This is a genomic window from Paenibacillus sp. fava2, from assembly GCF_058313675.1.
This window is the reverse complement of record NZ_CM177755.1, coordinates 4,261,398-4,376,740: the sequence shown is the minus strand read 5'-3', so window position 1 is coordinate 4,376,740 and position 115,343 is coordinate 4,261,398. Positions and strand designations below refer to the sequence as shown.

General features: G+C 51.3%; 104 protein-coding genes and 3 pseudogenes (2 of these 107 cut by a window edge). 75 read left to right on the top strand and 32 right to left on the bottom strand.

Translation table 11 applies throughout. The annotated features are described in order from the left end of the window. Positions 1 to 482: the end of a polysaccharide pyruvyl transferase family protein gene (locus AC4G46_RS18995; protein WP_491124098.1), read on the top strand. The gene continues 544 nt to the left of window position 1, outside the view; only the last 482 of its 1,026 coding nucleotides appear in the window; its start codon lies off the left edge, out of view; the stop codon is at positions 480 to 482. 113 nt (positions 483 to 595) lie between these two features. Here the strand turns inward: AC4G46_RS18995 and AC4G46_RS18990 are convergent, their stop codons facing one another. Continuing rightward, entirely contained in the window at positions 596 to 2,296 is a 1,701-nt protein-coding gene (locus tag AC4G46_RS18990) for an ABC1 kinase family protein (protein WP_491124097.1), read from the bottom strand. Between the two features lie 217 nt (positions 2,297 to 2,513). Here AC4G46_RS18990 and AC4G46_RS18985 point away from each other — a divergent pair, with 217 nt between their 5' ends. From AC4G46_RS18985 to AC4G46_RS18970, 4 genes are all read left to right on the top strand, one after another. Further along, on the top strand, positions 2,514 to 3,080 hold the full coding sequence (locus AC4G46_RS18985) for a TetR/AcrR family transcriptional regulator (protein WP_491124096.1): 567 nt from the start codon (positions 2,514 to 2,516) through the stop codon (positions 3,078 to 3,080). A gap of 125 nt (positions 3,081 to 3,205) precedes the next feature. Beyond that, on the top strand, positions 3,206 to 4,327 hold the full coding sequence (locus AC4G46_RS18980; protein ID WP_491124095.1) for an ABC transporter permease: 1,122 nt from the start codon (positions 3,206 to 3,208) through the stop codon (positions 4,325 to 4,327). Next, a complete protein-coding gene (locus tag AC4G46_RS18975; RefSeq protein WP_491124094.1) occupies positions 4,327 to 5,049 on the top strand; it encodes an ABC transporter ATP-binding protein in 723 nt (240 codons plus the stop codon). The genes AC4G46_RS18980 and AC4G46_RS18975 overlap by 1 nt, the downstream gene beginning before the upstream one ends. Before the next feature lie 205 nt (positions 5,050 to 5,254). Beyond that, positions 5,255 to 6,811, top strand: a complete 1,557-nt coding sequence (locus AC4G46_RS18970; RefSeq protein ID WP_491124093.1) for a class I adenylate-forming enzyme family protein — start codon at positions 5,255 to 5,257, stop codon at positions 6,809 to 6,811. Between the two features lie 12 nt (positions 6,812 to 6,823). On the opposite strand, the gene AC4G46_RS18965 is transcribed toward AC4G46_RS18970, so the two are convergent. Continuing rightward, positions 6,824 to 7,309: a pyridoxamine 5'-phosphate oxidase family protein gene (locus AC4G46_RS18965; RefSeq protein WP_491124092.1), complete on the bottom strand. Its 486-nt coding sequence runs from the start codon at positions 7,307 to 7,309 to the stop codon at positions 6,824 to 6,826. A gap of 209 nt (positions 7,310 to 7,518) precedes the next feature. On the opposite strand from AC4G46_RS18965, the gene AC4G46_RS18960 reads away from it, so the two are divergent. Together AC4G46_RS18960 and AC4G46_RS18955 are read left to right on the top strand one after the other, a co-directional pair. Then, positions 7,519 to 7,740 carry an HTH domain-containing protein gene (locus AC4G46_RS18960; protein ID WP_491124091.1) on the top strand — a complete coding sequence of 74 codons (222 nt, stop codon included), beginning with the start codon at positions 7,519 to 7,521 and terminating at the stop codon, positions 7,738 to 7,740. Between the two features lie 293 nt (positions 7,741 to 8,033). Further along, complete coding sequence (locus AC4G46_RS18955) at positions 8,034 to 8,384, top strand: NUDIX hydrolase (RefSeq protein ID WP_491124090.1); 351 nt, start codon at positions 8,034 to 8,036, stop codon at positions 8,382 to 8,384. Positions 8,385 to 8,548: 164 nt separating this feature from the next. Here the strand turns inward: AC4G46_RS18955 and AC4G46_RS18950 are convergent, their stop codons facing one another. The 4 genes from AC4G46_RS18950 to AC4G46_RS18935 all read right to left on the bottom strand — a co-directional run bounded on the left by AC4G46_RS18950 (position 8,549) and on the right by AC4G46_RS18935 (position 13,445). After that, on the bottom strand, positions 8,549 to 8,737 hold the full coding sequence (locus tag AC4G46_RS18950; protein WP_491124089.1) for an alpha/beta fold hydrolase: 189 nt from the start codon (positions 8,735 to 8,737) through the stop codon (positions 8,549 to 8,551). A gap of 166 nt (positions 8,738 to 8,903) precedes the next feature. After that, positions 8,904 to 9,386 carry a peptidoglycan recognition protein family protein gene (locus tag AC4G46_RS18945; RefSeq protein ID WP_491124088.1) on the bottom strand — a complete coding sequence of 161 codons (483 nt, stop codon included), beginning with the start codon at positions 9,384 to 9,386 and terminating at the stop codon, positions 8,904 to 8,906. A gap of 10 nt (positions 9,387 to 9,396) precedes the next feature. Next, positions 9,397 to 11,805 (bottom strand): tetratricopeptide repeat protein, encoded by a 2,409-nt coding sequence (locus AC4G46_RS18940; RefSeq protein WP_491124087.1) that lies wholly within the window; start codon positions 11,803 to 11,805, stop codon positions 9,397 to 9,399. A gap of 770 nt (positions 11,806 to 12,575) precedes the next feature. Then, positions 12,576 to 13,445, bottom strand: a complete 870-nt coding sequence (locus tag AC4G46_RS18935) for an AraC family transcriptional regulator (protein ID WP_491124086.1) — start codon at positions 13,443 to 13,445, stop codon at positions 12,576 to 12,578. Positions 13,446 to 13,634: 189 nt separating this feature from the next. On the opposite strand from AC4G46_RS18935, the gene AC4G46_RS18930 reads away from it, so the two are divergent. Then, positions 13,635 to 15,707: a beta-galactosidase gene (locus AC4G46_RS18930; RefSeq protein WP_491124085.1), complete on the top strand. Its 2,073-nt coding sequence runs from the start codon at positions 13,635 to 13,637 to the stop codon at positions 15,705 to 15,707. A gap of 125 nt (positions 15,708 to 15,832) precedes the next feature. On the opposite strand, the gene AC4G46_RS18925 is transcribed toward AC4G46_RS18930, so the two are convergent. After that, positions 15,833 to 16,453, bottom strand: a complete 621-nt coding sequence (locus AC4G46_RS18925; protein WP_491124084.1) for a flavin reductase family protein — start codon at positions 16,451 to 16,453, stop codon at positions 15,833 to 15,835. A 95-nt stretch (positions 16,454 to 16,548) separates the two neighbouring features. Here AC4G46_RS18925 and AC4G46_RS18920 point away from each other — a divergent pair, with 95 nt between their 5' ends. Beyond that, positions 16,549 to 17,244, top strand: coding sequence for an ArsR/SmtB family transcription factor (locus AC4G46_RS18920; RefSeq protein ID WP_491124083.1), 696 nt, complete (start codon positions 16,549 to 16,551; stop codon positions 17,242 to 17,244). Between the two features lie 115 nt (positions 17,245 to 17,359). Here AC4G46_RS18920 and AC4G46_RS18915 read toward each other — a convergent pair. Then, positions 17,360 to 18,070 (bottom strand): annotated as a pseudogene (locus AC4G46_RS18915) (AAC(3) family N-acetyltransferase). 288 nt (positions 18,071 to 18,358) lie between these two features. Here AC4G46_RS18915 and AC4G46_RS18910 point away from each other — a divergent pair. The 5 genes from AC4G46_RS18910 to AC4G46_RS18890 all read left to right on the top strand — a co-directional run bounded on the left by AC4G46_RS18910 (position 18,359) and on the right by AC4G46_RS18890 (position 21,671). After that, positions 18,359 to 19,156: a hypothetical protein gene (locus tag AC4G46_RS18910; protein WP_491124082.1), complete on the top strand. Its 798-nt coding sequence runs from the start codon at positions 18,359 to 18,361 to the stop codon at positions 19,154 to 19,156. Positions 19,157 to 19,250: 94 nt separating this feature from the next. Beyond that, complete coding sequence (locus tag AC4G46_RS18905; RefSeq protein WP_491124081.1) at positions 19,251 to 19,520, top strand: hypothetical protein; 270 nt, start codon at positions 19,251 to 19,253, stop codon at positions 19,518 to 19,520. Between the two features lie 245 nt (positions 19,521 to 19,765). Beyond that, positions 19,766 to 20,248 carry an NUDIX hydrolase gene (locus AC4G46_RS18900; protein ID WP_491124080.1) on the top strand — a complete coding sequence of 161 codons (483 nt, stop codon included), beginning with the start codon at positions 19,766 to 19,768 and terminating at the stop codon, positions 20,246 to 20,248. A 22-nt stretch (positions 20,249 to 20,270) separates the two neighbouring features. Beyond that, entirely contained in the window at positions 20,271 to 21,152 is an 882-nt protein-coding gene (locus AC4G46_RS18895) for an alpha/beta fold hydrolase (protein WP_491124079.1), read from the top strand. Between the two features lie 141 nt (positions 21,153 to 21,293). Beyond that, positions 21,294 to 21,671, top strand: coding sequence for a hypothetical protein (locus tag AC4G46_RS18890; RefSeq protein WP_491124078.1), 378 nt, complete (start codon positions 21,294 to 21,296; stop codon positions 21,669 to 21,671). A 65-nt stretch (positions 21,672 to 21,736) separates the two neighbouring features. Here the strand turns inward: AC4G46_RS18890 and AC4G46_RS18885 are convergent, their stop codons facing one another. Both AC4G46_RS18885 and AC4G46_RS18880 read right to left on the bottom strand, forming a co-directional pair. Next, positions 21,737 to 23,011: an MFS transporter gene (locus AC4G46_RS18885; protein ID WP_491124077.1), complete on the bottom strand. Its 1,275-nt coding sequence runs from the start codon at positions 23,009 to 23,011 to the stop codon at positions 21,737 to 21,739. A gap of 36 nt (positions 23,012 to 23,047) precedes the next feature. Then, positions 23,048 to 23,671 (bottom strand): NUDIX hydrolase, encoded by a 624-nt coding sequence (locus tag AC4G46_RS18880; RefSeq protein ID WP_491124076.1) that lies wholly within the window; start codon positions 23,669 to 23,671, stop codon positions 23,048 to 23,050. A 156-nt stretch (positions 23,672 to 23,827) separates the two neighbouring features. Between AC4G46_RS18880 and AC4G46_RS18875 the strand changes: the two genes are divergently transcribed. Together AC4G46_RS18875 and AC4G46_RS18870 are read left to right on the top strand one after the other, a co-directional pair. After that, positions 23,828 to 24,910 carry a stalk domain-containing protein gene (locus tag AC4G46_RS18875; protein ID WP_491124075.1) on the top strand — a complete coding sequence of 361 codons (1,083 nt, stop codon included), beginning with the start codon at positions 23,828 to 23,830 and terminating at the stop codon, positions 24,908 to 24,910. A 26-nt stretch (positions 24,911 to 24,936) separates the two neighbouring features. Next, positions 24,937 to 25,458: a hypothetical protein gene (locus AC4G46_RS18870; RefSeq protein WP_491124074.1), complete on the top strand. Its 522-nt coding sequence runs from the start codon at positions 24,937 to 24,939 to the stop codon at positions 25,456 to 25,458. A 91-nt stretch (positions 25,459 to 25,549) separates the two neighbouring features. Here AC4G46_RS18870 and kduD read toward each other — a convergent pair whose 3' ends face one another. Genes kduD through kduI form a run of 3 tightly spaced genes read right to left on the bottom strand, consistent with a single transcriptional unit; the run spans position 25,550 to position 27,981 of the window. After that, positions 25,550 to 26,305, bottom strand: a complete 756-nt coding sequence (kduD, locus tag AC4G46_RS18865) for a 2-dehydro-3-deoxy-D-gluconate 5-dehydrogenase KduD (protein WP_491124073.1) — start codon at positions 26,303 to 26,305, stop codon at positions 25,550 to 25,552. Positions 26,306 to 26,357: 52 nt separating this feature from the next. After that, the gene (locus AC4G46_RS18860; RefSeq protein WP_491124072.1) at positions 26,358 to 27,113 is read right to left on the bottom strand and encodes a DeoR/GlpR family DNA-binding transcription regulator; all 756 of its coding nucleotides are present in this window, start codon (positions 27,111 to 27,113) and stop codon (positions 26,358 to 26,360) included. A 34-nt stretch (positions 27,114 to 27,147) separates the two neighbouring features. After that, on the bottom strand, positions 27,148 to 27,981 hold the full coding sequence (gene kduI / locus AC4G46_RS18855; RefSeq protein WP_221797614.1) for a 5-dehydro-4-deoxy-D-glucuronate isomerase: 834 nt from the start codon (positions 27,979 to 27,981) through the stop codon (positions 27,148 to 27,150). 190 nt (positions 27,982 to 28,171) lie between these two features. Here kduI and AC4G46_RS18850 point away from each other — a divergent pair, with 190 nt between their 5' ends. The 4 genes and pseudogenes from AC4G46_RS18850 to AC4G46_RS18835 all read left to right on the top strand — a co-directional run bounded on the left by AC4G46_RS18850 (position 28,172) and on the right by AC4G46_RS18835 (position 32,827). After that, on the top strand, positions 28,172 to 29,845 hold the full coding sequence (locus AC4G46_RS18850; protein ID WP_491124071.1) for a hypothetical protein: 1,674 nt from the start codon (positions 28,172 to 28,174) through the stop codon (positions 29,843 to 29,845). 1 nt (position 29,846) lies between these two features. After that, a complete protein-coding gene (locus tag AC4G46_RS18845; protein WP_491124070.1) occupies positions 29,847 to 30,131 on the top strand; it encodes an SRPBCC family protein in 285 nt (94 codons plus the stop codon). A gap of 1,105 nt (positions 30,132 to 31,236) precedes the next feature. After that, a pseudogene (locus AC4G46_RS18840) lies at positions 31,237 to 32,406 on the top strand (right-handed parallel beta-helix repeat-containing protein); the annotation flags it as partial. A 169-nt stretch (positions 32,407 to 32,575) separates the two neighbouring features. After that, complete coding sequence (locus tag AC4G46_RS18835; RefSeq protein ID WP_491124069.1) at positions 32,576 to 32,827, top strand: YolD-like family protein; 252 nt, start codon at positions 32,576 to 32,578, stop codon at positions 32,825 to 32,827. An 85-nt stretch (positions 32,828 to 32,912) separates the two neighbouring features. Here the strand turns inward: AC4G46_RS18835 and AC4G46_RS18830 are convergent, their stop codons facing one another. Next, positions 32,913 to 33,662 carry an amidohydrolase family protein gene (locus AC4G46_RS18830; RefSeq protein WP_491124068.1) on the bottom strand — a complete coding sequence of 250 codons (750 nt, stop codon included), beginning with the start codon at positions 33,660 to 33,662 and terminating at the stop codon, positions 32,913 to 32,915. 141 nt (positions 33,663 to 33,803) lie between these two features. On the opposite strand from AC4G46_RS18830, the gene ybaK reads away from it, so the two are divergent. Then, on the top strand, positions 33,804 to 34,277 hold the full coding sequence (ybaK, locus tag AC4G46_RS18825) for a Cys-tRNA(Pro) deacylase (protein WP_090713599.1): 474 nt from the start codon (positions 33,804 to 33,806) through the stop codon (positions 34,275 to 34,277). A gap of 108 nt (positions 34,278 to 34,385) precedes the next feature. On the opposite strand, the gene AC4G46_RS18820 is transcribed toward ybaK, so the two are convergent. Beyond that, positions 34,386 to 35,132 carry a YdcF family protein gene (locus tag AC4G46_RS18820; RefSeq protein WP_491128928.1) on the bottom strand — a complete coding sequence of 249 codons (747 nt, stop codon included), beginning with the start codon at positions 35,130 to 35,132 and terminating at the stop codon, positions 34,386 to 34,388. 222 nt (positions 35,133 to 35,354) lie between these two features. Here AC4G46_RS18820 and AC4G46_RS18815 point away from each other — a divergent pair, with 222 nt between their 5' ends. From AC4G46_RS18815 to AC4G46_RS18765, 11 genes are all read left to right on the top strand, one after another. After that, complete coding sequence (locus AC4G46_RS18815; RefSeq protein ID WP_491124067.1) at positions 35,355 to 36,959, top strand: response regulator; 1,605 nt, start codon at positions 35,355 to 35,357, stop codon at positions 36,957 to 36,959. A gap of 33 nt (positions 36,960 to 36,992) precedes the next feature. After that, positions 36,993 to 38,747, top strand: a complete 1,755-nt coding sequence (locus tag AC4G46_RS18810; protein WP_491124066.1) for a cache domain-containing sensor histidine kinase — start codon at positions 36,993 to 36,995, stop codon at positions 38,745 to 38,747. Between the two features lie 27 nt (positions 38,748 to 38,774). Then, on the top strand, positions 38,775 to 40,091 hold the full coding sequence (locus tag AC4G46_RS18805) for an ABC transporter substrate-binding protein (protein ID WP_491124065.1): 1,317 nt from the start codon (positions 38,775 to 38,777) through the stop codon (positions 40,089 to 40,091). 231 nt (positions 40,092 to 40,322) lie between these two features. After that, the gene (locus AC4G46_RS18800; protein WP_491124064.1) at positions 40,323 to 41,675 is read left to right on the top strand and encodes an ABC transporter substrate-binding protein; all 1,353 of its coding nucleotides are present in this window, start codon (positions 40,323 to 40,325) and stop codon (positions 41,673 to 41,675) included. A 105-nt stretch (positions 41,676 to 41,780) separates the two neighbouring features. After that, the gene (locus AC4G46_RS18795; RefSeq protein WP_491124063.1) at positions 41,781 to 42,713 is read left to right on the top strand and encodes a carbohydrate ABC transporter permease; all 933 of its coding nucleotides are present in this window, start codon (positions 41,781 to 41,783) and stop codon (positions 42,711 to 42,713) included. Position 42,714: 1 nt separating this feature from the next. Then, positions 42,715 to 43,551 (top strand): carbohydrate ABC transporter permease, encoded by an 837-nt coding sequence (locus tag AC4G46_RS18790; protein ID WP_491124062.1) that lies wholly within the window; start codon positions 42,715 to 42,717, stop codon positions 43,549 to 43,551. 117 nt (positions 43,552 to 43,668) lie between these two features. After that, positions 43,669 to 44,523: an RCC1 domain-containing protein gene (locus AC4G46_RS18785; RefSeq protein WP_491124061.1), complete on the top strand. Its 855-nt coding sequence runs from the start codon at positions 43,669 to 43,671 to the stop codon at positions 44,521 to 44,523. Between the two features lie 107 nt (positions 44,524 to 44,630). Next, positions 44,631 to 45,551, top strand: coding sequence for a PadR family transcriptional regulator (locus AC4G46_RS18780; protein WP_491124060.1), 921 nt, complete (start codon positions 44,631 to 44,633; stop codon positions 45,549 to 45,551). A 223-nt stretch (positions 45,552 to 45,774) separates the two neighbouring features. Beyond that, on the top strand, positions 45,775 to 46,917 hold the full coding sequence (chrA, locus tag AC4G46_RS18775) for a chromate efflux transporter (RefSeq protein WP_491128927.1): 1,143 nt from the start codon (positions 45,775 to 45,777) through the stop codon (positions 46,915 to 46,917). Between the two features lie 188 nt (positions 46,918 to 47,105). After that, positions 47,106 to 47,525, top strand: a complete 420-nt coding sequence (locus tag AC4G46_RS18770) for a GNAT family N-acetyltransferase (protein ID WP_491124059.1) — start codon at positions 47,106 to 47,108, stop codon at positions 47,523 to 47,525. Between the two features lie 90 nt (positions 47,526 to 47,615). Beyond that, a complete protein-coding gene (locus AC4G46_RS18765) occupies positions 47,616 to 48,218 on the top strand; it encodes a ribonuclease FAU-1 family protein (protein ID WP_491124058.1) in 603 nt (200 codons plus the stop codon). Between the two features lie 141 nt (positions 48,219 to 48,359). Here the strand turns inward: AC4G46_RS18765 and AC4G46_RS18760 are convergent, their stop codons facing one another. Continuing rightward, positions 48,360 to 49,712, bottom strand: coding sequence for an MATE family efflux transporter (locus tag AC4G46_RS18760; protein ID WP_491124057.1), 1,353 nt, complete (start codon positions 49,710 to 49,712; stop codon positions 48,360 to 48,362). 135 nt (positions 49,713 to 49,847) lie between these two features. Here AC4G46_RS18760 and AC4G46_RS18755 point away from each other — a divergent pair, with 135 nt between their 5' ends. Both AC4G46_RS18755 and AC4G46_RS18750 read left to right on the top strand, forming a co-directional pair. Beyond that, positions 49,848 to 50,531 (top strand): TetR/AcrR family transcriptional regulator, encoded by a 684-nt coding sequence (locus AC4G46_RS18755; protein ID WP_491128926.1) that lies wholly within the window; start codon positions 49,848 to 49,850, stop codon positions 50,529 to 50,531. 399 nt (positions 50,532 to 50,930) lie between these two features. Then, complete coding sequence (locus AC4G46_RS18750) at positions 50,931 to 55,688, top strand: LamG-like jellyroll fold domain-containing protein (protein ID WP_491124056.1); 4,758 nt, start codon at positions 50,931 to 50,933, stop codon at positions 55,686 to 55,688. Between the two features lie 97 nt (positions 55,689 to 55,785). On the opposite strand, the gene AC4G46_RS18745 is transcribed toward AC4G46_RS18750, so the two are convergent. Next, positions 55,786 to 56,100 (bottom strand): winged helix-turn-helix transcriptional regulator, encoded by a 315-nt coding sequence (locus AC4G46_RS18745; RefSeq protein WP_491124055.1) that lies wholly within the window; start codon positions 56,098 to 56,100, stop codon positions 55,786 to 55,788. Positions 56,101 to 56,298: 198 nt separating this feature from the next. Between AC4G46_RS18745 and zwf the strand changes: the two genes are divergently transcribed. From zwf to AC4G46_RS18730, 3 genes are all read left to right on the top strand, one after another. After that, positions 56,299 to 57,825 carry a glucose-6-phosphate dehydrogenase gene (zwf, locus tag AC4G46_RS18740; protein ID WP_491124054.1) on the top strand — a complete coding sequence of 509 codons (1,527 nt, stop codon included), beginning with the start codon at positions 56,299 to 56,301 and terminating at the stop codon, positions 57,823 to 57,825. A gap of 53 nt (positions 57,826 to 57,878) precedes the next feature. After that, positions 57,879 to 58,772 (top strand): phosphogluconate dehydrogenase (NAD(+)-dependent, decarboxylating), encoded by an 894-nt coding sequence (gene gnd, locus AC4G46_RS18735; protein ID WP_491124053.1) that lies wholly within the window; start codon positions 57,879 to 57,881, stop codon positions 58,770 to 58,772. Between the two features lie 187 nt (positions 58,773 to 58,959). Next, positions 58,960 to 60,240 carry an L-cysteine desulfidase family protein gene (locus tag AC4G46_RS18730; RefSeq protein ID WP_491124052.1) on the top strand — a complete coding sequence of 427 codons (1,281 nt, stop codon included), beginning with the start codon at positions 58,960 to 58,962 and terminating at the stop codon, positions 60,238 to 60,240. Positions 60,241 to 60,343: 103 nt separating this feature from the next. Here the strand turns inward: AC4G46_RS18730 and AC4G46_RS18725 are convergent, their stop codons facing one another. Beyond that, the gene (locus AC4G46_RS18725; protein ID WP_068720942.1) at positions 60,344 to 61,099 is read right to left on the bottom strand and encodes a DeoR/GlpR family DNA-binding transcription regulator; all 756 of its coding nucleotides are present in this window, start codon (positions 61,097 to 61,099) and stop codon (positions 60,344 to 60,346) included. A gap of 384 nt (positions 61,100 to 61,483) precedes the next feature. Between AC4G46_RS18725 and AC4G46_RS18720 the strand changes: the two genes are divergently transcribed. The 4 genes from AC4G46_RS18720 (at position 61,484) to rhaD (ending at position 66,573) form a co-directional block, all read left to right on the top strand. Beyond that, positions 61,484 to 62,635 (top strand): iron-containing alcohol dehydrogenase, encoded by a 1,152-nt coding sequence (locus AC4G46_RS18720; RefSeq protein ID WP_491124051.1) that lies wholly within the window; start codon positions 61,484 to 61,486, stop codon positions 62,633 to 62,635. A gap of 27 nt (positions 62,636 to 62,662) precedes the next feature. Continuing rightward, entirely contained in the window at positions 62,663 to 64,135 is a 1,473-nt protein-coding gene (rhaB, locus tag AC4G46_RS18715) for a rhamnulokinase (RefSeq protein ID WP_491124050.1), read from the top strand. 247 nt (positions 64,136 to 64,382) lie between these two features. Then, positions 64,383 to 65,639, top strand: a complete 1,257-nt coding sequence (gene rhaA, locus AC4G46_RS18710) for an L-rhamnose isomerase (RefSeq protein ID WP_491124049.1) — start codon at positions 64,383 to 64,385, stop codon at positions 65,637 to 65,639. Between the two features lie 88 nt (positions 65,640 to 65,727). Beyond that, positions 65,728 to 66,573, top strand: a complete 846-nt coding sequence (gene rhaD / locus AC4G46_RS18705; RefSeq protein WP_491124048.1) for a rhamnulose-1-phosphate aldolase — start codon at positions 65,728 to 65,730, stop codon at positions 66,571 to 66,573. A 3-nt stretch (positions 66,574 to 66,576) separates the two neighbouring features. Here rhaD and AC4G46_RS18700 read toward each other — a convergent pair whose 3' ends face one another. Then, positions 66,577 to 67,227: a hypothetical protein gene (locus tag AC4G46_RS18700; RefSeq protein ID WP_491124047.1), complete on the bottom strand. Its 651-nt coding sequence runs from the start codon at positions 67,225 to 67,227 to the stop codon at positions 66,577 to 66,579. A gap of 192 nt (positions 67,228 to 67,419) precedes the next feature. Between AC4G46_RS18700 and AC4G46_RS18695 the strand changes: the two genes are divergently transcribed. The 3 genes from AC4G46_RS18695 to AC4G46_RS18685 are packed head-to-tail and all read left to right on the top strand — an operon-like array spanning position 67,420 to position 69,875. Beyond that, the gene (locus tag AC4G46_RS18695; RefSeq protein WP_491124046.1) at positions 67,420 to 68,514 is read left to right on the top strand and encodes an NADH:flavin oxidoreductase; all 1,095 of its coding nucleotides are present in this window, start codon (positions 67,420 to 67,422) and stop codon (positions 68,512 to 68,514) included. A gap of 26 nt (positions 68,515 to 68,540) precedes the next feature. After that, on the top strand, positions 68,541 to 68,678 hold the full coding sequence (locus tag AC4G46_RS18690) for a hypothetical protein (RefSeq protein ID WP_491124045.1): 138 nt from the start codon (positions 68,541 to 68,543) through the stop codon (positions 68,676 to 68,678). Positions 68,679 to 68,684: 6 nt separating this feature from the next. Continuing rightward, a complete protein-coding gene (locus AC4G46_RS18685) occupies positions 68,685 to 69,875 on the top strand; it encodes a beta-ketoacyl synthase N-terminal-like domain-containing protein (RefSeq protein WP_491124044.1) in 1,191 nt (396 codons plus the stop codon). A gap of 16 nt (positions 69,876 to 69,891) precedes the next feature. Here AC4G46_RS18685 and AC4G46_RS18680 read toward each other — a convergent pair whose 3' ends face one another. After that, positions 69,892 to 71,499: an alpha/beta fold hydrolase gene (locus tag AC4G46_RS18680; RefSeq protein WP_491124043.1), complete on the bottom strand. Its 1,608-nt coding sequence runs from the start codon at positions 71,497 to 71,499 to the stop codon at positions 69,892 to 69,894. 431 nt (positions 71,500 to 71,930) lie between these two features. Here AC4G46_RS18680 and miaB point away from each other — a divergent pair, with 431 nt between their 5' ends. The 9 genes from miaB to AC4G46_RS18635 all read left to right on the top strand — a co-directional run bounded on the left by miaB (position 71,931) and on the right by AC4G46_RS18635 (position 81,913). Beyond that, on the top strand, positions 71,931 to 73,538 hold the full coding sequence (gene miaB / locus AC4G46_RS18675; RefSeq protein ID WP_491124042.1) for a tRNA (N6-isopentenyl adenosine(37)-C2)-methylthiotransferase MiaB: 1,608 nt from the start codon (positions 71,931 to 71,933) through the stop codon (positions 73,536 to 73,538). A gap of 24 nt (positions 73,539 to 73,562) precedes the next feature. Further along, positions 73,563 to 74,015: a YlbF/YmcA family competence regulator gene (locus AC4G46_RS18670; RefSeq protein ID WP_491124041.1), complete on the top strand. Its 453-nt coding sequence runs from the start codon at positions 73,563 to 73,565 to the stop codon at positions 74,013 to 74,015. Between the two features lie 143 nt (positions 74,016 to 74,158). Beyond that, positions 74,159 to 74,929, top strand: a complete 771-nt coding sequence (locus AC4G46_RS18665) for an NUDIX domain-containing protein (RefSeq protein ID WP_068720927.1) — start codon at positions 74,159 to 74,161, stop codon at positions 74,927 to 74,929. Positions 74,930 to 74,976: 47 nt separating this feature from the next. Next, on the top strand, positions 74,977 to 75,525 hold the full coding sequence (locus AC4G46_RS18660) for a cysteine hydrolase family protein (protein ID WP_491124040.1): 549 nt from the start codon (positions 74,977 to 74,979) through the stop codon (positions 75,523 to 75,525). Positions 75,526 to 75,547: 22 nt separating this feature from the next. Further along, the gene (locus AC4G46_RS18655) at positions 75,548 to 76,999 is read left to right on the top strand and encodes a nicotinate phosphoribosyltransferase (protein ID WP_491124039.1); all 1,452 of its coding nucleotides are present in this window, start codon (positions 75,548 to 75,550) and stop codon (positions 76,997 to 76,999) included. A 410-nt stretch (positions 77,000 to 77,409) separates the two neighbouring features. Beyond that, the gene (locus AC4G46_RS18650; RefSeq protein ID WP_491124038.1) at positions 77,410 to 78,420 is read left to right on the top strand and encodes a 2-oxoacid:acceptor oxidoreductase family protein; all 1,011 of its coding nucleotides are present in this window, start codon (positions 77,410 to 77,412) and stop codon (positions 78,418 to 78,420) included. 26 nt (positions 78,421 to 78,446) lie between these two features. Next, positions 78,447 to 80,753 (top strand): thiamine pyrophosphate-dependent enzyme, encoded by a 2,307-nt coding sequence (locus AC4G46_RS18645; RefSeq protein WP_491124037.1) that lies wholly within the window; start codon positions 78,447 to 78,449, stop codon positions 80,751 to 80,753. Positions 80,754 to 80,949: 196 nt separating this feature from the next. Then, on the top strand, positions 80,950 to 81,555 hold the full coding sequence (locus tag AC4G46_RS18640; protein ID WP_491124036.1) for a DUF1349 domain-containing protein: 606 nt from the start codon (positions 80,950 to 80,952) through the stop codon (positions 81,553 to 81,555). Positions 81,556 to 81,673: 118 nt separating this feature from the next. Continuing rightward, complete coding sequence (locus AC4G46_RS18635; protein WP_491124035.1) at positions 81,674 to 81,913, top strand: hypothetical protein; 240 nt, start codon at positions 81,674 to 81,676, stop codon at positions 81,911 to 81,913. Positions 81,914 to 81,994: 81 nt separating this feature from the next. Here AC4G46_RS18635 and AC4G46_RS18630 read toward each other — a convergent pair whose 3' ends face one another. The 3 genes from AC4G46_RS18630 to AC4G46_RS18620 form a co-directional block, all read right to left on the bottom strand. Beyond that, complete coding sequence (locus tag AC4G46_RS18630) at positions 81,995 to 82,510, bottom strand: MogA/MoaB family molybdenum cofactor biosynthesis protein (protein WP_491124034.1); 516 nt, start codon at positions 82,508 to 82,510, stop codon at positions 81,995 to 81,997. 62 nt (positions 82,511 to 82,572) lie between these two features. Beyond that, a complete protein-coding gene (locus AC4G46_RS18625; RefSeq protein WP_491124033.1) occupies positions 82,573 to 83,199 on the bottom strand; it encodes a YczE/YyaS/YitT family protein in 627 nt (208 codons plus the stop codon). Next, positions 83,196 to 83,642 carry a GNAT family N-acetyltransferase gene (locus AC4G46_RS18620; RefSeq protein ID WP_491124032.1) on the bottom strand — a complete coding sequence of 149 codons (447 nt, stop codon included), beginning with the start codon at positions 83,640 to 83,642 and terminating at the stop codon, positions 83,196 to 83,198. Before AC4G46_RS18620 ends, AC4G46_RS18625 begins: the two co-directional genes overlap by 4 nt. Before the next feature lie 184 nt (positions 83,643 to 83,826). Between AC4G46_RS18620 and AC4G46_RS18615 the strand changes: the two genes are divergently transcribed. From AC4G46_RS18615 to AC4G46_RS18595, 5 genes are all read left to right on the top strand, one after another. Further along, entirely contained in the window at positions 83,827 to 84,858 is a 1,032-nt protein-coding gene (locus AC4G46_RS18615; RefSeq protein WP_491124031.1) for a CobW family GTP-binding protein, read from the top strand. A 147-nt stretch (positions 84,859 to 85,005) separates the two neighbouring features. Next, a complete protein-coding gene (locus AC4G46_RS18610) occupies positions 85,006 to 85,353 on the top strand; it encodes a four-helix bundle copper-binding protein (protein WP_491124030.1) in 348 nt (115 codons plus the stop codon). Between the two features lie 201 nt (positions 85,354 to 85,554). Beyond that, complete coding sequence (locus AC4G46_RS18605; protein WP_491124029.1) at positions 85,555 to 86,478, top strand: ATP-binding cassette domain-containing protein; 924 nt, start codon at positions 85,555 to 85,557, stop codon at positions 86,476 to 86,478. Further along, positions 86,475 to 87,185, top strand: a complete 711-nt coding sequence (locus AC4G46_RS18600; protein WP_491124028.1) for a hypothetical protein — start codon at positions 86,475 to 86,477, stop codon at positions 87,183 to 87,185. Before AC4G46_RS18605 ends, AC4G46_RS18600 begins: the two co-directional genes overlap by 4 nt. Before the next feature lie 38 nt (positions 87,186 to 87,223). Further along, positions 87,224 to 87,691 (top strand): hypothetical protein, encoded by a 468-nt coding sequence (locus tag AC4G46_RS18595; protein WP_491124027.1) that lies wholly within the window; start codon positions 87,224 to 87,226, stop codon positions 87,689 to 87,691. Between the two features lie 91 nt (positions 87,692 to 87,782). On the opposite strand, the gene AC4G46_RS18590 is transcribed toward AC4G46_RS18595, so the two are convergent. The 3 genes from AC4G46_RS18590 to AC4G46_RS18580 form a co-directional block, all read right to left on the bottom strand. Continuing rightward, positions 87,783 to 89,066 carry a winged helix-turn-helix domain-containing protein gene (locus tag AC4G46_RS18590; RefSeq protein WP_491124026.1) on the bottom strand — a complete coding sequence of 428 codons (1,284 nt, stop codon included), beginning with the start codon at positions 89,064 to 89,066 and terminating at the stop codon, positions 87,783 to 87,785. Between the two features lie 113 nt (positions 89,067 to 89,179). Then, on the bottom strand, positions 89,180 to 91,261 hold the full coding sequence (locus tag AC4G46_RS18585) for an ABC transporter ATP-binding protein (RefSeq protein WP_491124025.1): 2,082 nt from the start codon (positions 91,259 to 91,261) through the stop codon (positions 89,180 to 89,182). Positions 91,262 to 91,343: 82 nt separating this feature from the next. After that, the gene (locus AC4G46_RS18580; RefSeq protein ID WP_491124024.1) at positions 91,344 to 93,092 is read right to left on the bottom strand and encodes an ABC transporter ATP-binding protein; all 1,749 of its coding nucleotides are present in this window, start codon (positions 93,090 to 93,092) and stop codon (positions 91,344 to 91,346) included. A 526-nt stretch (positions 93,093 to 93,618) separates the two neighbouring features. On the opposite strand from AC4G46_RS18580, the gene AC4G46_RS18575 reads away from it, so the two are divergent. Beyond that, positions 93,619 to 93,936 carry a HesB/YadR/YfhF family protein gene (locus AC4G46_RS18575; RefSeq protein WP_491124023.1) on the top strand — a complete coding sequence of 106 codons (318 nt, stop codon included), beginning with the start codon at positions 93,619 to 93,621 and terminating at the stop codon, positions 93,934 to 93,936. A 123-nt stretch (positions 93,937 to 94,059) separates the two neighbouring features. On the opposite strand, the gene AC4G46_RS18570 is transcribed toward AC4G46_RS18575, so the two are convergent. After that, entirely contained in the window at positions 94,060 to 94,575 is a 516-nt protein-coding gene (locus tag AC4G46_RS18570; protein WP_491124022.1) for an ADP-heptose synthase, read from the bottom strand. A 125-nt stretch (positions 94,576 to 94,700) separates the two neighbouring features. Between AC4G46_RS18570 and AC4G46_RS18565 the strand changes: the two are divergent. From AC4G46_RS18565 to AC4G46_RS18555, 3 genes and pseudogenes are all read left to right on the top strand, one after another. Beyond that, positions 94,701 to 96,449: pseudogene (locus AC4G46_RS18565) on the top strand (ABC transporter ATP-binding protein). A gap of 119 nt (positions 96,450 to 96,568) precedes the next feature. Next, entirely contained in the window at positions 96,569 to 96,991 is a 423-nt protein-coding gene (locus tag AC4G46_RS18560; RefSeq protein WP_491124021.1) for a MerR family transcriptional regulator, read from the top strand. Continuing rightward, positions 96,988 to 97,542: a hypothetical protein gene (locus AC4G46_RS18555; protein ID WP_491124020.1), complete on the top strand. Its 555-nt coding sequence runs from the start codon at positions 96,988 to 96,990 to the stop codon at positions 97,540 to 97,542. Before AC4G46_RS18560 ends, AC4G46_RS18555 begins: the two co-directional genes overlap by 4 nt. A 123-nt stretch (positions 97,543 to 97,665) precedes the next feature. Here the strand turns inward: AC4G46_RS18555 and AC4G46_RS18550 are convergent, their stop codons facing one another. Next, a complete protein-coding gene (locus tag AC4G46_RS18550) occupies positions 97,666 to 98,109 on the bottom strand; it encodes a DUF441 domain-containing protein (protein WP_491124019.1) in 444 nt (147 codons plus the stop codon). Positions 98,110 to 98,128: 19 nt separating this feature from the next. Next, positions 98,129 to 99,112, bottom strand: coding sequence for a YpdA family putative bacillithiol disulfide reductase (locus tag AC4G46_RS18545; RefSeq protein WP_491124018.1), 984 nt, complete (start codon positions 99,110 to 99,112; stop codon positions 98,129 to 98,131). 192 nt (positions 99,113 to 99,304) lie between these two features. On the opposite strand from AC4G46_RS18545, the gene AC4G46_RS18540 reads away from it, so the two are divergent. The 4 genes from AC4G46_RS18540 (at position 99,305) to rsgA (ending at position 102,944) form a co-directional block, all read left to right on the top strand. Next, entirely contained in the window at positions 99,305 to 99,904 is a 600-nt protein-coding gene (locus AC4G46_RS18540) for a DUF2087 domain-containing protein (protein ID WP_068720883.1), read from the top strand. A gap of 138 nt (positions 99,905 to 100,042) precedes the next feature. Continuing rightward, entirely contained in the window at positions 100,043 to 100,498 is a 456-nt protein-coding gene (locus AC4G46_RS18535) for a DUF3939 domain-containing protein (protein WP_491124017.1), read from the top strand. A 148-nt stretch (positions 100,499 to 100,646) separates the two neighbouring features. After that, positions 100,647 to 101,318, top strand: a complete 672-nt coding sequence (locus tag AC4G46_RS18530; protein ID WP_491124016.1) for an HAD family hydrolase — start codon at positions 100,647 to 100,649, stop codon at positions 101,316 to 101,318. A 528-nt stretch (positions 101,319 to 101,846) separates the two neighbouring features. Then, positions 101,847 to 102,944, top strand: coding sequence for a ribosome small subunit-dependent GTPase A (rsgA, locus tag AC4G46_RS18525; RefSeq protein ID WP_491124015.1), 1,098 nt, complete (start codon positions 101,847 to 101,849; stop codon positions 102,942 to 102,944). A gap of 366 nt (positions 102,945 to 103,310) precedes the next feature. Here the strand turns inward: rsgA and AC4G46_RS18520 are convergent, their stop codons facing one another. Next, the gene (locus AC4G46_RS18520) at positions 103,311 to 103,937 is read right to left on the bottom strand and encodes an FMN-dependent NADH-azoreductase (protein ID WP_039873862.1); all 627 of its coding nucleotides are present in this window, start codon (positions 103,935 to 103,937) and stop codon (positions 103,311 to 103,313) included. Between the two features lie 329 nt (positions 103,938 to 104,266). On the opposite strand from AC4G46_RS18520, the gene AC4G46_RS18515 reads away from it, so the two are divergent. Next, positions 104,267 to 104,404 carry a hypothetical protein gene (locus AC4G46_RS18515; protein WP_167360624.1) on the top strand — a complete coding sequence of 46 codons (138 nt, stop codon included), beginning with the start codon at positions 104,267 to 104,269 and terminating at the stop codon, positions 104,402 to 104,404. A 134-nt stretch (positions 104,405 to 104,538) separates the two neighbouring features. Here the strand turns inward: AC4G46_RS18515 and AC4G46_RS18510 are convergent, their stop codons facing one another. Next, positions 104,539 to 104,778, bottom strand: a complete 240-nt coding sequence (locus AC4G46_RS18510) for a hypothetical protein (protein WP_039873859.1) — start codon at positions 104,776 to 104,778, stop codon at positions 104,539 to 104,541. 171 nt (positions 104,779 to 104,949) lie between these two features. Here AC4G46_RS18510 and AC4G46_RS18505 point away from each other — a divergent pair, with 171 nt between their 5' ends. Next, entirely contained in the window at positions 104,950 to 105,624 is a 675-nt protein-coding gene (locus AC4G46_RS18505) for a hypothetical protein (protein ID WP_491124014.1), read from the top strand. On the opposite strand, the gene AC4G46_RS18500 is transcribed toward AC4G46_RS18505, so the two are convergent. Further along, entirely contained in the window at positions 105,611 to 107,368 is a 1,758-nt protein-coding gene (locus AC4G46_RS18500) for an alpha-amylase family glycosyl hydrolase (RefSeq protein ID WP_491124013.1), read from the bottom strand. The genes AC4G46_RS18505 and AC4G46_RS18500 overlap by 14 nt on opposite strands. Before the next feature lie 336 nt (positions 107,369 to 107,704). On the opposite strand from AC4G46_RS18500, the gene AC4G46_RS18495 reads away from it, so the two are divergent. The 7 genes from AC4G46_RS18495 to AC4G46_RS18465 form a co-directional block, all read left to right on the top strand. After that, positions 107,705 to 108,727: an ABC transporter substrate-binding protein gene (locus tag AC4G46_RS18495; RefSeq protein ID WP_491124012.1), complete on the top strand. Its 1,023-nt coding sequence runs from the start codon at positions 107,705 to 107,707 to the stop codon at positions 108,725 to 108,727. Between the two features lie 9 nt (positions 108,728 to 108,736). Next, a complete protein-coding gene (locus AC4G46_RS18490; RefSeq protein ID WP_491124011.1) occupies positions 108,737 to 109,516 on the top strand; it encodes an ABC transporter ATP-binding protein in 780 nt (259 codons plus the stop codon). Positions 109,517 to 109,536: 20 nt separating this feature from the next. Beyond that, a complete protein-coding gene (locus AC4G46_RS18485) occupies positions 109,537 to 110,349 on the top strand; it encodes an ABC transporter permease (RefSeq protein WP_491128925.1) in 813 nt (270 codons plus the stop codon). Between the two features lie 94 nt (positions 110,350 to 110,443). Continuing rightward, entirely contained in the window at positions 110,444 to 111,430 is a 987-nt protein-coding gene (locus tag AC4G46_RS18480; RefSeq protein WP_068720869.1) for an aromatic acid exporter family protein, read from the top strand. A 177-nt stretch (positions 111,431 to 111,607) separates the two neighbouring features. Next, complete coding sequence (locus AC4G46_RS18475; RefSeq protein ID WP_491124010.1) at positions 111,608 to 112,630, top strand: HD-GYP domain-containing protein; 1,023 nt, start codon at positions 111,608 to 111,610, stop codon at positions 112,628 to 112,630. Between the two features lie 291 nt (positions 112,631 to 112,921). Then, positions 112,922 to 113,479 (top strand): outer spore coat protein CotE, encoded by a 558-nt coding sequence (locus tag AC4G46_RS18470; protein WP_039873832.1) that lies wholly within the window; start codon positions 112,922 to 112,924, stop codon positions 113,477 to 113,479. Between the two features lie 559 nt (positions 113,480 to 114,038). Further along, positions 114,039 to 115,343, top strand: partial view of a putative amidoligase domain-containing protein gene (locus AC4G46_RS18465; protein WP_491124009.1) — the 5' portion only. 273 nt of this gene lie beyond the right edge of the window; the window shows 1,305 of its 1,578 coding nt (coding positions 1-1,305); it begins with the start codon at positions 114,039 to 114,041; its stop codon lies beyond the right edge, outside the window.

The following is a 115,343-nucleotide window of genomic DNA, read 5'->3' as shown; positions in this document are numbered from 1 at the left end:
TCGATAGATCCGAATGGGATGAAATATCTGCAGCTCCTGTAGAAAAAGACTATATACTGACCTATGATTTACGAGCTACAGGGGTTCAGGAATATGCCGAAGCACTTTCACGAAAGTACGGCTACGAGATTATAACTCTTGCAGCTGCTGGAGCAGCTACGGTTGGTCCGAAGGAATTTGTAGGATACATAAAACATGCTAAGTATTTTGTTACCAGTGCTTTTCATGGGGCTGTTTTTGCCATTTTGTATAAGATTCCATTTCTGGTTTTCCCGGTATCGGATAATCCGCAGGATCCCAAATCAATGGATTCAAGACTGATAGCTCTACTGGATACGTTTAGACTATCTTCTTGTTATGTTTATGATACATCAAGCATTCCAAATATCGATGAGGTTACTTTTCATCATATTGACGAATCAAAAACAAGTGCATTTCGCCATAGCTCACTTCAATTTCTTAAAGCTGCTTTGGAATCTTAAAATAAGCGTAAACATGTGTCTGGCGCGAACCGTCGTTAATCGTTACCCTGGCAATAGAAGAAAAGGGACCGATAAGACCGGTCCCTTATTTTCTGGCTATAGTTCATCCTATTTCACTTCGGCCGTTCCAATCTGCTGCGTTCACGCATGGCGTTCATCTGCTTGACATGTCTTGCTTCACGGCGGTTGCCTCCCGTTATCAGCTGGCTCAGCATAATGAGCAGCCCCAGGATGCCAAGCACATAAGAAAGGATAGGATTCACTTCATTCCACATGTTGGAAGCAGTCAGAAGAAATACCGCTCCAATAATAGTTGCAATAATCCGCCTTGTATTTTTATTTTGTGTATCTATCAATTTTTTCTCAAAAGAACTCGATAGCTTTACCCGTAAATTTCCGCTTTCCAGCTTATCTACTGTAGAAATCAACTTCTTGGTCGTAGGGAGGATTCCTTTGAGCAGACCCGTGCCTTCATCCAGAACGGTGGAAAAGACACTTCCTTTTAGATCTTTAAGCACAACCTTTTGGATGTAAGGCCTAGCGGTCCCGATCAAATCAAGCTCAGGGTCCAGTCCAAGGCAGAGTCCGTACACCGTAATCATTGCTTTGCCCAGAAAGGTTGTATTTGCCGGTAACTGAAAGGGCTGGGAATAGAGAAAATCACGTAAATCTTCAGCATTGTCACCTGATGTCACGAAGCTCAAGTCAAACGTATCCCCATTGATTTGATCAAATAATAACGTAAGATTCCTGGAAAACACCTCTAAATCTACATTCCGTCTCAAAAATCTCAAACGGTTAAGGGCATTAATTGCGCCGGGGGCATCCTTAAAATACACAGCCATTAAAAGGGCTACCATTTGCGTCTTCATATCCGCAGGAATTCGTCCGACCATTCCAAAATCGATTAATGCTATAGTGCCGTCAGGCTGCACGAGAACATTGCCCGGGTGCGGGTCCGCGTGAAAGAATCCGTTTACGAGAATCTGTTCTACGAAAATCTCCAGCAAAGCCTTCGCTAATTTCGTCCGATCCACACCCCAGGCGCCAAGCTGGGCAAAATTGTTGATTTTTACACCTTCCATAAACGCCATGGTCAGCACCTTTGAGGTTGTATAGGACCAGTGAATGCCCGGAACAACGATATCCTTCCGATGGGTGAACTGCTGACGGAATTCTTCGGCATTTCGCCCCTCTTTTTGATAATCGAGCTCGTCCATAACGGTATCGTAAAACTCATCATACACCGCATCAAGATCCATAAAGGCTGCAATCTGGGGCTGGCGTTTTAATAAGCGGACAGCAATTTGTATAGATTTCGAATCGATTTCAATAATATGCTCGATCCCGGGACGCATAACCTTCACTGCGACTTGTTCACCTGTTTGCAATGTTGCCCGATGTACCTGGCCTAAGGAAGCCGCTGCGATAGGAGTAGTGCTAAACTCGGCAAAAATCCCGTTGATGGACGCGCTGAGTTCACTCTCTACCTTATGTTTGATCTCAGAAAAATCCACCGGATCTACGGAGTCCTGCAGCTTGGACAATTCATCAAGAACTTCCTTCGGCAAAATATCCACTTGCGCACTGACATGCTGTCCGAGCTTGATGATTAATCCGCCCATGTCCATTGCCGTCTTCGTAAAATAGGATGCGTGCTTTCGGTATACGGCTTTTGTTTTGGCTTCCAAGCGCCGTCTCGGTATAAAATATTTTTGTTTGCTAAGCCACCAGAAAGCCCAAACGAATTTGAAAAGCATTCGCATGGTTCTTCTGAACCGGATATCCTTCATCAATCCCAAAAATTCGCTCATTCTTTTTTATCTGCCTCTCATTTGTGATAGACAATCTGCACATAAGTATGATATTTCATACCGTTATTATTTTCAATGACTCTAATGTTCAAATCCGGCAATCCGTTATTTGGCGTCTTGGTATTGGGCAATGCTTATAAATAATGCTAAACTGATAATAAATGAAAACAGTGATAGAACCTGTAGTCCATTAACAAGATACAAAGGAAGAGATTCGATGGGAAGAAAACAGTCTTTTACGGAGACAGAACTGCTCGATATGACCAAGAAACTAGTGCTTGAGCATGGATATGACGGGTTCCATCTCAAATTGCTGTCAGAGCATCTGTCAGGCGCCCGAAGCACTATTTATCAATATTTCTCTAACAAGGAAGAAATTGTGGCTGCTTGTATGAAGCGTGTAATGGTAAAGGTATTAGAACAAGCATTAGCCATTGATGAAACAGATCCTATGGATGCCCTGGAGCAGCTGCTTCTTGTTTATGTGGAGGAGTCTGCACTGCATCAGCTTTTGGGCAATGCCGGTAAAATAAATGTGGCTAACTCTTCTGCAGCAGCGAAGGATCTTGAATTTATTGACGAAGCACATATGACGCTCAAGGTTCAATTATCACGTTTATTTGAACGTGCACAACAGAATAAAGGGCTGCGGCAGGATATTCCACTTCCTGTACTTATTGGTGTGTTTTTTAACTTGATTGATACTCCTAATATGATGAATATCCCTACTCCTGACTGGGGAAAGCTGTTGTTTCAAATGTGGATCGGAGGAGCCAAGAGCTGACCCCGGTTCGGGATTAAATTTGACACATGTGTCATCTATGTTGTTTAATAGATGTGGCGAGCCTGATAGTAGAACCAAAATGACACATGTGTCAAAAAAAGAGATTGAAGGAGCTGGTAGAGCGGATGTTTTTAGCTGTGAAAGAATTGATGCATAGTAAAATGAGATTTTTGATGATTGTCATTATTTTTGTACTGCTGGCCTGGCTGGTATTTATCTTATCCGGTTTGGGGAACGGGTTATCTACGTTAGCTGCTTCGACATTCAAAACCATGAAGGCGGATTATGTCATATTTGAAGAAGGGTCGCAGTCTTCGATGAGCAAGTCGCTGCTGACTGATCAATTAATACCGGAAGTGCAGCTGCTGCCAAATGTTATTGCTGCCGCACCTATGGGAAGTACGATGGCGACGGCGTTAAAGGAACAAAGCGCCAAAAACGAAGATAAGCTGGATATCGCGATCATTGGAATTAACCCGGGAAGCTTCCTGGAGCCTGCTGTTGTGGAAGGGAAAGGCTTGTCCGCTGAGAACCCTACTGGTGTCATAGTGAATTCCACCATGAAGGAAGAGGGGTATGCCATCGGTGATACTTTTCAGTTAGACGGCACGACGCAAGCATTAACCATCATAGGATTTGTCGAGAATCAGACGTATAACCATGTGGCGTCCGTATTCACCCCGATGGCAGAATGGCGGAAGATTGCCTTCGCGGCTCCGGGTTCAGATAAAGGGGTTACAGGGCCCGTTAATGCCATTATGCTGCAAGGCAAGGACATTGATCCAAGTGTAATCGACAGCAAGCTAACAGGTACGGACACGGTTACCCGGTCGGGAGCTGTTCAGGGAATGCCGGGGTACAAAGAAGAGAACGGCACTATTTTCATGATGCTGGCCTTTCTGCTTGCCATCGCCGCCTTTGTGCTCGGTGTGTTCTTTTATGTCATAACGATGCAGAAGACGAACCAGTTTGGCATTATGAAAGCTATTGGTGCCAGCAACAAATTCTTGAGCAAAGCCATTGTATCGCAAGTATTTGTGCTTTCGCTGATTAGTATTGTCGTTGGAATCCTACTTACTTATGGAACGGCAGCCATCATGCCGAAGGGAATGCCATTTAAGCTTGAAACGAATCTGGTTGTGACTTATTCCATCATTTTGCTGGTTATCTCCATTTTAAGTTCTATGGTGTCGGTCCGGAAGATCACAAAGATTGATCCGCTCAAGGCACTCGGGAGGGTTGAATAATGACTAAGGGATTACAAATGAAGGAGCTCACAAAGTTCTATAACGAAGGAAGTAATCGGATTGCCGCACTGGATCATGTGTCCATATCAGTGGAGCCGGGTGAGTTTGTTGCTGTAGTTGGACCGTCCGGTTCCGGAAAAAGTACATTTTTATCCATTGCCGGAGCGCTGCTCAAAGCTTCAGAGGGCGAAGTTAAGCTGAACGGTAATAACATTTCTGCGCTTACTGCCCAAGAGCTGGCGGATACAAGACTAAAAGAAATCGGATTTATTATGCAATCCTCGAATTTGGTTCCCTATTTGAATGTGCTTGATCAGCTGCTCATTATAAAAAGGATGTCGGGAAAGGTTAAAAGAGAGGATAAAGAATTTGCCGTTAAGCTGCTGGAAAAGCTGGGGCTGGGCTCGAAGCTAAAGAGCTTCCCGGAAGAGCTGTCCGGCGGTGAGAAACAGCGGACAGCGATTGCCCGTGCCCTGATTAATGATCCCAATATCATCCTGGCTGATGAGCCGACAGCAAGCCTGGATACCAAACGTGCACATGAAGTAGTCAGTCTGATCGCACAAGAGGTGAATTCAGGCCGGAAAGCGGCGATTATGGTTACTCACGATGAGCGTATGCTTGAATACTGCGATAAGGTATACCGGATGGAAGACGGGAAATTGTCGTTGCAGCAGGCTGTTAAGAAGTCCAATCTGAAAGAGCCCGCCGGGACGAGGTGAAGTCTGTGGCAGTAATGGGTACGCAATAATAACACTTATAAGAGTCAAAGAAAGGCATCCGTTAGCGGGTGCCTTTTTGATCATAATAAAATTTGAAAACAGATATAAGCAAAGCTAATTGGAATACTATACCATTCCGATGTTATGATATTAATCTAAGTTAATCTATGCAAATAATATGATAATTCTTGGTGGAGGGTATAGAATGCTTCTTTCAGAAATATTGCCCCGCGTTGCTCAGATGCAGCCGGACCATTATGCTATGAAACACAGAAACGAATACTTAACCTATAAGCAATTACTGCACCAGGTGAGCTGTATTGCGAATGGTCTGCACAACTTAGGTGTAAAGCCTGGTGACCGGATTGCACTGTTAAGCGATCCTTGCCCATACCTTGCCCTTGCAGAATGTGCGGTAATTGCTGTAGGTGCAATCCCCATTACAGTATTCCCGGGTTTAGCACCTGGTGAGATTTATCAAATCCTTGATGATGCCAATCCTATCGCAATCGTATTTGACTCCGGCAATCCCAAAATAGCCGATTGCATTTCATCTATAAATATTGCTCTCCCGATCTCCTGCAAGAAGTCCAGGGGATTTCTCTCGTTAGAAGACCTAATTGCAGCATCCCCCCCTCTAACCAAATGGCACACAGCAGAGCCAGATGATGTAGCTCTTATTATCTACACGGGGGGTACAACAGGACGCGCCAAGGGAGTTATGCACTCCCATCGGGCTATCAGCTGCTGGGCTTTCATGAGCCCTGCAAAAGGCGGAGGTCATAACCCAGCCAAAAAATCACTTGTCCCCAATCAAGCGCACCTGACAGGGCAATTTATACTTTGGACAACGCTGTTTGAAGGAGGCTGTCTCCTGTATCCGGATTCCTATCCGTTACAGGCTAAAGAGGTCGTAGAAATCATTGAACGTGAACAATTAATGTTTTTAGGTACGGTCGGACTCCTTTTAAAAGATATCGTCGGCTTGGAAGATATCCATTCCAGACAAACTCAATCAATAGCAGGCATATCGTGCGGAGGTGCTCCCATCAGTGAGAGCACCTTATACAAAGCTCTTGAAGTTTTTCCGGATGTTCAATTATCGGAGGTGTATTCACAAACGGAAAGCGGTCAATTTATCAGCTTCTTATCTGTCAATCAGTGCCTTAGAGAGGGAAAGCTGGATCGGCTTTTATCTGTCGGGAATCCGTCACACATGATACATTGGGGGCAGAAGCCGTTTGAAGTGCGAATCGTCGATGACTCAGGTATAGATGTAGAGCAAGGACAAATCGGCGAAATTATTTGCAAAAGCGAACAAATCATGCTCGGTTACTGGAATAATTCAGAAGAGACAAACAAAGCCATAAGAAATGGATGGCTCTATACTGGCGATCTGGGCTGCTTTGACGAAGACGGTTATTTGTATCTTATGGACAGAAAGAAAGATATGATCATAGTGGGAGCTTCCAATGTCTACTGCTCAGAGGTTGAGGAAGCAATAAGTGCGCACCCCTCCATCCTTGAGTCTGCTGTGGTAGGAGCTCCCTTGTCAGAGGAAGGAGAAGAAGTTACTGCGGTGGTCGTCCTTAAGCATCAAACGCTGCTCACGCTTGAAGATTTACAGCAATTCTGCAGTCAGTATATTGCTGAATTTAAGATACCCACCCGTTTAGAAATCGTTGACTCACTTGCAAGAACAGCAGTTGGAAAAATTAATAAGCAGTCTATTAAGAAACAATTCGGGACCGGAGGGCACTAATTCATGGCGTAATCATGATCCAATTCGTTCATACGCAGTCTTATTAACAAAATCAATCTCATTCCGGATCCCTTTATGGGCGTCATTCCACAGGCCCTTCGTCAGGCGAATGCGCAGCAGGCATGTGTTAGGGTCTTCGTCGTTATTGGCTTCGTTATACCATTCTGCGAACACTGTGCGCAGCTTGGTCATCATCTCCGTGTTTTTCTCGTCACATACCCAGCCCAGGTTTTCACCGATCCCATCGGCCGTAAAATTTTCGACGATAATGCAAACGGCGACTTCGGGGTTTTGGGCGATCTGCAGCATTTTGTTTGAGGTTGCGTAAGTGACGGTGTAGAACGCGCCGTCCTCATAATAAGCGTCTACAATGCGGGAGGCGGGACGGCTGTGGCCGTTCAGCCCCGGTTCCACTGCGATTGTTGACAGAGTGATAAGGCCGTCCTTGTTCCCCGCTTGTGTATCCAGCAGCTTCATGGCTTCGTCATACTTGATCATTATATTACCTCCTGGAATGTTGTTAGGCATCTATCGATAGCTTATCATTGTAAAATCCTGGTGCATGTGAAAAATAATACGATAGAATGAATAATGCTAAGATAGATACTCCTGTGCCCTGTTTAGGTATAGTTCAACTGGTGCACATCCTAACTTGACATAATCCTGTCAAGTTTTTTTATTTATACTAAAAACCAAGAGGTGAACGTATGCAGATTAGCAGACTGCATCAAATGACATATATTTTACTGGAAAAGGGGACTGTTACGGCACCGGAGCTGGCTGAGCGGTTCGAGGTGTCGGTCAGAACGGTCTATCGAGATGTTGAAGTTAAGCCAGGCGGGAATTCCGGTTTATACGAGCTAAGGAAAGGGCGGCGGCATTTCCCTTCCCGACAGGTTTGCCCTGAACAAATCTTTGCTTACGGATAAAGAGCAGGATGAGATTCTATTTGCCCTGCAGAGCTTGTCCGCAGCCCGGCTGCCCGATTTGGGTGAGGCTTGTTCAAAATTGAGCAGCCTGTTCAGGAAAAATAGCACAAGTTGGTTTCAAATACGTAAGCATAAGATTAAGCAGCTCGCGATACGGCTGTCTAAAGGCTTGAAAGGAGGGATTACTGCTTATGACGGAATACGTCAAGACCATGAGAAAATTAATCGGCCAAAAACCATTACTGCTATGCGGCGCCAGCATTATTGTATTTAATGAGTAGGATCAGGTTCTAATGCTTAGAAGAAACGATAACGGATGCTGGTGTTTTCCCGGTGGAGCCGTTGATCTCGGTGAGGACACTGAAGAAGCAGCGCGCAGAGAACTGCTAGAGGAGACCGGTTTAAGTATTGGTGAGATTAGTCTTTTTGGTGTGTTCTCAGGAAAAGAGCTGCACTATGTCTATCCGAACGGAGATGAGGTATACATCGTTGATGTAGTCTACTCAAGCAACAATGTATACGGAGAGATCTCTATAGATAATGAAAGCAGAGAATACCGTTATTTTGATATTGACGATATCCCTGCTGAGATCAGCCCTCCCGTAATGCCCGTTGTAAATGAGCTGAAGAGGAGGACCAGTTAAATCCCCTCTCTCATCTGACATGAATACAGTCCCGAATCGCCTGGATAACGAGATCCGGCTCTGTCAATTGCGGGAAGTGTCCGCTGGAAGCAGCCCGGATGTGCTTTCCATGTTTGCTTAGCTGAACAAGGTCCAGCTGATTATTCATTCGAATTTCATAAGCTTTAGCGGACATGAACCGATACCTGATCGGGGAACATGCGGGTAAACAAGTTGGCATACAATCCGCCCAGAGAATGCCCGACCAGAAGATAGGGGGACAGCCCGATATCATCAGGCAGCTGTCTTAATGAATTGACGATAGCTATCCCATGCTGGGGGCTTACCGGTTTGCTGCTGCCCCCGATCTCCAAACGGTTGGCCAGGACGACGCAAAATAGCGGACGAGAGGGGCATATCCCCTTGGAATGAGGTAACCCTTTTTTAAACTGAAATAGCCAGTCGCCTGAAAACTTCAGGCAACTGGCTATTATTTTTTATTTTTTCTTGATATGCCTTTCATTCTATTGGAGGGTACAGTTATATTCCGGACAACTGCATACGGATCCGGCTCATATCTACATGAGACCCCGGGCAGCTTTTTGTAACGCCAGTTACTTCCCGGTGTCCGAATACGTCTCTTGGAGACAGCTTGTATTGTTCCATTAAATACCGGCATAGCTTCAACAATGAATCCATCTGGCATTTGGAGGGCTCATGCAAATCCATATTACCGGACATGCAAATACCGATGGAGGTCTCATTGTGTCCGAGGGTATGAGCGCCTGCATGATAGCCGCGTCCCATTACAATCTGTCCGTCTGCTATGCCCGGTGCCTCTATGAAAAAGTTATATCCGATTCCGCTCCAGTTCATCGTGTCCCTGTGATAGGCATGGGTACGATAAATGTCCCAGCCTTCCTCCTCCGTGTGATGGATAATGATGCTGTCCACATCCAGCAGGGGCTGAAGCGGCTCGCTAAAGTGGAGATTCACTTCCGTAATCCAATCTTCTGTGCTCATTCGATCACTCCTAGAAATCCAGATGTAAGCGTGTGGGCATGGGATCCAGACCTATGATCTGATTCTTCGTCTGGATCGAATAACGGCTTCTATAGTGATCTTCACCATATATAGCCCGTTTGATTTCGATCGCCAGGTCCATTTCTCTTGTTGAATCGTCTGTCCGTCCGGCTAAATAGCAATAGACTCCAAGGTTATGGTGCAGTTTTGCCATTTCATCCGAAAATTCATGGTTCAGTTCTTCTAAAATATGTACTGCTTTATTGTAGTATTCTTCTGCCAAACGGAGTTCGCTGCGTCTCAATAAGATATTGCCATAGTAGAGAAAGACCTGGGCCATATCCCGGTGCAGCGGTGAAAGACTGTTCTCCCTAAGCGAGAGTGCCTCATTACAGATCGTAAGCGCCGTCTCGTATTGTTCCACGTCATGATAAAAATAGACCAGGTTGATTTTGTAATCAGCCAGTTTGCGCGGGTTATAATTTTCAGGAAGCAGGGAAATCCGGATCGCTCTCTCGTAGAGCGGGAGCGCCAAGTGGTGAAGCTTCATGTCCTGATACAGGGTGGCCAGATTATTCGCAGACATAGCGACACCGATATGATCCCCGCCAAGTACCTGTTCTCTGAGCGCAAGAGCTTTATGGTAGAGCGGCTCTGCCTCTGTCATCCGCCCCATATTATGATAGAGTGTGCCTAAGCCATAATAAGATTTGGCCGTGAACCGGTTTTCTTCACCATAAAGGGTAAGATGTATGTCTAAAGAGGTGTCGAACATGATTTCCGCATCCGTATAGTTGCCTTCTTTAAAATAAATATAGGCCAAATCGTAGACGAGGATTCCTCTCAGGGACTGTGCTTCCGTGGTTTCCAAGGATTCCAGGTAGCTGATAAACTGCTTGAACAGTGGGATCGTTAACTCCCATTTTCCTGAGTTGAAGAACTTGGCATCCTCATCGCGGAACCATTCCGATAAAGAGTCAGGCGTAAGCCATCCATGCTCAACCTGTTGAAGTCCGTGGAAAAAAGCTTCGTCCAACCAGTTGTAGGCATCCCGCAACGTTCCGGTGAAGGTGTGCCGGCTTAGTTGATTTGCATAATACCCGAACAAAAACCGGTGCCCTTCCCGGATCGTATGGACACTTTGATGGTGACGCAGACTCTCCCGCATCAGGGCATGCATTTCCCACCGGTTCGTCAGCTCATTATGATAGATAAAGGAGAAGCGCAGCAGCTCGTCTCTTTGGTAAAGGGGATAACCGGTTTGAAAGGCCTGCACGATCGCTTCAAACAAGGCTTCGTCCCATGAACGGGCTATGGCGAGCAGCTCCAGCGTCTGTATCTCATAAGGCGTCAAATATTTAAGCAGACGCTCAATGAGGCTCTCCGGCGTTCTCCAGTCTACAAAATCCTGGACATTCGGTATCCGGGTACGAATGATTTCCTGGTGCAGATTCACAGCCAAACGGAGGGTATACGCGTGCCCGTAGGATTGCTTAATAATCGCATTCTGGATTCCTTCATTCGTTACCCCCGAACGGACCAGTATGGTTTTGCTGTCTTCTTCGGTTAAGGAATCCAGCGGGCGCTGAGAGCAGACGAACTCCCAATTGGGATCGGTCTCTGCCCATCGCAGCCGTTCTCTTCCGGTAATGACCCACAGCAGGCCGGGGTGGCCTTGGATCATTCCGCGGATCCAGCTGTCTACAACAGACTGATATCCCTTCATCCGCTTATCTTCCCATAAGGCCTCATAAGTATCCAGGAATATAACCAGCCGGCAGCTGTTCTTGGTCTGATGGGCTACCAGATCTTCCAGCAATACATCAGGTAAATAAGTTAACAATTCTGAAGCATCCAACGCCGATAACTGGGATAAATAATCCATTTTGGTTTTGGTCAAATATTTATGTATAAAGCTCGAAGACTTACGGAACAGGTTATACACTTTAGGAACCAGTCCGAGTCCAGGCACATCTTCGATTGTATTGATGAGTTCGACTAGCAGGTCCCCTTCATCAAGCAGCGGGGTAATCGACTCCTTGAGCGGTAAATGGGCATAGGCCTTGCTCATATATAAGGCGTATACAATATCGAAAAAGGAAAAGTTGATTTTTTTGCTGGAGATGATCGATTTCCTGAGATGGATTAGTGCATTTTCCGGCTGTTGATGAGCCTTTGTCTCGAAATCCAGGATACCCAACGCTATATCCTCCCGCCGGGTAAGGCGATGAACCATTTCTCTCCGCAAGGAGGACTTGCCCACACCTCCCACCCCGTAGAAGCACAGCACCTTGTAATCCTCCTCCTGTTGTACCTCAAGAGCATGATACAGTTCATCGAAATAGGACTCGCGGCCTGTGAAGGAATCCTCCTGCTTTCTCTTTAGCTTGTCCATCAAAGTCATGCGCTGAAACATCATATGAAGACCTCTCTTCCTGCCATTAAGACTAAGAACATCATTCTTGTCCTTTCTGTATCTACATTACTTTATTTCTAAATATAGCGGCAATACGGTCCTCTGAGCCATTGTTGTTAAGTTAATGTTTCCCGATAGCGTCGAATGGCTGGAAGCGTGAATATGGTGTTATATTGAGTCCCCGACTACTTAAGCTGCTCTTAAAGTTGATTCTAATTCTTAGTAATTTTATTAAATAAAGTCTTAGAGAGTTTCAATTGTTCCTCCAAGATAAATAAATCTCCCCCGACTTCTTCACGATCCTTCAAATCCAAAACAAGTGTTTCGGATAACTTATATATACTTGTAAATACTTCATTGAACCTGCAGTAAATATTCTCAGATATTATTTGTCCTTCCTTCGAAAATATTGAATGAATTATGTTCTTGTAACTCTTAAGTTTCCTTTGCACTAATTTTATTATTAAAACTTCATTGTCAACTAAATGAAATGTTATGAAGTTATTTGTATCAGGATAAAAATATACATGACGTTCCGATATTGTATTACCTTTAGAAATTAGTAACCTCAATTCTTTCAACATAAATCTCAAAGTTGTAATTGGAAGACCATTGTAATTTCTATTTGGAAAAGTGAGGTCTGCAGTTTCAATGAAAAATTCAGTCATAAAAGTACTGTGTTCATGAGACAAAAATATGTGACTCTGATCAATCTTGAATTCAATTTCAGTTAGTTTCACTGAATCACTACTTTCAAATCGGTTTTTTTTTGCTTAAATATCCCGATCACCCGCAAGACGGCTGCGCATGACACCCGGCGTACACCCGTAAGTCTTGCGGAATACCCGGATAAAATAATTGGTCTCCATCCCGACATTCAGCGCCAGATCCTGCACCGGCCGTTCGGGGCTTTCGGTAATCATCTGCAGCGCGCGCTGCAGCCGCAGGTTCTGCAGGTATTTATGCGGCGTGACACCATACTCCTGCAGGAACAGGCGCTGGAAATGCTGCACCGAATAGCCGACTGCAGAAGCCAGGTTGGCAATCAGCAGCGGTTCGGTAAAGTGCTCATTGATCAGACGGACTGCTTTTTGCAGCGCCTCGTTGCGGACGGTTTCGGTCTCCAGGCGTTCAGCCGGACTCAGGGTGGAATCCCCCCTGCGCAGCATCAGCAGCAGCCGGTACAGGGTAACGGACAGCTCCTGCATCGTCTGTTCATCCAACCGTGCTGCATTATGCCGGTCCACGGTATGCCAGATTCCGGCGATGGCATCCCAGCACTCCTCAAACCGCTCGGCCATTACAGGGACAGAAGGAAGCAGGCGCAGACCTTCCAGTACCGGAGCAGACTGGCTGCCGTCAAAGCCGATAAAAGCCAGATGCCAAGGCTCGTGGGATAGCGGATAATATTCATGCCCCCGGTCAGGCGGAAAAGCAAACACCATTCCCGGAGTCAGCACCGTTTCCGTGCCGTCCGTAAGATCGCGGAACAGCCCGCTGCCGCTGCGGATCAGGAACACCTGATGCACAGGGAAGCCCGAGGGGCGGACATGATGGTACTGGATATGATGGCCTACAGAATAGGGGTAGAGCGGAAATTCATCAGGCTGGCGGGGCAGCTCGACCAAAGAAAATGGAAGCAAAGTGTACACCTCATATTCATTTTGTACTATGCAGTCGCGAGTTTATTCCTACTGTCTGATAGCGTTTATCCTATATTATAAACAGTATAAATGATTATCCGTGATTTGGACAAGGATACTGAGTGAATGTAATCAGAGAAAAGTCCCATCCTGACACGGGAAAGATGATGAGAGGATGAATCTACTGCTATGAGTCTAAAATCCCCTGCAATCAGCAGCAAGGCCCCGGTTATGCTGCATGGAGCCGATTATAATCCCGAGCAATGGCTGAAATACCCTGAAGTGTTTAAAGAGGATATCCGCCTGATGAAGCTGGCAGGCTGCAACGTGATGTCTGTCGGCATTTTTTCCTGGGTGTCCCTGGAGCCGGAAGAAGGCGTCTTTACGTTTGAATGGCTTGACCATGTACTGAATACCTTTGCCGAGAACGGAATTTACGCTTTTCTGGCGACTCCGAGCGGCGCCCGTCCGGCTTGGATGTCTGCTAAATATCCGGAAGTTCTGCGTATAGAACGCAACCGTGTACGTAATCTGCACGGCGTCCGCCACAATCACTGCTTCACTTCTCCGGTCTACCGGGAAAAAACAGCGCTGATCAACTCCAAGCTGGCCGAGCGTTACGCTCACCATCCGGCAGTCATCGGCTGGCACATCTCCAATGAGTTCGGCGGCGAATGCCACTGTGATCTCTGTCAGAATGCATTCAGAGACTGGCTCAAAGTGAAATACAACAACAGTCTTGAAGAGGTTAACCATGCCTGGTGGGCAACCTTCTGGAGTCATACGTATACGGCATGGGAGCAGATCGAATCCCCGGCTCCGCACGGTGAGACGCAGGTTCACGGCCTGAATCTGGACTGGCGCCGGTTTGTCAGCGAGCAGACCATTAATTTCTGCAGCCATGAAATGTCTGCAGTGCGTGACTACAATCCTGAATTGCCGATTACGACCAATATGCATAACATCGACGGTATTGACTACCGCGAAATGGCCAAGATTCTTGATGTCGTATCCTGGGATGCTTACCCGGACTGGGGTTACACGGAAGATAACGATGATGCCCGCCTGGCCGCCTGGACTGCGATGCACCATGACATGTTCCGCACCTTCAAACACAAGCCGTTCCTGCTGATGGAGAGCACGCCTTCCCTGACCAACTGGCAGTCGGTAAGCAAGCTGAAGCGTCCGGGCATGCACAAGCTGTCTTCCTTGCAGGCTGTAGCGCACGGTTCGGATTCCGTGCAATACTTCCAGTGGCGCAAGAGCCGCGGCTCCAGTGAGAAATTCCACGGTGCCGTACTGGATCACAGCGGACATGGCGAGACCCGTGTATTCAAGGATGTAGCCGAAGTTGGCCAGATTCTGGCTGGTCTGACGGATGTGGTTGGCACTTCGACTCCTGTACAGACAGCGATTCTGTACGACTGGGACAACCGTTGGGCGATAAAAGATGCTCAAGGTATCCGCAATTCCGGCCTGAAGTTCGAAGAAACTGTACTGCAGCACTACCGTGCACTGTGGGAGCAGGGCATTCCGGTTGATATTGTCGGTTCCGGTGACGACCTGTCCCGCTATAAGCTGGTTATCGCACCGATGCTGTACCTGATCAGTGAAGAGAATGGAAAAAACATTGAGCAGTATGTTGAGCAGGGCGGTACTTTCCTGGCGACTTACTGGTCAGGAGTTGTAGGCGAGACAGATCTGTGCCATCTGGGAGGCTTCCCAGGTCCACTGCGCAAGACGCTGGGTATCTGGGCAGAAGAGACAGAGGGACTGCACAGCCGTGATCTGAACGGCCTGGTAATGGAAAAGGGCAACGCCCTGGGCTTGTCCGGCGACTATGACGCGCATGAAATCGCCGAGCTGATTCACCTGGAAGGTGCTGAAGCGCTCGGCCACTACCGCACCGACTTCTATGCCGGACGCCCGGCACTGACTGTCAACAAGCTTGGTGCAGGTGAAGCCTACCATCTGGCAACCCGGGTTAAAGACCTGGCGTTCTACGTGGAGCTGTATGCTGCTATTACTGCCAAGGCAGGGATTGCCCGCACACTGGAGTCCGAGCTGCCTGTAGGTGTAACTGCACAGCTGCGTACAGACGGCGAAAACGAATTTGTGTTCGTACAGAACTTTACCGGCGAAGCACAGACTGTGAAGCTGGACGGCCGCGGTTATACCGATCTGGAAACAGGTGCTGCAGCTCCTGCAGAGCTTGAGCTGCCGGTGAACGGATTGGCAATGCTGAAGCGTAAAGCGAAGTAATATAGAAGGGACCCGCACAGCCGGTGGATGGCTGTGCGGGTCTTTTTATTTTGTTGAGCAATTTAAGATTATAATTCACAACAGAAGCTTCCAGCCAAGCAGAAGTTTATGACTCTGACAGATCGTCAGTTTTCAGACCTGAAGGTTTTCCCGAGTTCCTTACCCAGACCAAAATAATGACGAAAATTATAGATTAGCGGACTCCATTTTAGGGGATCGATATAATTTTCATTAATAATAATTTCTTTGTGGGCATGTACATGAACAGCTTGGGTCTCGATAATGGCAAATGTAGGCGAGTAATCGGGTATCCGGATGCTTTTAACCCTTGCTTCGATTTGTAAGGGGCATTCCATTATTCGTGTGGGTTTAACCATCACAGATGCTATGGGCGTTAATCCGCTGGCAGCATATTTGTCTTTTTGATAGGAGCACCCATACGCCTTTTTATATTCAGGGACTGGATTTTTCCCCGTGTAGGGGGCCAGCTGTTCAACGTTCTTCCAGAGCGAAGGCCCGGGAATATTAATTACGCACTCGGGGAGCCGTTCTACATTTTCAATTGCTTTTCCCCCAAGACCAACCCCTAGTACAATACAGTCTCCTAATGCCCAAGATGATGAAATCGGACTAATATTTACTGTTTCATCTTCATTAGATGTATTCAGCAAGATTACAGGAGTTCCATAATATAAAATCTTAGGCTGTATCGTTTCTGCGGTTGAGATCTGTTTTGTGTTATCCATTCTGTTTGTCCTCCAATTCTATACATCCTGTCTAAATTGTATAATATAAATAGTTCCACGATCATCGAAGTATGGATTGCACAATGGAGGCCAAAATGAAAGCACAATCGAACACAGCTATGATCGCTTCTCTGGTGAGTGAAGCTTCACGCGCGGCAATATTAACTGTCTTACTGGACGGGAGGTTTCATGCAGCAGGCGAGCTGGCATATATGGCGGGAATTACGCCTCAGACAGCAAGTTTTCATTTGGCGAAATTGGTCAATGCTGACGTAGTTGCTGTTGAGAAGCAAGGGAGACACCGGTACTATGGAATCCGCGATCCGGAGGTTGCCCGGGTCATGGAAACTTTATTATCCATCTCGCCACCGATTGAGATAAGGTCTTTAAAGCAGTCTTCAGAAGACAAGGCGCTGCGTTACGCAAGAACCTGTTATGATCATCTCGCCGGGAGTTTAGGGGTGCGACTAACCGATGCACTGCTTAGAACGGATCTTTTGTGTGAGGAAAAAGAAGGGTTTGCTATTACTGGGAATGGGGAGAAATTTTTTGCAGACCTTCAAATTGACTTAAATATGGTTAAGAAGAAACGTCGCTCTTTTACCCATAAATGTCTGGATTGGAGTGAAAGACGACATCACCTTGCCGGAGCATTAGGAAATGCCTTGCTGGAGCGGTTTTTAGAGCTGAAATGGGTCCGGCGTCTACCTGAAACACGGGCAATACAAATCACTGCTGAGGGTGAAAAGGGCTTCAAAGAAGTATTTTTGCTGGATATAAAGTCACTGTGATAAAAAGGTAAGGAGCGAGGACACCGATATTGGTGCCCTCTTTTCGTCATTAGAGCTTTACGGTGAAACGTACCATAGGTCATACCGCTAATAGATAGAGTCTAATCTTTTAATACTAGACCCTGTTGCGCTCCATCCAGGCTGTTGCCCAGTCGACCAAGGGACGCTGTTCCAGGAACCGGACGTCGGCATTTCCGACTTTATGAAGCTTCACCTTTTTTTCGTTATCATAAATCTGCCCCAGCCGCACAAAATCCTCATCGTCCACGGCCTGAGTCCTGTAAGTAACCCATTCGCGCTTGCCGTTAATCATCATGGCGCTGCTCTCCTCCGAAAACTTCTTGCCGGGGAAATCCGCCCGTGTTTCTGCCAGGTGCAGTGAAGTGTTTTTGTCGTAGCCGACGCCAACCAAAAGCACGTGACCCTGCAGCTTATACAGCTTATCCAACGGGGAGCCCGCTCCGAAAATATTGCTTAAATCATGATCTTCCGTTAAAAACGACGCATTTTTACCCACTGCCGCTACAGAACGTGCCGGGTGATCAGACCTTTTGGCTCCAGGCCATTTACGGAACATTTCGGCTACGACACCCATGCCAATAGCCGGGGTTACCTCTTTATCATAGGCAGGCCAGTGTTCTCTGATGGCAGGTCACCACTCTGCGGGCTCCTCCCAGTGTACGCCGGTGGAAGGGTCGAGATTTTTCCACGTTTGGGACGGCATCATCAGGGTTCCTTCTGCTCCGACGATTTCAAGAAGGGATCGGATGAACGTTTCGGCTCCGCCAATAACAAAACCCAGCTTGCTTAATGAAGTATGAACCATAACGGTATGACCTTCCATGAGTCCGCAGTCTTTGAACTGTTTGGTGAGGTCATCTTTGGTGAGGAGTGCTCTTGTTTCCTTTGTAGTCATAAACGGATTCGCCACCTTTTCAGTGTACTATAAACAAAAAAATAACCCGGCTACAAGTAGCGGGGTTGTCTCTAGCAATGCTAGCGAAGCAGTGCCCTTAAATTCAATTACTTTCATCATTATACACATTTCCAATATGTGGTACAATTGCTGGCGGATAAAATTGAATTTATTAACATGAAAGGTTGAATCCTGCCAATGAATAAGGAAAAATCTGTCTGCTTAGCAAAAGTAAAAACGATCTTTCTTCATCCTTTGCTGTATCTCCTTATCATCGCGCTTGCGGCCTGCAGCAATTCCGCCGAAGGTAAGAAATCAAACAAGCCGCTGCAGCCGGCTAGAGCAACAATTGTTGCAGCCCAGGCCTCCGGCACCATTTATCTGTACGGTGAAGCGCATGGCGTAGCCGAGATTTTGGACAAGGAATTTGAACTTTGGTCTCAGTACTATCATAACGAGGGCATGAGGCACTTGTTCGTCGAGCTGTCCTATTTTACCGCCGAATATTTAAACGTTTGGATGCAGTCGGACAATGACGATATTCTGGATGAGATCTATGAGGATTGGAAGGGAACACGTATTTATAATCCGGATACCAAGAATTTCTACAAGCAAATAAAAAGCGAGTGTCCGGAGACGATTTTTCACGGTACAGACGTTGGACATCAGTATGATTCTACCGGCAGCCGTTTCTTGGCTTATCTTGAGACAAACGGTTTAACAGGATCGAAGGAGCACATTTTAACAAAAGGATCCATCCAGCAAGGCCGGCTTTATTATAAAAAATATGATAACGAATACCGGGAAAACAAGATGACCGAAAACTTTATCCGTGAATTCGATAAACTGGGAAATGAGAGCATTATGGGCATTTACGGCTCGGCACACACTGTACTTGATGGAATCGCCTATGGTACACAATCGCTCCCTTGTATGGCCAATCAATTACGGGCACGCTATGGCGAGAAGATTTATTCTGAGAACCTGGCTGATTGATAGGAGAAAGCTCCCGCTCATTTCATAGTTTCTTGTTTGGCAACCCGCAGCTTGGTTTAGTATAAAGCAAGACAGCCATACAAGGAGGTATATCATGGACGATCTGTGGATGGCATTCGTTTATCCCAGCAGCTTCTTTTGTCTGCTCGGTGTCGTGCTGATGATCATCGGTTACAAACGGCGGAGAACCGGACGGCGTACCGGTCTGGAAGGCGTAGCGGCTAAGCCGGGTCCGCCTGCACCCGGAGGCCCAGGTACGGCGTCTTTTCAGCAGGAAGCCAAGTATTTCCTCATTGGAGGCATCCTTCTGGGTATCGGCGTGCTTCTGCTTGCCCTGCTGGGCCTCACTTCACTTTTTGACTGAATGCGGTGAAATTGAGCAAATGGAGGGGGACCTCCGGACTCCATCCCGCATAAGCTGCCGGATGGAAGCGGCCATTTCGAATATGTCTCGAAGCTGGAAGGACCGTACTCCGCATCTTCGGATGAGGGAGGCGGTTCTTCTTTTTTACGGAAAAGATTTCTCAAAGGTTTTTTGGCAATTGTTCACGAATATGAATGCATATACCAGTAATTTCTATAAGAAGTAAATGAATTGGAGGGATGTTTATGGTATGGCCAATGCATATTGTTGCTGTTAGCGGAATTGTGGAGAATGAAGAGGGGCAAATTCTGTTGGTGAAAACTTATCGGGGAGGCTGGGTGTGCCCGGGTGGACAGGTGGAGATCGGTGAGAACCTGCTGGATGCTTTGATCAGGGAGATTAATGAAGAGAGCGGAATCGATGTTATCGTCTCACAGCTGTATGGAGTAGTCTCCAACACAGGCGTTCATAAATGGTATGACGGCGTAACAACTGTACCAACGAAAGTGATGCTGGACTTTATCTGTAAGCCTGTTGGCGGACATCTGCGTACCTCTGACGAGACATCAGACTGCCGCTGGGTTGCAAAGGATCAGGTGCTTGAGATGATTACAGCCCCCGCTATCCGCGCGCGTTATCAGGCCTATTTGGATTTTAACGGGAAAACGCAGTACATGGACTATGTGACTAAACCTGATTTTGAGGTGAAAGTAAGCAGAACCATCTAATTCGTCAAATGAGGAGTAGCGTATGGGAACAATCTTTAAAACCGAAGCAGGCGAAGAAGAATACTATCTTTGTTACGAGAAAAGCTTAGAGTGCTTTGAGTTAGAAGGAACGTCATATTATATAACGACAGCATCCGGAGATACATATGTGACTCGTTTTGGTGATCCGGGTAAGGAGCCGCTGCTTCTTCTGCATGGAATGACAATGAGCAGTACGATGTGGTTTCCCAACATACAGCATTTGGTTCAGGAGCGGTGCGTATATGCGGTTGATGTTATGGGCGATTTCGGTAAAAGTAAACCAGCCCTCGCAATAAAAAACAGGCAGGCTGCCAGCCAGTGGCTGCTTGAAGTAGTGGACGCTCTGCAATACAGCAGGGCAGACTTGGCAGGCCATTCGATGGGCGGGTTTTTAGCCTTGAATTTTGCACTGGCATACCCGGAGCGAGTGTCAAAGCTGCTGCTATATGCTCCCGCCGGAGCGTTTCATAGAGTGAGCCTGAAGTTTTTTGCGAAAATATATCCTGCGTTGTTGTTTCACACCGAAAAGCGGATTGACCAGGCTTTTTTATGGTTCTCCGGCAAGGGAGAGCCGTTGCCCCCTGTATTTCGCGCTCAGGTACTCTCGGGATACAGCCATGCCAAGCCGCTTCTTCAGTTGATGCCCTCGGTTTTTGAACAAAAAGAATTTATTAATTATCACATTCCCACTCTGCTCCTAATAGGGGATAAAGAGGTAATCTACCCGGCCGGGAAGGCAATGGCGAACGCTAAAAGTCTGATTCCTGAGCTTGAGGCTCATTTGATTGCCGGAGCAAGCCATTCCCTGACGATAGAGCACGCCGATGCTGTGAACGAACTAACCGTCCGGTTTTTGCAGAGGAAACCAATGGAGATAGCGTAAGGATGGCCTCGGCATCCTGCATCATAAATTCTAATGGATCCGGGTTGTCATGAAGCTGCTGGCAGGGTAATAAAAGGAAAAGAGCTTTTGAATGAACCACGCGGGTTTAGTACCCAGTCCAGGGAAACGGAGGGAGCTATTATGGCGGTACAGACGGTTACAGGCATTAGTTCAGTACAGGCGCTTACGGCTTACGGCGGCACTCAGAGCGATGTCGGTTCTCTGGAGAAGCGGCGGGACCGGCTGATGATGGAGCTGGAAAAGCTGAATGCGGCGCAGGATGGCGGAGTGGCGTCTTCCAGCCGCCGTGAGCAGCTGCAGCGGCAGATCCGGGTGCTCGAGGCGCAGCTCGCACAAAAGGTCGGGAGTACCGCTTCTGCTGATGTGGTATCCCTTTTTCCCCAGAGCCAGGCTCCGCTCTCACGTATGGATTGGAAGGGTGGCCTCAGAGGCATCGGCATGACGGATCCGCGGACGGCGACGGTAGATTCAGAGGGCCACTTTGACGCATTAATCTAATATTGGTAAACGAAAAGAAGGTGCAGATGTGCCCGGTTTAACTGGCCTTTTGCACCTTCAATTGTTTATTGCCCTTGAAGCTCGCTCTCTTCCACTTTTCGCAGGGACTTCGCGTATACCATCCCTACAGCAACGGCAAAGCAGGTCAGAACGGCTGCGAAAATATACAGCTTGACGATACCGAAGGTCTCGGCCGCCCAAGCCATCCCGAGCAGCGAGATGCAGAAGAACAGGTGAAGCACGGTCGCCTGGGCGGATAATACCTTGGGCAGCTGCGTGCTGTCCACGCTATGCTGGACCAGTGTGCGGCGGGTTACGATGCTTAGCTCGGCAAACGGCCCCATCACGAGGACGAGTGCAAGCGCAAGGATGAGATTGGTATTGACCGCATACAGGAAGGTAAGCAACCCGTAGCCGGCCATTCCGATCAGCATATAACGCAGCAGGCTGCTGCCGATTCTGCGCACCGCCGAGATGACCAGGAATCCTCCGCCGATGGTGCCGGCGAAATAGGCGGCATTAATGAAGCCCCACCACTCCTCGCCCTGTCCCAGTGCCTGCTGTACAAAAATCAGGGTAAACGCACCAACCCAGACCGAACCCCCGAGCATATCGATAGCATCAATAGCGGTAAGCGCCCTCAGGCTTGGCGTACGCCAGATGATCTTCCAGCCTTCAGACAGCACAGCACGTGTAGAGGGAAGGGGAGTATCTGGTTCAGCTTGAACTGCTGAACCGGCATCTGCCGGACTTGCCGTCTTCGGTTCTTTGACCTGCAGGGTCAGCAGGGCGGCCAGAGCATAGATGACCGCTGTCAGCAGTAGGGTATAGGAGGTGCCGATCCAGACGATGATCAGGCCGCTCAGCCCCCAGCCGGCAAACTGTACGATCTGATCACTGACCGACAGCAGGCCGTTGGCCCGGAGCAGCCCATCCCGGGAGGCCGTCAGCCGTGGTACAAGCGCATTGCGCGCCGGAACGGTCCACCCGTCCAGAAAGGACATGGCAAAGATCAGAACAAACACGATAGCCAGGGAAGCATTGCTGCCCTGCGTTCCAAGGTACACCGCCATTGCGCCAAAGAACAGGAATTGGCCGGATTGTGACAGTAAAAGCAGGCGGGACAGCCTGAACCGCTCGATCAGCAGCGGCGCAAGCAGGCCGCTCAGCATTTGAGAAAGAGAACGGAAGAGGGGAACCAGTGTCGCCGAGATCAGGCTGCCGGTATGATCCAGCACCAGCACGGTTAAAGCCATAATGTAAAGGACATCGGCCGCATTTGCCGCGGATTGTGTACCCCATAAAAAGTAAAAAGACCTGCTGAGGCGTGTTCTAGTCATAACAATCTCCATGATTCAGGATGTGATTTGGTATAATTAAGTAAATGTAGCTGCAATGCCTGCAATAATCTTCATATAATAGGACTGCTCATGCGGAACAAAGCTGCCGGTCCCGACTTCCTCATCAATCGTTATGCGGCTGTCTCCTTCGACACGGAAGCCGCGGATCCGGATGGAAGAGAGCTTGCCCTCCCACAGGCTGCGGAAGTCATCAAAGCTGGCAGTAACCAGGCCCGCTACTTCCTCGGGCTGCAAATGAAAGGCCTCCAGCGGCAAGGAGGTTTCGTGCAGGAAGACATTGGCCCGTTCGCGGTCCAGGAAGCCCGCTGTATCCATGGTATACGGAATAATGCCCAGCGGATGCAAGTCAGTAAAAGGTACAGAGATTCCCAGCTCCTCCTCGAGCTCCCGCAGTCCATCCTCGGTTGTTTCATGGGAGAGCAGATGCCCGGCTGCCGTAATATCCAGCAGACCGGCGTAATCGCGTTTTTGCCGGCTGCGCAGCTGGAGCCAGATGGATAAGCCTGCACCGGGGTCACGGCTGACCAGCCAGCAGTGAAAGGTTTCATGCCACAGCCCTAGCCGGTGCACATCACCGCGGGGAGCCGTTCCGGTAATATTTCCGTGTTCATCAAACGTAGTCAGTAATTCGTCGTTCATGTGCCGTACCCCTTTGGATCATTTTTACAACCTGATGTTCATCGGCTTAATATAGCACAGCCTTTGTCACACAGGCAATGCTTAGCCGGAGGGTTGCAGCGCAGTGCCCGGATAACTGCCTGAAATTCTGTCACCAAAAATCAGGGAGGTATGAAAATGAATACATTTATGAGTTCACGCTTAGGGAAGCTGATTATTACGGCGGCTATTATGTGCGCAGCCTTTTTTACCGGCAGCGGTTCTGCCCTCGTTCATGCGGATTCTCCGGTTACTTCAACAGCTATATACAAAGCCTATCTGGATGTGAAAATTGTAGCTGAGGCCGAAAAAAACGGGCTGACCCGCACTGTAGCAGACTATCTGGCCCTGCCGGCCAACCCGCTGGATGTGAAAGCGGCCGTAATCAATGCTTTATATTCGGATTTGGCCTGGTCGGACAGGGAGCATGCTGAGGAATACGCGCAGCTGGTGTACAGTAAATCAACTGCATCACTGGATATGTCTGCTCTAAGTGCGCAAGAGATGTTTGTCATCGGCTACCTGAAGGTGCTGGATCACTACATGGAGCCGGATATTACCTGGATAACTGCAGCTCAGAAGGCATTGCCGGACAGCCAGACGGTTGCCCTGATCCATGCGCTTTCTGCCGCACAGCAGAATATGGACTGCAGCTGGATTATTACGGAGCAGGTGCTTAATAATACGAAGCTAACCACAGACATGCGACCGGAAGCAGTGGATATTATCACTGACTATATGGCGTTGTATAAGGGCAGTCCGTGTCGGTCTGACGGAGAGGGAACAACAAGGAGTGCCCTCACAGATGCGATTCTGGAGGATGGGGTCGTGCTGACGGTTGGAGACTCTGTTGTACTGGCGAGAAACCGGCTTACCCGGGTCGATGAGGACAATTATAAGGTTGAGCCCTATATCCGTAATGGACGGACGATGGTGCCGCTGAAGTTCATCTCTGCCAACTTTGGTGCCAATATAGCGGTCGACCTCAAAAAGCTGGAAGCGACAGTATTATATATGAATCAGAAGATCGTTATTCCAAACGCTGAAATCTTGAATGGCCGGACCTTTGTTCCGTTAAGAGCGGCAGCGGAGGCTTTGAACAAGCAGGTTTATTACGATAAAGGCCTGATCATTATCACCGATAAAATGATAATCAATCCGAAGGACAAGCTGAACACAGAGGCAGTGGAGCAAATAAGAAATGTACTGAAGCTGCAGTAGGGATAACTTTAATCGAGGGGGTCAACATGCATCTGGCTATTATGGAACGAGGGACATTTGAAGCGTTGAGCGATGAAAGGCTGGGCTGGGCCTGTATGGAACCGGTATTTATGCTTATACGCGGCAAACGCCCTGAAATCAAGGCTGAGGTAATCGAGCAGCTGAGCCGGGCACAGAAAGCACTCTGCATGTTCCGGGTGTTCTATGATCACGGACACAAATCTGCAGCGGAGTACTATACCTGGCTGTCCCATATGCTGGATATGCCCGGCTATTGGGACGGAATCCAGGAAGCATTGATGTTCTTTGGGGATTCTGAAATGTTGCAGCTTCTGCAGGATACCAAAAATACGCTGGAGCTGCGAAATAACAGGCTGGGACGGAGATGGGGTGAGGCTGCCTTCAAAGATCTGGAGCAGGACGCCGGGCTGGCAGGAGAAATTACAGTTTATTATGAGCGATTTCAAAACGTGTCAGTGCAGAGTCTGGCTGCGATCGCAGCTTACATCCGCGCTTATCCTGAACAATTTGTAGAGCTGACTGCCTAATAATAGCTGTAAACCAAACACCCGCATGCCGGAGGCATGCGGGTGCAAGTGTATGTGAGAAAGCTCCTTCATCCGGAGGAATGAAGCGATATTATCTGGCCAGCCATCCGCCGTCAACAGCCAGGATATGGCCGTTCAGGTAGTCGGAAGCAGCGGAAGCCAGGAATACTGCAGGACCTTTAACGTCTTCAGCAGTTCCCCAACGGCCTGCAGGGATACGCTCAAGGATGGAATCGGAACGGTTCTGGTCCGCACGGATTGGTGCTGTATTTTCAGTAGCCATGTATCCAGGAGCAATAGCGTTAACGTTCAGGCCGTATTGAGCCCATTCGTTAGCGAAAGCTTTGGTCAAGCCGGCAACAGCATGCTTACTTGCTGTGTAGCCTGGAACGTTGATACCGCCCTGGTAGGACAGCATGGAGCAGATGTTGATGATTTTGCCAGTGCCTCTTTCGAGGAAATGACGGCCGGCGATCTGGGACAGCAGGAACACAGTGTTCTGGTTGAGGTTGATTACATCGAACCAGTCTTTTTCGCTGTGGTCCTTGGCTGGAGTACGGCGGATCATGCCTGCGCAGTTAACGAGGATGTCCACTTTGCCGGTCAGTTCCAGAGCCTGGTCAAATGCACCCTGCAGCTTGGTGTGGTCGCTCAGGTCAGCGGCGATGCTCAGGGCTTTTACGCCGAACGCTTGGGCTGCTGCTACGGTTTCATCACTGTCGTTAAGGGAGATAGATACAACGTCTGCACCTGCTTCGGCAAAAGCCAGGGCGATCCCTTGGCCCAGACCTTGTGCTGCTCCGGTTACGATTGCTGTTTTGCCTGCAAGGCTGAATAATGATGACATAATATAATTCGCTCCTTTAAATAGGTAATATGAATGTTTTGTGTTCGGCAGCTTAACCGACTTCAATGCTGATGCCTGCGTTACGGAATTGCTCCGCCGTTTCAGGGGACAGGCCGCTGTCTGTCAGCAGCACATCGACTTCCTGCAGTGAAGCGAAGGTGCGCAGCGCAGTCTGTCCGAACTTGTGATGGTCACAGGCAGCAAACACTTTGCGGGCTGTGGATACAAGTGCCTGCTTGAAATCAATTAAATCACCGGTGTAGATAGACAGTCCGTGCTCGATATGCACGGCTGTAGCCGACAGGAATGCTTTTTGTATATTTAGCTTTTGCACGTAGGCGACGGCTTCAGGACCGGCCAGCATATTGCGGACCCGGTACCCTCCGGGAACGACCAGGCGGATGTTGTCTTTTGGAACCAGCTCGCTGATGATGTACACATCATTGGTAACCACTGTAAGAGACATGTTGTCCAGCCGCCGGGCAATTTCCAGCGTCGTGCTTCCGCCGTCCAGTGCAATGATGTCATCCTGTCTGATGTGGGAAATGGCACGCAGCGCAATCTCCGTTTTCTCGTCTGAATATTTATCCAGCGGGTTCTTTACGGGGAGGATGCCGAACTGATCGCTTTGGGCAAGTACGGCTCCGCCGTGCACCCGCACAATCAATCCCTGCTCCTCAAGCTTGCTAAGGTCCTCACGGATTGTTTTTCCGCTGACCTGCAGCTTGTCGCTGAGCTCATTTACCGTTACATCCTTCTGGTTCAGCATAACTTCCATAATCATCTCGTGTCGCCGTATCGGGTTCATCCGCCTGCCTCGTCTTTCCGTAGTTGGTTTTCTTCTATTTTAATTCTTTCATGCCTACGGGGTCCATATCATCGTAACGTTTGTTGTCACCGGCCATACTCCAGATGAAGGTATAGTTGTGTGTACCTACGCCGCTGTGAATCGACCAGCTTGGGGAAATGACAGCCTGCTCATTGTGCATAACGATGTGGCGGGTTTCAGTCGGTTCGCCCATCAGGTGGAACACAATGGAATCATCCGGAAGATCGAAGTAGAAGTAAGCTTCCATCCGGCGCGGATGAGTGTGGGACGGCATTGTATTCCACATGCTGCCCGGCTTCAGCTGGGTCATACCCATTACAAGCTGAGCGCTCTGTACGCCGTTGGTATGGATGAAACGGTGAATGGTACGTTCGTTGGAATTTTCCAGTCCGCCGAGTGCGCCGGATTCGGATTCTTCCAGTGTAGTCTTGGTAGTAGGGTAGGACTGGTGTGCCGGAGCAGAGTTCAGATAGAATTTGGCAGGCTTGGCACTGTCTGCGCTTTTGAATACAACATCCTTAGCGCCTTGTCCGACATAGAGACATTCTTTGAAATCAATTTCATATTCAGTGCCGTCTACAACGATAGAGCCCTTGCCTCCGACATTGATAACACCCAGCTCGCGGCGCTCCAGGAAGTAAGTTACCCCAAGCTCCTTCAGATCCGTTGTCAATACAACATCTTCGTTAACCGGATTAGCTCCGCCCACGATCATGCGGTCTTCATGGGTCAGGACAAGCTTCAGCTCATCCGGAGCAAAAATAACCGGGATGTGGAACTCCTTGCGCAGGCGCTCTGTGTCAAACTGCTTCACTTCATTTGGATGCGATGCAAAACGTCTTTCCATTACGTATTCAATCCCCTTCGCTGACGTATTTTCGTTCGTATAGGTACAATTTAATCCATTTACGTTCATTTGGCAAGAGATAATCTTTTTTAGTCTGTTTATTTTAGTTTATTTGTTGTTTTTTGTGATTGCTATATGAACGGAAAGCGTGCACAATAGGATGGAAATAATACCCTGGGAGGGGAAAATGATGACGGCTAAGCTACACTATAAACTAGATAATCCCTATGCACAGAGACAACGGGAGATCATTCAAAAGGTGGCACTCGAGGCACAGGCGCTGCCGCTGCTGGATAGCGGCCTCTGGTTTCACGATGACGTCCGCAATAACTTCTATTATGCTTCCTATCTGTTCGCGGCTGCTGTAGACGATTCAATGCTTCCGGAAGCAGAACGGGAGCAGGCCCGGCAGACAGCGGAGGCCGTGCTGCTGGAAACCGTGCTGCTGCAGAACCGGCAGCCGGGAACCCGCCTGTACGGCCACTGGCCGCTTGGCCTGAATCCGCTGCCGCGCGAAGCTGCACCGCATGAGCTGCCGGTAGAAATTATGGGCAGCCTGCTGGTCTGGTTCTGCAAGCATTACAACGGCCTGCTGGGCGCTGCGCTCAGAGTAGCTTTGCATACAGCAACCGGGCATATTTACCGCAGCGGTTTTTTCCGTAAGGAGGTGTTGCATTACGGGCACCACGAAGCCAAATATACAGCCGCCAAGCTGATCTTCGGCCAGCTGTTCGGAGACGAGGAGCTGCGCGCAGACGGCGTGGCCAGTCTGGAGCAGACACTCAGCCATATCCGGGCAAAGGGGATGCCGGAGTACGGCAGTCTGCCGTGGTTCTGGCATTGGGTGCAGGCATTCACCTGCGCCTGGGAGCTTGAGGCAGACAGCGGAGTCCGGGCATTGCTTGGAGAGATGCTGGACTACCTCTGGCAGGTGCGGAGTGACTTCTATCTGCGCGGAGCCTGGGTCGGCGCACACTCCCGCGGCTGGCCGCATGATGTGCCGGCTGACCGCAACGTGCTGCATGATTATGTGCAGTTCGACGACTTCCCGCTAACCGGGCATATGCCGCGCACGGAATATGCCGGGTTTCTATTCTATGAGGCTCCGGCACAGGCCCGGGAGACAGCATTAAACCGCCTTGAACCTGTAGAGGTGAAGAAGCTTACGCAAAAAGTAAACCCCGGTGAATCTGAGGAGCAGCCATTGCTCCATTCATACGCTTATATTACAGACGCATATGCGGCAGGCGGCCTGTGGGAGCGGGTTGAGGAATTTGATAATGAGCAGCTCCGCTGGGCTTATTCACTGCCGGTCGATGGGGAAGGGGAAGTCAACCGCCTGTATTTCTTCCATCCGGGCGAAGGCTACCGGGCAGGCGATCCCCGCCACCAGAGCCCGTATATGGAAGTGATGTTCCATAAGGGGACAGTACTATCATTGTTCCCTGTGCCAGAAGGTGCAGAGAACACGGTTGTTGGTGTTCTGCCGAAGGGAGATTGGCTGGAGCAGGAACAGGCGCTTTACGGCCTGGTCCGCGGCGTTTATTTTGCTGTCTGGCTGTCCCGGTCCTATCAGCAGACCAGCCGGGAGGATTACTTGGAAGTAACGGCGGCAGGAATGCCGGGCGGTGTAGCGGTTGAAGCTTTAACAGCAGCCGAGGCAGCGGAACAAGGCATCAGCAGCCTGACGGAGTTTGCCGCTGCTATGTCAGCCCGTAAGCCGGTGTTCACGGCTAGATCTGTACTCTCGGTTGAATACACTACCCTCGGCGGTGATCTGCTCCGGCTTGAGGACGGTACGGACAAAGGACCGGCAGCTTCAATTAACGGCAAACCAGTTAGCCGGGAAGAATATAAGGTATAGGATGGGGATCTCGGATTACGAGCCTGCCGCTGTGCTGGAATATGCCTGGGGTGAGGATAAGGTCAGATTTGAGCTTGAAGCAGGGCCGGGAGGAAGCAGTCTTCGGTTAATCGAGACGATAAGTACAATTACGGATCATACTCCCAAAGATCTGGCCGGCTGGCATGTCTGTCTGGATGTTATAGGAGCGCTGCTGGAGGGGAAAGGTTTTGGCAACCGCAAGCATGCGTGGGAAGAGCAGTATAAGGTGTACACCGGACTGGTTGAGCGGATGCGTAATAGCTGAATAGAGGATCATATGAAGCTGCCCAAACGGGCAGCTTTTTGTGTGCCTGCCAGAGCATCGTGTCCCTTTACAAAGGAGTTATGAAAGAAAACCGAATACATTCACATATATGTAATAATTTTACTTAAAAGCATCTGTACAATCCTAAAAAAGGATTTATAGTGGAAGTTAGGCTGACTCCTGCGGAAAAATGTTTTTCGCAGCAATCTGCAGTTGGAGTTATAAGGAGGGATGCGATGAACGATGAATAACTGTTGTCAGTAAAGACAGCAAGAATGACATGGAATGCTACAGCTGCAGCTGCTACTGAAAAAATAAAAATAATCTGGAGGTAAATGTTAACGTGAAAATAAAAAAGAGATTTTCTTTCACTGCATGTATTGCGCTTTCTGCTGTAATCGCTTTTGGCGGCTTGCAATGGGGGATACCGTCAGTACATGCGGCTAACGTCTTCAGTGATGATTTTGAGTCCGGCAGCGCCGGCAATTGGACCAGCACGACAGGTACCTGGTCAGTAGTAAAGGACGGCAGCTCTTATGTATATTATCAATCCGGCAGTTCAGAAGGCCGTACTTCTGCAGGCAGCGGCTCCTGGACCGACTACAGCGTCAAGGCTGATGTCAAAATCGATAATTTTAACGGCACAAACCGTACGTATGTGTGCGGCCGTTACAAGGACGGGAACAATTACTATGCCGCTTCCATCTCCAATTCGAACGGGGGAACACTGGAAATCCGCAAAAAATTCGGCGGCGAAAGCACTACACTCGCTACGAAGACCGGCTTCTCCATCACGACAGGAACAGTGTACAACATCCGGCTGGAATTAGCGGGAGATTCGATCAGCATGTATGTGAATAATGTGCTGCAACTAAATGCACACGATAACAATTTAACCTCAGGCGGGGTTGGATTGATTGCCTACAAGACGGCTGCCAAATTTGATAATGTAATTGTAAGCGATACCACAGCTGCTCCTACATCCACGCCAACCGCTACAACGGCACCAACCAGCAGTCCGACAGCAGCGCCTACACCGACTGCAACTCCTTCAGCAACAGCGCCCACGCCTGCACCTACCGCTGTCCCGACTGCAACTCCGGTTTCCGGAGCACTTTATGTTGCGGCTAACGGGGCTGCAGGCAATGCCGGAACGATTGGGAGCCCGACTACGCTGCAATCTGCACTGACCCGGGTGGCTGCAGGCGGTACGATCTACCTGCGCGGCGGCACTTATTCCTTCTCTTCACCAGTGACGATCGAGCGGGACAACAGCGGTACCTCCAGCGCGCGCAAGACCATCGTCGCCTATGGAAGTGAAAAGCCGGTTTTTGATTTCTCCGGTCAAGCCTTTGCATCCTCGGAACGCGGCTTACAGGTTTTTGGGCATTACTGGCATGTAAAAGGACTTGAAGTCAAGGGAGCCGGAGACAACGGCATCTTTATTGGCGGTAACTACAACATTATCGAAAATGTAGAGACGCATCATAACCGGGATTCGGGCCTGCAGATCAGCCGCTATGCCTCATCTGCCTCGAGTATGAGCGAATGGCCGAGCTACAATCAGATTATCGGCGTATACTCCCATGACAATTTTGACCCGGATAACGGGGAGGATGCTGACGGGTTTGCCGCCAAGCTGACGATTGGCCCGGGAAATGTATTCGATAAATGTATAGCAGCCTGGAACACCGATGACGGATGGGATCTGTACACCAAGACGGATACCGGCCCGATCGGCGCAGTCACCATTAAGAACAGCATTGCTTACAAAAACGGCCAAACCTCTGACGGCAACTCAACCTCGAACAGTGACGGCAACGGCTTCAAGCTGGGCGGGGAATCCATATCCGTAAATCATACTGTAACGAACAGCATGGCCTTCCAGAACAAAAAGCACGGCTTCACCTATAACAGCAACCCCGGCTCCATCAAAATGACCAACAATACGTCATGGAGCAATGGCGGAAGCAACTTTGCTTTTGATGCAGGTACCCATGTCTTCACGAATAACCTGAGCTTTGCCGGATCCTCGAGCGACAAGACAAGCGGAACGGATGTTTCCAGCACTAACGTATGGTGGAAGAATAACGCCAGCACCAACGCCAAGGGTCTTGTAGCGAGCAGTGCCGATTTCGTGAGCCTGACTCCTTCGGTTAGCCGGAATGCTGACGGCTCTTTCAGCCTCGGCAATTTCCTGAAGCTGTCCTCAGGCAGCGATCTGATCGGTTCCGGAACACCAGCCGGCACTAATATCGGCGCCACCATTCAATAGTTTATACAATAACGCTGTACTTAGAGGAATCGGGCTGCCGTCCGGTTCCTTTTTGCTGCACTGCGGGTTGCTGCCCGGGGAGTACATGTTATAATATTCAGGAGCATTCATTATAGCTGCTGAACAGTTGCTAAAAGGAATCCCAGGAATGGCTTAATGGAGGTAAAGCGTGGCAAAAGCAAAAGTGGCCAAACGGCCGACAAGAGATGAATTTGTGCTGGAGGAGCTCGGCAACCAGCTGACAGAAGCAATGCAGGAGGAGTCAGTGATCGTGCTGACCGTATGGGGAAAAGAAGATGAGGTGCGCGGGCAGATTACCGGCATGGACTCCCGGACCGGCAAGGTGCATGTCAGCTTTAACGGGGAACTGCACAAGGTTCCGTTTATGGATATTATGGCAGTGAATTATCCGCGCGATTAGCCGGGCAAGACAGCTTGACCGGATGACGATTCCAATAACTGAACCCTTGGGCAGCCAAGGGTTTTTGTTATTGTCCGGCAGTCCGTCAGCGTTTTAAATACCAGTCTGCCGCGTTCTGATAAAGCACTTTACCGGCAAGCTTGTCGCCGAGCGTCTCGCAGATCAGCTCAATATCCGCAGGGTGAAAGGGACGGGGAGCTCTGGTGGACGGCAGATCGGTCCCGAACATTAGCGCATCCGGATTGACCTCGGCAATTGCACAGAGCGCCTGCGGAACATCAAGCTCTACACGGCCGAAGCCGGTGGCTTTTACCCGGACGCCTTTGTGGACCAGAGCAAGCAGATGGGGGAAACCGTCTTGGGATAATCCAAGATGGTCTACGGATACTGCAGGAAGGGCGGCCGCAACCGGGGCAATATCAGGCAGATGCACCGAGTCGATGTACAGCTCTGTATGCCATCCTGCTATTTCATGAACTCTCCGGGCCATATAATCCAGCTGCGACAAGTCTTCCGAGCCTCCGCGCCTGACATTGAAACGGACGGCCCTCACACCATACCCATGCAGCCTCAGCAGCTCTTCGTCGGAAGTATCGTAAGGTAATTGCGTTACGCCGGCAAAGCCAGGTCCAAGCGTTTGCAGAGCGTCGATCAGGTAAGTCTGGTCATACCCCTGAAAGGACCCGGAGACAACGGCGCCGCCTTTCAGATCAAGCTCCCGGACTTTGTCCAGGTAATCTCCGCAGGTGAAAGGGGCAGGTAAAAAGCCCTGATTCTCAATAAGCGGGAAACGGGGATCGATAATGTGCAGATGAGCGTCAAATACAGTACGCATATAATCTCCTTTCCTGAGACGGGGAATGGACAGAGTCTGGTTTTATTATAGACTGCAAACGGTGCGTGTTATAATAGCTTTTATACATATTCAGCGGGTTATAATCTATTAAATGATATTGGGCAGAAAAGGGTGGGAAACATGCAGACCGGCAAAACCAACGCGCTGCGGATGCTGGATGCCAAGGGCATCCGCTATGAGGTGCATCATTATGATAACGAGGACGGGGCCATTCACGGAACTGCAGTGGCTGAAAAGATCGGTCTTGATCCGGATACGGTCTTTAAGACTCTGGTGGCACACAACGGACCCAATCTGTATGTGTTCGTCATTCCGGTAGGCGGGGAGCTGGATCTGAAGAAGGCCGCCAAGGCTGCAGGAGAGAAAAAGATTGAGATGCTGCCGATGAAGGATCTGCTGAAGTGGACAGGGTACATCCGGGGCGGCTGCTCGCCGGTCGGGATGAAGAAGCTGTATCCGACCTTTATTGAGGAAAGCGCGGAGCTGTACGATACGATTGCGGTCAGTGCCGGCAAAATCGGCATGCAGATGGAGCTGGACCCGCAGGAGCTGGCCGGCATGACTGACGCCGTATTTTACGATCTGGTCAAATAGGACGCAGGACAAAAAAAAGCAGTGGCGCGGGGAAATTCCTCCGGCCACTGCTTTTTATTTGGTCCGCTGCCGGAGCCGGATTTTCGGGGTGGATGCCGGCCAGGCTGTCTATAAGCTGGCCGCCAGCAGGCCAAGGTATTCCTTCAGCGCGATTCCGGTAGACTCCATCGATCCGGGTGAAGGAAACAGCTTGGCGAGGGAGAAGGAGCCTGTGCGGCTGACCCTATAATCGCTCGGGTAAGCCTGCGGGGATAATCCGGCGCTGCGGAATTCCTCCATGCCGCGCGCGATATGGAAGGCTGAGGTGACCAGCACCGGGCGGCTGAGCCCGTGCTCCTTCATCAGCGCTGCGGTAAACTCGGCGTTCTGCTCGGTATTGAGCGACTGGTTCTCGGTCAGGATATCCTCTGCCGGAATGCCAAGGCCGATCAGCTGGCGCTTTGCAATGTCCGCTTCATTGCCGCTGTCGGCGAACACCTGGCCGCCGGTGAACAGCAGCGGCAGGCCGGTTTCCCTGTACAGCCGTGCTGCGGTCAGCAACCGGTTGGCCGCAGGCCCATACAGATTGCCCTCACCGTCAATATCCGGCGTTCCGCTTGTGGCACCGCCGCCCAGTACGACGATCACATCGCCGTCGATCCGGGACGGCGGACTGTATTTACGCTCCAGGCTGCCCATCAGCAGACTTGACATCAGCGGTGTCATAGACAGGTAGAGTAGCATGGTAATAATTAGCAGAGTAACGGCCGGACGGCGGTTTTTGCGCCAGATCCAGAGTGCAGCCGCAGACAGCAGCAGGACGAACAGGCCCGGCGGCAGAATGAAGCTGTAGAGGAATTTAATGAAATAGATCAGGAAGATGACCGCCTTTCCTTTTTGCTACAAGTATACAAGCTGCAGCCGGATTGCGCCATGCGGCCTCATGAAGAGTGGAACAGGCGGTTACGGACCGTCCGCTTAAAAAACTGCGGTTTTCCATTAAAAAGCTGCATCTGTCCTGCCGGGCTTCTGTGGTACAGTAGTGGTGGGGCAATCCCGGAAGCGGCAACAAGATGTCATATACACGGAGGAACAAGCATGAACAGAAGCATACGTGTTGTACTGGCCGATGATGAGCCGGTCATTCTTCGCGGGCTCAAAAAACTGATTGCCTGGGAGTCGCTCGGTCTTGAAATCGTCGGAGAAGCAAGCGACGGGATTGAGCTGAAGACGCTGATTGACAGCGCTGCTCCCGATCTGATCATCAGTGACATTAGCATGCCGGGTTATTCAGGCATTGATATTATACGCGGGATTCATGAATCAGGCCGCTCCATCAAGGTGGTGTTCATCAGTGCCTATCAGGAGTTCGCTTATGCCCGGCAGGCGCTGCAGTATGGGGCGGTGGACTATCTGCTTAAGCCGGTCAATACCGGCCAGCTGGAGCAGGCGGCAGGCAAGGCAGCCGCGCTGATCCGCCAGGAGTCGGAGGAGGAGCGGAACAAGGAGCGGCTGAAATCCTATGAACGCAAAAATGTCTCAGGCACGATTGAAGAGCTGCTTGAACAGCTGACGGACGGCAACAAGGGGGTTGCAGTCACGCTGGCCCGGCTGGGGAATACAGCCATTACCCGCTTTGCTACCGTTTGTGCAGTGGAGATCGATGAGTACAGCGGCGGCTCCTCCCGCTGGGAGGAGCATGAACGCAAGCTGGTGGAATTCGCGCTCAGCAATATTATCAAAGAGACGGTCGAAAGCAGCGGCAGTGGATATGTATTCCGCAAGGGGGAACGGCTGTGTATGCTGCTGCAGCATGAGCAGGCTGACAAGCCGCTTACTCTGATGATTGATCTGCACCAGAAGATCAACAGCTATCTCAAGCTGCAGGTGACCATTGGCGTAGGCCTGCCGGGAGGCGGAATGGAGGAGGCGGACGAATCCTACCGCAGCGCCTTGAAAGCGCTCAAATCCAAATATTTCTGCGGCTTGAACCGGGTTATCGCAGATGACGGCGCTGCTCAGGCTCCGTCTTCCCTGTCCTCGCCGGCCTTGCTGGCGGAGACTCAGCTCTCGCTGATAGAAGCGCTGAAGATGCTGGAGAAGGAGACTGCCGCCCGCCGGTGCAAAGAGCTGCTTGACCAGGTGGAACAGCTCTCCGGCGGCAGCCCCGCCCAGGCGGTATCGCATGTCTACAATACAGTGCTCCAGCTGGAGCAGGAGCTTGCCGAATACAGTGCGGATGCTGCCGCCCAGCAGGGCCCCAGTCCGCTGCTGCTGGAGCAGCTTACTGCAGCTCCGACCTATGCCGCGCTGGGGGATGCTTTCTGCAGCGTGGTACGGCAGCTGTACGACCAGCTGGCCGGCAGGCTGAGCGGCAAAGAGATGCCCCAGCTGCTCCAGATCAAAGCTTATGTAGACGAGCATTACGCCGAGAATATTACGCTGGAATCCATGGCCGCGATGCTGTACATGAACCCGTATTATTTCAGCAGCTTTTTCAAGAAGCATACCGGACAGAACTTCAAGCACTATTTAACGGAGGTAAGGCTGAATCATGCCCGCCGGCTACTGCTCCAGAGCAATCTGATGATCTATGAAATCGCCGAGCTGGTCGGCTATAACAATGCCCGTCATTTCAGCGATATGTTCAAGAAGAAATTCGGCAGGCTACCGCAGGAGTATAAGCAGTCCTGGAAGCCTTGACGGCATGATAATAGAGTTTAAGGGGGAGTATGCGTGCTGAACCGGGGGAGGAGCAGCAGTATTTTCGTCAAATTTTCGGCATCCTTTCTGCTGGTCGGGCTGATTCCGCTGCTGGCGCTCAGCTTTTTTTCCGTTAAGACCTTTTCCGGTTATGTGGAGCGCTATACAGCCAGCAATCTGCAGCAGATGGTGCTGTATATGGGCTATAATCTGAATTCGGCGTTTAACCAGTACAATGAAATCTCCAAGCTGATGTACACCGGCCGTTACGACGGATACATCGACAGCTACAGCCGCAATCAGACGGCGAATGTCAATGAGCTGGGGCAGATTAATGCCATTCCGATTGACAGCTTCCTCAAAACGCTGCTCTTCAGCGATTCCTATATTACCGGTGTGCAGTTTGTAAGGAGTGCGGACGGGAAGGTATACTCGCAGCAGAAGGAGAACCGCTCGCTGGTGACGGACGATTTCGCCCGGCCGGAGTGGCTGGCGGCCATGGCTAAAGATCCGGCCAAAGCAGCGGTATTTCCGGCACATACGGATGATTACTTTTTTGACTCCGACAAAACCGTATTCACCATCGGCCGCACCCTGATTGATACCTCGGGCAGAGTGACCCGGGAGCCTAAGGTGGTGGGCACCCTTTTCCTGGACATCGACACCTCGCTGTTCCAGCAGTTTATCGGGGAGCTCAGCCTCGGCGCCAAGGATGAGCTGTACCTGCTGGACGGCCAGGGCAGAGTGTATTTCAGCAATCAGGATGTGGCTCCGGGGGCAGTAATACAGCCTGTGCTGGAAGATAAGGAGCGGATTAAGCTCAGTCAGGAGATCCCTTTTCTGGACGGGCAGATTATCGCCGGAATCCACCGCGGCAGCCTGTTCGAGCAGCTTCTGTCGGCAAGGATGACCGTATATACCGCCATCGCAATCTGCGCGGTTGTGATGATTGTAATGGGGGCGTGGTTTTCCCGCCGCCTGGCTGCACCGATCAGGGAGCTGATCAGACAGATGACGGTGGTGGAGTCCGGCAACCTTGACACCCAGCTGACAGTGAACAGCAATGATGAGATGGGCAGGCTGGCCCATGGGTTTAACCGGATGGTGGAACGCCTCAAAATTCATATCGACGAAGCCTATGTGGCCCAGATCAAGCAGAAGCAGACCGAGCTGAATGCGCTGAAAAGCCAGATCCGGCCGCATTATCTCTACAACACCCTGGAAGTTATCCGCATGAATGCAGTGGACAAGGAGGCCGGGGAAGTGGCGGATATGATTCTGGCCCTCTCGGATCAGCTGAAGTATGTGATAGATTACGGGGAGGACCGGGTCAGCCTTGGCAGCGAGCTTATGCATCTTCATAATTATTTCTACATTATTTCCGTCCGGTATGAAAACCGGTATACGCTTCAGCAGGAGATTCCGCAGGATATTGATTTGAACTGGCCGGTGCTGAAGCTGTCGCTGCAGCCGGTGGTCGAGAATGCTGTGCAGCATGGTCTGCGCCAGAAGGGCAAGGGAACGATAGGCATCACGGTTGAGCGTAGGGGGCAGGTAATGGCTGTCACGATTTATGATGACGGCATCGGCATGAGCCGGGAGACACTGGCACAGCTTCACAGGAATCTGGAAGACCCCGCCGCCCCCAGCAAAAATGTAGGCCTGAAAAATGTCCATGAACGCATCCGTTCCAGCTTCGGCGATGAGTATGGCCTTACTGTCAGCAGCCGGGAGCATATCGGGACATCCGTTACCCTGCTGTTTCCTGTTATTGAACAAAGATCGTAGTCTACTGTAAGGGAGCGCAAGCGGTGTATGTACAAGTTTAGCAAAAGACAAACGGCAGCGGGTATCCTCACCCTCGCTATCCTTGCCTCCTGCAGCACGGGCCGCTCCGGGGATGATGGCGGGCGAAAGGAAGAATCTCTCCGGCCGGTCACCTTTTCCATTGCCTATGCTGCCGGGGATATGGCAACTACGCAGGCACTGAAGGCGGTGATTGCCGCCTATATGCAGGCTCATCCTCATGTGACGATCAAGGACATCAGCGAAATTTCCTCCAGCGCCTATCTGGACTGGCTGAAAATAAAGGATGCCGTCGGCGAGTTTCCCGATCTGCTGGAGATGCGTGATACAGAGGCCTTCGCCGCTGCAGGCAAAATCGCCCCGCTACCGCAGGAGCTGGTGGAGCTTCTGGATCATCCTGTAGAGGTGTATGGACAAGTGTGGAACGCTCCGCTGTATGAAACCCCGCCACAGGGTATCATCTACAGCAAAAAAGCTTATGCGGCAGCCGGAATTACCAGTCTTCCGCAAACCTATGATGAGTTTCTGGACGTGCAGGAGAAGCTGAAGGCCTCCGGCATTACACCGCTGGTAGCCGGAGGGAAGGATCTGTTTCACCTGGGCTTTTGGATTAACAAATTTATGATCGATAATGTGTATGCGGCTGATCCGGACTGGAACGCACAGAAAACGGCCGGCAAGGCCAGCTTTACCGATGCCAATGTAATCCAGGCAGTAAGTGACTTTAAACAGCTGTTCACCCGGTATGTTGATCCGGGCTGGCAGAATATCGGCGATAACCAGACCGTATCCTTCCTTGTGTCAGGGAAAGCGGCCCAGCTCTACTCGGGGCCCTGGATGTTCTCGCCGATTGCGGCTGCGGATCCGGCCTTTGAGTTCGGCTTCTATGCGGTGCCGGACCGCAACGGGCAGGTGAAGGTGACCGGCCTTCCTTCGCTTGCCGGCTGGTCCTTCTCGGCGGAAGCCGCCGGTGATCCGGTAAAGGCAGCAGCCATCACGGAATTCCTGCAATTTTTCTTCAGTCCTGAACAGTACGGTACTTTTCTGGCGGCAATTAACGGGATTCCTGCCACCACAATCAAACCGGTGTATCCGGTCAGTGAACCGATGCAGGAGGCTCTGCGTATTCTTGACGACCCGCAGACTGTGAAATCAAGGATGATCAACAACTGGTGGGGCGGCAATACCATTCCGCAGCAGTTCCGCAACTGGTACTATAAGCTGCTGGAGGAGCTCGTTGTCAGCAATGGCGATGTAAGCGGCGCAATGAAAGAAGCGGACCGGGAATACGACCGGCAGGCGCGGGAAGAGGGCTTGAATGAATAGCAGAAATTCAGCTGAATAGCTGACGTGCGAGGGAGATCTGCGGATCTCTCTCTTTTTTTGTCATGGAGATCTATTAAAATTACCGCATATGGAGCTTAAAAAACTGCATTCAACCCTTGAGTACAGAATGCTATCCTGTAATCACAAGGAAACGCTTACTAAGATGATGCGCACATCGGGTGCTGTTTCCCGCTTTAATCCATCTTCAGTCTCATAGGGGGTCTTGTTCATATGTATAAGAAATCAGTAACCGCATTGTCTGCAACCCTTCTGGCCGCAACGGCCATTCTGTCGGCTTGCGGAAGTAACAATAACGCCTCAAATACTGCTAACAACGCAAATAACACAACCGCAACCAATGCACCGGCGGCAACCACGGACACGAAAAAAGAAGTACAGTTCTCCATCGGCTATGCGTCCGGCGACCCGGCGACCAAAGAGGCGATTGCAGAAGCCGTCAAGGTTTTTATGGAAGCCAATCCGAATGTCAAAATCAAAGATATCAGCGAAACCTCCTCAGCGGCTTATCTGGACTGGCTCAAAACCAAGGATGCCGTCGGGGAATTCCCGGATCTCGTTGAAATCCGTGACACCCAGGTGTTTGCAGATGCCGGCAAAATCGTCGAGCTGCCTGCCGACCTGGCTGAGCTGTTTGACAATCCGCCGCAGGTAGACGGCAAGGTGTGGAATGCGCCGATGTCGGTAAACGTGCCGCAGGGCATTATCTACAGCAAAAAAGCGTACGCGGATGCCGGCATCACCGAGCTTCCCAAAACGTATGACGAGTTTCTCGCGATCCAGGAGAAGCTGAAGGCGAGCGGCATCACTCCGCTTGTTGTCGGCGGCAAGGATATTTTCCATATGGGCTTCTGGGTGAACAAGTTCCTGATTGATGATGTGTATTCGAAGGACCCGGACTGGAACTCCAAGCGCACGGCCAAGACGGTAAGCTTCACTGATGCCAATGTGGTACAGGCAATGACAGACTTTAAAGACCTGTTCACTAACTATGTGGACAAAGGCTGGCTCAGCACCGGGGATAACCAGACGGCTTCCATTCTCGTAGCAGGCAAAGCGGCCCAGCTCTACTCCGGCACCTGGATGTTTACACAGATTCAGGAGGCAGATCCAAGCTTTGAATTCGGCTTCTATGCCATTCCTGACCGTGAAGGCAAAGTGAATGTAATCGGTCTGCCGTCGCCGGCCGGCTGGTCGCTCTCTGCTGAAGCTGCCAAGGATGCGGACAAAACAGAGGCAATCAAGGATTTTATCCGCTTCTTCTTTGCACCTGAGCAATACGCCAAATATCTGGCCAGCATCAACGCCATTCCTTCCACCAAAGAGAAGGTTACTTATGAGACCGGAGAACAGATGCAGGTAGCTCTTGATCTGATTGCCGACCCGAATGTCACCAAATCGCTGGCAATCAACAACTGGTGGGGCGATAACCTGATTCCTCCGCAGTTCCGTAACTGGTTCTACAAGCTGCTGCAGGATCTGGTCGTGAAGGACGAGAATGTCAGCGATTACATGAAGCAGGCAGATACTGAATATGACGCACAGGTGAAAGCGAACCAGCAATAAGAAGTACCGGTTAATAGGTAAAAAAGAAAAGCTGCCCGGGGGAGGGAAGTCCTGCTATTGAGCAGACCCTCTTGCCGGGGAGCAGCTCCGGGAGGGAGAGCATCCATGTCTACAGCATTGCAACAGACAGACAAGCCGCTTGCGGCGCTGAAGCCCAAGAAAAAGAAGCAGTGGCAGTCCTATGCGCTGATGTTTATTTTGCCGTCATTTCTAATCTATACACTGTTTGTCATCGTGCCGACAGCAGGCAGTATTTATCTCAGCTTCACCTCATGGGATGGTATCAGTGAGGACATGCGGTATATCGGGTTCGCCAATTTCGTGGAAATCTGGCATAGCCCCCGCGTGCACAATGCGCTGAAAAATACGCTGGTCATGACCATCAGCCTCGTTGTCCTGGAAAATATCGCAGCGATTGCCATGGCAATCCTGGTGGATAAGGTCCGCTGGTTCCGCAATCTGTTCAGAAGTATTTTTTATTTCCCGACACTGCTGAGCGGGATCGTAATGGGTTTTGTGTGGGCTATGATCCTGAATTATAATTTCGGCGTGTTCAATCAGATTCTTGATGCGGTCGGACTGGGCAGCTGGGTTGTTGACTGGCTGGGCAATCCGAACTACGCCATGCTTTCGATTATTCTGTCTACGGTCTGGAAAGGCGCGGGCTATTACATGATTATCTATCTGGCCGGGCTGCAGGGCATTCCGCCTGAGCTGAATGAAGCGGCCAGCATTGACGGGGCGAACGGCTTCCAGCAGTTCCGGCACATTACCTTCCCGCTGCTGGCCGGTTCAATGACGGTATGTATGGTACTGTCGATGATCAGCGCGCTGAAGATTTTTGACCAGATTGCGGTCATGACGGATGGAGGTCCGGGCTTTGAGACCGAGACATTGACCTATATTATTTACAAAGTCGGCTTTGGCGAGCTGCGGCAGGGCTTTGGTACGGCGCTGGCCATGGTGCTGTTCCTGATCATTATGCTGATTACGGTCATTCAAGTGAAATTCCTCCGGAAACGGGAGGTGCAGATGTAGCATGACTCTTCAAACGAAAAAAAGAATTGCTGAAATCTCGATGTTTATTGTTACGCTGGTGCTGGCTGTCATTTTCTTTTTCCCGATTTTCTTCAACCTGATGTCGGCCTTCAAAAGCAACGCCGAAATCATGCGGGACGCGATTGCCTTTCCTAAAGGGCTATACCTGGAAAGCTTCAAATATCTGTTGACCGAGACGGACTTTCCGCGCGCTATTCTGAACAGCCTGATTCTGACCCTGGTGTCAATCGTGGCCCAGGTGCTGATCATTCCGATGGCCGGCTATGCGATTGAGCGGCGGAACGCCCGCTGGACAAGGTTCATGTTCCTGTATTTCCTGGCCGGGATGATGATTCCGTTCCAGGCTTATATGATTCCGCTGTTCAAGGAGCTGAGAATGTTCGGCTTGTACGGTAGTCTGGCCGGTCCGATTCTGGTCTATGTCGCCGGTGCTGTCGGCTTTGGCTGTCTGCTCTACACCAGCTTCGTTAAAGGCATTCCGCAGGAAATTGAGGAAGCGGCGGAGATTGACGGCTGCTCCCGCTACGGAATCTTCTGGCGGATCGTGTTCCCGCTGATGGGTCCGGTTACGGCCAGTATGGTGGTGCTGAACGGGCTGGGGATCTGGAATGACTTCCTGATGCCGATGCTGGTGCTGCCTTCAGGCGAGCCGAAGACGATGGTGGTGGAAATATACCGCTATATAGGAGAGTTCTCCTCACGCTGGGATATGATTTTTGCCGGAACGGCGATGTCGGTTGTGCCGGTGCTGATTGTGTTCGTCGCCCTGCAGAAATATTTCGTTAAGGGCATTGCGGCTGGGGCTACAAAGGGTTAAAAGTGCCCGGGAAACGTATTTTATCAGGCTTGGCGCAGAAAATATCCCGTCATTATGGTTTAATGTAGATGAGCTTGTTAATGGGCAGCATCTGACCATGATGAAGGAGCGGGGTTAATGAGTGTAATGCAAGGCATGACTTCCCTGGCGGCAGGATACCGTCATACGGCCGGCCTGAAGACAGACGGTACGGTGAAGGCTGCAGGGGATAATAAATACGGCCAATGCAATGTGGACGATTGGAGCGGTATTGTCGCGGTAGACGCCGGCAATGCGCATACCGGCAATGCCCATACCATCGGTCTGCGAGCCGATGGTACAGTGGCGGCCGCAGGCTGGAACAAGCACGGCCAATGCGAGGTAAGCGGCTGGCACGATATTGTGGCGGTAGCGGCAGGCTGGCGAAGGACAATCGGCCTGAAAGCGGACGGCACTGCAGTAGCCGCAGGCCGGAATCAGGATGGCGAGTGCGAGGTAGGCGGCTGGCGGAATATCATAGCGGCAGCTGCAGGTGACTGGCATACAGCCGGACTGCAATCAGACGGCAGGGTTATTGCTACAGGGAATAACCGGTATGGCCAATGCGGGGTAAGCGGCTGGCGCAGTATTGTGGCCGTAGCCGCCGGATATCTGCATACCGCGGCGCTGGAGGCGGGCGGTACGGTGGCAGCCGCGGGCCGGAACAAGGAACGCCAATGCGAAGTAAGCAGCTGGCGAGGGATTACAGCGATTGCGGCGGGGAGCCATCATACTGTCGGCCTGAAAGCGGACGGTACAGTAACGGCTACAGGCTGGAACAAGTACGGCGAATGCGAGGTAAGCGGCTGGCGCGATATTGTAGCCGTAGCCGCCGGCTGTACGCATACCGTCGGGCTAAAAGCTGACGGCACAGTGGTCGCTGCAGGCAGTAATGAATATGGACAATGCGGGGTAAGCGGGTGGTATGATATCCGCCTGCCCTTCATTGGATAATGAACAGCCATGTGCCGTTTCCGGCGCGTGGCTTATTTTTTTTGTTTGTATGATGTAAATAACCTATGTTACTATTAACATAGGTTATTCATATAGGAGTGAATGGGATGTCGATCAATTATGCCATTTTGGGTCTGTTAAGCAGCCAGTCCCTGACCGGGTATGACATGAAGAAGATTATTCAGGATTCTTCCTTCATGTACTGGTCAGGGAATAACAACCAGATTTATAAAGCGCTGGTTGAGCTTTTGAAGGAAGAATATGTGACGAGTGAGGTACAGCATCAGGAGAGCTCGCCCTCCAAGAAAATGTACACCATAACCCCGGAAGGAAGGGCTGAGCTGAAGCGCTGGGTTCTGTCGGCACCGGAGCAGCCGGAAGCCAGAAACACCTTCCTTATTCAGCTCGCCTGGAGCGATCAGCTGGAAACCGCGGAAATTCTCGGCATGCTGGATGCTTATGAGCAGGAGATTATAAGTCTTATCCACCTGGAACAGGGCCGCGAGGCCAAAGGGCAGTATGCGCTCGGGCGGAGCCCGCGGGAAGCTATGCTCTGGAAGCTGATTCAGGCGAACAAGCTCTCGGCGCATTCGAGTGAATTGCAATGGATTGGAGAGGTCCGCAGGGCCCTTACTAATGAGAACGGGAATGGAGTGAAGCAAGTGAAGGTTGAAGTGATGACCCGTGAAGGACAGCAGTACCTCGATTTACGCCCTGGTGACAGCATGCTAAGTACAGAGCAGGATATTCTGGATCTGATCGGCGTCTGCATGGAGCATGATGTATATAAAGTTTTGCTCTATGAAGCATCGTTACCGGAGGAATTCTATAATCTGCGGACCGGCCTGGCCGGAACGCTGCTGCAGAAATTCATGAATTACAGGGTGAGAGGTGCGGCGGTCATTGGCAGCGGGCGGGCAGGCAAGGGCAGGTTCAAGGAGCTGCTCTCCGAGCTGAACAAGGGGAGCAGCTTCCGGACATTCGGCAATGAGGAAGAGGCGGCGGCCTGGCTGCTGCAGAACGATTAGACGTTATAGTGTATAGCTGTGAAGGCCGTCTCTTTGACGGTCTTTTTTGCTGCAAGTGTAAGAGCAATGTTAGCGGAATGTCATTTTTCAGTCAATTCGTTGTGGGAACGGCGGTATGAAGGTAACATTCAATCTAGGCATTTGATATCATACAGGGGGGATTGAAGTGGATAAGCGGGTACAGCGGGAGCAGGGATTATTCAAGACGCTGCTCGAAATTTTAATGGTATCAGGCAGATTGGGCTTCACTTCATTTGGCGGTCCCATAGCTCATCTCGGTTATTTTCATGATGAATATATCCGCAAAAGAAAATGGATGGACGAAAAAAATTACGCTGACCTGGTGGCGCTGTGCCAATTTTTACCCGGACCGGCCAGTAGTCAGGTTGGGATTGGCATGGGGATTATGCGGGCCGGTATACCGGGCGGGATTGTCTCATTCCTTGGTTTTACATTACCTTCTGTAGTGGCCTTAATCCTATTTGCATTGATCCTTCAGGGGTTGGATGTAAGTAACGCAGGCTGGATTCATGGCTTGAAATTGGTGGCTGTCGCCGTTGTAGCACACGCGGTTACCGGCATGGCCCAGAAGCTGACTCCCGATTTAAAAAGAAAAGCCATCGCCTTATTGGCAATGGTAACTACATTATTATGGCAGACAGCCTTTTCGCAGGTCGGAATGATTCTTTTATCAGCAATACTGGGTTTCGTGATCTATAGCCGGCACGAAGCAGAGGCTGACAGCAGAATCAGCTTTCCGGTTAAGCGCAGCTTGGCAACGGTATGTCTGGCTTTGTTTTTTGGATTGCTGCTGCTTCTTCCGGTGCTGAGAGAAATGACCTCCGTTCGCTGGATTGCAATGTTTGACAGCTTTTACCGTTCCGGTGCGCTTGTGTTTGGCGGGGGGCATGTTGTTTTGCCGCTGCTTGAACGGGAATTCGTAGCCTCAGGCTGGGTGAGTAAAGAGGCCTTTCTCGCAGGATACGGGGCGGCACAGGCTGTTCCGGGGCCGTTGTTTACGTTTGCCTCCTATCTGGGTGCTGTAATGAACGGGTGGGCAGGAGGCCTGCTCGCGACAGCAGCTATTTTCCTGCCTGCTTTTTTATTGATTCTGGGAACCCTTCCTTTCTGGGATGGCCTGCGCCGCAATCCAAAAGCAAAAGGGGCTTTAATGGGCGTAAACGCTGCAGTAGTAGGTATATTAATCTCAGCCTTTTATCAGCCGATTTGGACCAGCTCCATCCTGGCGCCTGCAGACTTTGCTTTTGCAGCGGTATTATTCAGTATGTTAGTTTATTGGAAGCTGCCGCCTTGGATCGTAGTGTTGACAGGTGCGCTGGGGGGGACTGTAATGGCGTTGATATAGCATGGAAGAGAAGGGTTACCAAGAGGACATAATGGATTGAACCTGAAGATTAAGGCAGCCTGTCTGGATGATGGGCTGTTTTTTTGCTGTGATAACGGCAGTATAGATTAATTATATCTGTTATTTATAGACTCCGAATTATAGAAAAGAGGTATAATTGTACCAATCTTTTATCTGGAGGAACCATCATGCACATCGCTTTCGCAAACGATTCTGACTATGAATACATAAGCAGCCGTGACCGGCATATTCCTGAGAACCTTATACCGGCGAAAATAAAGGCAAATGAAATCTATATCCTGCAGGACGAGGATGGAAGTAAGTTCGGATGGATGCGCTATGGCTACTTCTGGGACAATATCCCGTTCATGAACCTGATTTGGCTAGATGAACCTTTTCGGGGGAAGGGGGCAGGAGCGAAGGTTGTTCAGTTCTGGGAGGAGCAGATGAAGCAAAAGGGTTTTAACATGGTGATGACCTCGACCCAGGCTGACGAAGGAGCCCAGCATTTTTACAGAAAATTAGGATATAAAGATGCGGGCTGTTTAATCCTTGATTCGCAGCCGCTCGAGATACTGCTTACCAAGAAGCTGGATCTTACAGTTTAAAAATAGTAGGCTCTTTTCGTAAAAATTGTTGCTAAGTCTCCGTTCTGTTATAAAGGTTAGGAACATCGGTTTGCATCTGGGGGAGCCACAATGGATTGGTTAAAGCTATATGAACATTTCGGTGAGTTGCCAAAGGGAGATGCATACTTGAAGAGGAAATATGGGGACCGTTCAGATTGGAAACGTGTACTGGAAAGAGAGTATGCCCAGTCATATCTTGAAACGGATAATTTTAAAGGTTACATATCACTTCTGAAGATTGCAAAAGTGAAAGAGCCTTTGTACGTTAAATACGCTGACCCAAATATTTGCATTGTAAATGACGGATATTTATGGCTTCAACAATTTCCTTGTGATAAGCATCATTCAGTGACTACAATGTTTGACGAAAAAGGACAAATTGTGCAGTGGTATATTGATATCTGTTATATGAATGGTGTGAGCGAGGATAACGTACCTTGGATGGACGATTTGTTCTTAGATATTATCGTAATGCCATCAGGAGAAGTAATCCAGAAGGATTCGGATGAACTCGATGAAGCATTGCTTAACGGCACAATTGACAAATCTCTATATAACCTCGCTAGACAAGAAGCAAGTATGATTAATTCCCTTATTAAAGACAAAAGCTTCACCTTAATGCAACTTTCAAAGGAACACAAAGATATTCTTTTACAAATGCTCCAGAAGTAAGCCGTTGACGGAGAAATGAACAACCCAATTGATGGCGGGGGTGTTCATTAGCAACAATAATTTCGAAATGAGCCAAATATGAAGCCCGTTTTCGCCAATCGGTAGGCTGAGAACGGGCTTTTTTTACCTGAAAACAATCCTTCACTGCGCCAGGCTCTCCAGATCCGGCTGTAATTTGTTCCGCAGAATATACAGCATGCCGGCACCGACGAGGAACGCAGCAGCATCCGCAATGACCAGTGACCAGACCACCCCGTGAAAACCATTCATCCGGTTGGCGATGTAGAGCACAGGGATCAGCGTAGCGCCTTGAATAATTGACATAATAAATGCGGCGGTCCCTTGCGCTGTTGCCTGGAAGATCCCCGTAAACAACGCCGTCGTTCCTGAAATGAACAGGGATAAAAAGGTCACATGCAGAATATAGCTGCCCATTTCAATTAACTGCGGGTCATTCGTAAACAAGCCGATTAAATGGTCGGAAATCAGATAGACGATAAGACCGAAAGCGACAGCCAACGCTACAATTGTTTTGACCGTGAATCCGATGCTTTGCTTCATCCGCAATCTGTTGGCTGTAAAGGAGAAAGCGATCAGCGGTACGACTCCTTCACATAAGCCCATAATAATGAACTCGGGAAACTGCAGTAAACGGGATGAAATTCCGTAAGCGGCTACGGCGGAATCGCCATATTCCACAAGATAATGATTGAAGATCAGCGACATTGCCCCCATGAAGATACTCATAATGAAGACGGGAACTCCGATTTTAATAACATTGCCGACCATTTCTTTGCTGGCTTTGAACCACCGTACGGAAACCGTTAAAAATTGGCTTTTATACCCCATATGGAAGGCGTAATAGACACTCGCAACGAGGTTGGAGACAACTGTGGCTGACGCAACGCCGATCACATCCCAGTGGAAAACAAAGATAACCAGCGCATCGAGGATTATATTCACAGCAACGCTGAGAATCATGCCGATCATTGATTTAACAGCTGAACCTTCAGAGCGTACAATATTCTCCAGCGTGAAGCATAATACAAGGAAGGGTGAACCGATCAGCATAACCGTGACATAATCCTTAGTAAAGCCGAAGGACTCAGGCGTTGCTCCAAGGCTACGGACAATGGAATCGATGAACGGGAGGCCAACAGCAATGACGACAAGACCGAGTGCCAGGCTGCTGTAAAAAGCGAATGAGGACACATGCTTTACCTCATTATATTTTTTCTCACCGAGCAAACGGGAGATAAAGGTACCGCTGCCCATGCCGATAAAGTTACCCAGTGCCATAATAATTGCGAATAACGGCAAGGTCAGTGCAAGTGCGGTTAACATCGCAGTGTTGTGGAGTGTTCCGATGAAATAGGCATTCAGGATGGAGTAGATGACACTCATTGACATGCCCAGCATCATGGGGACGGCGAAGTGGGCTACGGCTTTGGCAACAGGGGCTTTCTCGAAATAATGGAGGTTTTCAGCATCCATGAAAATCACTTCTTTCTGGTTTATTCATTGTTTATCTAACGGTGTTAGATTGAACCTTACAGTGTTAGATGATATCATGGGCTTAGGAGCTTGTAAAGCATAAACTTACACTGTTAGATAAAAGGGCGGATTATGATGAAAAAGCAGCAGCCTCAGATTTCGGAGGAGCGGATTTTGGAAGCTTCATGGGAGCTTCTTGGCGAAGAGGGCATCGAGAAATTCAGCATGAGGAGGCTTGCGGACAGGGTGGGGATTCAGGCTCCCTCTCTTTACTGGTACTTCAAGAGCAAACAGAAGCTCTACCAGCGCCTGGCTAATCAAATATCCAAAATCATTCTGGAGGAATTCCAGGCTGAGGGGGATTGGAAAGCGCAGCTGACCGGACTTGCAGTAACGGTACGCAGCGTACTTAGCCGGTATCCCTGCTCAACGCAGCTAATGATGATGACACTCCCCCACGAGCCGGATGTGATCCGGTTCACCAACCGGATGCTGCTCTGCGTGGAAGATACACCGCTTGAACCGGAGCAAAAATTTCAGGTGGCTACCACGGTTATGAACTATGTTTTCTTTTTCGTGCTGGACAGCTATCAGCATGAGCGCAATGTCTCCATTATTATTAAAGAGCAGGAAGGACTTCCGGGAGAAGAGATGCTTGGTCTTCTGGACACGATGAGTGAGCAGGATGCGGGGCTGTTCCGGAGAATGTTTACGACCGGACTGTTCGAGCTGATGGGAACCGACCGGGCATTTGAGTTTGGCCTGAAGCTGATTGTACTGGGGATTGAGCAAGTGATAATGGAGCAGGAAGGACAGTAAGGAGCTATACGTTCTAGGTGATGATCAGGCGGTAGAAGAATACTAAAAAGAGCAGCACCTTTCCGGATTACGCGAAGGGCAGCTGCTCTTTTTTTGGTTTTGTAATTAATAAATAAAAATATAAAAAGATTCATACTAATTAAAAATTTTAATTGACTAATATGGGATTATCGCTATAGAATAAAAGCGGTTACAGAGTTTCTTGAAGGTTTTAGTTTAATTATGTGTGAAACAAACGAAGGCCGAAAAGAAACTTTTTTATTAAATTTCTCTTGTAAGCGTTTTATTTATACTGGCTAATAAGGAGGTGCTTTCCGGTACCTTAAATGCTGCTTCTGTACCAGATAGGGAATGTAAGGGAACCGTTGAGGCCAATTTTAGAAACGGAGGGATTTTCTTTTGAATAAATGGACTGGCAGGCTGACATCTTCAATTCTTGCACTGCTGCTGCTTGTTCCTTCACCGGCATTGGGGGCTTCGGGAACAGCAATGGACGGCAATTCTGCGGGACAGCAGGCGGCTGCAGCACCGGATTATATGGGGCACTGGGCAGCCGGAGATTTGCAGACATGGGCTGACAAAGGGCTGTTGTCGGGGTACGGAAACGGCGTATTTAAGCCGGATCAGCATATTACCAGGGCGGAATGGGTCACCCTGGTAAACCGGGTGTTTAATCTGCAGACTATGGCTGCTGCAAACAGCTTCAGTGATGTGGAGCAGGGCAAGGCTTACTACAGCGAAGTTATGAAAGCGGTATCTGCAGGATATGTGTCGGGTTACAGCGATGGAACCTTCCGTCCGCAGCAGACGGTCAGCCGCCAGGAAGCGGCAGTTATGCTGTACCGGCTGTACCGGCTTGATGCTGCGGCAGCTGGGGCAGGACCGCAGGATGCTGCAACGCTGCCGGAGTGGAGTAGAGAAGCTGTCCTTAGCTTGCTAGGCGATGGATTCCTTAACGGCTACGAGGACGGCAGCTTTAAAGGAGGACGTCCGGTAACACGGGCAGAAGCTGTCCGGATGATCGGTAAGCTGTCAGGTGAGATTATTCTGCAAAGCGGCAGCTACACGCAGTTACAGGCAAAGAATCTAGTGATCAGCACCGCCGGTGTGACGCTTAAGGACACTGAAATTACAGGCAACCTGTATCTCACAGAAGGGATTGCCGGCGGAGATATTCTGCTGGACAACGTGAAGGTTACCGGCAAGATTATCGTCAGCGGCGGCGGTGAAAACAGTGTCGTGCTGAACAATACCTCAGCAGCCTCGCTGATCGCAGACAAGCCGGACGGCAAGCTGCGGATTGTTCTGAAGGGCAGTAGTAGCATACCGGATGTAACAGCTGAGTCTGGTGTCAGACTGGAAGAAGATACAGCACTTGGCGGAGAGGGCTTCAGCCGGGTCAAGCTTGAGACCACCCTGCCTGCGGGTTCGCGCATTCAGCTTAGCGGCAGCTTTGATTCTGTTGTAGTCAATGCTGCAGGGGAGCCGGAGCTTGTGCTGGCAAGAGGAACCATCGCGGAAATGACGCTTAACCGCATGGCGGCGCTTCGTGCGGAGGCCGGAAGCGAAATCAGGAATCTGATTCTTGGTCTGAACAGTCAGATTACGGTCCAGGGTACCGGCAAGGTTAGCTATGATCCGAAATTCAGCGGTTTAATCAAGCTGGAAACTCCAGCGGCAACGGCAACAGCTACAGCTGCACCGGTAAGTAACGGCGGAAGTACTGTATCACCCACCGCTACGCCAAGCCAGGCGGCATCGCCAACGCCGGCAGTGACTCCGCCGGCTACACCGGCACCTACACCGGAAGCCTCCCCGGCTCCGACTGCTCCGGTGTTCAGCAACGTATCCGTGCATGACCCTTCAGTGGTGAAGGACGGCGGGACGTATTATGTTTTTGGTTCGCATATAGAAGCGGCCAAATCGCAGGATCTGCTGAACTGGAGCACGTTCACCAACGGATATAAGACACCGGACAATGCGCTTTACGGCGATCTGTCTGCCAATCTGACGGAATCCTTCGCCTGGGCCGGGGAGAACGACTCCGACAGCAAAGGCGGATTTGCAGTCTGGGCGCCTGATGTATTCTGGAATGCGGATTATGTGAACGGCGACGGCACCAAGGGCGCATATATGATCTATTACAGCACATCGTCAACCTATATCCGTTCAGCAATCGGCTTTGCTGTCTCACAGAAGATTGAAGGCCCTTATGTTTACGGCGGCACCGTGATATACTCCGGCTTTACGCTGGATGAGCAGTTCGATACAAACAGCAAGGTCAACAAAAAGTGGACCAATACCAACATTCAGACGCTGATCGGCGAAGGAACGCTGGAAGGCATGAATCCGGGCTGGTTCAATGCAAACGGCACGTATAACAACAAGCAGTATACCAATGCGATTGACCCGACTCTGTTCTACGACAAAGACGGTAAGCTGTGGATGACCTACGGCTCCTGGTCAGGCGGCATTTTCCTGCTCGAGGTTGACCCGGCGACCGGACAGCCGGTATATCCCGGCAAAGACGGGACTACAGCAGACGGAAGATTGATTGACCGTTACTTCGGCACCAAAATTTCCGGCGGCAATTACAAATCCGGCGAAGGTCCTTATATCGTATATGACCCGACAACCGGCTATTACTACCTGTATGTAACCTACGGCGGACTGGCTGCTGACGGCGGCTACAATATGCGGCTGTTCCGCTCCGTGAATCCGGACGGTCCTTACAAGGATGCAGCAGGGCAGAATGCTGTGCTGACGACGGACGGAGATCATTCAAACATCGGCAACAAGCTGATCGGCAATTTCCTGTTCAGCAATCTGAACGGCGAAGCAGATTTCCCGGTGTACGGCTATGTCTCCTCCGGGCATAATTCGGTTTATTATGACGAGGAGCAGGGCAAGCTGTTCAATTTCTTCCATACCAGATTCCCGATGCGCGGGGAAACCCATGAGGTGCGGGTGCATCAGATGTTCATGAACGAGGACGCCTGGCCGGTTGTGGCTCCGCACCGTTATTCCGGCGAGACGCTTGCCAAGGTTCAGCGGGCAGACGTTGTCGGGTCTTACCAGTTCGTCAACCACGGCAAGGATACCTCGGCCAAAATCAAGCCAACCGTCGATGTCGAACTGCTGGAAGACGGCACTTTGGGCGGAGCGGTTAGCGGCAACTGGGAACTGACAGGTGATTATTATGCCCATTTGCTGATAGACGAAACAGAGAACGGCAATACAATACAGCGCCTGTACAAAGGTGTATTCGTGAAACAATGGGATTCCACCCGGAATGAACAGGTCATGGTCTTTACGGCAATGTCCGGCCAGGGCGTTTCGGTCTGGGGCAGCGCCATCGAGCTGCTCAGCGATGATGAGCTGGTTGCTAATATTGCCGGCGGCCTGACGCTTGGCGATACCAGCAAGGTCTATAAAGACCTGACACTGCCGGTGTCCGGTGTGCACGGAGCTATCATAACCTGGACATCCTCCAGTCCGGCCGTTGTCGCGGCGGACGGCAAGGTTACCCGGCCGCAGGCGGGAAGCGGCAATGCCGAGGTGCAGCTGACAGCTGCCATTAAGCTTGGTAATGCTGAGTTCGCGAAGACGTTCACTGTAGTTGTCATTCAGCTTGGCGGCACGCTGCTGGAAGACGGACTGGTTGCAGCGTATGACTTTGAAGACAGCCTCGCGGAGAGCGCCGGGCGGCAGGCTGACGGCAGCGCAACCGGCAAGCTGCTGAACACAGCAGATGGGGCAGTGGAGTATGCGGCCGGCCAGGACGGTCAGGCGCTAAAGCTTACGGGAAGCTCCGGTGTCCGGCTGCCGGACGGTCTGATTAACGGCAGCGCCTATACGTTCAGCCTGTGGCTGAATCCCCAGGAGCTGACAGCCTTCACTTCGGCCTTTTTTGGAGCTAAAAACACCAATAACTGGATGAGTCTGCTGCCTTACGGCAACGGCGGGGCAACGACCCGGGTATGGTTCGGCAGTGAAACCTGGCTGGATGCCGATGCCGGCCTGCAGATCGAGGCCGGCAAATGGTCGCATATTGCGTTCACCTACGATGCGGGAACGGTTAAGCTGTATCTGAACGGAGTGCTGAAATATACAGGGACGAACTATACCGACCTGTTTGGCAGTGATGACAGTGTATTCGCACTCGGCGTCAACTATTGGGATATCCCGTACAAAGGGCTGATTGACAAGTTCCGCGTCTACGAAAAGGCGCTGACGCCTGAAGCCGTCGGCTGGCTGGTGAACGGTGAACCGGATGCCGATGTGAAGGTAAGCGCGATTGCTTTTGCGGATGCTGCTGCAAGCATCGCTGTCGGCAATACCTTTACTCCAGCGGTCTCCATCCTGCCGGCCAATGCCGGCAACCGGGCTCTGGCCTGGACCTCAAGCGCACCTGCTATTGCTGAGGTTGATAGTGCATCCGGGGTTGTAACGGCAAAGCATGCAGGCGATGCTACCATTACCGCCGCCTCCACAGACGGAAGCAATATAACTGCAAGCTTATCAGTGAAGGTTACGGACGGCCGGGTCGCGGTGTACTCTTTTGACGGCAATTTGAAGGATTCGCTTGAGCTCTCGGGTGAAGGCAGAGTAACGGGGCCGCTGGTCGGCAGCGCTACTGTAGGCAGTATTACTTACGGTGACGGGGTAACGGGCCAGGCAGCGTTATTTGACGGGGCTTCCGGTATCCGGCTGCCGGACGGACTGATTAACAGCAACTCGTATTCAGTCTCAATGTGGCTGAAGCCGGATCAGCTAACGACTTACACGACCGCCTTTTTTGGAGCAAGCTCGAACAGCAGCTGGATTAGTCTTGTGCCAAAAGGGCCGTCAGATGCCACCATATTGTGGTCAAACGCTGTCTATGAGGCAACTGCAGGCTACGTGATTCCTACTGGAACCTGGACGCATGTCACCTTCACGGTTAATAACGGGACGGTCAAGCTGTACATTAACGGGGAGGAGAAGTTCTCGGGCAGCGGATTTCCGGACATTTTTACGAACAAAAACGGGGTATTCACGCTTGGGGTCAACTATTGGGATGTTCCATTCAAGGGGTTGATCGACGAGTTGAAGATTTACAACAATGTACTTACACCGGAAGCGGTGCTGGCTGATTACCAAACGGCTGGTCTTTAAAGGCCGGATCATTTAGAAGAAAAAAGAGAAGGAGCGGGACGCGATGTCCTGCTCCTTTTTTGTCTATACGTAAAGCTGATCCCGTGCAGCAGGGACCTTATAGCCATTTTACCGCCCACTTCTCGACATGGCTGAGCGCTGCCCCGAGCTCCTGTCCTTTGACAGTCAGCGAATATTCCGTCCGGACCGGCCGGTCCGGAATCACGGTGCGGGTAAGCAGGCCACAGCCCTCCAGCTCCTTCAGCCGCTCGTTTAATATACGTTTGCTCAGATCCGGAATGATGGTGTGCAGTTCGCTGAACCGTTTGGGGCCTTCCATCAGTACATGAATGATGAAATTCACCCATTTTTTCCCGACGATATGATAAGCATGCTCCACTTTGGCAAGTAACGGCCTGATTTCCCGATCCATCGCACATCCGTCCTTAGCAGTTATTATTAATACCCCACTAACTATACCATAGCGAAAACTTCGTGAAAATAAGTACTTTTCGTATATGTCGAAATGAGGTTGACGAATGGTTTTTGCAGGCGTATGATGAGTTTTGTTAAGTTTGTGAGTAATTAATAGTAACCTAATAAATAATTTATAATAACGGGAGGAATGAAAGTGGAATCATCTACCTTTGTGCTGTTTGGCGCTACCGGGGATCTGGCGAAACGCAAAATCTATCCGGCTCTATATAACTTGTTTGCCGATGGCAAGCTTTCCGGTCCTCTCTCCGTGATTGGTCTGGGCAGAAGAGAGCTCAGCAACGAAACGTTCCAGGCGCAGGTGCTGGATTCACTGCGTACCTTTTCCCGCCGTCCTGTCGCAGAATCAGCGGAACTGCAGCGTTTCCTGCTGTCTTTTGAATATAGTGTGCTGGATGTTGGACGTCCGGAGGATTATACGAAGCTGCTGGCCCATGTACAGCGGCGGGAAGCGGAGCTCGGCATTCCGGGTAACCGGATGTTTTATTTGTCGGTCGGCCCTGAATTTTTCGGTCCGATTGCCGCAAATATACATGACAGCGGTCTGGGTGATACCACAGGCTGGAAACGCATGATTATCGAGAAGCCGTTCGGCCGTGATCTGCAATCCGCGCGGGAGCTGAATGAGAGCCTGACGGCGGCTTTCCGGGAAGAGGAGATTTTCCGGATCGACCATTTCCTCGGCAAGCCGATGGTGCAGAACCTGGAAGTACTCAAGTACTCTAACCCTGTGCTCCGGGCGCTCTGGCAGAACCGCTACATCGCTAACGTTCAGATTACGGCTGCCGAGACTGTCGGTGTAGAAGAACGGGCAGGCTATTATGACAAATCAGGTGCCCTGCGCGACATGTTCCAGAACCATATGCTGCAGCTGCTGATGATGATGGCTATGCAGCTTCCTAAAGATAGCAGTCCTGAGGATGTCCGCAGCAAAAAACGCCATGTCATCCGTTCCGTGCGGCCGCTGCTGAAGGAAGAGGTGACACAGCATGTGGTGCGCGGCCAATACGGCACCGGCCATATTAAAGGCAAAGCAGTGCCGGCCTACCTTAATGAACCGGGCATCGACGCAGGTTCGCAGAATGAAACATATATTGCTGCACGGCTATGGATCGATGATCCGATGTGGAGTGAGGTGGCATTTTACATCCGCACGGGCAAACGGCTGAAGGAGAAATCAACCAGAATTGTTATTGAGTTCAAGGAACCGTTTAATGACTCTCATAACGTTAACAGAGGCAAGCTTCCGCTTGATCCTAATCTGCTGGTGATTGAAATCGGGCCTGGTGAAGGGATTTCGCTGCAGCTGAACACCAAAAATCCCTGCCGGCACGGGGCGCTTGAGCCGGTAAGCATCCGGCATGATTCAGCTAATCCCGATCTGCCTGAAGCCTATGAGAACCTGATCTATGACGCGCTGCTCGGAGACGCTACTTTCTTCGCACACTGGGAAGAGGTGGAGCTGAGCTGGCAGTGGGTGCAGCCGATTCTTGAGGCCGTGGAGGAAGGTGCGCTTCCGCTCCATACGTATGCAGCCGGTTCTAACGGTCCGGATGCAGCGGATGAGCTGCTTGGCGAAGACCACTGGTGGCTGGATGAGCCGGAGGAAGACGTTAAAGCATCCCGCAGAACGGATGAGCAGGCGATCCGGGCAGGAGCGTAAGTTGACCGCAACTGAATTAATAAATAACTGATAAATAACCGGAGGGATATCTAATGAAAGTCGGATTAATCGGACTGGGTAAAATGGGCTTCAATCTCGGCCAAAACCTGCTGGAGCACGGGCATGAGGTTGTGGCATATGACGTCAATGCTGATGCGGTTGCCGAGCTTGGCGGCAAAGGGGCGGCTGGAGCCGCAAGTCTGGCTGAGCTCGTAAGTAAACTGGATGCACCGCGGATTGCCTGGGTTATGGTGCCGCATCAGTTTGTCGACTCCGTAATTGCTGAGCTGACTCCGCTCTTGTCCAAGGGAGACATTATTATTGAAGCAGGCAACTCGCATTATAAGGAATCAATCCGCCGGCACGATGAGCTGGCGCAGTCGGGGATCTATTATCTGGATGCCGGAACCTCGGGCGGTATGGAAGGAGCACGCAACGGGGCTTGCTATATGATCGGCGGGGATGAGGAGGCGTGGGCTGTGGCTGAGCCGCTGTTCCGTGATACCTCTGTGGAGAACGGCTACCTGTATGCCGGCAAATCGGGCAGCGGCCATTTCCTGAAGATGGTCCATAACGGGATTGAATACGGCATGATGGCTGCTATCGGTGAGGGCTTTGAGGTGCTGGAAAAAAGCGGATATGACTTCGACTTCGAGCAGGTAGCCCGCGTGTGGAACAACGGATCGGTCATCCGTTCCTGGCTGATGGAGCTGGTAGAGCGTGCATTCTCGAAGGACGCCAAGCTCGATGATATCAAGGGCGTCATGCATTCCTCCGGCGAAGGCAGATGGACGCTGGAGACAGCATTTGACCTGCAGGCGGCCACTCCGGTCATTGCGATGTCACTGCTGATGCGCTACCGGTCGCTGGAGACGGACACTTTTACCGGCAAGGTGGTTGCTGCGCTGCGTAATGAATTCGGCGGCCATGCGGTGGAAAAAAACTAAGCAGTTGAACCAGCCTGTATGCTGTAAAAGCGCCAATTCTCAAAGTCCTGAACGGGATTTGGGATTTGGCGCTTTTTGGTGATTCGGCAATGAGATTGCACCCGCCCTCTGAATAAACGGTTCCCTCAGCCTCCAGACTGATGTAGTATATAGAGAAAGCTCAGACAGAGAAAAGGGGGGATCCTATATGGTTAACTTACTCGAAGTATTGAAGAAGGAAATCGTTCCGGCGGAAGGCTGTACGGAGCCGATTGCAGTAGCCTATGCGGTCTCTTTGGCGGCAGAGCTGCTTGAGGAGGAAATTACAGGCATTCAGCTGTTCCTCAGCGGCAATATTATCAAAAATGCGATGGGTGTGGGCATTCCCGGGACCGGACAGACCGGACTCCCGATTGCTGCTGCGCTTGGTGCAGTAATCCGCCGCTCCCACAGAAAGCTGGAGATTCTTTCAGGGCTGACGGCTGATGAGCTTAGTCAGGCTAATGCGATTATAGACCGGAAGCTGCTGGCGGTGGAACTCAAGGACACCCCGGAGAAGCTGTATATAGAAGCAAGGGTACAGAGCGCGAATCACCGGGCAACAGCGGTAGTTGCGAAGGAGCACACTAATATCGTTCTGCTGGAGAAGGATGGTATCCCTATTAATATCCAGAAGGATAAGGGAGATTGCGGGGAGGACGAGCAGCTAAGTCCCGAAGACTACGCCGTTTCTCTCGAAGGGATTTATGAGTTTGTCTGCACTACAGCTTTTGCTGATCTGGAATTTCTGCTGGAAGGGGCAAGAATGAACAAGGCTATTTCGGATGAAGGCCTGCGGGGGGATTACGGTCTTCAGGTCGGCAAAAAAATGAGCCAGCGCTCCACAGTTAATCTGTTCGGCAACGATGTGGCCAATTCTGTAATCGCAGCAACAGCTGCGGCTTCCGATGCTCGGATGGACGGCAGTGCGATGCCGGTCATGACTACGGCGGGCAGCGGTAACCAGGGGATTGCGGCTACACTGCCTGTCATTAAGCTGGCCGAGCTTATGGGTAAAAGTGATGACATGCTGGCCCGGGCGATTGCCCTAAGTAATCTGGTCACTGTTCACGTCAAGCATTACATCGGCCGGCTCTCACCGCTGTGCGGCTCAGGAATTGCCGGAGGAGTAGGGGCGAACAGCGGGATCATCTACCTGATGGGCGGCAGCCTGGATCAGATCAAGCATGGCATCCAGAATACCATCGCTTCCTTGTCCGGCATGATCTGTGACGGGGCCAAATCCACCTGTGCGCTCAAAATCTCCACCGCCACCAATGCCGCAATCCAGGCGGCGACGCTGGCGATGAATAACATTTCACCGACAGACAATGACGGGGTCATTTTTGAAAAGGTGGAGGATACCATCCGCAACATGGAACGGCTCGTCCAGGAAGGGCTTGCCGCTACGGATGAGGCGATTCTGAATATTATGCTGTCCAAAGCTTAGTGCAGGCTGCAGCAGCATAACTTAAAAGGACATTTCCCGGGAAGAGGGGAGATGTCCTTTTTTTGGGTACACATATTATATAGAAGAAACACAATCATCCGCACTAGCAGAGAACCTCAATATTCTCCTTGGCCAGCCGCTTGAGCCAGGCTTCTGACGGCTTACGGTCAGTGATCAGCACATCGATCCGGTTCAGCTCTACCAGCTTCGTAAAAGCGGTCTTGTCAAATTTCGTATGATCCGCCAGCAGCACAACCTTCTCCGCCTGACGCAGCATGTACTTCTTGAGCTCGCATTCCGGTTCGTTGGAATCGGTAATTCCCCGGTCCATATCGATCCCCTTGCAGCTGATTACGGCGGTGTCCACATTGTAGCGCTGAATCGTATCATGGGCGACCGGACCAACCAGCGAGAGGGAACGGTGGCGGAGTGAACCGCCGGTAGAAATAATGTTCATGCCGGAATTGGAGAACTCCTGCAAAATATTGATCGAGTTCGTGATGAGCGTCAAGTTATTTTTGTTGCCCAGCAGTTTAAGGAATTCGAACGAGGTTGAGCTGGGGTCTACCATCAGGGTATCCCCGTCATTGATCAGATCAAGCGCCTTGAGCGCGATATTGCGTTTGATATCCGTATTGAGCGCATTGCGGGTTACAAAAGGTAGGTCCTCGTTCGTATGCCTGTTAAGCATAGCCCCGCCGTAAGTCCGGCTGACAATTCCGTCCTTCTCCAGCTTCTCCAGATCCCTGCGGATCGTTTCTTCCGTTACTTCAAACATGCGGCTCAGGTCGGAGACCAGTACTCTTTTATCCTGATGGACAAGATCTATGATTCTGTTGCGTCTTTCGGCAGCCAGCATTTGTAATCACCTTTCCGGAGCTATACTCTGAATTCCAATAGATATCTATAAATATAGACCTGAATATCTGTGTTTTGCAATAAATTAGACGAAAACCACACAAAATTTATTATAATATTCATTATAATCTGCGTTTTGCAAACAGTAAACAAATAAAAACAACATAAATAATATTTTATTTGTTGACAACACAGAATGTTGGAGCTACGATAAGAGTGTTCATTTTCTCTTTGAAAGCGCATGCTTCATAAGATTAAGCGCCTGAGCAAGGTCCGCTGCGAATCCTACAGAGACCAGCCTGAGGTGCCGCAGCCGGGATAACCTTTTATAGAGAAGAAGATAACCAACTGTGCAACACAACATTATCAGGAGGCTGGTCAATCAATGAGTACCCGTGTTTATTATGTTCCTTCTATTAACATTATGGGCAAAGGCTGTCTGCAGGAAATCGCTCCTTACATTCAAGAGCTGAATTTGAAGAAAGCTCTGGTTGTTACCGACAAGTTCCTTATGAAGAGCGGAATCGCCGGCAAATTGCTGTCCGTACTGGATGCAGCCGGTATTGAGTATGTGGTATATGATGAAGTTAAGCCGAATCCGACCTGTAAAAATGTCCACGACGGCGTGGATTTCCTCAAATCGCATGATTGTGATTATCTGATTTCGATCGGCGGCGGATCACCGCAGGATACGGCCAAAGCGATCGGTATCGTGGCTACCAACGGCGGACATATCGCCGAGTATGAGGGCGTACACAAATCCAAGAACAAGTCGCTGCCGATTGTTGCGGTTAATACTACTGCCGGAACTTCAAGCGAAGTTACCATCAACTATGTCATTACGGACGAAGAACGCAAGGTTAAGATGGTAATGGTGGATAAGAACAGCATCGCTACTATTTCTGTAAATGACCCTGAGCTGATGGTCGACAAACCTGCTGCACTGACTGCAGCAACCGGTATGGATGCATTAACCCATGCGATTGAAGCTTTGGTAACTCCGGGCGCTTATCCTGTTACGGATGCTACGGCTTTGGCGGCGGTTGAGCTGATCTTCGGCAATCTGGCTAAGACTGTGAAGAACGGCCATGATATCGAAGCACGTGAACAGATGGTATATGCAATCTTCCTGGGCGGACTGGCGTTTAACAATGCCGGGCTCGGCTATGTGCATGCAATGGCGCACCAGCTCGGCGGTGTATATGATCTGCCGCACGGCGTATGCAATGCGATGCTGCTGCCTTATGTAGAAGAAGAGAATGCCAAATATGTGCCTGAGAAATTCCGGGCAATTGCCAAGGCAATCGGCCTTCAGGTGGAAGGCAAATCCGATAAAGAGTGTGCAGACTTCGTTATTGAGTCGATCAAGGAGCTGTCCAAGGAAGTCGGCATTCCGGCCAAGCTGTCTGAGCTTGGGGTTGACGAGGTGGATCTTGACCTGCTCGCCGAGAATGCAATGAAGGACGCTTGTGCGCCTGGTAACCCGTTCATTCCGACCAAAGAAGAAGTTATCGCCCTGTTCCGCAAAATTCTCTAAATTAATCTCAAGATAAGGAGATTCCCTATGAACTATCATATCGCCGTCGATATCGGCGCCTCCAGCGGGCGGCTTGTGCTCGGCACCATCGCAGACGGAAGTCTCTCGCTGGAGGAAATTCACCGTTTCAGCAACGGGTTCGCCGAACGTGACGGCTCCTGCTTCTGGGACATTGATTATTTATTTGAAGAAATTCTGCGCGGCCTGCAAAAGGCCAAGGCAGCCGGCATCAGCAAATGCACGCTGGGGATCGATACCTGGGCTGTGGATTATGTGCTGCTGGATGCTGAGGGTAACCGGCTGCAGGAGGTATACGCCTACCGTGACCGCCGGACTGACGGGGTAATGGAGGAAGTAGCCAAACTGATTACTCCGGATAAGGTATACGCCAAAACCGGTATCCAGCAATTAACTTTCAATACTTTATACCAGCTGTATGCTCATGACGCTAAAGAGCTGGCTGCAGCTGATCAGATTCTGCTCGTCCCGGATTATCTCTACTACAGATTGTCCGGCCGCAAGATCAACGAAGTAACCAATGCCTCGACCACGCAGCTGCTGAATCTTGCAGAGCGAGAATACGATGCTGAGCTGCTGTCCCTGCTTAAGCTGAGAAGAGAGCAGTTCGCCCCGCTTACCGAGCCCGGCGAAGTGCTTGGCAGCATCAAGGATGAGCTGAAGCAGCAGTATGACCTGCCGGACTGTGAACTCATCTGCGCAGCTACGCATGATACGGCTTCAGCCGTACTGGGTGTGCCTGTGCAGGATGACCGGTCTGCTGCTTACATCAGCAGCGGAACATGGTCGCTGCTCGGTGTTGAGCTGGATCATCCGGTCAATACAGAGGCGGCAATGCAAGCGAATTACACAAATGAGTGGGGCGCTTTTGGAACCTACCGTTTCCTCAAGAATATTATGGGACTTTGGCTGATCCAGGAGGTACGCAGACTGGACGGAGAGCGTTACAGCTTCGCTGAACTGGCTGAGCTTGCCGCAGAAGCTGAGGGCTACCGCAGCCTGATTCCGTGCAACGATCCGCGGTTCCTGAATCCGGACAACATGATTGAAGAGATCCGCCTTGCCTGCGCAGAGAGCGGTCAGCCTGTCCCGCAAACGCCGGGCGAGCTTGCCCGCTGCATCTTCGACAGCCTGGCACTCTCGTACCGCAGTTATCTGGGCGAGCTGGAACAGCTGACCGGCAGACCGGTAGAGGTGCTGCAGATTGTCGGCGGCGGTGCGAACAACACGCTGCTGTGCCAGCTTACTGCCGATATTATCGGCCGGGAAGTTTTGGCCGGTCCTACGGAATCGACAGCGCTCGGTAATCTCGCAATCCAGCTGATTCACACCGGAGAAGTTGCGGATATCCGTGAAGCCCGGACGATCATCGGCAAGTCCTTTAAGATACAGTCTTACCTGCCGCGCCCGCTTCCGCAGCTTGAGGGCCTGCTGGCCCGCTGGGAAGCCCTGCATGTAGTATCTGCAGGCGGCAGCCAATAGATAAAGAAATAAGGAGCAGCAGCTTACTAAACTAAGCAGATGCTTCCGAAGACAGTTTGGCACGAAGTGGATCAGGTGGAGCAGATGCTCACAAAACGAAGCGTATGCTTTCGAAGACAGTTTGGCACGAAGTAGAACAGATGGAGCAGATGCTTACAAAACTAAGCATATGCATTCGAAGTCAGTTTTGTCCGAAGCAAAATCAATGGAGCAGATGCTCACACAAAACTTTTAGGAGGACCCCAACATGGATCAGAGCATCATCAACAGCTATAACGAAGCAAAGAAATTGTACGCAGCCCACGGCATCAACGTGGATGAAGTATTGGAGAAGCTGGCAGAGATCAAGATTTCCCTTCACTGCTGGCAGGGAGACGATGTACAGGGCTTTCTGTTCAAGGACAAAGAGCTGAGCGGCGGTATCGCTGTAACCGGCAGCTACCCTGGACGCGCGGGTACACCGGATGAGCTCCGCAAGGATCTGGAGAAGGCATTGTCGCTGATTCCGGGTAAACATAAAGTCAATCTGCACGCTATCTATGCTGACACAGATGAGAAGGTGGATCTGGATGAACTGGAGCCGCGTCATTTTGCGAATTGGGTAGAGTGGGCTAAGGAACAGGGCTTGGGCCTTGATTTCAACCCGACCTGCTTCTCCCATCCTAAAGCGGCAGACGGCTTCACACTGAGCCATGCTGACGAGGAGATCCGCAATTTCTGGATCAAGCACTGCAAAGCTTCCCGCAAAATCGCCGAGTCTTTCGGCCGCGAGCTGGGACAGCCTTGTGTGACTAACTTCTGGGTACCGGACGGCTACAAGGATACTCCGGTTGACCGCTTGGCTCCGCGTGCACGCCTGCGCGATGCTCTGGATGAAGTGTTCAGTGAGGAGATTGACCCGCAATACAACATCGATGCTGTTGAGAGTAAGCTGTTCGGCATCGGCTCCGAAAGCTATGTTGTCGGATCGCATGAATTCTATATGGGTTATGGTCTGACCCGCGGCAAAGCCATCTGCCTTGACGCCGGACACTTCCACCCGACTGAAGTTATTTCAAACAAATTGTCCTCCATCCTGATGTTCAGCGAGCAGCTGCTGCTGCATGTCAGCAGACCGGTACGCTGGGACAGTGACCACGTAGTAACTATGGATGACGAGCTGCTGGAAATCGCCCGTGAGCTGGTCCGCGGAGATCTGCTGCCGCGCACGAACATCGGCCTGGACTTCTTTGACGGCAGCATCAACCACGTTGCTGCATGGGTAATTGGTACCCGCAATACAATCAAAGCACTGCTGCGCGCAATGCTTGAGCCGATTGCTGAATTGAAGAAGATCGAACTTGAAGGCGACTATACTTCCCGCCTGGCATTGGTAGAAGAATTTAAATCCTATCCGTTCGGCGCAATCTGGGATTACTACTGCGCTTCCCAGAACACACCGGTCCGTGAGAACTGGCTGGCTGAAGTGAAGACTTACGAGAAGGAAGTCCTGTCTGCTAGATAAGGCTATTTATCAAACAATAATAAATTGAGTTTTTGAATGGTCGTCATATCTATTACCAACACATCTGCATTAAAAGGAGAGATTATAAATGAGTACGTCCGTTATTGAAACGAAAGGCTACATCGCCGGCACTGAAGCCCCTTTTATCCAGGAAATGTCCGAAATTACCCACCACATGTGGTCCCTGGGCTGGGATGAGCTGAACGGCGGTAACATCAGCTATCTGCTGGACGAAGAAGAAGTAGCCAAGTACATTAATATCCGCGAGCCGCTGCGCACCATCCAGCTTACTTTCCCTGTAACTGAGCTTGCAGGCAAATACTTTATCGTAACAGGTTCAGGCAAATATTTCCGCAACGTGATCAAAGACCCGGAAGCTAACCTTGGCGTACTGCGCGTATCCGCTACAGGCGAGAGCGTTGAAGTCCTGTGGGGTCTGCGTAATAATGCTGTACCGACAAGCGAGCTGGCTTCCCACTTCATGAGCCACATTGAACGCCTGAAGGTTGATCCAACGCACCGCATTGTTCTGCACACTCATGCTACTAACGTTATTGCTATGACGTTCACCCATGATCTGGATGAGCTGAAATTCACCAAGACGCTCTGGGAAATGTGCACAGAATGTCTGGTTGTATTCCCTGACGGCATCGGCGTTATCCCTTGGATGGTTCCGGGCAGCAGTGACATCGGCCGGGCAACAGCCGCCAAGATGAAGGACTACCGGGTAGTAATCTGGCCGCAGCACGGTATCTTCGTGACGGGTGCGACTATGGACGCCACCTTCGGTCTTGTAGAAACAATTGAAAAAGCAGCCATCATCTACAACCTGATCGGCGGCAGAGAAATCAAACAGACGATCACCGACCAGCAGCTGGCTGATCTGGCTGCAGCTTTCCGTGTAATACCAAAAGCAGGCGTTCTGGACTTGTAGAATTTATTTTATTAGAAGTAAAACCGGACATCGGCAGAGTCTCTGCTGTGTCCGGTTTTTTGTCTGCTTGGTTTGATGGGCCAAAACGGCCAAATCAGAGGCAAAAATGCCTTTGATTCCAGCCAGGGTAGCCGAAATGGCCAAATCAAAGGCAAAAATGCCTTTGATTCCGGCCCCGGCGGCCGAAACGGCCAAATTAGAGGTAAAAATGCCTCTGATTCCGGCCCCGCCGGCCGAAACGCCCAAATCAGAGGCAAAAATGCCTCTGATTTCAGCCAGGGTAGCCGAAATGGCCAAATGAGAGGCAAAAATGCCTTTGATTTCAGCTCCGGCGGCCGAAATGGCCAAATCAGAGGCAAAAATGCCTCTGATTCCAGCTCCGGCGGCCGAGACGTCCAAATCAAAGGCAAAAATGCCTTTGATTCCGGCCCCGGCGGCCGAGACGTCCAAATCAAAGGCAAAAATGCCTCTGATTCCAGCTCCGGCGGCCAAAACGGCCAAATCAGAGGCAAAAATGCCTCTGATTCCAGCCCCGGCGGCCGAAACGCCCAAATCAGAGGCAAAAATGCCTCTGATTCCAGCCCCGCCGGCCGAAACGCCCAAATCAGAGGCAAAAATGCCTCTGATTCCAGCCCCGCCGGCCGAAACGCCCAAATCAGAGGCAAAAATGCCTCTGATTCCAGCTCCGCCGGCCGGCCTCAGCCCGGTACGCTGCTCTGGCTGCAGTTTAGCCGCTAATCAATAAGAGTCCCTGATGCGGCTCTGGCCGCGCCATTTGCTTTTGATCCCGCCAGCCATCATAATATACTTACTTAAAGTAATTATATTATGTAATGGAGGACCGATATGAACACAGACCTATTGTTTACTCCTTTTCAGGCAGGGACGCTGTCCCTTGATAACCGGATTGTTATGGCTCCGATGACCCGTGCTTTTTCGCCGGAAGGTGTGCCCGGTCCTGATGTGGCTGCCTATTACCGCAAACGGGCGGAGGGCGGTGTCGGGCTGATTGTTACTGAAGGCACGGCGATCAACCACCCGGCAGCTGTCAGTCATCCCGGCATCCCGAATTTCCACGGCGAAGCCGCGCTTGAGGGCTGGGCGGATGTAGTCAGGGAAGTCCACGCAGCCGGAGGCACAATTATTCCGCAGCTCTGGCATGTCGGCATGGCCCGTTCCATTGGCGATCTGCCGAATGCGGATGCGCTGCCGGTCGGGCCGTCCGGACTGAGTCTCTCCGGCGAGCCGGTGACTGAGCCGATGACCAGGCAGCAGATCGACGGCATTGTTGCAGCCTTCGCGCAAGCGGCAGCGGATGCCAAGCGAATCGGCTTTGACGGCATCGAACTGCACGGGGCACATGGTTATCTGATCGACCAGTTCTTCTGGGAGAAGACCAATCAGCGCACAGATGAGTACGGCGGTGATCTGGAAGCCCGAACAACCTTTGCCGTGGAAATTATTGACGCCTGCCGCCGTGCTGTGGGTCCGGATTTCCCGATCGTGCTTCGCTTCTCGCAGTGGAAGAGCGGCGACTATACAGCCAAGCTGGCCCGTACACCGGACGAGCTGGCCCGGTTCCTGACACCGCTGAGCAATGCCGGCGTAGACATTTTCCACTGCTCCACCCGCCGCTTCTGGTTGCCTGAGTTCGAAGGCTCCGAGCTTAATCTGGCCGGCTGGACGAAGCAGATTACCGGTAAACCGGTAATTACCGTAGGCTCTGTAGGCCTGAATAGTGAATTTACAGGCGGTGCAGCAGACCAGCATGAGGAGGATAACCTCGATCGTCTGCTGGAGCGGCTGGAGAAAGGCGAATTTGATCTTGTTGCTGTAGGCAGAGCGCTGATCAGCGACCCCGAGTGGCCGGCCAAAGTACAGAGCGGACGCAAGGAGGAGATTATTCCGTTTACTCCGGCTGCAACCCGAACATTAAGCTAATTTATTTTTCGAATGCATAAACAGCAATGAATAACAACATCAGTGAAAAGAGCTTCAACCGTTTGCTTAAGATTCTGATCTGCCGGATCCCGGATCTGGCAAGCGGCGAAAGCTCTTTTTGGCGTGGTTTCCTAATACAATTTATTCTCCGCGAAAAAGGGTGAATTAGGATGAAGCAGCGTATAGCTGTAACCGGGTTTGGGGTTAAGGTGCCTAATGGTGAAAATTGTGATGAACTGCTGCAGAATCTGCTGAGCGGAGATTATAAGTTTACAGTGCGGAAGGATCTTACCCCTGACGGGGCTTCGCTTACGGTTGGTGAAATTAAACAGGATCTCGGCATATTGGATGAGAAGCAGTACCGGGTGCTGCCGCGGATAGCAAAACTTGCGATCAGCACCCTTACGGAAGCGCTCGAAATGTCACAGCTGGACCTTAAAGATCCGGAGACAAGTACAGGAATATTTATGGGAACGACCATGGGAGGAACCACAGAACTTGAGGAGATGGTCAGACTTTCGTCCGGGGATCAGTTCAAGGAAATGCCGGTCTACTGCTGCGGACTGGTGCACTATCACAGTCTGGCCTCGGCGGTTGCGGGCTATTTTCAGCTGAACGGGATTACCAAAACGGTGACCACCGGCTGCACCGCCGGTATAGAAGCTATAGAAGATGCGATGATGTATCTGCAAAACGGCCGGATCAATACGGCACTTGTGGGTGCTGCTGACAGCAGCAGCAATAAAGTGACCGTTTTTGGTTTTGGCAAACTGCGGGCCCTGCCGTTCAATCAGCAGGTGGAGGCGGCAGGTGCTCCTTTCAGCAAAAAGAGCAAGGGTTTTATTTTATCAGAAGGAGCTGCGGGTTTGATTCTGGAAACAGAAGAGCATGCGAAAGCCCGAAAAGCAGTGATATACGGCTACATTGATGCTATAGCGACTAATAACGACAGTAAATCGGTAAACGGACATGATCCGGCTGGCAATAAAATGAAGCAGGCAGTAAACCGTGTATTGGGCGGAAGAATACCGGATTATTACAACAGCCAGGCTCTCGGTTATGCTCCGAATGACAGTATCGAGGACATAGTCTCCCGGGATGTGTTCCATCACAAGGTTCGCCTGACTTCCGTCAAAGGGCTGATCGGGCATCCGTTCAGTGTAAGCGGGCCTGCACAGATTATTGCTTCGCTGCTTGGTTTCCGGGAGCAGTTCATCCCCCGGACGATCCGAACGGACCAGTCAGGGTATGAACATCTTCCGCTAATCACAGAGACCCTGCTGCAGCCAACCGCTAAAGTGCTGATTACGAGCCACGGTTACGGCGGTAACAATGCATGTGTGTATTTGACGAGAGCCTGAGCCGAATTCAGCCGGCCTACCGGGCTCCAGGCTTCTCTGACGCCGGCTGCAGCTTAGCCAGCTTGCTGCGCCATGTCCTGGCTTCCTGTTTCTGCTGGTTCAGCTCATATAGCACTGCAATCCGTTCATACGCATCATACTCTTCCGAATTGAACAGAACGACATATTTCAGGCAGGCGATTGCACTTGTATATTTACCTAGTTTAGCCAGTACATCCGCCTGATAATGGGCCAAAGCAACCAGATCGATCTCCAGACGGGTCCGCAGATTCAGGTTCCAGTCCTGATCCAGATTCCGGAAAAGCTCATCATCAACTTGCTGGAAGATATCCTGGATCAGGCTGTCTTTACGTACAGGGTCTGTTTCCTTAACCGCCAGCCTGGTTTTCTCCAGCAGGCTCAGCAGGTCACAGTCTACCGGAGCCATCAGTGAAATCTGCTGGTTATCACTGTATAGCAGCTGTGTTTCTTCATTATTAAGCAGCTGCTTCAGATGATTCAGGCAGACACGAAGCTGGTTACGGGCCTTTGTGTTGTCCATGTCCTTCCAGAGGTCCTCGCACAGCTGGTCCCGGGCAGCGGCCGGGTGCAGCAGCAGGTAAATCAGCAGCTCTTTGGCGCTTCTTCTTCCCCAGCCGCTCAGCACCTGCGTATCATCAAGGAAGACTTGAAATGATTTCAGCAGCGTTACTTTTAGCCGGACAACAGAAGCAGCAGGGACAGCAATGTCATCAAACTGCGACTCCCCGTTCACCAGTCCGATAAAATCGGAATGCAGCTCCAATAAATAAGGATCAAGCGGTGCCCGGTTACTGGTCTCAGTATCAAAAAACATCCGGATCTGCTTATATGTCTCCTCCGGCTGGTCATAAAACAGCATATTGGATGCATTGTAGACTGTCATAAAACGGCAGTTTGGATTCGCTGAGGCAATCAGGCCGGACAGGTACGGCGGGTACATCGGATCGCGTTCCCCTGTCAGCAGAAGCAGTGGTCCTGTGTGCTTTTTGAACATCTCCATAATCTCGTCATGCGCTCCCGCAAAAAAATCCAGCAGCTCAATATAGCTGTCAAAGCTTACTCTGGCGAATGCAGCGTAGAGCCTGTCAATTTCCGGTGTTCCAGGCTGAAAAAGCGTTGCATTCGGAACGACATGGCCGGCCAGGGCGCTCATGGACTGATGCTGCAGCAGATTTTTGCGGTAGTCTGCATATTTGCCGGCAGTGCTGCTTGAACTGAATAACGGCAGTGACAGCATAACATTGCTGCGAACTTTTGCAGGATATACTTTAGTATAGTAGAGGCCGATAATGCATCCTGCACCATGGGAGATGATATCAAATTGCTCAATCCCCAGCCGGCGCAACAGGCTGTCCAGATGTTCAACATAGATCCAGGCCAGTTTGGATGGATCAATGCTGTCTATACTGCTCTGTCCGTGTCCGCGGAAATCGTATCTGAGCAGATGAAATTCATCTTCCATGAAGGGAAGGATCCGGTCCCAGGTGGTATGGTCGAAGCCCATCCCGTGAATCAGGACAAGCGTGCGGGTATTTGCGTGAGCCTGTTTGGCCTCTTTATATTCGTAATGTAATTGTAAACCGCTCTCCAAAGAATGCTTCATTTGAGTGCTCCTCTGTCTGGCCGCTTAATCTATGTATCTATGTGATCGAAAAAAAAGGCTGTTATTTTATCATAATATGCGGTTTTTTGTAGAAAAGTGTAACGTTAATGTAACGGTATGCTGTTAGAATGGGATAAAGCTGAATCTACGGGGAGATGATTTGCTGAAATGAAGATGTTTTTCATCTGCGTCAAAAAAACCAAACTTGAGATGGTGTACCTGCGAATGTACATCCGCCGCAAATGATGATGCTCTGCACACTATATATATTACACTGAGCCTTCCAGCTGACTTCGGCCGGAAGGTTTATTCGTTATTCCTGCATTGCGGATGGATTGGCCTCCAACATTTATGCTATAATTTTTTATTGGCGATAATAAAATTAACCGATTTGATTACTGAAGCTTTTCATTCATAAAGGACGTGAAAACATGACAATGGGGAATAACTCACCGGACTTAAAATCCGGCAAGGGCGGTTCGAAGGATTACTCGAAGTATTTTGATTTTTCTGATGCCAAAGTCATCAGTGAAGAAGAGGGAAAAACGACTTACCGGATAAAGGGACGTACCGTACAAATCAACTCCAACCCGGATTATAAGGAAGGCAAGCGCCGGGGCAAGCAGGAGATCGAGGTCATTAACTTTGAAGACGCGGAAACCATCCGGATTATGGAGCAGTTCCGTGAAATGAACAGTCATAAACAGCAGTATTATTTTATTGCTACTTACGGCTGCCAGATGAATGAGCATGATACCGAAACGATGAAGGGCATGCTGGAGGAAATGGGCTACCAGCCGGTGGAAGACCGGAATGAAGCGGATATTATTCTGCTGAATACGTGCGCGATCCGCGAGAATGCTGAAGATAAAGTGTTCGGCGAGCTGGGCCACCTCAAAACACTCAAGCTGGAAAAGCCGGGGCTGCTATTGGGCGTCTGCGGCTGTATGTCCCAGGAAGAGGGTGTGGTGAACCGGATTATGGCCAAGCACGGGTTCGTGGACATGATCTTCGGAACGCATAATATTCACCGTCTGCCGCAGATCATCAAGGAATCGCTGTTCAGCAAGGAGCTTGTGGTCGAGGTCTGGTCTAAGGAAGGCGACATCATTGAGAATCTTCCCAAGAAGCGGGAAGGCATGCGCGCCTGGGTGAACATCATGTACGGCTGTGACAAGTTCTGTACCTACTGCATTGTACCATTCACCCGCGGTAAAGAGCGCAGCCGCCGTCCGGAGGACGTAATCACTGAAGTACGCGAGCTGGCCCGTCTGGGCTTTAAGGAAGTAACGCTGCTCGGACAGAATGTAAATGCCTACGGCAAGGATTTTACAGATATGGACTATACATTCGGGGATTTGATGGACGATATGCGCAAGATTGATATCCCGCGCATCCGCTTCATGACCTCTCATCCCCGCGATTTTGACGATAGATTAATTGAAGTGCTGGGCAAAGGCGGCAATCTGACAGAACATATTCATCTGCCGGTGCAGTCGGGAAGCTCAGCTGTGCTTAAGAAAATGAGCCGTAAATATACGCGCGAAGCTTATCTGGAGCTGGTCTATAAGCTGAAAGCCAGTGTGCCGGATGCCGTGCTGACCACGGATATCATCGTCGGCTTCCCCGGCGAAACCGAGGAACAGTTTGAAGAGACGCTGTCCCTCGTCCGTGAAGTAGGTTATGATATGGCATATACCTTCATTTACTCGCCGCGTGAGGGTACGCCGGCTGCAGCTATGGAGGATAATGTTCCGCTTGAAGTGAAGAACGGGCGGCTGAAACGCCTGAATGATCTGATTAAGGAACAGAGCCGGGTAAGCAACGACCGGATGCTCGGTGAACTGGTGGAAGTGCTGGTGGAGGGGGAGAGCAAGAATAACGCAAATGTACTCTCCGGACGCTCCCGTGCCAACAAGCTTGTTCATTTCGAGGGTCCCAAGGAGCTGATCGGCAGCTTTGTGCAGGTTAGAATTACCGATACTAAAACCTGGTATATCAAAGGGGATTATGTGGCAGAGGCTGCAGCAGTCCTCTAATCATAGAGAAATGGGGCGAGAAGCATGAGCCAGGAGAACCCGAATGTGAACAAATACGGCATGCAGAGCTACGATACCCGTGATCTGATTGTACGTGAGGATATTATGGGCAAAGCCAAGGAGCTTGCTGCACTGATCTCCACCAGCGAAGAAGTGCGGCATTTTCAGCAGGCGGAGCTCAAAATCCAGAATCACGAGCGGGTGCAGGGGCTGATTGCCACCATTAAGAAGAAGCAGAAGGAGATTGTCGCCTTTGAAAGCTTCGGCAATAAAGCGATGGTTGCGAAGATAGAGCAGGAAATCGAAGCGCTGCAGGATGAGATCGACGGCATTCCGGTGGTGAATGAGTTCCAGCAGAGCCAGAGCGATATCAACTACCTGCTGCAGCTGGTCATTTCGGTCATCAGGGATACCGTTTCTGATAAAATCAGCGTGGAGGCCGGCACGGATGCGCCGCCGTCTACCTGCGGAGATTGATTCGGGCTTGAGAGGGGGGCGGATGAAGATCCGTCCCTTTATCTACATCTGAATGTGCCGGATTTATTGATTTTAGAAGAGCAGGTTTGATACATTAAACGATACGAACAGTAAACAATGACAGCGGCAAAGGATGATCTAAAGTGAGCGAGAACGTGGAACAAACCTACAACGCCAAAAAGTACCGCACTCCGGACGGAGTTCCGGCCGACATTGTGATGTTCACTTTGACGAAGCGGGAACGGAAGACGGTCACGAAGACACTTCCTCTGCGCGAGCTGAAGGTAATGCTGATCCGGCGCAAAAAATGGCCGTGTGCCGGCATGTGGGCGCTGCCCGGAGGCTTTTGCCAGGAGGATGAGTCTATCTATGATGCGGCAACGCGGGAGCTGAAAGAGGAGACCGGGGTAGACGGCGGACATCTGGAGTATCTTGGTGTGTACAGTACCCCCGGACGTGATCCGCGCGGCTGGATTATCAGCCATGCTTTTTTTGCGCTGGTGGAGGAATGGATGCTGGAGCAGAGACAAGCCTCGGATGATGCCGGTGAGGTCGGCCTGTTTACCCTGCAGGAAGCGCTGGAAGAGCTTGAGCTTGCTTTTGACCATCATGACATTATTAAGGATGCTTATCTGCGGATTCAGCAGCAGATGCTGCAGACGACGATTGCCCGGCAGTTTTTACCCCGGCATTTTACACTAAGCGAGCTTTATCAGGTTATCCAGACGGTAGTGCCTGAGTTCAAAGAGCCGAATTTTATCCGCAAAATCACTTCAACTCGCAGCAGGCAGGGTATATTAAAAGAAGTGCGTGATGAAGCAGGTAACCCGGTCAGCTCGAACCAGTATTCCCAGCGGCCTGCGCAGCTCTACATGTTCACTGACCACGAGCCATTATTATCTATTTATACTTGATATAGTGCTTCAATCACCGTCTTACTACACTAAAGGAGGCTTATCCAATGAAGGCATTGATCGTGATAGATTTCACCAATGATTTTGTTGACGGCAGTCTGCCTGTCGGGCAGCCGGGAATTGATATTGCACCCAGAGTCAATGAATTGACGGAGCAGTTTGTAGCAAACGGAGATTATGTAGTAATGGCGGTTGACCTGCATGAGGCGGCTGATCCTTATCATCCCGAGAGCAGGCTGTTTCCGCCCCATAACCTGCGGGAGACGTCCGGACGGGAGCTGTATGGCGGTCTGAAGGCTGTCTATGAAGAACACCAGGGATCTATCTATTGGATGGACAAAACACGCTACAGCGCCTTTTGCGGTACCGATCTGGAGCTTAAGCTGCGTGAGCGCGGAATACAGGAACTGCATCTGATCGGAGTCTGCACCGATATTTGTGTGCTGCATACTGCGGTCGATGCCTACAACAAAGGATTCGGAATTGTGATCCATGAGGATGCAGTGGCCAGCTTTAACGCAGACGGACATGCATGGGCGCTCGGGCATTTCCGGGGCAGCCTCGGAGCACAAGTGGTACGTGCCGATGCAGAATAAGACAGGTCTAGGAGATGAGGATTTGAGGAGAGAGCTTGCTCTACATACAGACAAGTACCAGATAAACATGATGTACGCCCATTGGGTGAATGGGACGCATAAGCGCAAGGCGGTATTTGAGGCGTACTTCCGCAAGCTGCCCTTTGGCAACGGTTTTGCCGTTTTCGCCGGACTGGAGCGCATAGCCCAATATATCAGAGACCTGCGGTTCACGGAAGATGATATCCGTTATCTGTCGGAGCAGGAGGAGAATTATGCGCCGGCCTTCCTCGAGGAGCTGCTGCAGTTCCACTTCAAGGGAAACATCCATGCCATGAAGGAAGGAGCGCTTGTCTTTCCGGATGAGCCGCTGGTACGCGTTGAAGGCACAATAATGGAAGCGCAGCTCGTGGAGACGGCGATTCTGAACTTTATGAATTACCAGACGCTGATTGCCACCAAGGCTTCGCGGATCAAGCAGGTTGCCCCCAACGACATCCTGCTGGAGTTCGGTACCCGCAGGGCGCAGGAGGCGGATGCAGCGGTATGGGGCGCACGGGCGGCCTATATCGGCGGCTTCCACGCCACCTCCAACATGCTGGCCGGGCGGATGTTCGGCATCCCGACCAAAGGCACGCATGCCCATTCCTGGGTCCAGAGCTTCAGCAGCGAGCAGGAAGCATTCGACGCCTATGCCAAGGTGCTGCCGGACGGCGTTACTCTGCTGGTAGATACCTTTGATACCCTTCGCAGCGGTGTGCCGCATGCGATCAATACCGCCAGGAAGCTGGAAGCCGAGGGCAAGAAGATGAATGCCATCCGCCTGGACAGCGGCGACTTGGCGTACCTGTCCATTCAGGCGCGCAAGATGCTGGATGAGGCAGGACTTGATTACGTGAAGATTGTAGCTTCCAATGATCTGGACGAGAATACGATTATGGATCTTAAGCTGCAAGGGGCAGCGATTGATACCTGGGGTGTCGGCACGCAGCTGATTACCGCAGCCGATCAGCCTTCTCTGGGCGGGGTGTATAAGCTGGTAGAGATCGAGTCAGCTACCGGTGAGATGATCCCGACCATCAAGATCTCCTCCAATCCCGAGAAGGTCTCTACACCCGGCAAGAAGGATGTATTCCGCATTGTCGGCACGAACGGCAAGGCGATGGCCGATTATATCAGCTCCCCGGATGAGGCTTCCCCGCGCAACGGTGCCCGGATCAAGCTGTTTAACCCGCTGCATCCCTACCTGCGCAAGAATGTCGACAAGTACGAGGCGCTGCCGATGCTGGAGCCGATTTTCGTGAACGGGTTCCAGGTCTACTCGCTGCCGCCGCTGGAGGAAATCCGCCGCTATCATGAGCAGCAGCTCGACTTGTTCTGGCCGGAATATCTTCGTAAGCTGAATCCCGAGGTGTACCGTGTTAACCTCAGTGAACAGGTATGGAACCGCAAGCAGCAGCTGATCGCCGAGCACATGCAGCTGGATCTTGAATAGCCCTATTTTGCCCCCGGAGGCCCATCCATTGGATGGGCTTTTTATGTTACCACGACCGCTGGCTGGAGGTTGTACTTGTGATAAATATCATGTTTTATGTGACAAATTTAACATCTTAATTTTTAATTTTATAGCTAAATTAAGGGTGACCTTGTGATCGCGGGAAGCTCGAAAATGACGGATTACACATAATTTTCACATTTTGCAATTTCTATGGCAGGTTACCTTCTGTTCAGGTAACGCGGCACTGTCGCGTATAAAGAAATCGATCAAAATCTATAAAATATTGTGATTCCCGAACCCGTGAAAATGCAAGATTTGTCACATTCGTTACCATCAATATCACGTTACAATCATTGAAAAAGTCAAAAGGAATGTTTTATTCTTGACACTCGAAAGGGGTTATGTCGGTGGTACAACTACCAAAAGTAAACAGTCTGGGATTCTTTGAAATCCGGCTGGAATCCATTGGAGGACTCGGGGCTAACCTGGCCGGTAAAATGCTTGCGGAAGCAGGCGTTGTCGGAGCAGGGCTTAACGGGGTCAGCTTCTCATCCTATGGCTCGGAGAAAAAAGGCTCGCCTGTCAAAGCCCACATCCGGTTCTGTGATCTGGACACGCATATCCGCGATACTTCGCCGGTAGAACGTCCGCATGTGGTTGGCGTATTCCATGAAGCGCTCGCCAAGACTATCAATGTAACCAGCGGGATCAGCGAAGACAGCACCGTTCTTGTGAACTCGGCCAAGACGCCGGAAGAACTCAAAGAACTGCTGAAGCTCAAAGCCGGAACCATTGCTGTAATTGATGCAACAAGTATTGCATTGAAAGAGAAAAACCGCGTAAATATGGCCATGCTTGGCGCGCTTTTCCGGCTTTGTCCGTTCCTTGACACGGAGACGATGAAGGGCGTTATCGAGAAATCGCTCGGCAAGAAATATCCGCAGGCGGTACAGTCCGCCATTACGACCTTTGAGCGCGGCTACAACGAAGTGAAGTTTATGCATTTTGAGCTGCCTGAAGGAGAGAGCATGCCTGAATATGTACGGTCTGACATTTCGGCACTTGGATACGAAACCCAGCCGATGGGCGGATCGATTGTGAATCCCGGCAACAGCTTCCTGAAGAACCTCAGCATTTCCCGTTCCGGCATGATTCCGGCTTACGAGAACGAGTCCTGCATCAATTGTGCACAGTGCGATACCGTCTGTCCTGACCAGTGTTTTGTCTGGGAAGAACGGCTTGACCGCAAAGGGCGTTCGCAGATGTTCCTGCTGGGTATCGACTACCAGTACTGCAAAGGCTGCCTGAAATGCGTTGGCGCCTGCCCGACCTCGGCACTGTCCAGCATCCTTGAGAAGGAAGGCTATGCCGACAGCCACACTGTGAAACATACCTTTGATTTGGTCTCGCAATTATAAATCCGGTAAGAAGGGCGGAATGAACTATGGCTATTGATTATGAAAAAGAAATAGGCTCTGCCAAGGTAGAGCAGAAATTCCTGTATGAATCAGGCAATGAAATGGCAGCCTACGCTGCCCACCAGATCAATTATCATGTTATGGGATATTTCCCGATCTCGCCATCGACGGAGGTAGCCCAATTCCTTGATTCGATGAAAGCAAGCGGACAGCATGATATTATGCTCGTTCCTTCAGATGGTGAACACAGCTCGGCAGGGATCTGTTACGGTGCCTCGACAGCGGGCGGACGCGTATTTAACGCAACCAGTGCGCAGGGCTACATGTTCATGCTGGAGCAGCTGCCTGTACAAGCAGGTACGCGTATGCCTATGGTTATGAACCTGATCTGCCGCTCGATCTCAGGGCCTCTGAACATTCACGGTGACCACTCTGACTTGTATTTTGCACTCAATACCGGCTGGCCGATCCTGATGTGCCGTGACCCGCAATCGGTCTACGACATGAATCTGATGGCACTGAAGCTGGCAGAGCATGCGAAGGTCCGTCTGCCGGTTATGGTTGCTTCGGACGGTTATTTCACGTCCCACCAGAAGCGCCGCGTACAGGCTTTCGCCCACCGGCAGGATGTCCATAACTTTGTGGGTGAACAGCCTCCGGTAGGGTTCACCGATACGCTTGACCGGAACAATCCGGTTACGGTTGGTCCTTACATGAATGAACCGGATTATATCAACAACCGTTATCAGCAGTCCGTAGCGATGTATAATGCCGGAGAGGTATTTGAAGAAATCGCCCAGGAATTTGCTGAACTGACCGGCCGCCATTATCCGATGATCGAGCAGTACCGGATGGAGGATGCCGATGTTGCCGTCTTCCTGATGAACTCTGCGTCCGAGATCATCAAGGATGTTGTCGATCAGCTGCGCCTGCAGGGCATCAAAGCCGGTGCGATCTCGCCGAATATGATCCGCCCATTCCCGCAGAAGCAGATTGCCGAAGCGCTGAAGAATGTCAAAGCCATTACTGTCGGTGACCGTGCGGATTCCGTCGGAGGGCACGGCGGTAACATGGTCAACGAAATCAAGGCCGCCCTGTTCACACACGGCAACACAACAACCAAGGTCATCAGCCGGATCTACGGGCTGGGCGGCAAAGACTTCTACGCAGAAGACGGCCATCACTTCTTCCAGCTGGCTATGGATGCAGTTGTTGCCGACCGTGTTGAAGTGCCGTTCGATTACTACGGCCACAATCCGGGTGAAGCGGACAAAGCGCCAAAGCGCCTGCTGAAGCCGATGGATTTCGATTCCCTGAAAACCGGGCTGATTACCGTTACCAAGAATGAAGAGACCGGCAAGCTGGCGGTTAAGGTTCCGCCGGTACGGAGCCTAATGAAGAAGCCTAGACGCCTGTCTCCGGGGCATGGCGCATGTCCGGGCTGCGGTATTTTCTCAGGACTCGAGCTGTTCTTCAGAGGGATTGAAGGAGATATCGTCGCGCTGTATCACACAGGCTGCGCTATGGTAACTACAACCGGTTATCCGTATTCCTCCCACAAATCTACGTTTATCCATAACCTGTTCCAGAACGGTGCCGCTACGCTGTCCGGTGTAGTAGAAATGTTCTGGGAACGCAAGCGCCGCGGCGAGCTGGATGGCTTGGGCCTCAAGGAAGACTTTACTTTCGTGATGGTTACCGGCGACGGCGGGATGGATATCGGGATGGGACCTGCTATCGGTGCTGCCCTGCGCGGACACAAAATGATTATCGTCGAGTACGATAATGAAGGCTACATGAATACCGGTGCGCAGCAGTCGTATTCGACACCGCTTGGTCACCGTACTTCCACATCAAGCATCGGCAAAACACAGCAGGGTAAGGTAACCCAGCACAAGGATACTGCGCAGATTATGGCGGCTACCAACATTCCTTATGTGTTCACCGGCTGTGAAGCTTACCCGCAGGATTTGCTGAAAAAAGCGGCGAAGGCACAGTGGTATGCGCAGAATGAAGGTCTGGTCTACGGCAAGATTCTGATTGCCTGCCCGCTGAACTGGATGAGCGAGGACAAGGAAGGAACGAATATCGTATCCCTGGCCGTTGAATCCTGCTTCTTCCCGCTGTATGAAGTGGAGCAGGGCGTTACTAACATTACCTACAATCCGGAAGAAAAGAACAAGCGGGTTGAAGTGTCTGCATGGCTGAAGACGATGGGTAAAACCCGCCATCTGCTCAAGCCGGAGAACGAGCCTGCACTGCGCAGCTTCGAGAGTGAGGTTCAGCGCCGCTGGAGCAAGCTCGTCGCTAAGCATGAGCATCCGGACCTGTAAGCAACTGCGGCTTCATATCTTTTAATATCTCACAGCCTGACAGCATATTGTCAGGCTGTGTTTGTGCTATCCGGGCGGTTTTTATATCTGATATCGGCTAGAAAGCTGCATTTTCGGCTGTATTTTGATAGAGTAGGATTGATGAATCCAGGAAGGCATGAATATTCTATACAGCTGAATCCGGTAAAGGAGCGTATTGGTGATGAGAATGGTGGACTGGCAGGACGGAATCTGGAGTAATGAGCCGCATTCGGTTGCAGAGCAGAACGGCAGGCTGATTGTTCAGGCTGTGGAGGAAAGTGATTACTGGCAGAAAACCATGTACGGCTTTCAGCATGATAACGGGCATGCGCTGCTTGCAGCTTGGACAGAAGGAACTGCGGTAGAAGTCAGTTTTGACGCCGGAAGCCTTACCGAGCTGTATGACCAGGCGGGTATTATGCTGTGGCACAGCCCGCTGCAGTGGATCAAGGCCGGGGTGGAAATCAATGACGGCGTGCCGCATATAGGTGCTGTGGTAACAGATCAATATTCTGACTGGTCGCTCTCACCTGTTCCGGAATGGGCCGGGCAGATTGTGACCATCCGTGCTTCACGCCTGAAGGATGCCGTCATCCTCAGAGCCAGAACCGGCGCGCATCCATGGCGCACGATCCGGGTCGCCAGATTTCCCTACACGTCGGAGATACAGGCAGGCCCGATGCTCTGTGCGCCGACCAGACCCGGGCTCAGGGTGGAATTCACAAGCTGGATCTCTACTTCACCGGATACAGATGTTCATGATGAGCCTCCGGGGGAATGAGCTTGTCACCTGTTACCCTATTTAGACTCCTTTCAGAATAGCCGGCATATTACTTTTGCATAATTACCGTTTCTCTCAGCCATTCTAAGCATAAACATCCTGCTGGGAGGAAGCTTTGATGAGATTTCAGATTATACTGCTGGCTGTTGCACTGGCTGCCGGGTTAGGAAGTACGGGTAATTTCCCGCCTAAAGGCATCAATCAAGCGTATATTACACCGTTTAGAAGCCTGGAAGAGTCCACAGTGGCTTCTGGTGCCCGACTGTATACCTCTATGGAGAAAGAGAAGGGTAAATATACAGATAAGGTAAAAGCGCTGTTTAATCAGCTACTGGACGGGCTGCATGCCTCGCATTAGCGCATGATGGAATCTCCATAATAAATAAACAGGCCGGTAACTGCATCGACAGATGCGTTACCGGCCTGTTTGGACTTCCTGCTATTCCTTCTTATAAATCTCCCTCATCACATGCCGCAGCTCAGGAACAATCAGCCGGCTCATCGCCAGCTTGATGGCTCCCGTAGAGCCGGGCATCGAGAATACCGCTGTATTGCCGATCGTGCCGGCGATAGCCCGGCTCAGGATGGCAGCGGAGCCGATATCCTCGGTAAAGCTGAGCAGCCGGAAGATTTCGCCGAAGCCCGGCAGCGACTTGTCGAGCAGAGAAGCGACAGCCTCATAGGTGGTGTCGCGCGGTGAAATACCCGTGCCGCCGGTCAGCAGCACGGCTTCGATGCCGGAATGGACGGAGCTTTTGTAGACCAGCTCACGGATATCCTCGTAGTCGTCTTTGACGATGGTGCGGCCGACGACCTGATAACCGGCCTCCTCCAGCATCGATACAAGGAGCTGGCCTCCGGTGTCTGTCTCCATGGTACGGGTATCCGAGACGGTGATGACGTAGCAGGCTACGGTCTGTGGTGCTTGCTTGCGGTGTTCATCGACAGATGACATATAATCCACTCCTAGAGTCCAAATCTGTTTCCTATCTTCTTATTTACCCATAATACCAGTCTTTATAAGGGCTGTTCCAGTGAAATGCGGTTTAAGGCCTTCTCTGTAAGCGGCATAAAGAAATTAAGGATGAATCCGCCCAGACATACGGTGAGCAGGGTGCCGATCCCGATAGGCCCGTCAGAAATAAAGGCCACCAGCAGGAACACAAAATAAAGGAGTGTACGGGTAAAAAAGATGCTGCGGCCCGTCAGCTTTTGCAGCAATAGGGTTAGCCGGTCTAACGGGGAGGGGGCGAATTTGGCCTGCAGATACAAGGCCGTTCCCAATCCTGTGACGATTAAGCCTGACGCAAAGCAAACCAGTCTGCCGGCCGGCTGTCCGGGTTCAATCCAGTCATTAAGCAAGTACAGCCACACATCAATCCCGAGGCCGGTTACAAAAGCAGTCGCCAAACCTAATATTTCCGGTCTTTTTCCGGACAGCCAGGTGTTAAGCACCAGCAGCAGCATAGCGATCACGATTTCCCAGCTGCCCACGGTCAGGCCGATACTGCCGGAAAGGCCGACCAAGGTAGCGTCAAAAGGGGATGCGCCGAGGCCGGATTGTATGGTCAATGAAATGCCGAGCGTCAGTATTAATAATCCGCCGATGAACAGGAAGGCAGACGTTAGACGGGCTCTGTTCATATCTGTGAAGCGGAAATAGCTTTGGTCATTAAAAAGTGCGGGATGCCGTCTTCCATAAATTCTGCTGATGAGATCTGATAGCCAAGCTTCTCATAAAATCCTTTTGCCTGTGACTGCCCGTGCAGTTTGACCCCGGAATAACCGTTTTGAACGGCGATTTCCTCAAGTGTAGAAATGATTTGTTTGCCTATCCCGTATTTACGGAAGGGCGCCAGAATGCAAATCCGCTCCAGCTTCCCTTTCCCCTCAAAAGCGCGAATCCGCCCTGTGCCCACCGGCTGTCCGTCATAATAGGCCAGAACATGCTGGCACTGACCATCCAGTGTATCGAAATCATCAAATTCGTCAGCAAGCGGGACTCCCTGTTCCTCAACAAATACCTGCTTTCTGATCGAAAAAGCAGCTTCTAACTCCTCTGGCAGTGTAATGGCCTGTACGTTCATTCTTCTCCAACCCTTCTCATCTGAAATCATTAACAAAGTATATACAAAAATAATATTGTTGTAAATGCAATAAAAATATTTGGTCCAAAGCCGGCTTTAGGCGCTCTCCGCCGTGTATCTTGCTTGTATACTCAGACTGTAGTACACTCGCTACCATACGGAATCTTTGGGGGAGCGATGAAACATGGAACAACAGGCCTTGCCGGTTTATATATTATCCGGATTTCTCGGAAGCGGTAAAACAACGCTGCTGCAGCGGCTGCTGGATCACTGGAAAGGACAGAATCTGCGTCCTGCGGTGATTATGAATGAGCTGGGAGAAGTGAATCTGGACGGTCTGCTGGTTGAGCAGGAGGTTCCGATGGCTGAAATGCTGGGCGGGTGCATCTGCTGTACAAGCCGCGGTGATCTCAGTACAGAGCTGACTACACTGGTCAAAAAAGAAAAACCGGATGTTGTGGTGATTGAAGCTACAGGTGCCGCGAATCCGCTGGAAATTGTTGATGCGGTAACGGAAACTTCGCTGTACCAGCAGGTGGAGCTGAAGGGGCTGATTACGGTCGTTGATGCTGCGCATCTGCTGGAGCTGTACCGCTCGCAGCAGGGAGCCACCTATCGGCTGATGCAGGAGCAGATCCGCTGCGCATCCGTTCTGATTCTCAATAAGACGGATCGTATTACAGCAGAAGAAGCTGAAGAAATCTCAGCCATTTTACGGAAATGGAATGCATATGCCGAGATTTTGCCGGCTGTGCGCTGTGCCCTTGAACCGGAAGCTCTGCTCGGGGGTCTTGGCGGAGTGCATCTGGATGGAGATCGTGCGGATGCCGGGACTTCCGGAGGGGATGATGACATCAGCGGGCAAGGCGCCGGACAACAGGGCAAGGCTCACCATACCCATGACCATGTCATGGCGTACACCCATTACTTCAAAAATGCGGTGGACAGTGAAGCGTTCGAGCAGTTTGTAAAAGAGCTGCCGCGTGATGTATACCGTGCGAAGGGCATCGTTACGTTCAGTGACACTGCGAGCCGTTTTTTGTTCCAGTATGCCTACAGGGAAGCTGATTTTATGAAAATTACTCCGCAGGGAGAGGTGCCGGATGTAGCTGTCTTTATCGGCGAGCATTTCTCGTCAGGCGAGCTGCGTACCCGGCTGCTGCAGCTGGAAAAGCGCTACTTCGGCCGGCCGGCGGCAGTGAAGCGGAGCCTGTAACCGGATCTCCCGGCGGGTCCTCCGGAGCTGAGCGGCAAATTCCCGGGCCCCGGCAGACAGCCTGTTCAGCATTACGCTTGGTTCGTTCCTTTTCTTGCAGGTTAATACATAGGCATACCCTATACGAATTGCAGGAGGTTTAAGGCTATGACCCGAATCCAATATCAGGAATGCATCGATGCTTGTATTAAATGTATGAATGCCTGTAACTACAGCTACGTCTCCAGCCTGAAAGAATATGATCTGGCAGCGCTCCGTGAGAGCATCCGGCTTGACCGTGAATGTGCAGACATCTGTTCTTTTGCCGTTCAGGCGATGACCCGGCAAAGCCCGTTTGTCGTTGAAATCCTGCGTCTGTGCGCGGAGATCTGTGAACGCTGTGCCGATGAGAGCAGCCGGCATATGCAGACACACTGCAAGGATTGCATTGATGCCTGCCGCAGTGCCGCACTGGCCTGCCGCCTGATCAGCGGTGCTGTTGAAGTGTACGCCTAATCATCTTAAACTTGCTAAAACCAGGCCGCTCGCAGTCTCGCCTGCAGCGGATTCTGGTTTTTTTTGTATGTCCATTTGCAGGATTCCTTGTACCGGACAGGAAGGAAGACAGCGATAATCTGACGAATATTAGAGAGGATAGCAGATTCCGTCAGCGGGAGCTGCCCGGCTGGCAGTATTTTTGTAAGGAGAGATCATTGTATGAATCAACCCGATTCTTTGATCAGCTTGACCGGTGCCACCAAAATATATGGAGGGAGAGCCGTGCTGAATGAGGTCTCCCTCAGCATCGGGGCCGGAGCCGCTACAGCTCTGATCGGCCGCAACGGATCCGGCAAAAGCACACTGCTTGCCGTGCTGGCCGGGCTCCTGCAGCTCTCATCAGGCATCCTCAAGCGGTCATACCCTAAGCTCAGAATCGGCTATGCTCCCGAGGCTTTTACAGGAATGAAGCTTCCGGCGGAGCAGTATTTGCGTCATATGGGCAGGATAAGCGGAGTTCCCCCGGCTGAACTGGAGCGTCAGATCACAGAGCTGCTGGAGGCGTTTCATCTTCAGCCGTTCCGCAAGCAGCCGGTAATCAGCTATTCCAAGGGGATGCTGCAAAAGGTTAACCTGATCCAAAGCCTGCTCGGTGAACCCGAGCTGCTGCTGCTTGACGAGCCGTTATCCGGACTTGATCTTCCGGCTCAGCACATTCTGATCGACCGCCTGCAGGAACTGAAGCAGAGAGGTGCAGCGCTTGTATTCTCTGTACACGAACCGCTATGTGTGGAAGCGCTGGAAGCGGGAGTACATGTGCTTCAGGCAGGCCGGACACATATGATTACCAGTGCAGACAAGCTTAGAGAGAAGTCTTCCTCCTGTCTCGTATGCACGCCACTAGAGTATCATGAGCAGGGAATCATTACAGGCATGCCCGGCTTTGTTGCTGTACAGTCTGTCCATACCACCATAGCAGGAAAGTGTACAGAGTGGACTGTCGATACTGACTATGCAGATGATTTTTTGCGCTATATCCTCCAGCACGGCGGGTCGGTAATCTCTGTAGAGCACCGGAGCGGCCGTAATCGGCTTGAAGAATGGATGGACCCGAAACGCAGCGGGGAGGAGAATACCGGATGAAGCCGCTCATTGCCTATATGCTGAAAAGCTACACGAGCTCACAACGTTTTTTTGGGCCTGTTGCAGCCGTCGTGATATTACTGCTGTTTCTTTATACATACAAGCCAAACCCTGTAATGGGCAGCTATGCAGCGACCGGTGTGATTCTGTTCATCGGCTGCGCCTGGATGGGAATCAGCTTTCTTAACCATGAGCAGGCTGTGCAGCGGCAGGTCACAATCGTTCATCTGCGCAGCAGCATAAAGTACAGTCTGGGCGGCATACTGACGCTGGCTTTGCTTACAATGGCGCTTGCATTGCTCATGGTGGTTTATCCTCTCTTGACCGGGAGCTTTGCTGAGCCTGCCGGATTGTACCGGATGACGGTGGCATTCGCCGGACATCTGCTGCTGGGCATGCTCGGAGTCTCCATTTCACTGTTTCTGCAGGCTTCATGGGTTCCCAAGAGCAGCTATGCCGCCGGCCTGCTCCTGATCATCCTGATTTTGTCCATTAGCGGCCTGAAGCTGGCTGAACTCATTCCCGGCCCGGTTGTGCCGGTGCTGCTGCCTCCTGCGGCGCTGTTAATGAATGCGCTGATGAAGACGGATGAATGGTCAATGCCAGCGGTGCTGGGGACATTTGCCCATGCGCTAATTTACATATTGCTGCTCAGCGGAGTGTATTTGTACCGCTCCGGACGCATGGATTATGGCAGGCATTTATGAGAGAATAGATCAATAAAGAGAGAACAGCGGGAGGAAAGATGAAGGATACACAAATACCGGAGAGTGAACACTCCAAAGAGTTATTTGCTTATTTCGGACTGGCAGTCTATTATTGTCAGGCTTTGGAACAGCAACTGACCAATCTGCTGCTGCTCACAAAGCTATCTCAAGGGAAAACGCCTACAGAAGCAGATCTAGCTGATTTGTATCAGCGCAAACTCAGCAATTCACTCGGCCAGCTCATCAAAGAAATCCAGCATCATTTTCCCTTCTCGGAAGAAGAGACGAATCAGCTGCAGGCTGTATGGAAGCAGCGTAATCATATTGTCCATGATTATTTCAAGGAGCGCATCCAGGAGACCTTTACTCCGGCAGGCAGGGCGCATATGATCCGCGAGCTGAAACGGTTCAAGAATAAGGCCAGCAGACTGGAAATCAAGCTGCAGGAATACTGCACTGAAATGTATGCCAAGCTGGGGCTGGAAGAGGAGCGGTTCATTGAATAGAACAGGCGGGCAAGGCTATCAGTAAAGACTCACAATACACAGCATCAACTGTGTATTGTGAGTCTTTTGCGGTTGTTATGATACTCATATATTAATCTGTCATGTTATGGCAGAGATTGTGGACAGCCTCCTCCAGCAGCCCGAGTCCGCCTGTCCGGACGGTCTCGGGAGCAAAGGCGACGCTGCCGGCTCTGTTGCAGCGGGCCAGGCTGGCGACTGCACCGGCAAGCGCCGGGATCATTGCGGCGGTCAGGGCTTCGCCGGGCTCCCACCACCAGCGGAGTATGTTCAGGACTCCGGTTTTCTTGTTCATAACCGGCTCCAGCCGGGCAATAAACCGGTCGCCGTAAAGGAGAGGCAGTACATAATAGCCAAATTCCCGCTCTGCTGCAGGCTTGTACACCTCCCAGCGGTACTGGAAGCCAAACAGCTGGCGGATCAGTTCCCTGTCCCACAGGAGATTATCGAGCGGAGCGAGCACAGCGGCGAATCCGCCGTGATCCGCAGCCTCCGCAGAACCGCCCCCGTCCGAAGCATCCTCGGCCAGCACGGCCTCAAGTCCGGGAGCATCCGCCGTCCGCATATACAGCGGCAGCTTCACATCCTCTACACGTACCTCACGGATGCTGTCATTTCGCAGCAGCCGTTCCACAGCAGCCGTTCTTTCCTTGCTCTTTAACCCGGAAATGCCCAGCCAGCCGTCACCGGATTTGTTCCACTGCAGGCCCAGGCTGCCGATCCGCCGCAGCACATACCAGTCGTGGTACTGCTCCTCCAGCGGGTTCGGCTCCCCGGCACGAAGCAGATGCTCCGGCAGGAGCCTGGCCGTGAAATCGTAACAACGGCGGGTATGCACCCGGTGGTGGACGGACACTTCACCCCGGAAATACATCGTCTCCAGCGCAGCGCGGGTCACTCTGGCCGGAGCCCAGGCCCAGTTCATCTTCTCCTTGCCTTCCAGATCAAGCGAGGAGAGGGGACCGCGGGCTTCAAGGGCTTCCCGCACCTGCTCCATCGTCTGCAGGAGCAGCTCGTCGCCATTATGTCTTGCTGCTGCAGCCTCCCGACGGCGGCTGAAATACGGCCAGTCCTCTGTGCAATAGATGGACATGTTCTTATCCCAGCCGTCAATCAGCAGCCGGTCCGTGTACAGGAGCTCATTTGCCATGACGGGAACAAAATCCGGAATCCGCGCCTGGAGCACCAGCTCGTGATTGTGTCCGGCAATGCTGAGCGGGTCATACTGGATGCAGCCGACATGGCGGACATACTGAAAAACCCCTGTTTTTCCGCCCGGCAGCATACCGGGAACGAGTCTTTGGTGCTGCAGCAGAAACCGTCTGGCCTGCTGCTTGCTGAGTGAATAGGTAATCATGGTTACCACCCCGTTCTTATGTATTATTTTTCATTATATAGAACGGATGTTCTGCGTTCAAGTATAGAAAACCCCTGGCAGCCTAAGCGCCGCCAGGGGTCGTATTTAACTCTTTAGCTGTGCTTCAGCGAAGGCTGCAGTACAGCTGCAGGCTTAGCCGGCGCTTCAGCATCAGCAGCCTGTGCAGCACCAGCTCCAAGCTGCAGCTGGTACATCCGGTAGTAGCGGCCTTCCAGCGCCATCAGCTCCTCGTGGCTGCCGCGCTCCACAATCTCGCCGTGATGCAGCACCAGAATCTGGTCGGCACTGCGGATCGTCGATAAGCGGTGGGCGATGATGAAGGTAGTCCGGCCTTTCTTCAGCACCTCCAGCGCTTCCTGGATAAGGCTCTCGGTCTCCGTATCAATATTGGAGGTCGCTTCATCCAGAATGAGAATCGCCGGATCGAACGAGAGCGCCCGGGCGAAGGAGATCAGCTGGCGTTGTCCGGCGGACAGCGTGCTGCCTTTTTCCACTACCGGCTCGTCGAAGCCCTGCGGCAGGTGGGCCAGCAGCTTATCCGCGCCTACTTCACGCAGCGCGCGTTCCACCCGTTCCCGGCTGATCCGTTCGTCGCCAAGACTGACGTTGGAGGCGATGGTGCCAGTGAAGAGGTAAGGGTCCTGCAGCACAATTCCCATATGGCTGCGCAGCCACTGCTTGGGAATGGAGGTGACCTCCTGGCCGTCAATCGTAATGCTGCCGCGCTGCGGGTCATAGAAGCGGAACAGCAGATTGATGATCGAGCTTTTGCCCGAGCCAGTGTGCCCGACCAGAGCTACGGTCTCGCCCGGACGCGCCTCGAAGGAAATGTCCTTCAGCACGAAATCTTTTTTGTAGGCAAAGGATACGTTGTTGAATTCGACCTTGCCCTTATAACGCGGCATTGATCCGTCGGTTACCGGTTCTCCCGGTTCATCCATCAGGGTAAAGACACGGCCTGCGGAGACCATCGAGCTGTCCAGATTCGCGAGCTGGTTGACCATACCGGTAATCGGCTGGAACATCCGTCCCAGTACATCAACAAAAGCATACAGCACGCCCAGAGATACAAAGGTCGATCCGCCAAGGCTGCCGAAGCCGAAGTACCACAGCACCAGCACAAACGAGAGGTTACGCAGCGTATTCACCAGATTGTGTGAGGTGAGCGCGTTCAGGTTAAGCATTTTGTTCTGATACTTCATATAATCGTCGTTCAGATGCTCGAATTCGGCGCGGCTCTGTTTCTGGCGGCGGAAAATCCGGATGATCGACATCCCCTGGATGGATTCATTAATAATGGCGTTGATCTCACTAAGACGCGAGCGGATGATGGTATTGTATTTGGTCGCCACCTTCCGGTACAGCACGATCCAGAGAACGATAATCGGCACGATGAACAAGCTGATCAGGCCAAGCTTCACATCGAGCAGGAACAGCGCAATGTACACACCGGTGATATTGATGATCCCTGTAAAAAAGTTGGACAGCACGGCAATGAACAGATCCTTGACGGCTTCTGTATCATTGGTGACCCGGGAGACGACCTTGCCCGCAGGCAGATTGTCAAAAAAGTGCACCGGCAGCCGCTGGATATGTGCGTATACATCGGTCCGCAGCTTGCGGATGACCTGGTTGGCTGATGACTGCAACCAGTAGGTTTTGCCGAATTCGGCCAGAATTGAGATCACGAGGAAGATGGCATACAGTCCTACCAGCTCATAAATCCCGGGAAATTCAGGCTTGTAAAAAGCAAACACTTCATCCGCGGACAGCTTCACGGCAGGGTAAGCGGTGATTTGATCCCCGTATTTGATCTCCAGCATCCCGTCCTTAAAAGTCCGTTCGCCTTCAGCCTGGGCAACTGCTTCATTAATGAAATAGAAGCTTCTGCCTGACTGCAGCAGCCGGATCTCCTGGCCCTTGGCTTCACCCTCGGCAAAGCGGTCGCCGCGTTTGTAATAATTGTTGTTATATTCAGCGGCCTCATCGGAGGACGCCGTCTGGAAGTAGGGCTGCTCGATGCCGAGCAGATGGTTGTCGATCATATTTTTGGCGATAAAAGGGCCCGCCAGCTCGGCGGCCACGCCGATGGTCAGCAGCAGAAGGGCTGCGATAAAGGTTTTTTTGGCAGTCAGTGCATACTGCAGCAGGCGTTTGCCTGTACTCTGTGTCAACGGTGACACCTCCTAAAGGGTTGTTAAGTCCCGGTTAAAATATCTGGTTTAAAATAATGGATAAGTCAAACGGCATCCGCGGTTATTCCCCGCTCAGGTTGTTCTCCACCTGCTGGCGGTCAAACTGCTCACGGTACCAGCCGTTCATCTCCAGCAATTCCTGGTGAGTCCCGCGCTCAATAATATGCCCGTTATCCAGCACCAGAATCAAATCGGCGTGCTCGACGGCGGAGAGGCGGTGGGTGGAGATCAGGGTCGTTTTGCCGGCGCGCGCCTCGCGGATATTCTCAATGATCCGGGCTTCGGTGCGAGCGTCAACAGCGGAGAGCGCATCGTCGAGAATCAGGATATCCGGGTTCGCGATAAAAGCTCTGGAGATCGAAACACGCTGCTTCTGGCCCCCAGAGAGCGAGACGCCGCGTTCGCCGACCATCGTATCAAGTCCGTCGGACAAGGTGCCGAGGTCGTTCTGGAACGCTGCAGCCGTAATGGCCTGCATGATCCGCTCATCACTGGCCTTGTCATAGCCGAACTGGATGTTCTCGCGCACGGATTTGGAGAACAGAATCTGCTCCTGCGGAACGTAGCCCATCCAGCTGTGCAGCTTGTCGAGAGCAATGCTCTCAATCGGAACATCTGCAATCTGGATATCACCTTTGCCGGTCGGGTATTCATGAAGCAGCTGCTTCAGCAGCGTGGATTTGCCGCTGCCGGTGCGTCCGACTACCCCCAGCGTCTGGCCCTGGGACAGGGAGAAGCTGACTCCGCTCAGATTATCAATGGTGGAGGTAGGATAACGGAACGTTACATCCTTGAAATCGATCCGGGTTGGCTGGGCTACCGCTACCGGGCTGGCCACATCCGCTACATCCGGGCGGGTATTCGTTGTTTCGTCGATCCGCTCCAGCGAAGCGCCGCCGCGCTGCATGATGTTGATCAGCTCACCGATGGCGAACATCGGCCAGACGATCATCCCCAGGTACATATTAAAGGAGACCAGGTCGCCCAGCGTAATCTGATTACGGAATACGAGATAAATTCCATATGTAAGTGCAATGATATAGCTGAGGCCTACACAGAAACGGATGGTCGGTTCAAAAAAGGCATCTACACGCGCAACCGCCATATTTTTGCGGTACACATCTTCAGTAATGTCGGCAAAACGCTTCTCGTCCAGCCGCTCCTGCACATAAGCACGGATGACGCGAATACCGGATACGGATTCCAGCACCTGGTCATTCATATCCCCGAAAGCATCCTGGGCCAGACTGTAACGGTCGTGAATCGCTTTGCCGTAGAAAATCATTGCGATTGCAATCAATGGCAGCGGCAGCACCGCAGCAAGCGTCAGCTTCCAGCTGACCAGAAAGCCCATTGCCAGCAGGACGACACTCAGATAGACAGTGGAGTCCACAAGCGTCAGCATTCCGAAGCCTACGGTGGTGGCCACGGCGCGGATATCATTGGTAGCGCGGGCCATCAGGTCGCCGGTGCGGTTTTTTTCAAAGAAAGAGGGGGTCATGGTCAACAAATGGTTCATGAACCGGGAACGCAGCAGCCGCTCGACCAGATTGGAGCCGCCGAACAGCTTATGCATCCAGACATAAGTAATCCAGTAAATAATCAGCATCATCACGGTGATTGCACCGATGTACTTCAGCAGCGACCCTGTGGTGATGGAGCCGCGGACAATTTCATCGATGGCGTTGCCAAGCAGACGGGGCGGCAGCAGCTCTAATACACCTACTACAATTAGCAAAATCAGGCCGATAGAATAGCGCCTTTTCTCCCGGCGGAAAAACCAGCCGAGATCACGGAGTACGGAGAACAAGGGGAATCCCTTCCTTTCGTGTTTGGGGTGTCGTTGTCGGTTTGTGAATGTGTCTTAGAATGATGATGAAAATAGCGGATGTCTATTAACAGCATGCAAAAAGGCATACCCTCCGTTAAACGGATGATATGCCTGTAAGATACAGTGATAATCATGTCCACGGTGCTTTATAGCAGCACAGAAGACATGGAAGAGACTTGCCTGGCTAAATTCAGGTACGGTGGATGTACTTGATTCAGCAGGTTTCCACTATTCGGGCTGCTTCGGTATAAGGTTGTGTATAGTCGCCGACAAAAAAGTTATAATCAACTGGTACAATGGTCAACACCGAAATCACCCTTTCACTCATTTTTGGTAATTACTTCAAGACGCTTCGTATGTTCAGAGTTTATCATCAGTATCTGAACAATGTCAAATAGAATTTTGAACAATTTGCGAAGACGGAGTATCATAGATAAGGAACGGCTGATTTGGAATACCGCCGGCTTATAGTATGATAAAAAGAAACGGAGGTGCACTAACAGAAATGGATATGACAATTAGTCCGGAAGCTGCGTCATGGTTCAAGAAGGAGCTTAATCTGCAGGCCGGGGATTCTATTCGTTTATTTCCGCGTTACAGCTCGGGCGGGGGACTGCATCCCGGATTTTCACTGGGTATTGCTACGGAACCACCCGCGCGTCCTGCAGTAAAGGCGGAGCAGGGAGGTCTTATTTTTTATATGGAGGAGCAGGATCTCTGGTATATGGAGGGTTACAGCCTGTCCATTATCCATGTGGCCGCTGAGGACGATATCGAGTATGTGTATCAGCCGCTGAGCGCGGCCGGTCAGGCTAAGGAGTAGCCTTGGCTGCCTGAAGCGGGCTGGCTGAAGCCGGCTGCAGTCTGAAGGGCAGCCTGCACAAAAAGCCCCTGCCGGGCGGCAGGGGCTTTTTGTGCAGTGGCGGGTAAGTATGAGATAACCGCTTTAGTGCGAGCTGCGGAAGGTCTCTTCCTCCATCGCAAACTCAAAATCATCGATGTCATACACCTGTACCGGGATTCCGCCTTCGATGATCCGCTGGATCAGCTCGAACTGGTCGGTCAGGACGGGGACCTTTTCCCGTACGGAGGTCAGCAGCAGCTCTGTCTCAATCGGATCAAAGGCTTCCCCGTAGGCTGCGTTGTCAACGCTGTTGATAATCGTAACCTGCGCCCGTTCACCAAGCAGAATGCCGGAGCTCTTCGCCCAGGGTACGGACAGGCAGCGGTTGATCTTCTTGGAATTGAGCGGCTCCTCGAAATAGGCAATCAGCTCACGTATTTTGCTTTTGACATGCTGGTCATCGTCGGCCCGGTTCATCAGTGGCTCATCACTGTCCCGCAGCTCGTATAGTTCCATAACGGTCGTGTAGGGCACGATATATTCCACAGGGCTTTGCGGTACGAGAAGCTGGCCGTAGATGGCCATCATGACCGCTTCCGTCACAAATTGTCTAGACATCATTATCCTCCTGAAGTTCCGGTACTGCACTCGCACTTATGTACCTAAGAAATATAAAAACACTGTAAGCCTCAAATGTCAACAGTACCCAGAGCGGTATAAAAAAAGAAAGGGCGTAACGTTCTGTGAAGCAATGGAAAGCGTATTATACCTTTGTCCGGCCTTATATGAAATGGATTGTGCTGACGCTCGTTATCGGCATGATCAAGTTCAGCATACCGCTGACTCTGCCGATGATTTTGAAATATGTGGTCGATGATCTGCTGACACCCTCAGCGCTGACTGCGGCGGAACGGATATCAAAGCTGTTTTATGTACTTGGCGGCGCATTTTAGCTGTTTGTTGTAATCAGGGGGCCGGTGGAGTACTACCGCCAATATTTTGCCCAGCTGATAACGAGCAAAGTGCTCTTCGATATGCGCAACAAGCTGTACAGCCATCTGCAGCGCCTGTCCCTGCGGTATTATCAGAATACGAAGGTGGGCGAAGCGATCTCCAGGTTCATCAACGATGTGGAGCAGTCCAAAAACCTGGTCGAGGTCGGGATGATGAACGTCTGGCTCGATATGTTCACGCTGATTTTTGCGCTGGGGTTCATGTTCTATCTCAATCCGGTGCTGGCACTCGTCTCGATTGCAGTTCTGCCGCTGTACGGTATTGCCGTTAACACACTTTACAAGCGTCTAAAAGTACTGACCAAAGACAGGTCACAGGCGCTGGCTGCCATACAGGGCTATCTCCATGAACGGATTCAGGGAATTGCCATCATCCGCAGCTTTACAATGGAAAAGGTCGATCAGAAGCAGTTCGAGGGCATCAACGGCAAGTTTCTGGAAAAAGCGCTGGCTCATACCCGCTGGAACGCGGTTACCTTCGCCATTATTAATACCTTGACCGATCTGGCCCCGCTGCTCGTAATCGGGTACGGCGGCTATGAGGTCATCCGCGGTAATCTGACGCTCGGTACCTTTGTTGCTTTTTTCGGCTACCTGGACCGGATGTATGCGCCGCTGCGGCGGCTGATCAACTCCTCCACCGTATTGACCCAGGCTTCTGCTTCGCTGGAGCGGGTTATGGAGCTGCTGGATGAGCCTTACGATATTGCTGACCGTCCCGGTGCAAAGCCGCTTCAGGATGCGGCCGGAGCCATCGAATTTGACCATGTGTGGTTTAAGTACAGGGAAGAGAACGAATGGGTGCTGAAGGAGATAAACCTCAGCATCAGCCCGGGACAAACCGTTGCTTTTGTCGGTATGAGCGGGGGCGGTAAATCTTCCCTCATCAGCCTGATTCCGCGTTTCTATGACATCAGTGAAGGGCGCCTGCTCATGGACGGACAGGACATCCGCGGACTGACCCAGGAGAGCCTGCGGCGGACGGTAGGCATGGTCCTGCAGGATAACTTCCTGTTCAGCGGCTCGGTGCGTGACAATATTCTGTTCGGCAACCCGGATGCCGGCGAGCCGGAGGTTATTGCCGCTGCGCAGGCTGCGAATGCCCATGATTTCATCATGCAGCTGCCTGAGGGGTATGACACCGAGGTCGGTGAGCGCGGAGTGAAGCTCTCAGGCGGCCAGAAGCAGCGCGTAGCGATTGCCAGGGTCTTCCTCAAAGATCCGAAGGTGCTTATTCTGGATGAGGCCACGTCTGCGCTGGATCTGGAGTCAGAGCATCTCATACAGCAGTCTCTGCAATCACTGTCCTCAGAGCGCACGACGCTGATTGTCGCCCACCGTTTGTCCACTATCACTCATGCGGACCAGATTATCGTGCTGGAAAACGGTGAGATTACCGAGCGCGGCACTCATGAAGAGCTTATGCTGCAGGATGGCAGCTATGCCCGTCTGTTTAATGTGCAGCGGCTGGATGGATAGATAAACTTTATTAACGGTTTCCTTCACAGAGGAAGCCGTTTTTTTTTGCATTCGTTTATTAGTTACAGTAAACTGTAACTGAGACACTTAACTGTTTCTATATATGTCTGGAGGCTGGAATGATGAATACTTACACCGGCAAACAGCTGGCTGAGCTGGTACAGCAGGAAGCTCCTGATATGAATCTGCGGACCGTGCGTTATTATACACAGATTGGCCTGCTCCCGCCGCTCGAGCTGTCGGGCAACAAACGGGTCTATACCGACAGACATTACAGGCATCTCAGGGCTATTCTGGCTTTGTCCAGAAGCGGAGAGACGCTGGCCGATATCCAGCTTAAACTGGCAGACATGCCGGAAGACGAGATAGCTAAGCTTGGCGAACGGCTGAAGTTTTTGCAGCCGGAACAGCTTCTGTCCGGGGACACGCTGGTAGTCAGCGAGGATGTGATGCTGACGGTCAGCCCGCGGATTTCAGCAGAGCTGAGACTGGAGCTTCAAGATACGATTACCCGGATGCTGAAGGAGGGAGAGCGAGGATGATAACAGCGCGGCTGGCGAAACCGGTGCTTGAGCATGAGGAAGGGCTGAACCATCTGCTTATTCAAATCCATCCGCCAGAAAAGTCTGATCATGCTGTAGTCAGGCTTGTTATGCCGGAAGGAATTCAAGCGGGGGAGGCTTACGGGGAGTTTGAGGGAGACGGCTCAGGCGAAATGCTTCTGCATTCAAAGGACAGGATGAACGAGCTGCTGGTGGAGATTTATACCAGCGAAGCTATCCCCTGCGGGCAAATAAGCTTATGTGTAGTGGTGAAGTACACAGATCTCCAAGGGAATGTAGAGAGCGAACAGCTTGCTGTTCAGCTGATGATTGCAGAAGCGGACAGTGCAGAAATAGAGGAGCCGGAGCTTGATAAGGAGGTCGTTAATAAGGTTAAGGCATTAGCAGGGCCTGCGGGTGCAGCAGCGCGCACTGGTTCAGCCGGTAACGGATTCCTAGATTGTACGCCGAAGAAGAGAATAACCTTTGATCCGCATTACCGTTCCGAACTGGAGAAGCAGTATCGTGTAGACGGAGGCGGCGCCTTTTAAGGCAGAGAGTGATGAATAAACGCTCCTGGCACCGGCCTCAGAGCAACATATAAAGGCTGGCATCACCCGCATATTCCTGCGGATGATGCCAGCCTATTCATGCGGCGGAGTACGGCAAAGAGATTATCCCCTCCCGATAATCAAAGACAGAAGGCCCGCGGCAATCAGCGGACCGACCGGAACGCCCTTGAACAGGGCGACGCCAAGCACAGTGCCGATCAAAAGGCCGGCGACAACCGTCGGCTGGCTGCCCATCAGCACGGCGCCGCGGCCGCCGAGATAAGCAACCAGCATGCCGATGGCGATGGCGGCCAGCGATTTCCAGTGGAAGAAGGACTGCCAGACCGTGTTCAGCGAGATTTTGCCGCTGGCCAGCGGGGTCATCACCCCGATGGTCAGGATGATGATACCGAGCGTCAGGCCGTGCTTTTCCAGCCACGGAAATGTCTGCTGCAGTCCCAGTACCCTGAGGAGCAGCAGTACAACCATAGCGATAGTAACCGGCGAATTGCTGCTGATAATGCCAAGCGCGGCCAGGCCAAGCAACAGCAGGGAGGTGAAATCCATGTAGACGGCACTCCTTGTCTTATTTGAGCTTTTGTGAAACGATATGGTCGGCAATCAGCTTGCCGTGACCGCGTCCGGTCTCGATGAATACCTCATTGGCATTGCGGCCGGAGGCGATAACCCCTGCTACATAGAGGCCCGGTATATTGCTCTCCATCGTTGATGGGTTGAATGACGGCTTGTCCAGCTCATCGTCCATCAGCACACCTGCGGATGACAGCAGTGCCCTGCTCGGACGGAAACCGGTCATCGCCAGCACAAAGTCATTGTTCAGCTCGCTAGACTCCCCGCTGTGCCGGGTTACGATGACCGAGGATGGCGTAATCTCAGTGACCCGTGATTCCAGATGCAGGGTTATTTTACCTTTGGTGACCATGCTTTCAAAAATAGGACGCACCCACGGCTTGATATTGTCGGAAATGCTTGCCCCGCGGTAGACCATATCTACAGAGGCACCGACACGGATCAGCTCCAGTGCCGCGTCCACTGCGGAATTGCTTCCCCCGATAACGGTTACCCTCATCCCGGTATACGGATGGGCCTCGCCGAAGTAATGCGTAACCTTAGGCAGTTCTTCCCCCGGAATGCCGATCATATTCGGCTGGTCGAAATAGCCGGTCGAAATAACGACATGTGCAGCCTGCCGGCTCTGGCTTTCTCCGCGTTTGTTGACAGTATGTACAGTAAAGCTGCCGTCTTCATTCCGCTGCACGCTCAGCGCTTCTTCATACGCTGCAATCTCAAGACCGTGCTGCTCTGCTGCCCGCCGGTAATAGACCAGGGCTTCATGCCGAAACGGTTTGTCATTGGGTGAGGTGAAGGGAATACCGCCAATTTCCAGCAGCGCGGTTGTACTAAAGAACTGCATGCTGGTCGGGTACAGATAAATGGAGTGCACTATAAAATTTTTCTCAATAATCAGGCTCGACAGCCCCTGGCGCTGGCATTCGATTGCCGCTGACAGCCCGCAGGGACCGGCGCCGATAATAATAACGTCTTTCATAATGACTTGCGACCTCCTGATGGATAAGTTCTGTCTCTAAATGTTACCTTAATTTTTAATTTAACGCCAATCCCTGCGTAAAAGATCAGCTGCTGCGGTTGCCGGATATCCTCAAATTTGATATAATTAGATATATATCTAAACATTATTCCTTTTCATCCCAGCTTATATTTGCTACAGGAGCGTGACCCCATGCAGCTTGATAAAATTGTTAATTACCATAAGGCCCTGTCCGATCCGACGAGATTACGCATACTGCTGCTGTTGTCCAGAGGAGAGGAGATTCACGGCCAGGCGCTGGCGGAACGGCTCAACCTGTCTCAGCCGACAGTAACCCATCATGCCGCGAAGCTGCGGGAAGCTGCAATGATTACAGAAAGGCGGGACAAGAACACCGTCTACTTCAGACTTAATCCCGAGTTTATCCGCGCAGGCTCTGAGGCTTCCTTGAGCTTTATTTTTTCCAAAGGCACGCAGGAGATGGAGGAGCAGTCACCGGAGAACAGCTTGAAGGAATCGGTACTGCGCAACTTTTTTGCCAAAGACGGAAGGCTGCGCCAGATCCCGGCCCAATACAAGAAGAAGCTGATTGCCCTGCAGTATATGGCTGAAAAGCTGACCCCGGGAACTGTCTACAGCGAGAAAGAGATGAACGAGTTCATCAAGCAATACCATGACGATTACGCCACGATCCGCCGTGAATTCATCATGCATCAGTTCATGTACCGCGAGCATGACAAATATGAACTTAACCCGCCTGAAATGTGGACGCGCTGGGAGAACGTGAAATAATGCAACTTGTCACTTAATGCTCTCATAATTACGGAGATTCTGTGACAATTAAATGCACTGCTGATTAAAGGTTAGAAAAGTGAATAAACTGGAATTGTAAGCGTTATCTGACATATACTTCGAAAGGAGACTTTCAGTATGATATTCAAACGCGCAAAAAAAAATACAATCCCTGAGCCGATCACTGTCACCTTGCCGCAGATCAAGCAGGCTGTCAGACAATTTGAAGAAGATATGCCTGCCTCAGTTAATCGTACTGTACTGATTATGGAGGATAAAAGCATCGATTTGTCCAGGCTGAAACGTTATTTGGGCGGGGTTCCCCAGCAGAAATTCTATATGTCCCGTGAAACCTACGAAATTTTTGAGGAAACTGACAAGCTGGTGCCTTACTATCTGGATCTGGTTCAATCTGCGGTAGATAATTATATCAGCGATACCGGCAAGCTGCCGCTAATCGAGGATGCCTGGCTGCCGGAGGTCCATTACCGTCTTCTCCATTCTGAACGTTATCTGACGGAGACACCGCCGTTTCCGCTCTACATTACGGAAGAAGAGATGATGCTGACCCACCGTGCGGAGCATTTTGAATAACCGGATTACCCATTTATATGACGCCAGCAGGCTGTTCAGCAGTAAAGGAGGATAATACTTCTTTTCTGCAGGGCAGTCTTTTCTTTGTCCGGACATACATAGTACAATTAATCTCTGACATTTAAGCGGATAAGGAGATTTAATCAAGATGAGAGCGAAACAGGCATTGCTGTTTGATCTGGACAACACTCTGATGGACCGGGACTATACGTTCCGCAGCTTCAGCACCCGGTTTGTAGAGGATTACCTGGGCCATCTGCCGGAGGAAGAGACTCTGCGAGTTGTAGAGGATATAATTGTGCGGGATGCCGACGGCTACCGGGATAAGGACGGATTTTTTGCCGAGCTTAGTGAAGTACTGCCCTGGCGGACACCGCTGAGTGCAGCGGACATACGGGTGTATTATGATACAAACTATTCCAGCCACGGGGCAGCTATGAAGGATGCAGTTGAAATCCTGGACTACTGCCGGGAGCGGGGGTATGTCCTTGGGCTCGTAACCAACGGTAAAAAGGATCTGCAGGACGGTAAAATTGATCTGCTCGGGTTACGCGGCTACTTTAAGGCGATTGTGATTTCGGGTGAAGCCGGAATCAGCAAGCCTCATCCGGCCATCTACAAGCTGGCGCTGGAGCGCATGGGTACCTCTGCAGAGCAGACCCTGTTCATTGGAGATCATCCGGTTAATGATATCTGGGGTGCCGGCAAGGCGGGAATGGACACCGTCTGGCTGAAGCGGAACCATCCGTGGGACGAGAGTCTGGATGTGCAGCCTTGGAGAACCATTAATGAGCTGGCTGAGCTGAAGGAAATCATTTAGAGTTTCAGGTAGACTTTGTTTATAAAAAATACTTTACCGGGGTGCGGCGTTGACAATGCTCAGCCGGGACGTTTATAGTTACAGCATATTAACCAAGAAGGAGACGATGTAATATGACAGTTTATACAGCACGTTCATTATCGGTAACAACTGTTGTAGATACGTGTCTTCCGGGAACAGCGGCTGCGCAGCAAGTGTGATGCAGCTTAGCAGGTAAGCTCTTAGAGTGCCTTTTAGAGCCGTCCGGGACCGTATGTGTTCCGGCGGCTTTTTTGCGCGGTCAGCGTTATTGAATACGGATCTTACCGTATTTGGTATGTCTGGGCCGCGCGCAGAAATGTGCGGTTCTCCCTAACCCGGGAAGACCGCAGCTTTCTGTATATGATTTGATCGCATTCCTTCCTTTCAGCAGGAGGGAAGGTTTGTGATCCAATCCGCCGCCGGAACGTCAGGTTCCGGCGGCTTTTTGTGTTCCCGGACAATGTGAGTGGAGAACTAAACCAAATATCAGGAGGAAATAACATTACAATGATTATTGAACAATACGGATGGAATGAGAATTGGCAAGTAAAATGGAACGGGATGATTCAGAATCAGGAGCAGGCACACAATAAGCGTGTTCCCGGCCGCATCACAGGTGACTTTGGCAGCAAATACCGGGTCATGACTGATGCAGGCGAAACCTGGGGTGAGCTGTCCGGGAAGCTCCGGCATTTCGTCACAGATTCGTGTGAGCTGCCGGCCATCGGGGACTGGGTCGCTTTAGCTATGCAGGATGGGGGAGAGCATGCTGTTATTCATGGACTGCTCCCCCGTCAAAGTGTTATTTCACGCAAGGTAGCGGGAAATACGCTGGCAGAGCAGATTGTCGCTTCCAATGTAGATACATTGTTTCTGGTCAGTGCCTTGAATGATGATTTCAATGTGCGGCGGATGGAACGGTATCTGATAATGGCCTGGAACAGCGGGGCGAGTCCAGTCATTCTGCTGACCAAGGCCGATCTGTGCCCGGATGCGGATACCAGGATAGCGGAGATGGAGCGGGCTGCACCCGGTGTGCCGGTGCATGCGGTAAGCGCTCTGCTCGGTGACGGCCGCGAAGAGCTGCTGCCGTATATCCGCAGCGGGCAGACAGTGGCCCTGACCGGCTCCTCGGGCTGCGGTAAATCAACGATGGTCAACTGGCTCAGCGGCCAAACCCTGCAGCTGACCCAGGACGTCAGAGAGGGCGACAGCCGCGGACGGCATACAACGACGCACCGGGAAATGTTCGTGCTGCCTGAAGGCGGGATAATCGTGGATACCCCCGGGATGCGCGAGCTGCAGCTGTGGGAGGATGAGGGCGGGCTTGACCTTGCTTTTGGCGATATAAGCAGTCTGGCTTTAGAATGCCGCTACAGCGACTGCAGTCATGAGCGCGAGGAGGGCTGCGCCGTGCTGGCTGCTGTATCCTCGGGCCTGCTGGAGGAGAAGCGGCTTATGAACTACCGCAAGACACAGAAGGAGCTGCGCTTCCAGAGCAGCAAAGAGCAGAGACAGAAGCGCAAGGCTGTTGCTTCTGCCGGCAAAACCAGCGCCCCGCGTCCGCGCAAAACGTCATGGGAGCGGCAGCTTGAGGAGTATTGATCCTGCATAGGCAATAAAATACCCCGCAAGCGGAGCCCTGCCTGGATGCTGATTCAGGCGTCTGAGGGGACACCCAATATATAATGCTTAACATCAAAAAAAGCCATCAGGATGCCCTGCAGCTGTCTGCTCAGGCGTCATGATGGCTTTTTTATAATGATATATTCGGGGCCCTGCAAAGCACCTGTATCAGCTTTCATGTAAAAGCCTCACTTTGTGGGGGGCTTTATGCTGCAGAGGCACAGCCCGGGGAAGGGCTGTGCCTCTGCTATATATGAATAAAAGTCCGGATGCTGAGTAAAACAGATGCCTGATTGTATTGCCGAATTCTATACTGCGGGCCGGACCTTTAACGCTGGTGCTGTATTAGAATGATGCAGCAGCGGATTTAGCTTCTTCCAGACCTTTTGCAATGATGTTAGCAGACTCCTGCGGGTTCTGGTTGTGGCCTTCGATGATCACCTGTGTGATATCCTGGAAGCCCCAGAAGCTCAGGTTGTTCACGATGAAGTTAACAGCCATTTCAGCGTTTGCAGCAGGACCAGTGGAGTAGATGCCGCCTCTTGCGTTCAGGACAGCCGCTTTTTTACCGGTAAGCAGGCCTACAGGACCTTCAGCTGTGTATTTGAATGCAGTACCAGCCTGGTTCACGTAGTCAATGTAAGTGTGCAGAACAGCAGGAACAGTCATGTTCCAGAGCGGGAAGCCGAATACAACTTTATCAGCTGCAACGAATTGGTCCAGATATTTCTTAACCAGTGCTGCACCTGCAGCTTCTTCAGGAGTAGCTTCAAAGCCCTGGGCAGCTTTGTAGATACCAGTGATCAGGGTGTTGTCGTAGTAAGGAAGCTCTTCAGCGAACAGATCCAGTTCAGTTACCTGATCTTCCGGGTGGGATTCTTTGTAGCTTGCAAGGAATGCGTTGTAAAGTTGAACACTTACAGCCTGTTCAGCAGGGCGGTTGTTTGCTTTGATGAAAAGTACATTAGACATTATGATTTCTCCTTAAATATATATTTAATACTTACTATATTTAATATAGCATTGAATATTTAGTTTGTAAATATCCGTCGAAAGAAAAATAAATTTCAGCGACAGCAAATGCCTTGGAATTGCATGGCTACCATATCTCCTGATGGATAACAGCATAACCGGAACTGAGGCTCAATATGTAGTAAAGTCGTTCCGACAAGCTCTTTTTACCAGAAAATAGAAGCGTTTGAGCTTCCGGGGACCCGGTTATATAGGTGATACAAGGGAGGCAGGAAATGATTTCCTGGATCCATTAACGGTAAAAGATATTCAAAAAAGGAGCGATTGACATGTCCATTGACCGTTTTATCATTAAAAAACTGGACAGCTGTCACGAAGAACAGACACGCATCAATTTAGTGAAGTTGTTCAAGCTGCGCATCCAAAAAGCGGAGAAAGAAGAAAATAAAAACCGCCCGACTGGTTAAAAACCTGCAGTTGACCTACATCTAATCGGCCCATCATATAAGTTACACCTCATAAATAATCTCGCAGAAACGGATACCCTTCCTTAAAGGACGGCAAAGCCGTTTCTTTTGTGTACAAAAAAACTATCCCTCTACTAGTAGAGGGATAGTGCGAGTGAATCATTTTCACTGTAACTGTGCAATATAGCTTCTGAGCCTTTAATTTCGATACTGATAAGTGAATTCAAACATTTCTGGAGAGCGCTTTTGCCCTTCTGGATCTTGAGCTCCAGTGTATTGTTGAGGATTCGTAGTACCTTTTGGGTTGGCTGTTTGTTTTCAGTTGTGAAATATACCGGTACAGACTTGTTCTGAAATGTGATGAGCATTCTCATAATCGAAATCACCTCGCTAAAAGTATTTCATGCTATGATCATACCCGGCATTTCTTAATTTTACCTTAAAATTAGCTTATGATAACATAAATATTGCGAGTTTGGTAGATTCGAGCTTTTTACTGCTGGGCGATTCCTGAGTTCCTGGGAATCCGGGAAGGAAATTGGACTGTGAATAAAGATGATATGGTATATTTAGCGCGTTTTCTGTTTCCTGAAGCGCCGGTGCACGGAAAGGAAGTATCCGGTTTGCTGCAAATGGCGGGTTCTGCAGAACGAATATGCCGGCTGAAATATTGTGAAGGAGAGCATACCCAGGATATCTGTCTGCAGGTATTCAAAGAACGGACCATCATCTCCGGCATTCAGGAGGAGGATCCCTTCGGCTATGAGCTTACAGAGCCCGCAAAGGTGAAGCGGGCATGTTTTTATTTGTTCAACTGCCCTGAGCAGATGGACGGAACCCCCTGTTCAGATGTCCCCGCCCTGCAGATGTCCAGAAGCAGGTTCGAGGAACTGAAAGCCCAGGCGGCAACCTACACGCTGTACACTTTGGCCGAGTGCCTGAATGCCGAGACAGGAGACATCCTGCGTTCGGCCCAGCTGGCCAGAGTTCTTAAATACCGGACGGCTGACGGTGAGCTCAGGCTCTGTTCCCGCAGCACGGACAGCTGGATTTTTCAGCATGCAGGGTACATAGAAGATGCCTCCGGCGGCTGGCTGCTCCGGATGAGCTGCGAATCGGCAGAGGACTGGATCGTTGCCGTACCCGCGAGCAAGGCGGAGGTCTGCTTGGCATTATATGAATGGATGCTGCATGCCTCGCATGCCGTTAATCCAGAATAACAGCAGAATAGGGCGGAAGGGTAAGTTCGGCTCCGCTATAAGCTGCTTCCTCCTCCGGAACAGCTTTGATAATGTTTGTATATCCTTTGTCATTCGTTCCCTGCTTCAGGGTTACTGTCTGACTGCTGCCTGTCAGATTAAGCATAACGAGCACCTGCTGTTCGGCTGTTACACGTTCAAATGCCATGACACCGTCATTCCCGGAAGCAAAGTCCCGGATATCCCCGTTCTGGAGTGCGGGGACCTGGCTGCGAAGGGCAATTAGCTGACGGTACCAGTCCAGCAGCGAGCCGGTGCTGGTGAGCTGGCTCTCCACATTTCCTCCGGTATTCCCCTTGTTGTTAGTGTCCGCTTCCCAGGTTGTCTGGCCGGTACTGCCACTGTCCGCAGACCACTGCATCGGCTCGCGGATTCCTTCATCCGGTTTGCGGCCTAACATGCCGATTTCTTCCCCGTAATAAATAAACGGATTGCCCGGCAGCGTTAGCAGCATTGCGGCAGCCATTCTGGCATGGTCCACATTGCCTTCAAGCTGGCTCATTACCCTGTTCTGGTCGTGATTCGTCAAGAAGACTGCATCTGTAAAACGGCCTTGGGAAATCTGCGAATATAACCTGTAAGTCCGCTCCAGTGTGAATGCTGCCCCGCTGTCCTTTTCCGTCCTTGCGGAGTTTAACAGCGTCTCGGCCAGCCCGAAGTTAAAGCCGGAATCAAAGGCCTGATCCAGGTAAGCGCCGACGGATACGGCAGAGTTCTCCCAAACCTCCCCTACAATATAGGCCTGCGGGTTAACCTCGTTCATGGCCTGGCGGAATTCCTGCCACCAGGCTACATTTTTGGCAGTCGTCTCCGTACTCTTATCCGTTACAAGATCCTCATAAATATGTTTGGCGGCATCAAGGCGGAAGCCGTCGACACCCTGCTCCAGCCAGAACTTTCCGATGTCCTTCATTTCATTGCGCACGTCAGGATTATCGAAATTGAGGTCGGGCATCCCGTCCCAGAATGTGCCCATGTAATGGCTGCCCAACACAGAATGCCAGGGGCTTCCGCTGCCGGCTGCACTGCTGCCGCTGACAGGGCGGTTCTGGTCTTCAGCCCAGACATAGTAGTCGCGGTATTTGCTGTCCTCATTTTTGGCGGATTCCACAAACCACGGATGCTCCCTGGACGTATGGTTCACAACAAGATCCATGATCACCTTAATTCCCCGCTTATGCGCCTCACGGATCAGCTCCTGCATATCCTCAAGCGTCCCGTAATCGGGATTGATGCTGCGGTAATCGGTGACATCATACCCGTGATAGCTGGGGGAAGGGTTAACCGGCATCAGCCAGATGCCTCCAACCCCCAGGTCATCCGCAGTCGCAGGATCTCCGTCATTCAAATAATCCAGTTTAGCTGTCAGCCCGCGCAGATCACCGATGCCGTCGCCGTCTGAATCATAAAACGAACGGACGAACACCTCATAAAATACAGTGGAGGGCTGCTCATCAACAGCAGCAGGCTGCTGAGATTTCTGCGGTGCCGTGCCGGCATCCGGTGAAGGGGAAGCCTGTGCGGCCGGGACGGTGGAAGCCACTCCGTTATTGCCGGCAGCGGAATTCCCGTCATTCGTGCAGCCGGCCAGAAGTGCAGCGGTAAGTCCGGTTAAGGCCAGGGAATGCAGGATATGGCGTCCAGTGAGCCGGTTATACTCATATTTCATCTGTAAATAAACCCCTTCCTGATGGTGTTGCTTCATTAATGTGTATCCAGTAAGCGCTTTACTAAATATAGTAGTGCAATAATCCCTTTTGGTAAAACGTTTGCACATACCTAATTTGGCTGTAATTTATTATTTTTAATGATTTACAACGAATTACAATCAGATATCTTTACAAATCATAAAATTACTCTTGATTAATCGGATTATCATCATTATTAAGCAGACTGATTCATTAATTTTAACAAGTTTCTTACTGAGTTCTGCTGAAGTGATAGTGCAAACGGTTTTCCTTCGCGCTTTTAACCAAACAATAGGCTCCCGCATATGCTTTAGGTAAGGGCCAAAGACCCGGGAAGAAAGGAGAAATGAAGGATGACAATCAAGAAAAAGCTGGCTTTGCCGCTGCTGCTTCTCGTCTTGTGCTTCTCAGTGCTCGCCGGCTGCGGCACAGAGCAGGCGGGAGTAAAGGTGAAAGTCGGCGAAGTAACCCGTTCTGTCTTTTATGCGCCTGAGTATGTGGCATTATCGCAGGGCTTCTTCAAGGATGAGGGGCTGGATGTGGAGCTGCAGACCATTCCCGGCGGGGATAAGACAATGACCGCTCTGCTCTCAGGGGCCATAGATGTGGCGCTTGTCGGGTCAGAAACTTCAATTTATGTAGCCCAGCAGGGAGCGGATGATCCTGTGATCAATTTTGCCCAGCTTACCCAGCGGGACGGTACGTTCCTGTTCGCCCGCAAGGCAGAGGGTGAATTCAGCTGGGATCAGCTGAAAGGATCGACGTTCCTCGGGCAGCGGGCGGGGGGGATGCCCCAGATGGCCGGTGCATTTACGCTGCATAACAAAGGGATTGATGCCGGCAAAGATCTTACGCTGATTCAAAATATTGATTTCGCCAATATTGCCGGTGCATTTGCGTCCGGAACAGGAGATTACGTTCAGCTGTTCGAGCCTCAGGCTTCGATCTTTGAAAGTGAAGGGCGCGGTGCAGTCGTAGCCTCGTTCGGCGTGGAGAGCGGCTATCTGCCTTATACGGTCTTCATGTCCAAGCAAAGCTATATCAGTAAAAATGGCGACACAGTGCAAAAGTTCACCAATGCGGTCCAGCGGGCCCAGCTGTGGGTGAAGGAGCACAGCGCTGAGGAAATTGCAGAAGCGGTTATGCCGTATTTTGAGAATACCGACAAGGGGATTGTCATTTCCGCAATCAATCGTTACAAGGAGCAGGATACCTATGCTGTTAATCCTGTTATTGATGATAAAGAGTGGAACAATCTGCTGGATGTCATTGAATACGCCGGTGAGCTGCAGGAACGGATTCCGCTGGAAGCGATCGTGGATAACAGCTTCGCCGAGAAGGCGGAAGCAGGAATTAAAACTTCATCCGGGAAATGAGGGGCTGATATGCTGCCAGTTGTGCAATTGAAGGGTGTGACGCACGCTTACCTGGGCGACCGCGAGGCTTCACTTGCCCTTGAGGACCTGAGCCTGGAGGTGGAGAAGGGGGAGTTTGTCAGCCTGGTCGGACCGAGCGGCTGCGGCAAAACAACTCTGCTATCGATTATCGCCGGGCTGCTGAAGCCATCGCTCGGAGAGGTGTCGGTCAGCGGCCGGCTGATCCAGGGTCCTTCACCTGAAGTGGGCTATATGCTCCAGCAGGACTACCTGTTCCCCTGGCGGACCATCCTTGACAATGCGCTGCTCGGACTTGAGCTGACCGGAAATCTGACTGCTGAAGCCCGGCAGAAAACAGTGGACCTGCTGGCAGATATGGGCCTGGCCGGCAAAGAAAAGACTTATCCGGCCCAATTGTCCGGCGGTATGCGCCAGCGCGTGGCCCTGGTACGCACACTTGCGACAAATCCGGGGCTGCTCCTGCTGGATGAGCCGTTCTCTGCGCTGGATTATCAGATTAAGCTTCAGCTGGAGGACCTGGTATCGGAAACTTTGCGCCGGCGCGGGACTACGGCGGTTCTGGTAACCCATGACCTGTCCGAAGCGATTGCGGTCAGCAGCAGAGTCATTCTGCTTCAGCCCAATCCCGGGCGGATCCGCAAAATTTTTGAGGTGCCGGAGGAAATCCGCAGCACGCCTCCGCTGTACGCGCGGGATCTGCCGGGCTTTGCGGAGCTTTTTCATGAATTGTGGAAGGAAATGGAGCTGGCAGGGAGGGAAGGGCAGTGAACAGGAACGGGCTAAACGAAATGCCGGACTCCCGCGGGGAGTGGCTGCAGCAGAAGCACCTGGACTATAAAAAGCAAAAGCGACGCTGGAGCAGCCGGGTGATGGCCGTGCGGGCCAGTCTGCTTGTGCTGTTCTTCTTTCTGTGGGAGGCCGGGGTTAGGCTAGGCTGGATTGATGAGCTGCTGTTCAGCTATCCAACCAAGGTGCTGCGGCAAATCTGGAACGATATGGCCAGCGGCAGCCTGTGGCCTCATCTTGGAATGACAACCCTAGAGACGGCGGTCGGCTTTGTGCTGGGAACACTGCTTGGGACACTGCTTGCCGTCATCATCTGGTGGTCGCCTTTTTTATCAGCCGTGCTTGATCCCTATATGGTTGTATTCAACAGTATGCCCAAGGTGGCCCTCGGTCCGATTTTTATCGTAATGTTCGGAGCCGGCTTTACAGCGATTGTCATTACCACTTTATCCATCACCGTAATTATCACTACGCTTGTTGTCTATAACAGCTTCTGCAGCGTTGATCCCAACCTGGTCAAGGTGGTGCGCTCCTTCGGGGCGTCGCGGGTGCAGGAGTTTAACAAGGTCATTCTGCCGTCCTCATTTCCCACAATAGTATCTACACTGAAGGTAAATGTCGGGATGTCGTGGGTCGGAGTGATCGTCGGTGAATTTCTGGTGGCCAAATCCGGGCTCGGCTATCTGATCATTTACGGTTTTCAGGTATTTAATTTTACTCTGGTGATGTCCAGCCTGCTCATTATAGCCGCTGTGGCTACTGCGATGTATCAGCTGGTGGTTTATGTGGAGAAGCTGTTACTGTCACGGCTGTGAATTTTATGTCATATTGTGTCTCCCTGAAAAATCCTGTACCATGTCTATATCTTTACAAGCAAGCTGAAGCAGAGAGTCAAGGAGAGGTATTTTCATGGGATTTAGGGTTATCAAAACAGCGGCCGCCACGCTGCTGTCCATACTGCTGGCAGCCGCTGCGGGTATTCCGAATGCACAAAGCGCCGGACTGCTGGCCATTCTCGGGGTGGAAACAACGCGGAAAAGGAGTCTTCGCACGATCATTGCCCGTTTTTCCGCCTCGCTTGTGGGCCTACTTATCGGCTGTTCCTTATTTGCCGTGCTGGGTTTTCATTATTGGGTGCTTGGGCTGTATGTGCTGTTCGGCTTTCCGCTGATCGTCAAATCAGGCTTTAAGGAAGGGATCGTCACCAGCTCCGTTATTGTGTTTCGCGTGTTCGGACAAGCTGAGCTGACCCTGCATGTCCTGCTGCAGCAGATCGAGCTGCTGATTATCGGACTGGGCTCGGCCGGTCTGGTCAATCTGATCTACATGCCGCAGACCACCGGTGTTATCTCCGGCATCCGCAAGGAAGTAGACGGCTATTTCTCGGTTATTTTTAAACAGATGGCAACGACACTCCGTGATCCTGCTTATATATGGGACGGTAAGGAGCTGATCGGGGCGAACGCCGCTATCCAGCGCGGACTTACAGCAGCCACCAGGGAGCTTGAGAATCATGTGATTCATCCGGACGAGGCCTGGAATGTATACTTCTATATGCGCAAGGAGCAGCTGGAATCGATTCAGAATATGCTTCAGCTTCTCTCCCAGGTCTACCGGCAGCTTCCGCACGGCGGCATGGTGGCCGACCTGTTCGACCAGCTGAGCGGGGATGTGCTGGCAGAAGAATATACCGGGCGCACGGAGCGGCTGCTGGCAGGCGTTGAGCAAGAGTTTCAACAGATGGAGCTTCCTTCGACCCGCGAAGAATTTGAGGTTCGTTCAGCTATTCTGCAGGTGTGCCGGGAACTGGCGTTATACCTGAAAATTGCCAAGCAGCATAAGGTTCCGGTCGAGATCAAGCCGGCAAAACGTCTGCTGCGGGGCCGGAGCAACTGATCATACATAGACGAAATAGGTGACAGGTATTCACATTACCGTGTAAAATTACGATAAGAAATGTAAGCACAAAAAGTGAGCCGGTAATCCTTTTGCCGTTCACTGTTCATGAGAGAAGAAGTTCAATTACTGCAGATTGTTCGCTTATGTGAATTTCTGCTCTGGCAGGTGAGGACAATGAACATCAATAATGAACAATATCTCGGCAAGCAGCTTGCAGCCAATCTGTTTAATCACAAGGGCGTGTTCGTCCTGCCGGCAATGACACTGCTGAACAGTGATCATATCCGCCTGATCAGCCGGCACCGGATTATGCTGGAGCCCCAGGACGTGGTCCATGTTGACAGCGCCACCTTTTACCAGATTGCGGTTGATGATTGTACTGCAGCGATGGAGAATATTTTTGAACAGCTCCGCTATAACAAAAGCAAACGTTTACCGATGATTGAGCTCAGAAATGAAGTTATTCCTTTTATCCAGCAGGTTAGTGAGAAGAACGATTTCTATGGCATACTGGCTGCACTCCAGCCGAAGGACGACTATACATACAGGCATAATGTTGCGGTGGGGATTCTGTCCACGCTTCTTGGCAAGTGGCTCAAGCTGAAGCCGGAGGAGCTGGGCATGCTGACGATTGCCGCGACGCTGCACGACATCGGCAAAATCATGATCCCTTCGGAGATTCTGACCAAGACCGGTCCGCTGGACGAGGAAGAAACGGCGCTGATGAAGAAGCATACCACCTACGGCTATGAGATGATAAGAGATACGGTCGGGACCAATCACATGCAGGCACTTGTCGCGCTGCAGCATCATGAGCGGATGGACGGCAGCGGCTATCCGTTCGGGGTCCTGGGGCACCGGATTACAGATTTCAGCAAAATCGTCGCCGTAACGGACATTTTCCATGCGATGACCTCTGAACGGCTCTACCGTCCGGCTGCGCCGCTGTACGAGGTGCTCAGGCAGATGGAGGATGACGTATTCGGCAAGCTCGACCCTTATATCTGCAAAGTCTTCATTAATAAGCTGATGCAGTCCATGCTGGGCAATGAGGTGGAGCTTACAGACGGCCGGACCGGCAAAATCATCCTGATTCTCGCCCATGATCCGCTGCGTCCGCTGGTGAACATCGGTGAGGATTTCGTGGATCTCAGCAGGCACCGGGATCTGGGTATTATACGGGTTATTCCGCAATAGCCGGGAAGTGTTTCGATCGTTTCCGGTTAATAGAGCCGGCAGGCAAGTCCAACCGCATAAGGCACTACAAAACACCAGTTCACCCGTTAACGGAGGAGCTGGTGTTTTTTTTACGTGGACACAGGCTGGCTATGTATCATAACGGGGTGATTTTTACAATAAAATGGACTATGAAGCTTATAGCGGGACGGGTGGAGGGCTTACCCAAATTTATTTCTACTCTAACAATCAACAAATGCCCAGAACGTGCATACACTTGATAGTGAATGATTGTATGGAGGAGGTTCAAAGATGTCATTAAGCCATAAACGTCAAACAAGGGAGATCATTACGAAGGCAATCTGCGGCAAAGGTCGTAAGTTCTCTACCGCAACCCATACCGTGACTCCGCCACATCATCCGACTAGTATTCTGGGGGCTTGGATCATTAACCACCAGTACGAAGCGGTTGCCGCCGGAAACGGAATTGAAGTAATCGGTACTTACGATGTGAACATCTGGTACTCGTATGACAAAAACAAGCAGACTGAGGTAGCCAAAGAAACGGTTTCCTATGTTGAGCTTATCCCGCTGTCATACCTGGACCCGAGACACCGTGCTTCCACGGTTGAAGTCTCTGCGGAGGCAACGCAGGAACCCAACTGTGTGGAAGCAGGTGTATCGCCAGGCGGCGGCAGTGTGACGCTCCGTGTGGAACGCGAGTTTGAGGCGGAGCTGGTGGCTGAGACCAAGGTCCGTGTGTACGTCAGTGATCAGGCCGACGATCTGGAAGACAAGGATTATGATTTCGAAGGTGAGAGCTTCGACTATGATGATCTGGACCCTGACGCCCTGGATGATGAGCTGTAAGGAAGGAGGGCGCCGCCGCCGCTGATTGCCGGTGGGTTATGGTCCATTATATGTAGCGGGGGCGGCGGCGAGAGGGCGAACGCCCTCCTTTTTTAATTTTATTTTGGATGCCGGGATGGCCTTGCTGGAGCGGTATAGGGGAAATAAGCAGATAACTGCAGTGGGAAGCAGGGGCTTACTCTGGAATACAGTCACTGCTAAACAGGGAAAGTTCAAATTTAAGCTATACTTACAGATACTTTTTAATAAATAGAGCGGTCTGGTGTGGTACTTCATAGGGTACGCTTGTTGCGTCGGATTCTTAGGAATTAGATGGATTTTCCACACTTAATTCCACTCTATTTCTCAATTTCAAACGAATAGTTGTAAAATCGCTACTTAATTTTGCCCGAAAAGCCCTTTGAACGCCAAAACAGAGAAATTAAGTGCTATTTTTCCAATTAGTATCCTCTTATCTATAGTAGATCCAAGAATTAGTTGACGATTTTACACTTAGTTAGATTGAGCAGCTGTAAATCAAATGCTAAACGGGTGCAGAGACTGTTGGGAGGAGCAGGTCATGAACGAAGGGCTTAACGTGTTTATCGGGCTAACACTGCAGCAGCGGGAAGCCAGACTGCAGCGCTCCGGCATTAAAGCCGCTATGACTCTGTCCGGCCGGGCACAGGTGGAGCAGCAGGGGATTCCGGCAGCAGAAGCAAACGCCATACATAGGTATCATTCAAAAGAATTAAGCAGGATCCACAGACAGCAATTTATGGTCCGCATCTTCAATCTGCAGGTGGTGGACATCCTGGCGCTGGGAACCGGACAGGCTATGGGGCAGAAGGCTAATGCGCAGAGTCGGGGAGAGCCGGAGAGTGTAGCTGAGGGCTCTGGTAATCAAGGTAGGAGTTCAGTTAGGTTAAATGGCCATTATGCTGGAGGTATCACGGAAGGGGGCCCCTCTTTGCCCCTAAACAGAAGGGAACGTTCGGCGCATACTGCAGTGGATGAAAGAGGGCCGGGTGGCCGGGCTGTGTCTGCCGGGCCTGCGGCCGAAAGAGAGGAACGGCTGACAGCAGATGGCAGGGCGGAGATGCAGGCAGCTGTGCCGGGGTGGTGTAGCGCCGGGCAGCATAGCCGCCGCAGTTCAGCAGGCCAGCTGTGTGAAACGGCGGTCCGGGCATTGTATTGCCTTGGACTGGATAGCGGTGAGGTAAGGCTGACGGCTCTGGGCGGCAAACAGTTTGCCGTGGAGGCCATCATACCTCTCTCTGCCGCAGACAGCGGCGTTTATCAGGCGGCGTCACAGGTGCTGGACGCCGCCCTTGCCCTTGAGCAGCCCGGCCGTCCAGGGCTGCTGATGGGCATGGACCCGGAGTTCCTTCTGCTCCGGGAGTCCACCGGCCGCGTCGTGCCCGCGTCGCGGTACCTGCCCCTGGACGGCGTCGCGGGCTGCGACGCCGGGCCCCCGGGAACGCAGGGCACGTTCCCGGTAGCGGAGCTGCGCCCCCAGCCGCGCGGGGAACCGCGCGCGCTGCTGGCGCAGCTGATGTCCGCCGTGCGCGCGGCGGACCGGCTCATCACCGACCGCTCGCTAAGCTTGCGGGCGGGAGGCATGCCGCTGCCGGGCTGGGCCCTCGGCGGCCACCTGCACTTCAGCGGCGTAACGCTCACGGCGCCGCTGCTGCGCGCGCTCGATAACTACCTCGCGCTGCCGCTGATGCTGCTGGAGGACGCCAGGGCTGCCGCGCGGCGTCCTCGGTACGGCGTGCTCGGCGATTTCCGGATTCAGCCGCATGGCGGCTTTGAATACCGGACCCTGCCGAGCTTCCTCGTATCCCCGGTCATCGCCAAAGGCGCGGTCTTCCTGGCTCACCTG

Excerpts from the sequence above, each read along its gene's own strand:
- AC4G46_RS18990 (WP_491124097.1), bottom strand. The coding sequence starts at position 2,296 with ATGAGCGAATTTTTGGGATTGATGAAGGATATCCGGTTCAGAAGAACC.
- AC4G46_RS18985 (WP_491124096.1), top strand. The coding sequence starts at position 2,514 with ATGGGAAGAAAACAGTCTTTTACGGAGACAGAACTGCTCGATATGACC.
- AC4G46_RS18980 (WP_491124095.1), top strand. The coding sequence starts at position 3,206 with ATGTTTTTAGCTGTGAAAGAATTGATGCATAGTAAAATGAGATTTTTG.
- AC4G46_RS18975 (WP_491124094.1), top strand. The coding sequence starts at position 4,327 with ATGACTAAGGGATTACAAATGAAGGAGCTCACAAAGTTCTATAACGAA.
- AC4G46_RS18970 (WP_491124093.1), top strand. The coding sequence starts at position 5,255 with ATGCTTCTTTCAGAAATATTGCCCCGCGTTGCTCAGATGCAGCCGGAC.
- AC4G46_RS18965 (WP_491124092.1), bottom strand. The coding sequence starts at position 7,309 with ATGATCAAGTATGACGAAGCCATGAAGCTGCTGGATACACAAGCGGGG.
- AC4G46_RS18960 (WP_491124091.1), top strand. The coding sequence starts at position 7,519 with ATGCAGATTAGCAGACTGCATCAAATGACATATATTTTACTGGAAAAG.
- AC4G46_RS18955 (WP_491124090.1), top strand. The coding sequence starts at position 8,034 with ATGCTTAGAAGAAACGATAACGGATGCTGGTGTTTTCCCGGTGGAGCC.
- AC4G46_RS18945 (WP_491124088.1), bottom strand. The coding sequence starts at position 9,386 with ATGAGCACAGAAGATTGGATTACGGAAGTGAATCTCCACTTTAGCGAG.
- AC4G46_RS18940 (WP_491124087.1), bottom strand. The coding sequence starts at position 11,805 with ATGATGTTTCAGCGCATGACTTTGATGGACAAGCTAAAGAGAAAGCAG.
- AC4G46_RS18930 (WP_491124085.1), top strand. The coding sequence starts at position 13,635 with ATGAGTCTAAAATCCCCTGCAATCAGCAGCAAGGCCCCGGTTATGCTG.
- AC4G46_RS18925 (WP_491124084.1), bottom strand. The coding sequence starts at position 16,453 with ATGGATAACACAAAACAGATCTCAACCGCAGAAACGATACAGCCTAAG.
- AC4G46_RS18920 (WP_491124083.1), top strand. The coding sequence starts at position 16,549 with ATGAAAGCACAATCGAACACAGCTATGATCGCTTCTCTGGTGAGTGAA.
- AC4G46_RS18910 (WP_491124082.1), top strand. The coding sequence starts at position 18,359 with ATGAATAAGGAAAAATCTGTCTGCTTAGCAAAAGTAAAAACGATCTTT.
- AC4G46_RS18905 (WP_491124081.1), top strand. The coding sequence starts at position 19,251 with ATGGACGATCTGTGGATGGCATTCGTTTATCCCAGCAGCTTCTTTTGT.
- AC4G46_RS18900 (WP_491124080.1), top strand. The coding sequence starts at position 19,766 with ATGGTATGGCCAATGCATATTGTTGCTGTTAGCGGAATTGTGGAGAAT.
- AC4G46_RS18895 (WP_491124079.1), top strand. The coding sequence starts at position 20,271 with ATGGGAACAATCTTTAAAACCGAAGCAGGCGAAGAAGAATACTATCTT.
- AC4G46_RS18890 (WP_491124078.1), top strand. The coding sequence starts at position 21,294 with ATGGCGGTACAGACGGTTACAGGCATTAGTTCAGTACAGGCGCTTACG.
- AC4G46_RS18885 (WP_491124077.1), bottom strand. The coding sequence starts at position 23,011 with ATGACTAGAACACGCCTCAGCAGGTCTTTTTACTTTTTATGGGGTACA.
- AC4G46_RS18880 (WP_491124076.1), bottom strand. The coding sequence starts at position 23,671 with ATGAACGACGAATTACTGACTACGTTTGATGAACACGGAAATATTACC.
- AC4G46_RS18875 (WP_491124075.1), top strand. The coding sequence starts at position 23,828 with ATGAATACATTTATGAGTTCACGCTTAGGGAAGCTGATTATTACGGCG.
- AC4G46_RS18870 (WP_491124074.1), top strand. The coding sequence starts at position 24,937 with ATGCATCTGGCTATTATGGAACGAGGGACATTTGAAGCGTTGAGCGAT.
- kduD (WP_491124073.1), bottom strand. The coding sequence starts at position 26,305 with ATGTCATCATTATTCAGCCTTGCAGGCAAAACAGCAATCGTAACCGGA.
- AC4G46_RS18860 (WP_491124072.1), bottom strand. The coding sequence starts at position 27,113 with ATGAACCCGATACGGCGACACGAGATGATTATGGAAGTTATGCTGAAC.
- kduI (WP_221797614.1), bottom strand. The coding sequence starts at position 27,981 with ATGGAAAGACGTTTTGCATCGCATCCAAATGAAGTGAAGCAGTTTGAC.
- AC4G46_RS18850 (WP_491124071.1), top strand. The coding sequence starts at position 28,172 with ATGACGGCTAAGCTACACTATAAACTAGATAATCCCTATGCACAGAGA.
- AC4G46_RS18845 (WP_491124070.1), top strand. The coding sequence starts at position 29,847 with ATGGGGATCTCGGATTACGAGCCTGCCGCTGTGCTGGAATATGCCTGG.
- AC4G46_RS18830 (WP_491124068.1), bottom strand. The coding sequence starts at position 33,662 with ATGCGTACTGTATTTGACGCTCATCTGCACATTATCGATCCCCGTTTC.
- ybaK (WP_090713599.1), top strand. The coding sequence starts at position 33,804 with ATGCAGACCGGCAAAACCAACGCGCTGCGGATGCTGGATGCCAAGGGC.
- AC4G46_RS18815 (WP_491124067.1), top strand. The coding sequence starts at position 35,355 with ATGAACAGAAGCATACGTGTTGTACTGGCCGATGATGAGCCGGTCATT.
- AC4G46_RS18805 (WP_491124065.1), top strand. The coding sequence starts at position 38,775 with ATGTACAAGTTTAGCAAAAGACAAACGGCAGCGGGTATCCTCACCCTC.
- AC4G46_RS18800 (WP_491124064.1), top strand. The coding sequence starts at position 40,323 with ATGTATAAGAAATCAGTAACCGCATTGTCTGCAACCCTTCTGGCCGCA.
- AC4G46_RS18795 (WP_491124063.1), top strand. The coding sequence starts at position 41,781 with ATGTCTACAGCATTGCAACAGACAGACAAGCCGCTTGCGGCGCTGAAG.
- AC4G46_RS18790 (WP_491124062.1), top strand. The coding sequence starts at position 42,715 with ATGACTCTTCAAACGAAAAAAAGAATTGCTGAAATCTCGATGTTTATT.
- AC4G46_RS18785 (WP_491124061.1), top strand. The coding sequence starts at position 43,669 with ATGAGTGTAATGCAAGGCATGACTTCCCTGGCGGCAGGATACCGTCAT.
- AC4G46_RS18780 (WP_491124060.1), top strand. The coding sequence starts at position 44,631 with ATGTCGATCAATTATGCCATTTTGGGTCTGTTAAGCAGCCAGTCCCTG.
- chrA (WP_491128927.1), top strand. The coding sequence starts at position 45,775 with ATGGTATCAGGCAGATTGGGCTTCACTTCATTTGGCGGTCCCATAGCT.
- AC4G46_RS18770 (WP_491124059.1), top strand. The coding sequence starts at position 47,106 with ATGCACATCGCTTTCGCAAACGATTCTGACTATGAATACATAAGCAGC.
- AC4G46_RS18765 (WP_491124058.1), top strand. The coding sequence starts at position 47,616 with ATGGATTGGTTAAAGCTATATGAACATTTCGGTGAGTTGCCAAAGGGA.
- AC4G46_RS18760 (WP_491124057.1), bottom strand. The coding sequence starts at position 49,712 with ATGGATGCTGAAAACCTCCATTATTTCGAGAAAGCCCCTGTTGCCAAA.
- AC4G46_RS18755 (WP_491128926.1), top strand. The coding sequence starts at position 49,848 with ATGAAAAAGCAGCAGCCTCAGATTTCGGAGGAGCGGATTTTGGAAGCT.
- AC4G46_RS18745 (WP_491124055.1), bottom strand. The coding sequence starts at position 56,100 with ATGGATCGGGAAATCAGGCCGTTACTTGCCAAAGTGGAGCATGCTTAT.
- gnd (WP_491124053.1), top strand. The coding sequence starts at position 57,879 with ATGAAAGTCGGATTAATCGGACTGGGTAAAATGGGCTTCAATCTCGGC.
- AC4G46_RS18730 (WP_491124052.1), top strand. The coding sequence starts at position 58,960 with ATGGTTAACTTACTCGAAGTATTGAAGAAGGAAATCGTTCCGGCGGAA.
- AC4G46_RS18725 (WP_068720942.1), bottom strand. The coding sequence starts at position 61,099 with ATGCTGGCTGCCGAAAGACGCAACAGAATCATAGATCTTGTCCATCAG.
- AC4G46_RS18720 (WP_491124051.1), top strand. The coding sequence starts at position 61,484 with ATGAGTACCCGTGTTTATTATGTTCCTTCTATTAACATTATGGGCAAA.
- rhaB (WP_491124050.1), top strand. The coding sequence starts at position 62,663 with ATGAACTATCATATCGCCGTCGATATCGGCGCCTCCAGCGGGCGGCTT.
- rhaA (WP_491124049.1), top strand. The coding sequence starts at position 64,383 with ATGGATCAGAGCATCATCAACAGCTATAACGAAGCAAAGAAATTGTAC.
- rhaD (WP_491124048.1), top strand. The coding sequence starts at position 65,728 with ATGAGTACGTCCGTTATTGAAACGAAAGGCTACATCGCCGGCACTGAA.
- AC4G46_RS18695 (WP_491124046.1), top strand. The coding sequence starts at position 67,420 with ATGAACACAGACCTATTGTTTACTCCTTTTCAGGCAGGGACGCTGTCC.
- AC4G46_RS18690 (WP_491124045.1), top strand. The coding sequence starts at position 68,541 with ATGAATAACAACATCAGTGAAAAGAGCTTCAACCGTTTGCTTAAGATT.
- AC4G46_RS18685 (WP_491124044.1), top strand. The coding sequence starts at position 68,685 with ATGAAGCAGCGTATAGCTGTAACCGGGTTTGGGGTTAAGGTGCCTAAT.
- AC4G46_RS18680 (WP_491124043.1), bottom strand. The coding sequence starts at position 71,499 with ATGAAGCATTCTTTGGAGAGCGGTTTACAATTACATTACGAATATAAA.
- miaB (WP_491124042.1), top strand. The coding sequence starts at position 71,931 with ATGACAATGGGGAATAACTCACCGGACTTAAAATCCGGCAAGGGCGGT.
- AC4G46_RS18670 (WP_491124041.1), top strand. The coding sequence starts at position 73,563 with ATGAGCCAGGAGAACCCGAATGTGAACAAATACGGCATGCAGAGCTAC.
- AC4G46_RS18660 (WP_491124040.1), top strand. The coding sequence starts at position 74,977 with ATGAAGGCATTGATCGTGATAGATTTCACCAATGATTTTGTTGACGGC.
- AC4G46_RS18645 (WP_491124037.1), top strand. The coding sequence starts at position 78,447 with ATGGCTATTGATTATGAAAAAGAAATAGGCTCTGCCAAGGTAGAGCAG.
- AC4G46_RS18635 (WP_491124035.1), top strand. The coding sequence starts at position 81,674 with ATGAGATTTCAGATTATACTGCTGGCTGTTGCACTGGCTGCCGGGTTA.
- AC4G46_RS18630 (WP_491124034.1), bottom strand. The coding sequence starts at position 82,510 with ATGTCATCTGTCGATGAACACCGCAAGCAAGCACCACAGACCGTAGCC.
- AC4G46_RS18625 (WP_491124033.1), bottom strand. The coding sequence starts at position 83,199 with ATGAACAGAGCCCGTCTAACGTCTGCCTTCCTGTTCATCGGCGGATTA.
- AC4G46_RS18620 (WP_491124032.1), bottom strand. The coding sequence starts at position 83,642 with ATGAACGTACAGGCCATTACACTGCCAGAGGAGTTAGAAGCTGCTTTT.
- AC4G46_RS18615 (WP_491124031.1), top strand. The coding sequence starts at position 83,827 with ATGGAACAACAGGCCTTGCCGGTTTATATATTATCCGGATTTCTCGGA.
- AC4G46_RS18610 (WP_491124030.1), top strand. The coding sequence starts at position 85,006 with ATGACCCGAATCCAATATCAGGAATGCATCGATGCTTGTATTAAATGT.
- AC4G46_RS18605 (WP_491124029.1), top strand. The coding sequence starts at position 85,555 with ATGAATCAACCCGATTCTTTGATCAGCTTGACCGGTGCCACCAAAATA.
- AC4G46_RS18600 (WP_491124028.1), top strand. The coding sequence starts at position 86,475 with ATGAAGCCGCTCATTGCCTATATGCTGAAAAGCTACACGAGCTCACAA.
- AC4G46_RS18595 (WP_491124027.1), top strand. The coding sequence starts at position 87,224 with ATGAAGGATACACAAATACCGGAGAGTGAACACTCCAAAGAGTTATTT.
- AC4G46_RS18590 (WP_491124026.1), bottom strand. The coding sequence starts at position 89,066 with ATGATTACCTATTCACTCAGCAAGCAGCAGGCCAGACGGTTTCTGCTG.
- AC4G46_RS18575 (WP_491124023.1), top strand. The coding sequence starts at position 93,619 with ATGGATATGACAATTAGTCCGGAAGCTGCGTCATGGTTCAAGAAGGAG.
- AC4G46_RS18570 (WP_491124022.1), bottom strand. The coding sequence starts at position 94,575 with ATGTCTAGACAATTTGTGACGGAAGCGGTCATGATGGCCATCTACGGC.
- AC4G46_RS18560 (WP_491124021.1), top strand. The coding sequence starts at position 96,569 with ATGATGAATACTTACACCGGCAAACAGCTGGCTGAGCTGGTACAGCAG.
- AC4G46_RS18555 (WP_491124020.1), top strand. The coding sequence starts at position 96,988 with ATGATAACAGCGCGGCTGGCGAAACCGGTGCTTGAGCATGAGGAAGGG.
- AC4G46_RS18550 (WP_491124019.1), bottom strand. The coding sequence starts at position 98,109 with ATGGATTTCACCTCCCTGCTGTTGCTTGGCCTGGCCGCGCTTGGCATT.
- AC4G46_RS18545 (WP_491124018.1), bottom strand. The coding sequence starts at position 99,112 with ATGAAAGACGTTATTATTATCGGCGCCGGTCCCTGCGGGCTGTCAGCG.
- AC4G46_RS18540 (WP_068720883.1), top strand. The coding sequence starts at position 99,305 with ATGCAGCTTGATAAAATTGTTAATTACCATAAGGCCCTGTCCGATCCG.
- AC4G46_RS18535 (WP_491124017.1), top strand. The coding sequence starts at position 100,043 with ATGATATTCAAACGCGCAAAAAAAAATACAATCCCTGAGCCGATCACT.
- AC4G46_RS18530 (WP_491124016.1), top strand. The coding sequence starts at position 100,647 with ATGAGAGCGAAACAGGCATTGCTGTTTGATCTGGACAACACTCTGATG.
- rsgA (WP_491124015.1), top strand. The coding sequence starts at position 101,847 with ATGATTATTGAACAATACGGATGGAATGAGAATTGGCAAGTAAAATGG.
- AC4G46_RS18520 (WP_039873862.1), bottom strand. The coding sequence starts at position 103,937 with ATGTCTAATGTACTTTTCATCAAAGCAAACAACCGCCCTGCTGAACAG.
- AC4G46_RS18515 (WP_167360624.1), top strand. The coding sequence starts at position 104,267 with ATGTCCATTGACCGTTTTATCATTAAAAAACTGGACAGCTGTCACGAA.
- AC4G46_RS18510 (WP_039873859.1), bottom strand. The coding sequence starts at position 104,778 with ATGAGAATGCTCATCACATTTCAGAACAAGTCTGTACCGGTATATTTC.
- AC4G46_RS18500 (WP_491124013.1), bottom strand. The coding sequence starts at position 107,368 with ATGAAGCAACACCATCAGGAAGGGGTTTATTTACAGATGAAATATGAG.
- AC4G46_RS18495 (WP_491124012.1), top strand. The coding sequence starts at position 107,705 with ATGACAATCAAGAAAAAGCTGGCTTTGCCGCTGCTGCTTCTCGTCTTG.
- AC4G46_RS18490 (WP_491124011.1), top strand. The coding sequence starts at position 108,737 with ATGCTGCCAGTTGTGCAATTGAAGGGTGTGACGCACGCTTACCTGGGC.
- AC4G46_RS18485 (WP_491128925.1), top strand. The coding sequence starts at position 109,537 with ATGCCGGACTCCCGCGGGGAGTGGCTGCAGCAGAAGCACCTGGACTAT.
- AC4G46_RS18480 (WP_068720869.1), top strand. The coding sequence starts at position 110,444 with ATGGGATTTAGGGTTATCAAAACAGCGGCCGCCACGCTGCTGTCCATA.
- AC4G46_RS18475 (WP_491124010.1), top strand. The coding sequence starts at position 111,608 with ATGAACATCAATAATGAACAATATCTCGGCAAGCAGCTTGCAGCCAAT.
- AC4G46_RS18470 (WP_039873832.1), top strand. The coding sequence starts at position 112,922 with ATGTCATTAAGCCATAAACGTCAAACAAGGGAGATCATTACGAAGGCA.